At 62.1% G+C, this 112,581-nt stretch carries 107 protein-coding genes, 1 tRNA gene and 1 other RNA gene (2 of these 109 cut by a window edge); 38 read left to right on the forward strand and 71 right to left on the reverse strand.

Annotated features, from left to right (window positions below):
• The 5 genes in view from cobN to AO692_RS00805 are tightly spaced (at most 2 nt apart) and all read left to right on the forward strand, a layout consistent with a single transcriptional unit that may run on beyond the window.
• On the forward strand, positions 1-977 hold the end of the coding sequence (cobN, locus tag AO692_RS00785; protein ID WP_054308119.1) for a cobaltochelatase subunit CobN. Its footprint begins 2,488 nt before the window's first position; 977 of the gene's 3,465 nt are visible here — the last part of the coding sequence; its start codon lies beyond the left edge, outside the window; the stop codon is at positions 975-977.
• Positions 974-2,317 (forward strand): precorrin-3B synthase, encoded by a 1,344-nt coding sequence (cobG, locus tag AO692_RS00790; RefSeq protein ID WP_054308120.1) that lies wholly within the window; start codon positions 974-976, stop codon positions 2,315-2,317. The genes cobN and cobG overlap by 4 nt, the downstream gene beginning before the upstream one ends.
• Positions 2,318-2,319: 2 nt before the next feature.
• Complete coding sequence (locus AO692_RS00795) at positions 2,320-2,952, forward strand: precorrin-8X methylmutase (protein WP_054308121.1); 633 nt, start codon at positions 2,320-2,322, stop codon at positions 2,950-2,952.
• Positions 2,949-3,698, forward strand: a complete 750-nt coding sequence (locus AO692_RS00800; protein ID WP_054308122.1) for a precorrin-2 C(20)-methyltransferase — start codon at positions 2,949-2,951, stop codon at positions 3,696-3,698. The genes AO692_RS00795 and AO692_RS00800 overlap by 4 nt, the downstream gene beginning before the upstream one ends.
• Positions 3,695-4,459 carry a precorrin-3B C(17)-methyltransferase gene (locus AO692_RS00805; RefSeq protein WP_054308123.1) on the forward strand — a complete coding sequence of 255 codons (765 nt, stop codon included), beginning with the start codon at positions 3,695-3,697 and terminating at the stop codon, positions 4,457-4,459. Before AO692_RS00800 ends, AO692_RS00805 begins: the two co-directional genes overlap by 4 nt.
• Here AO692_RS00805 and AO692_RS00810 read toward each other — a convergent pair.
• Positions 4,423-5,190, reverse strand: coding sequence for a cobalt-precorrin-6A reductase (locus tag AO692_RS00810; protein ID WP_054308124.1), 768 nt, complete (start codon positions 5,188-5,190; stop codon positions 4,423-4,425). The two genes, AO692_RS00805 and AO692_RS00810, sit on opposite strands and share 37 nt — an antisense overlap.
• Position 5,191: 1 nt before the next feature.
• Here AO692_RS00810 and AO692_RS00815 point away from each other — a divergent pair, with 1 nt between their 5' ends.
• The 8 genes from AO692_RS00815 (at position 5,192) to AO692_RS00850 (ending at position 11,896) form a co-directional block, all read left to right on the forward strand.
• On the forward strand, positions 5,192-6,427 hold the full coding sequence (locus tag AO692_RS00815) for a bifunctional cobalt-precorrin-7 (C(5))-methyltransferase/cobalt-precorrin-6B (C(15))-methyltransferase (RefSeq protein ID WP_054308125.1): 1,236 nt from the start codon (positions 5,192-5,194) through the stop codon (positions 6,425-6,427).
• Positions 6,424-6,801: a cobalamin biosynthesis protein gene (locus AO692_RS00820; protein ID WP_054308126.1), complete on the forward strand. Its 378-nt coding sequence runs from the start codon at positions 6,424-6,426 to the stop codon at positions 6,799-6,801. The genes AO692_RS00815 and AO692_RS00820 overlap by 4 nt, the downstream gene beginning before the upstream one ends.
• Positions 6,798-7,556, forward strand: a complete 759-nt coding sequence (gene cobM, locus AO692_RS00825; RefSeq protein ID WP_054308127.1) for a precorrin-4 C(11)-methyltransferase — start codon at positions 6,798-6,800, stop codon at positions 7,554-7,556. Before AO692_RS00820 ends, cobM begins: the two co-directional genes overlap by 4 nt.
• A complete protein-coding gene (gene cobA, locus AO692_RS00830; protein ID WP_054308128.1) occupies positions 7,553-8,338 on the forward strand; it encodes a uroporphyrinogen-III C-methyltransferase in 786 nt (261 codons plus the stop codon). Before cobM ends, cobA begins: the two co-directional genes overlap by 4 nt.
• Positions 8,335-9,651 (forward strand): cobyrinate a,c-diamide synthase, encoded by a 1,317-nt coding sequence (locus AO692_RS00835; RefSeq protein ID WP_054308129.1) that lies wholly within the window; start codon positions 8,335-8,337, stop codon positions 9,649-9,651. Before cobA ends, AO692_RS00835 begins: the two co-directional genes overlap by 4 nt.
• Positions 9,648-10,415, forward strand: coding sequence for an adenosylcobinamide-GDP ribazoletransferase (locus AO692_RS00840; RefSeq protein ID WP_054308130.1), 768 nt, complete (start codon positions 9,648-9,650; stop codon positions 10,413-10,415). The genes AO692_RS00835 and AO692_RS00840 overlap by 4 nt, the downstream gene beginning before the upstream one ends.
• Before the next feature lie 24 nt (positions 10,416-10,439).
• Positions 10,440-11,450, forward strand: a complete 1,011-nt coding sequence (gene cobT, locus AO692_RS00845; RefSeq protein WP_054308131.1) for a nicotinate-nucleotide--dimethylbenzimidazole phosphoribosyltransferase — start codon at positions 10,440-10,442, stop codon at positions 11,448-11,450.
• Between the two features lie 158 nt (positions 11,451-11,608).
• Positions 11,609-11,896, forward strand: coding sequence for a hypothetical protein (locus AO692_RS00850; protein WP_054308132.1), 288 nt, complete (start codon positions 11,609-11,611; stop codon positions 11,894-11,896).
• A 79-nt stretch (positions 11,897-11,975) separates the two neighbouring features.
• On the opposite strand, the gene AO692_RS00855 is transcribed toward AO692_RS00850, so the two are convergent.
• Positions 11,976-12,051, reverse strand: a tRNA-Lys gene (locus AO692_RS00855).
• A gap of 141 nt (positions 12,052-12,192) precedes the next feature.
• Positions 12,193-13,101 (reverse strand): PhzF family phenazine biosynthesis protein, encoded by a 909-nt coding sequence (locus AO692_RS00860; RefSeq protein WP_054308133.1) that lies wholly within the window; start codon positions 13,099-13,101, stop codon positions 12,193-12,195.
• A 115-nt stretch (positions 13,102-13,216) separates the two neighbouring features.
• On the opposite strand from AO692_RS00860, the gene AO692_RS00865 reads away from it, so the two are divergent.
• Genes AO692_RS00865 through AO692_RS00875 form a run of 3 tightly spaced genes read left to right on the forward strand, consistent with a single transcriptional unit; the run spans position 13,217 to position 16,427 of the window.
• Positions 13,217-14,512: an efflux RND transporter periplasmic adaptor subunit gene (locus AO692_RS00865; RefSeq protein WP_054308134.1), complete on the forward strand. Its 1,296-nt coding sequence runs from the start codon at positions 13,217-13,219 to the stop codon at positions 14,510-14,512.
• Positions 14,513-14,514: 2 nt separating this feature from the next.
• On the forward strand, positions 14,515-15,222 hold the full coding sequence (locus AO692_RS00870) for an ABC transporter ATP-binding protein (RefSeq protein WP_054308135.1): 708 nt from the start codon (positions 14,515-14,517) through the stop codon (positions 15,220-15,222).
• Positions 15,219-16,427, forward strand: coding sequence for an ABC transporter permease (locus AO692_RS00875; RefSeq protein WP_054308136.1), 1,209 nt, complete (start codon positions 15,219-15,221; stop codon positions 16,425-16,427). Before AO692_RS00870 ends, AO692_RS00875 begins: the two co-directional genes overlap by 4 nt.
• 6 nt (positions 16,428-16,433) lie before the next feature.
• Here the strand turns inward: AO692_RS00875 and AO692_RS00880 are convergent, their stop codons facing one another.
• On the reverse strand, positions 16,434-17,147 hold the full coding sequence (locus AO692_RS00880) for a hypothetical protein (protein WP_054308137.1): 714 nt from the start codon (positions 17,145-17,147) through the stop codon (positions 16,434-16,436).
• Positions 17,148-17,149: 2 nt separating this feature from the next.
• The gene (locus AO692_RS00885) at positions 17,150-18,259 is read right to left on the reverse strand and encodes an endonuclease/exonuclease/phosphatase family protein (RefSeq protein ID WP_054308138.1); all 1,110 of its coding nucleotides are present in this window, start codon (positions 18,257-18,259) and stop codon (positions 17,150-17,152) included.
• A gap of 187 nt (positions 18,260-18,446) precedes the next feature.
• Between AO692_RS00885 and AO692_RS00890 the strand changes: the two genes are divergently transcribed.
• Positions 18,447-19,019 carry a BA14K family protein gene (locus tag AO692_RS00890; protein WP_054308139.1) on the forward strand — a complete coding sequence of 191 codons (573 nt, stop codon included), beginning with the start codon at positions 18,447-18,449 and terminating at the stop codon, positions 19,017-19,019.
• A 229-nt stretch (positions 19,020-19,248) separates the two neighbouring features.
• Here the strand turns inward: AO692_RS00890 and AO692_RS00895 are convergent, their stop codons facing one another.
• From AO692_RS00895 to AO692_RS00915, 5 genes are all read right to left on the reverse strand, one after another.
• Positions 19,249-20,478 (reverse strand): cytochrome c, encoded by a 1,230-nt coding sequence (locus AO692_RS00895; protein ID WP_054308140.1) that lies wholly within the window; start codon positions 20,476-20,478, stop codon positions 19,249-19,251.
• Positions 20,475-22,241 (reverse strand): GMC family oxidoreductase, encoded by a 1,767-nt coding sequence (locus tag AO692_RS00900; RefSeq protein ID WP_054308141.1) that lies wholly within the window; start codon positions 22,239-22,241, stop codon positions 20,475-20,477. The genes AO692_RS00895 and AO692_RS00900 overlap by 4 nt, the downstream gene beginning before the upstream one ends.
• A 6-nt stretch (positions 22,242-22,247) precedes the next feature.
• Positions 22,248-22,853 (reverse strand): gluconate 2-dehydrogenase subunit 3 family protein, encoded by a 606-nt coding sequence (locus AO692_RS00905; RefSeq protein ID WP_244483217.1) that lies wholly within the window; start codon positions 22,851-22,853, stop codon positions 22,248-22,250.
• 793 nt (positions 22,854-23,646) lie between these two features.
• A complete protein-coding gene (gene ilvC / locus AO692_RS00910; protein ID WP_054308143.1) occupies positions 23,647-24,666 on the reverse strand; it encodes a ketol-acid reductoisomerase in 1,020 nt (339 codons plus the stop codon).
• 4 nt (positions 24,667-24,670) lie between these two features.
• The gene (locus tag AO692_RS00915) at positions 24,671-25,360 is read right to left on the reverse strand and encodes a TetR/AcrR family transcriptional regulator C-terminal domain-containing protein (RefSeq protein WP_054308144.1); all 690 of its coding nucleotides are present in this window, start codon (positions 25,358-25,360) and stop codon (positions 24,671-24,673) included.
• A gap of 175 nt (positions 25,361-25,535) precedes the next feature.
• On the opposite strand from AO692_RS00915, the gene AO692_RS00920 reads away from it, so the two are divergent.
• Positions 25,536-26,258 (forward strand): GNAT family N-acetyltransferase, encoded by a 723-nt coding sequence (locus tag AO692_RS00920; RefSeq protein WP_054308145.1) that lies wholly within the window; start codon positions 25,536-25,538, stop codon positions 26,256-26,258.
• 33 nt (positions 26,259-26,291) lie between these two features.
• On the opposite strand, the gene AO692_RS00925 is transcribed toward AO692_RS00920, so the two are convergent.
• Positions 26,292-27,206, reverse strand: a complete 915-nt coding sequence (locus AO692_RS00925; RefSeq protein WP_054308146.1) for a LysR family transcriptional regulator — start codon at positions 27,204-27,206, stop codon at positions 26,292-26,294.
• 111 nt (positions 27,207-27,317) lie between these two features.
• Here AO692_RS00925 and AO692_RS00930 point away from each other — a divergent pair, with 111 nt between their 5' ends.
• On the forward strand, positions 27,318-28,511 hold the full coding sequence (locus AO692_RS00930) for an MFS transporter (RefSeq protein ID WP_054308147.1): 1,194 nt from the start codon (positions 27,318-27,320) through the stop codon (positions 28,509-28,511).
• Here AO692_RS00930 and AO692_RS00935 read toward each other — a convergent pair.
• The 4 genes from AO692_RS00935 to AO692_RS00950 form a co-directional block, all read right to left on the reverse strand.
• Complete coding sequence (locus AO692_RS00935) at positions 28,508-29,773, reverse strand: NAD(P)/FAD-dependent oxidoreductase (protein WP_054308148.1); 1,266 nt, start codon at positions 29,771-29,773, stop codon at positions 28,508-28,510. The two genes, AO692_RS00930 and AO692_RS00935, sit on opposite strands and share 4 nt — an antisense overlap.
• Positions 29,773-30,627, reverse strand: coding sequence for an alpha/beta hydrolase (locus AO692_RS00940; protein ID WP_054308149.1), 855 nt, complete (start codon positions 30,625-30,627; stop codon positions 29,773-29,775). Before AO692_RS00940 ends, AO692_RS00935 begins: the two co-directional genes overlap by 1 nt.
• Positions 30,628-30,798: 171 nt before the next feature.
• Positions 30,799-32,718 carry a potassium transporter Kup gene (locus AO692_RS00945; RefSeq protein ID WP_054308150.1) on the reverse strand — a complete coding sequence of 640 codons (1,920 nt, stop codon included), beginning with the start codon at positions 32,716-32,718 and terminating at the stop codon, positions 30,799-30,801.
• A gap of 103 nt (positions 32,719-32,821) precedes the next feature.
• A complete protein-coding gene (locus AO692_RS00950) occupies positions 32,822-33,562 on the reverse strand; it encodes a pyridoxine 5'-phosphate synthase (protein WP_054308151.1) in 741 nt (246 codons plus the stop codon).
• A gap of 118 nt (positions 33,563-33,680) precedes the next feature.
• Here AO692_RS00950 and AO692_RS00955 point away from each other — a divergent pair, with 118 nt between their 5' ends.
• Positions 33,681-34,568, forward strand: coding sequence for a hypothetical protein (locus AO692_RS00955; protein WP_244483218.1), 888 nt, complete (start codon positions 33,681-33,683; stop codon positions 34,566-34,568).
• A 96-nt stretch (positions 34,569-34,664) separates the two neighbouring features.
• Here AO692_RS00955 and AO692_RS00960 read toward each other — a convergent pair whose 3' ends face one another.
• The 10 genes from AO692_RS00960 to AO692_RS01010 form a co-directional block, all read right to left on the reverse strand.
• On the reverse strand, positions 34,665-35,792 hold the full coding sequence (locus AO692_RS00960; protein WP_054308436.1) for an ATP-dependent RecD-like DNA helicase: 1,128 nt from the start codon (positions 35,790-35,792) through the stop codon (positions 34,665-34,667).
• A gap of 63 nt (positions 35,793-35,855) precedes the next feature.
• Positions 35,856-36,743: a LysR family transcriptional regulator gene (locus AO692_RS00965; RefSeq protein WP_054308152.1), complete on the reverse strand. Its 888-nt coding sequence runs from the start codon at positions 36,741-36,743 to the stop codon at positions 35,856-35,858.
• 359 nt (positions 36,744-37,102) lie between these two features.
• On the reverse strand, positions 37,103-37,651 hold the full coding sequence (locus AO692_RS00975; RefSeq protein WP_054308154.1) for an NAD(P)H-dependent oxidoreductase: 549 nt from the start codon (positions 37,649-37,651) through the stop codon (positions 37,103-37,105).
• Between the two features lie 160 nt (positions 37,652-37,811).
• Entirely contained in the window at positions 37,812-40,970 is a 3,159-nt protein-coding gene (locus tag AO692_RS00980; RefSeq protein WP_054308155.1) for an efflux RND transporter permease subunit, read from the reverse strand.
• Between the two features lie 6 nt (positions 40,971-40,976).
• On the reverse strand, positions 40,977-42,257 hold the full coding sequence (locus AO692_RS00985; protein WP_054308156.1) for an efflux RND transporter periplasmic adaptor subunit: 1,281 nt from the start codon (positions 42,255-42,257) through the stop codon (positions 40,977-40,979).
• A 191-nt stretch (positions 42,258-42,448) separates the two neighbouring features.
• Positions 42,449-43,045: a LysE family translocator gene (locus AO692_RS00990; protein ID WP_054308157.1), complete on the reverse strand. Its 597-nt coding sequence runs from the start codon at positions 43,043-43,045 to the stop codon at positions 42,449-42,451.
• A 108-nt stretch (positions 43,046-43,153) separates the two neighbouring features.
• Positions 43,154-43,726 (reverse strand): acetolactate synthase small subunit, encoded by a 573-nt coding sequence (gene ilvN / locus AO692_RS00995; RefSeq protein WP_054308158.1) that lies wholly within the window; start codon positions 43,724-43,726, stop codon positions 43,154-43,156.
• Between the two features lie 39 nt (positions 43,727-43,765).
• Positions 43,766-46,774: a CHAT domain-containing tetratricopeptide repeat protein gene (locus tag AO692_RS01000; protein ID WP_054308159.1), complete on the reverse strand. Its 3,009-nt coding sequence runs from the start codon at positions 46,772-46,774 to the stop codon at positions 43,766-43,768.
• 95 nt (positions 46,775-46,869) lie between these two features.
• On the reverse strand, positions 46,870-48,651 hold the full coding sequence (locus tag AO692_RS01005) for an acetolactate synthase 3 large subunit (RefSeq protein ID WP_082407158.1): 1,782 nt from the start codon (positions 48,649-48,651) through the stop codon (positions 46,870-46,872).
• Positions 48,652-48,988: 337 nt separating this feature from the next.
• Positions 48,989-50,338 carry a DUF6600 domain-containing protein gene (locus AO692_RS01010; protein ID WP_082407181.1) on the reverse strand — a complete coding sequence of 450 codons (1,350 nt, stop codon included), beginning with the start codon at positions 50,336-50,338 and terminating at the stop codon, positions 48,989-48,991.
• A gap of 299 nt (positions 50,339-50,637) precedes the next feature.
• Between AO692_RS01010 and AO692_RS01015 the strand changes: the two genes are divergently transcribed.
• Positions 50,638-52,437: an NAD(P)/FAD-dependent oxidoreductase gene (locus tag AO692_RS01015; RefSeq protein ID WP_054308161.1), complete on the forward strand. Its 1,800-nt coding sequence runs from the start codon at positions 50,638-50,640 to the stop codon at positions 52,435-52,437.
• 66 nt (positions 52,438-52,503) lie between these two features.
• Here the strand turns inward: AO692_RS01015 and AO692_RS01020 are convergent, their stop codons facing one another.
• From AO692_RS01020 to AO692_RS01035, 4 genes are read right to left on the reverse strand one after another with little or no spacing between them, the layout of a single operon-like run.
• On the reverse strand, positions 52,504-52,962 hold the full coding sequence (locus tag AO692_RS01020) for a GNAT family N-acetyltransferase (protein ID WP_054308162.1): 459 nt from the start codon (positions 52,960-52,962) through the stop codon (positions 52,504-52,506).
• Between the two features lie 4 nt (positions 52,963-52,966).
• A complete protein-coding gene (locus AO692_RS01025; protein ID WP_054308163.1) occupies positions 52,967-53,527 on the reverse strand; it encodes a GNAT family N-acetyltransferase in 561 nt (186 codons plus the stop codon).
• A 27-nt stretch (positions 53,528-53,554) separates the two neighbouring features.
• The gene (locus tag AO692_RS01030) at positions 53,555-53,863 is read right to left on the reverse strand and encodes a hypothetical protein (RefSeq protein WP_054308438.1); all 309 of its coding nucleotides are present in this window, start codon (positions 53,861-53,863) and stop codon (positions 53,555-53,557) included.
• Positions 53,864-53,865: 2 nt separating this feature from the next.
• Positions 53,866-54,432 (reverse strand): XRE family transcriptional regulator, encoded by a 567-nt coding sequence (locus AO692_RS01035; RefSeq protein ID WP_054308164.1) that lies wholly within the window; start codon positions 54,430-54,432, stop codon positions 53,866-53,868.
• 157 nt (positions 54,433-54,589) lie between these two features.
• On the opposite strand from AO692_RS01035, the gene AO692_RS01040 reads away from it, so the two are divergent.
• Positions 54,590-56,422: an ATP-binding protein gene (locus AO692_RS01040; RefSeq protein WP_054308165.1), complete on the forward strand. Its 1,833-nt coding sequence runs from the start codon at positions 54,590-54,592 to the stop codon at positions 56,420-56,422.
• 67 nt (positions 56,423-56,489) lie between these two features.
• On the opposite strand, the gene AO692_RS01045 is transcribed toward AO692_RS01040, so the two are convergent.
• Both AO692_RS01045 and miaA read right to left on the reverse strand, forming a co-directional pair.
• Positions 56,490-57,287, reverse strand: a complete 798-nt coding sequence (locus AO692_RS01045) for a GGDEF domain-containing protein (RefSeq protein ID WP_054308439.1) — start codon at positions 57,285-57,287, stop codon at positions 56,490-56,492.
• 103 nt (positions 57,288-57,390) lie between these two features.
• A complete protein-coding gene (miaA, locus tag AO692_RS01050; protein ID WP_054308166.1) occupies positions 57,391-58,356 on the reverse strand; it encodes a tRNA (adenosine(37)-N6)-dimethylallyltransferase MiaA in 966 nt (321 codons plus the stop codon).
• On the opposite strand from miaA, the gene serB reads away from it, so the two are divergent.
• Together serB and AO692_RS01060 are read left to right on the forward strand one after the other, a co-directional pair.
• Positions 58,355-59,242 (forward strand): phosphoserine phosphatase SerB, encoded by an 888-nt coding sequence (gene serB / locus AO692_RS01055; RefSeq protein ID WP_082407159.1) that lies wholly within the window; start codon positions 58,355-58,357, stop codon positions 59,240-59,242. The genes miaA and serB overlap by 2 nt on opposite strands.
• Complete coding sequence (locus tag AO692_RS01060; protein ID WP_054308167.1) at positions 59,239-59,811, forward strand: GNAT family N-acetyltransferase; 573 nt, start codon at positions 59,239-59,241, stop codon at positions 59,809-59,811. The genes serB and AO692_RS01060 overlap by 4 nt, the downstream gene beginning before the upstream one ends.
• Positions 59,812-59,858: 47 nt before the next feature.
• Here AO692_RS01060 and AO692_RS01065 read toward each other — a convergent pair whose 3' ends face one another.
• The 6 genes from AO692_RS01065 to AO692_RS01090 form a co-directional block, all read right to left on the reverse strand.
• Positions 59,859-61,397, reverse strand: a complete 1,539-nt coding sequence (locus tag AO692_RS01065) for a DegQ family serine endoprotease (RefSeq protein WP_054308168.1) — start codon at positions 61,395-61,397, stop codon at positions 59,859-59,861.
• Positions 61,398-61,524: 127 nt separating this feature from the next.
• Positions 61,525-61,710, reverse strand: a complete 186-nt coding sequence (locus tag AO692_RS01070; RefSeq protein WP_054308169.1) for a DUF2065 family protein — start codon at positions 61,708-61,710, stop codon at positions 61,525-61,527.
• A 4-nt stretch (positions 61,711-61,714) separates the two neighbouring features.
• The gene (locus tag AO692_RS01075) at positions 61,715-62,626 is read right to left on the reverse strand and encodes a protease modulator HflC (protein ID WP_054308170.1); all 912 of its coding nucleotides are present in this window, start codon (positions 62,624-62,626) and stop codon (positions 61,715-61,717) included.
• On the reverse strand, positions 62,626-63,723 hold the full coding sequence (gene hflK / locus AO692_RS01080) for an FtsH protease activity modulator HflK (RefSeq protein WP_054308171.1): 1,098 nt from the start codon (positions 63,721-63,723) through the stop codon (positions 62,626-62,628). The genes AO692_RS01075 and hflK overlap by 1 nt, the downstream gene beginning before the upstream one ends.
• 250 nt (positions 63,724-63,973) lie before the next feature.
• Positions 63,974-64,492, reverse strand: coding sequence for a dihydrofolate reductase (locus tag AO692_RS01085; protein ID WP_054308172.1), 519 nt, complete (start codon positions 64,490-64,492; stop codon positions 63,974-63,976).
• Positions 64,492-65,502 carry a DUF4424 domain-containing protein gene (locus AO692_RS01090; RefSeq protein WP_054308173.1) on the reverse strand — a complete coding sequence of 337 codons (1,011 nt, stop codon included), beginning with the start codon at positions 65,500-65,502 and terminating at the stop codon, positions 64,492-64,494. Before AO692_RS01090 ends, AO692_RS01085 begins: the two co-directional genes overlap by 1 nt.
• A gap of 134 nt (positions 65,503-65,636) precedes the next feature.
• Between AO692_RS01090 and cobF the strand changes: the two genes are divergently transcribed.
• On the forward strand, positions 65,637-66,398 hold the full coding sequence (gene cobF / locus AO692_RS01095) for a precorrin-6A synthase (deacetylating) (RefSeq protein ID WP_054308174.1): 762 nt from the start codon (positions 65,637-65,639) through the stop codon (positions 66,396-66,398).
• A gap of 19 nt (positions 66,399-66,417) precedes the next feature.
• Here the strand turns inward: cobF and AO692_RS01100 are convergent, their stop codons facing one another.
• The 4 genes from AO692_RS01100 to modA form a co-directional block, all read right to left on the reverse strand.
• Positions 66,418-66,759 (reverse strand): winged helix-turn-helix domain-containing protein, encoded by a 342-nt coding sequence (locus AO692_RS01100; RefSeq protein WP_054308175.1) that lies wholly within the window; start codon positions 66,757-66,759, stop codon positions 66,418-66,420.
• Positions 66,760-66,848: 89 nt separating this feature from the next.
• The gene (gene modC / locus AO692_RS01105) at positions 66,849-67,961 is read right to left on the reverse strand and encodes a molybdenum ABC transporter ATP-binding protein (RefSeq protein WP_054308176.1); all 1,113 of its coding nucleotides are present in this window, start codon (positions 67,959-67,961) and stop codon (positions 66,849-66,851) included.
• On the reverse strand, positions 67,958-68,662 hold the full coding sequence (gene modB, locus AO692_RS01110; protein WP_054308177.1) for a molybdate ABC transporter permease subunit: 705 nt from the start codon (positions 68,660-68,662) through the stop codon (positions 67,958-67,960). The genes modC and modB overlap by 4 nt, the downstream gene beginning before the upstream one ends.
• 30 nt (positions 68,663-68,692) lie before the next feature.
• Positions 68,693-69,478 (reverse strand): molybdate ABC transporter substrate-binding protein, encoded by a 786-nt coding sequence (gene modA / locus AO692_RS01115; protein WP_054308178.1) that lies wholly within the window; start codon positions 69,476-69,478, stop codon positions 68,693-68,695.
• A 168-nt stretch (positions 69,479-69,646) separates the two neighbouring features.
• Here modA and AO692_RS01120 point away from each other — a divergent pair, with 168 nt between their 5' ends.
• Entirely contained in the window at positions 69,647-69,853 is a 207-nt protein-coding gene (locus tag AO692_RS01120; protein ID WP_054308179.1) for a molybdopterin-binding protein, read from the forward strand.
• Between the two features lie 25 nt (positions 69,854-69,878).
• Here AO692_RS01120 and AO692_RS01125 read toward each other — a convergent pair whose 3' ends face one another.
• The 11 genes from AO692_RS01125 to AO692_RS01175 all read right to left on the reverse strand — a co-directional run bounded on the left by AO692_RS01125 (position 69,879) and on the right by AO692_RS01175 (position 80,431).
• Positions 69,879-70,226, reverse strand: a complete 348-nt coding sequence (locus tag AO692_RS01125; protein WP_244483219.1) for a hypothetical protein — start codon at positions 70,224-70,226, stop codon at positions 69,879-69,881.
• A 98-nt stretch (positions 70,227-70,324) separates the two neighbouring features.
• Positions 70,325-70,537 carry a hypothetical protein gene (locus AO692_RS01130; protein WP_054308181.1) on the reverse strand — a complete coding sequence of 71 codons (213 nt, stop codon included), beginning with the start codon at positions 70,535-70,537 and terminating at the stop codon, positions 70,325-70,327.
• Positions 70,538-70,672: 135 nt separating this feature from the next.
• On the reverse strand, positions 70,673-71,467 hold the full coding sequence (locus tag AO692_RS01135) for a thymidylate synthase (RefSeq protein WP_054308182.1): 795 nt from the start codon (positions 71,465-71,467) through the stop codon (positions 70,673-70,675).
• Between the two features lie 148 nt (positions 71,468-71,615).
• Positions 71,616-71,927 carry a DUF2853 family protein gene (locus tag AO692_RS01140; protein ID WP_054308183.1) on the reverse strand — a complete coding sequence of 104 codons (312 nt, stop codon included), beginning with the start codon at positions 71,925-71,927 and terminating at the stop codon, positions 71,616-71,618.
• Positions 71,928-72,177: 250 nt separating this feature from the next.
• Positions 72,178-73,125 (reverse strand): substrate-binding domain-containing protein, encoded by a 948-nt coding sequence (locus AO692_RS01145; RefSeq protein ID WP_054308184.1) that lies wholly within the window; start codon positions 73,123-73,125, stop codon positions 72,178-72,180.
• A 62-nt stretch (positions 73,126-73,187) separates the two neighbouring features.
• On the reverse strand, positions 73,188-74,192 hold the full coding sequence (locus tag AO692_RS01150) for an ABC transporter permease (protein WP_054308185.1): 1,005 nt from the start codon (positions 74,190-74,192) through the stop codon (positions 73,188-73,190).
• A 12-nt stretch (positions 74,193-74,204) separates the two neighbouring features.
• Positions 74,205-75,740, reverse strand: coding sequence for a sugar ABC transporter ATP-binding protein (locus tag AO692_RS01155; protein WP_054308186.1), 1,536 nt, complete (start codon positions 75,738-75,740; stop codon positions 74,205-74,207).
• A complete protein-coding gene (locus AO692_RS01160; protein WP_054308187.1) occupies positions 75,737-76,912 on the reverse strand; it encodes a Gfo/Idh/MocA family oxidoreductase in 1,176 nt (391 codons plus the stop codon). Before AO692_RS01160 ends, AO692_RS01155 begins: the two co-directional genes overlap by 4 nt.
• 2 nt (positions 76,913-76,914) lie before the next feature.
• A complete protein-coding gene (locus AO692_RS01165; protein ID WP_054308188.1) occupies positions 76,915-77,976 on the reverse strand; it encodes a sugar phosphate isomerase/epimerase in 1,062 nt (353 codons plus the stop codon).
• Positions 77,977-78,016: 40 nt separating this feature from the next.
• Complete coding sequence (xylA, locus tag AO692_RS01170; protein WP_054308189.1) at positions 78,017-79,327, reverse strand: xylose isomerase; 1,311 nt, start codon at positions 79,325-79,327, stop codon at positions 78,017-78,019.
• Positions 79,328-79,405: 78 nt separating this feature from the next.
• The gene (locus tag AO692_RS01175) at positions 79,406-80,431 is read right to left on the reverse strand and encodes a LacI family DNA-binding transcriptional regulator (protein ID WP_054308190.1); all 1,026 of its coding nucleotides are present in this window, start codon (positions 80,429-80,431) and stop codon (positions 79,406-79,408) included.
• 137 nt (positions 80,432-80,568) lie between these two features.
• Between AO692_RS01175 and ssrA the strand changes: the two genes are divergently transcribed.
• Positions 80,569-80,927: a transfer-messenger RNA gene (ssrA, locus tag AO692_RS32100) on the forward strand.
• Positions 80,928-81,064: 137 nt separating this feature from the next.
• Positions 81,065-81,613: an AAA family ATPase gene (locus tag AO692_RS01180; RefSeq protein ID WP_054308191.1), complete on the forward strand. Its 549-nt coding sequence runs from the start codon at positions 81,065-81,067 to the stop codon at positions 81,611-81,613.
• A 208-nt stretch (positions 81,614-81,821) separates the two neighbouring features.
• Here AO692_RS01180 and AO692_RS01185 read toward each other — a convergent pair whose 3' ends face one another.
• Positions 81,822-83,027, reverse strand: a complete 1,206-nt coding sequence (locus tag AO692_RS01185; RefSeq protein WP_054308192.1) for a multidrug effflux MFS transporter — start codon at positions 83,025-83,027, stop codon at positions 81,822-81,824.
• Positions 83,028-83,191: 164 nt separating this feature from the next.
• Between AO692_RS01185 and AO692_RS01190 the strand changes: the two genes are divergently transcribed.
• From AO692_RS01190 to AO692_RS01205, 4 genes are all read left to right on the forward strand, one after another.
• Complete coding sequence (locus AO692_RS01190; protein WP_054308193.1) at positions 83,192-83,872, forward strand: TetR/AcrR family transcriptional regulator; 681 nt, start codon at positions 83,192-83,194, stop codon at positions 83,870-83,872.
• Between the two features lie 136 nt (positions 83,873-84,008).
• A complete protein-coding gene (locus AO692_RS01195; protein WP_054308194.1) occupies positions 84,009-84,542 on the forward strand; it encodes an SspB family protein in 534 nt (177 codons plus the stop codon).
• A 9-nt stretch (positions 84,543-84,551) separates the two neighbouring features.
• A complete protein-coding gene (locus tag AO692_RS01200; protein ID WP_054308195.1) occupies positions 84,552-84,752 on the forward strand; it encodes a DUF4169 family protein in 201 nt (66 codons plus the stop codon).
• A 7-nt stretch (positions 84,753-84,759) separates the two neighbouring features.
• Entirely contained in the window at positions 84,760-84,993 is a 234-nt protein-coding gene (locus AO692_RS01205; protein ID WP_054308196.1) for a ribbon-helix-helix domain-containing protein, read from the forward strand.
• 22 nt (positions 84,994-85,015) lie between these two features.
• On the opposite strand, the gene AO692_RS01210 is transcribed toward AO692_RS01205, so the two are convergent.
• Together AO692_RS01210 and AO692_RS01215 are read right to left on the reverse strand one after the other, a co-directional pair.
• Positions 85,016-85,525: a GNAT family N-acetyltransferase gene (locus AO692_RS01210; protein ID WP_054308197.1), complete on the reverse strand. Its 510-nt coding sequence runs from the start codon at positions 85,523-85,525 to the stop codon at positions 85,016-85,018.
• Between the two features lie 64 nt (positions 85,526-85,589).
• The gene (locus AO692_RS01215; protein WP_054308198.1) at positions 85,590-89,402 is read right to left on the reverse strand and encodes an AsmA family protein; all 3,813 of its coding nucleotides are present in this window, start codon (positions 89,400-89,402) and stop codon (positions 85,590-85,592) included.
• A gap of 225 nt (positions 89,403-89,627) precedes the next feature.
• Between AO692_RS01215 and AO692_RS01220 the strand changes: the two genes are divergently transcribed.
• A complete protein-coding gene (locus tag AO692_RS01220; protein ID WP_054308199.1) occupies positions 89,628-90,035 on the forward strand; it encodes a DUF3011 domain-containing protein in 408 nt (135 codons plus the stop codon).
• 145 nt (positions 90,036-90,180) lie between these two features.
• On the opposite strand, the gene AO692_RS01225 is transcribed toward AO692_RS01220, so the two are convergent.
• From AO692_RS01225 to AO692_RS01270, 10 genes are all read right to left on the reverse strand, one after another.
• Positions 90,181-91,323, reverse strand: a complete 1,143-nt coding sequence (locus AO692_RS01225) for a Xaa-Pro peptidase family protein (protein ID WP_054308200.1) — start codon at positions 91,321-91,323, stop codon at positions 90,181-90,183.
• A gap of 97 nt (positions 91,324-91,420) precedes the next feature.
• Positions 91,421-92,452, reverse strand: a complete 1,032-nt coding sequence (locus AO692_RS01230) for a proline racemase family protein (protein ID WP_054308201.1) — start codon at positions 92,450-92,452, stop codon at positions 91,421-91,423.
• Between the two features lie 10 nt (positions 92,453-92,462).
• Positions 92,463-94,154, reverse strand: coding sequence for an aconitase X (locus AO692_RS01235; RefSeq protein ID WP_054308202.1), 1,692 nt, complete (start codon positions 94,152-94,154; stop codon positions 92,463-92,465).
• Positions 94,151-95,152: a 4-hydroxyproline epimerase gene (locus AO692_RS01240; RefSeq protein ID WP_054308441.1), complete on the reverse strand. Its 1,002-nt coding sequence runs from the start codon at positions 95,150-95,152 to the stop codon at positions 94,151-94,153. The genes AO692_RS01235 and AO692_RS01240 overlap by 4 nt, the downstream gene beginning before the upstream one ends.
• Before the next feature lie 14 nt (positions 95,153-95,166).
• Positions 95,167-96,411, reverse strand: a complete 1,245-nt coding sequence (locus AO692_RS01245) for an FAD-binding oxidoreductase (protein ID WP_054308203.1) — start codon at positions 96,409-96,411, stop codon at positions 95,167-95,169.
• A 7-nt stretch (positions 96,412-96,418) separates the two neighbouring features.
• The gene (locus AO692_RS01250) at positions 96,419-97,141 is read right to left on the reverse strand and encodes an amino acid ABC transporter ATP-binding protein (protein WP_054308204.1); all 723 of its coding nucleotides are present in this window, start codon (positions 97,139-97,141) and stop codon (positions 96,419-96,421) included.
• Positions 97,134-97,787: an amino acid ABC transporter permease gene (locus AO692_RS01255; protein ID WP_054308205.1), complete on the reverse strand. Its 654-nt coding sequence runs from the start codon at positions 97,785-97,787 to the stop codon at positions 97,134-97,136. The genes AO692_RS01250 and AO692_RS01255 overlap by 8 nt, the downstream gene beginning before the upstream one ends.
• 12 nt (positions 97,788-97,799) lie before the next feature.
• Positions 97,800-98,465: an amino acid ABC transporter permease gene (locus tag AO692_RS01260; RefSeq protein ID WP_054308206.1), complete on the reverse strand. Its 666-nt coding sequence runs from the start codon at positions 98,463-98,465 to the stop codon at positions 97,800-97,802.
• A gap of 68 nt (positions 98,466-98,533) precedes the next feature.
• A complete protein-coding gene (locus AO692_RS01265) occupies positions 98,534-99,340 on the reverse strand; it encodes a transporter substrate-binding domain-containing protein (protein ID WP_054308207.1) in 807 nt (268 codons plus the stop codon).
• 147 nt (positions 99,341-99,487) lie between these two features.
• Positions 99,488-101,005 carry an aldehyde dehydrogenase (NADP(+)) gene (locus tag AO692_RS01270; RefSeq protein ID WP_054308208.1) on the reverse strand — a complete coding sequence of 506 codons (1,518 nt, stop codon included), beginning with the start codon at positions 101,003-101,005 and terminating at the stop codon, positions 99,488-99,490.
• Positions 101,006-101,126: 121 nt separating this feature from the next.
• Here AO692_RS01270 and AO692_RS01275 point away from each other — a divergent pair, with 121 nt between their 5' ends.
• Entirely contained in the window at positions 101,127-102,164 is a 1,038-nt protein-coding gene (locus AO692_RS01275) for an Ldh family oxidoreductase (RefSeq protein WP_054308209.1), read from the forward strand.
• An 88-nt stretch (positions 102,165-102,252) separates the two neighbouring features.
• On the opposite strand, the gene AO692_RS01280 is transcribed toward AO692_RS01275, so the two are convergent.
• The 3 genes from AO692_RS01280 to AO692_RS01290 all read right to left on the reverse strand — a co-directional run bounded on the left by AO692_RS01280 (position 102,253) and on the right by AO692_RS01290 (position 105,610).
• Positions 102,253-103,215 (reverse strand): dihydrodipicolinate synthase family protein, encoded by a 963-nt coding sequence (locus AO692_RS01280; RefSeq protein WP_054308210.1) that lies wholly within the window; start codon positions 103,213-103,215, stop codon positions 102,253-102,255.
• A 127-nt stretch (positions 103,216-103,342) separates the two neighbouring features.
• The gene (locus AO692_RS01285) at positions 103,343-104,047 is read right to left on the reverse strand and encodes a GntR family transcriptional regulator (protein WP_054308211.1); all 705 of its coding nucleotides are present in this window, start codon (positions 104,045-104,047) and stop codon (positions 103,343-103,345) included.
• A 153-nt stretch (positions 104,048-104,200) separates the two neighbouring features.
• The gene (locus AO692_RS01290; protein ID WP_054308212.1) at positions 104,201-105,610 is read right to left on the reverse strand and encodes an FAD-linked oxidase C-terminal domain-containing protein; all 1,410 of its coding nucleotides are present in this window, start codon (positions 105,608-105,610) and stop codon (positions 104,201-104,203) included.
• Positions 105,611-105,758: 148 nt separating this feature from the next.
• On the opposite strand from AO692_RS01290, the gene AO692_RS01295 reads away from it, so the two are divergent.
• Positions 105,759-106,244, forward strand: coding sequence for a thioesterase family protein (locus AO692_RS01295; RefSeq protein WP_054308213.1), 486 nt, complete (start codon positions 105,759-105,761; stop codon positions 106,242-106,244).
• Positions 106,245-106,492: 248 nt separating this feature from the next.
• The gene (locus tag AO692_RS01300) at positions 106,493-106,690 is read left to right on the forward strand and encodes a hypothetical protein (RefSeq protein WP_054308214.1); all 198 of its coding nucleotides are present in this window, start codon (positions 106,493-106,495) and stop codon (positions 106,688-106,690) included.
• An 81-nt stretch (positions 106,691-106,771) separates the two neighbouring features.
• Here AO692_RS01300 and AO692_RS01305 read toward each other — a convergent pair whose 3' ends face one another.
• Together AO692_RS01305 and AO692_RS01310 are read right to left on the reverse strand one after the other, a co-directional pair.
• Positions 106,772-107,053 carry a hypothetical protein gene (locus AO692_RS01305; RefSeq protein ID WP_054308215.1) on the reverse strand — a complete coding sequence of 94 codons (282 nt, stop codon included), beginning with the start codon at positions 107,051-107,053 and terminating at the stop codon, positions 106,772-106,774.
• 178 nt (positions 107,054-107,231) lie between these two features.
• Positions 107,232-107,795: a glyoxalase superfamily protein gene (locus AO692_RS01310; protein ID WP_054308216.1), complete on the reverse strand. Its 564-nt coding sequence runs from the start codon at positions 107,793-107,795 to the stop codon at positions 107,232-107,234.
• 266 nt (positions 107,796-108,061) lie between these two features.
• Between AO692_RS01310 and AO692_RS33485 the strand changes: the two genes are divergently transcribed.
• Positions 108,062-110,767, forward strand: coding sequence for a UvrD-helicase domain-containing protein (locus tag AO692_RS33485; RefSeq protein WP_054308217.1), 2,706 nt, complete (start codon positions 108,062-108,064; stop codon positions 110,765-110,767).
• A 5-nt stretch (positions 110,768-110,772) separates the two neighbouring features.
• Here AO692_RS33485 and AO692_RS01320 read toward each other — a convergent pair whose 3' ends face one another.
• A complete protein-coding gene (locus tag AO692_RS01320) occupies positions 110,773-111,981 on the reverse strand; it encodes an MFS transporter (RefSeq protein ID WP_054308218.1) in 1,209 nt (402 codons plus the stop codon).
• A 374-nt stretch (positions 111,982-112,355) separates the two neighbouring features.
• Here AO692_RS01320 and AO692_RS01325 point away from each other — a divergent pair, with 374 nt between their 5' ends.
• Positions 112,356-112,581 carry the 5' portion of a DUF2778 domain-containing protein gene (locus AO692_RS01325; protein ID WP_054308219.1) on the forward strand. It continues 1,112 nt past the right edge of the window, so the window shows 226 of its 1,338 coding nt (coding positions 1-226); it begins with the start codon at positions 112,356-112,358; the stop codon falls past the right edge of the window.

Genomic DNA, 112,581 nt, shown 5'->3' on the forward strand with positions numbered 1-112,581 from the left:
TGGGCTGTCGTCCGCAATGGGACGCCGCCACCGGTCGCGTTACCGGCATCGAAGTGCTGCCGCCAGCGACGCTCGGGCGGCCTCGTGTCGACGTGACCTGGCGGATTTCCGGTCTGTTTCGCGACATGTTCCCGACCCAGATCGCCCTGATCGATGCGGCGTCGCGGGCGGTCGCCCAGCGCGATGAGGATGACAGCGAAAACCCGCTTGCAGCGGCAACGCGCGCGGCAGGCCGGGTCGAGCCGCGCATCTTCGGCTCCTCGCCCGGAACCTATGGCGCCGGCCTCGAGGCGATGCTTGCCAGTGGCGAATGGGACCGCCGCGAAGAGCTTGGCCGTGCCTATCTCGAAGCCGCTTCGCATGCCTATGGTGGGGCCGAAGGCGAAGGCTCCGCCGCACCCGGCGCTTTCGCCGGCCGCATCGCGGAGGCCGATCTGCTGGTCCACACCGGCGATGATCCGGGCCGCGACATCCTCGAGGGCTCGGCCGACGTCGCTTTCATCGGCGGCTTCTCGGCGGCCCTTGCCGCACTTGGCAAAAGCGCTGACATCATCGTGCTCGACACCACGGATCCCGCGAAACCAAAGCCACGCTCCGTATCGGAGGCGGTCACGCGGGTGGTACGGGCCCGTGCCATCAACCACCGTTTCATCGAGGGCCAGATGCGGCACGGGCCGCGCGGCGCCTCGGAATTTGCCGAGACGGTCGATCGCCTGATCGGCTTCGCCGAGACCACACATGCCATTGCCGGCAATCTGATCGGCGCCGTGCACGATGCTTATCTGGGTAACGAGGCGGTGCGCGCGTTTCTGCTGACTGAGAACCCACAAGCCGCCAAATTCATCGCCGAGCGCTTCCAATCGGCCCGACGGCGCGGTCTCTGGCATCCGCTGCGCAATGCGGTTGACGACGATCTTGCCGCGTTGATCGCCGAGGCCGAAGGCCATACGCCAAAAGGAGCGGAGGCGGCGGAATGAACGCCCTCCAGCGCCGCGGTGCCTGCCCTGCCTTGTCAACGCCGATGCAAACTGGTGACGGGCTGCTGGTGCGCCTCAACCCGGTTGCTGGAGGGCTTTCTCCCAAAGCCCTGATCGGGTTGTCGGAATCCGCTGCCCGCCACGGCAACGGCATCATGGAGATCACCGCGCGCGGCTCGATCCAGATCCGCGGCCTGACCGCTGCAAGCGCCAGCCAACTGGCAGCGGACGTGAATGCGCTGAGCATCGCCGTGCGAACCGGCGTCCCTGTCGAAACCGGCCCTCTGGCCGGGCTGGACAGTCACGAGATTGCCGACCCCCGCCCACTGGCAGAGGCGATCCGCGGCGCGATCGAAAAAGCAGACCTGGCTGGCAAGCTCGGGCCGAAAGTGTCCGTCGTGGTCGATGGCGGCGGCGCTATCGGCCTGGATGCGATCCTGGCCGATATCCGGCTTGTCGCGGTTCAGGGCGGCGGCAATGCAAGATGGCATCTCTCCACTGGCGGGACGGCGATCACTGCGCGGCCGCTGGCACTGCTGGATGAAGCGGACGCATGCGATGCCGCTTTGCTGATCCTACAGGCCATCGCCACAAGGGGGCGTGAAAGTCGTGCGCGTGATTTACCCGTGCCTTTGGCATTTGCAACGTCCCCGGCCGGCAACGCTGCAACGCTATCTGAACGACGTCGCTCAACCGATTCTATTCCTATAGGAATCCTTCCTCTCGCCAGTCACGCACATGCCGTAGGCATCGCCCTGCCCTTCGGCTCGATGCCTGCGGAATCGATCGCTAAACTCTGCTCGGAAGCAGCCGCGCGCGGCACCGACGAAATCCGTCCTGCACCACGACGCGTACTGCTGTTCCTGGGCCCGACCAAAGAAGCCTGCACCGACTTGCAGCAAGCGGCCAGCACGCTCGGCTTCGTGACCGACTCCACCGATCCCCGTTTGCACATAGCGGCCTGCCCGGGCGAGCCTGCTTGCGCCTCCGGCAGGATCGCCACGCGCGAGATCGCCGAAACGGTTGCCTCCAACCATGCCGGCTTGCTCGACGGTTCTTTCACCTTGCATATTTCCGGCTGCGCCAAGGGCTGCGCACACCCCGCGACCGCAGCACTGACCTTGGTCGGCGGCGAAAACGGAGCCGGACTTGTCGTGGACGGGACGGCGAAGGCCCTTCCGCCCCGATACAGCCCGCGATATGAAGCCGCGCGCGGTCTTGGCCGCGTCGCCGCGCTGGCCGGCAGTGCCTGGCACGACAACGAAACCGTCGCCGCCTGCCTTGCCCGGCTGGGCGAAGCGGCGATCACCGAAGCCTTCGGCAGATTGGGTACGGATTGAGTATGGCGGCCTACGACTACATCCATGACGGCAATGCCATCTACGAGCGCTCCTTTGCGATCATCCGCACTGAGGCCGACCTGTCACGCTTCTCGGAGGCCGAGGCCGACATCGCCATCCGCATGATCCATGCCTGCGGTCAGGTCGAGGCGGCTCCGCACTTTGTCTTTTCACCCGATTTCGCCACCGCCGCGCGCAATGCGCTCAAATCAGGTGCGCCGATCCTGTGCGATGCCGAAATGGTGTCGCATGGCGTCACCCGCGCCCGCCTGCCGTCCGGAAACGACGTGATCTGCACGCTGCGCGATCCGCGTACGGCCGATATCGCCAAGGCGATCGGCAATACCCGTTCGGCCGCCGCAATCGACCTCTGGACCGACCGGCTCGAGGGCGCGGTGGTCGCCATCGGCAATGCGCCGACGGCATTGTTTTATCTCCTGGAAAAACTGCGCGACGGTGCGCCGAAACCGGCCGCGATCATCGGCATGCCGGTTGGATTTGTCGGTGCTGCTGAATCCAAGGATGCACTGGCCGAGAATTCCTATGGCGTACCGTTCGCGATCGTGCGCGGGCGACTGGGCGGCAGCGCCATGACCGCTGCGGCACTGAATTCGCTGGCGAGGCCCGGCCTGTGAGCGCGCTGGCAAAAGGCCGCCTCATCGGAGTCGGCACCGGCCCCGGCGATCCGGAATTGATGACGCTCAAGGCCGTTCGTGCGCTGGCCGAGGCCGATGTCGTGGCGCATTTTTCCAAGCGCGGCGCCAACGGCAATGCCCGCACCATTGTCGGCGCACATTATCGGCCGGACTGGATCGAATTGCCGCTGGTCTACCCAGTCACGACCGAAATCGACAAGGATAGTGACGACTACAAAGCGGCGATCACCGGCTTCTATGAAGAATCCGCGATCAAGGTTGCCGAACATCTCGACCAGGGCCGCACCGTCGCTATCCTCTCCGAAGGCGACCCGCTCTTTTATGGTTCCTACATGCATCTGCATGTGCGTCTCGCCCATCGCTACCCGACCGAAGTCATCCCGGGCGTCACGGCCATGTCCGGCTGCTGGTCGGCCAACGGGCTGCCGATCGTGCAGGGTGACGATGTGCTGACCGTCCTGCCTGGTACCATGAACGAATTCGAATTGACGCGCCGCCTGGCCGATACCGACGCTGCCGTCATCATGAAGGTCGGCCGCAACCTGCCGAAGATCCGCCGCGCGCTGGATGCCACCGGCAAACTCTCGCGCGCCGTCTATGTCGAACGCGGCACCATGCCGGGTTCGGTCTCGATGCGATTGCAGGACAAGCAGGACGACAAGGCACCCTATTTCGCCGTGGTTCTGGTGGCAGGCTGGTCCGGGCGCCCGGAGGCAAGCCTGTGAGCGGCCGTCTCTTCGTCATCGGCCTCGGTCCCGGCAATGCAAACCAGGTCACGCCGGAAGCGAACCATGCGGTCGCCGACGCTGAGTTCTTCTACGGCTACAAGCCCTATGTCGACCGGCTCGAGCTGAAACCGCACCAGACCCGGATCGCTTCCGACAATCGCGAGGAACTGGCGCGTGCCAAGGAAGCGATTGTCAAGGCAGCCGAAGGCCATGCAGTGGCTGTCGTCTCCGGCGGCGATCCAGGTGTTTTCGCCATGGCTGCCGCGGTGTGCGAGGCGATCGAGGACGGTCCGGCCGAATGGCGTGACATCGACCTGCAGATCGTTCCGGGCGTCACCGCCATGCTCGCCGTGGCGGCCCGCGCCGGCGCGCCGCTCGGCCATGATTTCTGCGCTATCTCGCTGTCCGACAATCTGAAGCCCTGGGATCTGATCGAGCTCAGATTGCTTGCTGCAGCGGGCGCCGGTTTCGTGATTGCCCTCTACAATCCGATAAGCAAGGCTCGCCCCTGGCAACTTGGCCGCGCCTTCGAGGCACTTGCCGCTATATTGCCCGGCACCACGCCGGTGATCTTCGGTCGCGCCGCTGGTCGTCCTGACGAGCGCATCGAAGTCGCTTCGCTGGCTTTCGCCAGGGCCGAAATGGCGGATATGGCAACCTGCGTGATCATCGGATCGCCCGAAACCCGTATCATCAAGCGCAGCGGCAAGCCGGCGCTGGTCTACACACCGCGCTCGGCGACGGGACGCAGAGAATGATCGACCATGGCAAGCAGCTCCGGGATACCTGGCGCCGAAGGCACCGTCGGCAAAACAGGCCTGCGGATCATAACCACCTCGACACCAAGCGCTCGCGCCGCGGCGATCTTGCCATAAGTTGCCCCGCCACCACTGTTCTTGGAAACGACGACGTCGATGCGGTGTGCGATCAGCAATCGACGCTCATCTTCCTCGCGGAAGGGTCCGCGTGCCAGAAGATAGTCGACATGCGGAACGCCGAGCGGCGGCTCGACCGGATCGACGCTGCGCAGCAGATAGTGGTGCTGGGGCGCAGCCTCGAAGGCGCCGACCTCCTGGCGCCCAAGCGCCAGAAAAACACGTCGGGCGGTGAGACCGAGTGCGGCAGGAGCACCCGCAGCATCGTCCACTTCCGTCCAGCGATCGCCTTCCTGTCGTTCCCAGCCGGGGCGGCGCAACGCCAGGATCGGCACACCGGCAAATTGCGCGGCTTTGGCCGCATTGGCCGAAATGCGCGCCGCGTAAGGATGCGTCGCATCGATCAGCAGATCGGCTTTGGTCTCCTTGAGGTAGGCAGCAAGACCTTCGGCACCGCCGAAACCGCCGACACGTGTCGGCACCTGCTGGGCGATCGGGTTTTCGGTGCGGCCCGCCAGCGAAAGGGTCAGCTCGATATCGGGTTTTGCGGCCAACTGGCCGGCCAGTTGCCTGGCCTCGGTCGTTCCGCCCAGAATGAGAATGCGGTGGGACATCATGCCTGCTGAGAAAGAAACACGCGCCGCGCCAGCCTGGCTTGCCGTTGTCGGCATCGGCGAGGACGGTGTAGCGGGTCTGGGCAACGAGGCCAAGCGGCTGATTGCGGAGGCCGAATTCGTCTTTGGCGGCAAGCGCCATTTCGATCTTGCAGGTGCCCTCGTCACCGGCGAGATGCACCAGTGGCCGTCCCCTTTCGATCCGGAGATGGAAGCGGTCCTCGATCGTGCCGGCCGGCGTGTCTGTGTGCTCGCTTCCGGCGATCCCTTCTTCCACGGCGTTGGCGTGACGCTGGCGCGCAAGGTCGCCGCCGCCGACATGGTGGTGGTGCCTTCCCCTTCTTCCCTCTCGCTCGCGGCCTCGCGGCTCGGCTGGGCGCTGCAGGACGTCGAGACGATTTCCCTGCATGGCCGCCCGCTGGACCTGATCCGGCCATTGCTGCATCCTGGTGCCAGGATCCTGGCGTTGACTTCGGACGGTGCGGCACCCGCGAAACTCGCCGCACTGCTTTCAGAACTCGGCTTCAGTCCGTCCAGGCTGACTGTGCTGGAGGCATTGGGTGGTCCGGACGAAGTCGTCCGCAGCGCACGGGCCGGTGATTTCAATCTCAAAAACATCAATCCGCTCAATGTGCTGGCGCTCGAAATTGAATCGGACGCGCAGGCGCGCATCCTGCCCTTCGCCTCCGGCCTTTCCGATGATCTGTTCGAGACCGATGGCCAGATCACCAAGCGCGAAGTGCGCGCCATGACGCTATCCGCACTGGCGCCGCGCCGTGGCGAAGTGCTGTGGGACATCGGCGCCGGCTCCGGGTCCATCGCAATCGAATGGATGCTGTCGCATCCTTCGCTGCACGCCGTCGCCATCGAGGCCAACGCCTCGCGCGCCGAGCGCATCCGGCGCAACGCTTCCGCCTTTGGTGTGCCGGGATTGGCGGTGATCGAAGGTGAGGCACCGGAAGCATTGGCCGGCCTGCCGGCGCCGGATGTCATCTTCATCGGTGGTGGCGGCACCGATGCAGGCGTGTTCGATGCCGCACTGAAGGCGCTGCCGTCTGGCGGACGCTGTGTAGCCAATGCCGTGACGCTGGAGATGGAGGCGCTGTTGGTCGCCCGGCAGGCGGAATTGGGCGGCACCTTGACCCGCATCGCCATTTCGCGCGCAGCCCCCGTCGGCACCATGCAGGCCTGGCGGCCGGCCTTGCCAGTGACGCAATGGAGCTGGATCAAGCCATGATCGTCGCGGGCATAGGCTGTCGCAAAGGCGTCGACACGGCGGGGATTCTGGCGGCGGTGGACGCAGCGCTTGGCAACCATGACCTGGACCGCTCCTCGCTTTCCGCGCTCGCCACCACCGCTTTCAAGCGAGACGAGCCCGCTATCTTCGCCGCAGCCCGGGAACTTGGTCTCGAGGTGATCGTCGTCGAAGGTGTCGGTGTGGACGAAAACACCCTCACCCATTCCGACATTTCCCGCGCCGCTGCCGGCTCACCATCCGTTTCGGAAAGTGCGGCGCTCGCCGCAGCGGGTAAGGACGCGCACCTGCTTGGACCGCGCCTCATCACAGGCGCCGTTACCTGCGCCCTAGCTGTCAGCGGAGGCCCGGCATGACCGTGCATTTCATCGGCGCCGGTCCGGGCGCCGCCGATCTCATCACCTTGCGTGGCGCCAGATTGCTGGCCTCCTGCCCCGTCTGCCTCTATGCCGGCTCGATCGTGGCGCCGGAACTGCTTGATCATTGTGCGCCAGGCACGAAGCTGATCGACACCGCGCCAATGTCGCTGGACGAGATCGAGGCCGAGTATGTCGCTGCAGACAAGGCCGGACAGGACGTGGCGAGGCTGCACTCCGGCGATCTTTCGGTGTGGAGCGCCGTCGCGGAACAGATTCGCCGCCTCGAACGCAATGGCATTGCCTATACGCTCACTCCCGGCGTGCCTTCCTTCGCCGCAGCGGCAGCAGCGCTCAAGCGCGAACTGACCATCCCGGAAGTGGCGCAAAGCCTGGTGCTGACCCGCGTTTCGGGCCGTGCTTCCAAGATGCCGCCGGGAGAAACCTTGTCGGCCTTCGGTCGCACGGGCGCGACACTGGCGATCCACCTCGCCATCCATGCCATCGAGCAGGTCGTGACCGAGCTGACCCCGCACTACGGCGGCGATTGTCCGGTTGCCATTGTCTTCCGCGCCACATGGCCGGACGAGCGCGTCATCCGCGCGACATTGGAGACCGTAGCTGCTGCGCTCGCCGCCGATCCGATCGAACGCACCGCGCTGATCTTCGTCGGGCGCTCGCTGGCAGCCGAGGATTTTGCCGAAAGCTCGCTCTACGATCCCTATTACCAGCGCCGTTTCAGGAACCGGCAATGACGCTTTCCACGACCTTCGAAAAGCTCACCGCCCACAAGCCGCTACTCGAGCCCGGCCACGTCTGGCTGGCAGGCTCCGGGCCGGGCGACCCCAGCCTGCTCACGCTTGAGGTGCTCTCGGCGCTCACCCAGGCCGACGCGCTGGTGCATGATGCTCTGGTCTCGCAGGAGATCATCGCGGTCGCCGAGCAGGCGGAAAAATTCTACGTCGGCAAGCGCGGCGGCCGCTTGTCCATTCCGCAAAGCGAGATCAACACCCTTCTCGTGAAGCTCGCCAAGGAAGGCCGCAAGGTGGTGCGCCTGAAGGGCGGCCACCCTTACGTCTTCGGGCGCGGCGGCGAGGAAACGCTGGCCTTGACCGAAAACGGCATTCCTTATCGCGTCCTGCCCGGCGTAACCTCCGCCTTCGGCGGCCTGACCTCAGCCGGTATTCCAGCGACCATGCGCGGCATCAACGGCGCCATCATCCTGGCGACCGGCTTCGCCGCAGTTTCCGACGACCGTCCGGACTGGCAGGCGCTCGCACGCACCGGCCAACCCATCGTCATCTATATGGGATTGACCCACATGGAAGCGACGGTCGCCGATCTGCTGGCCGGCGGACTGGCATCGGACACGCCGGCGGCGTTGATCGAAAACGCCACGCTGCCGCAGGAACGCACGGTCGTCGCCACGCTCGGCACGCTGGTGGAAGCCGCCGCACGCGAAGCGGTCGTCTCACCGGCACTTATCGTTGTCGGCGGCATCGTCGCCATGCGTGAACGGTTGGCGGGCAAGCCATGAGCGCTAGCGCCATCATCGTCGGCGCGCCACGCTCCGGCTCCGGGAAGACCAGCGTCACCATCGGCATCTTGCGCGCATTGGCAAGACGCGGCGTGCGCGTCCGCGGCGCCAAATCCGGTCCCGACTACATCGATCCCGGCTTCCATGCCGCCGCGACAGGTCTTCCCGGCGTCAATCTGGACAGCTGGGCGATGCCGCCTTCGTTGCTCAATGGCTTGGCGGCACGAGCAGCGGATGATGCCGAACTGGTCGTTCTGGAAAGCGCCATGGGCCTGTTCGACGGCATTCCTTCGCCGGACGGACGCACCGGCTCGGCCGCCGATCTCGCGCGGCTCTACCGATTGCCCGTGCTTCTGGTGCTTGACGTGTCGGGCCAGTCGACGACGGCCGCGGCGATTGCCAAGGGTTTTTCCTGTTACGATCCCAATGTGCGTATCGCCGGCGTCGTGCTCAATCGCCTCGGCAGCGAACGCCATCGCAAACTGTGCGCCGACGCCATCGAAGCGCTCGGGCTGCCGGTGGTGGGTGCGATCCAGCGCGATTCTGCCCTGGCCCTGCCCGAGCGCCATCTTGGTCTCGTGCAGGCTAGCGAACATGACGGCCTGATGTCTCATCTCGACCGACTGGCCGACATGGCCGAAACCTCGCTCAACCTCGATGCGATCATGGCGCTTGCCACACCACTGACACCCGCCGAGGGCAGCTTCGGCGCTGCATTGCCGCCGCCCGGCCAGCGCATCGCGCTCGCCGAGGACGCCGCATTCACCTTCGTCTATCCGCATGTCGCCGCGCATTGGCGCGAAGCCGGCGCCGAGATCCTGCCTTTCTCGCCGCTCGCCGACGAGGCGCCGGATATGAGCTGCGATGTCTGCTGGCTGCCGGGTGGTTATCCGGAATTGCATGCGGGCAAGCTGGCGGCTGCCGGGAAATTCCGTGCCGGTATGCAGCACTTCGCCGCGACAAAACCTGTTCATGGCGAGTGCGGTGGCTTCATGGCGATGGGTGCGGCACTCGAAGACGCTGACGGCGTCACGCATCCCATGCTCGGCCTGCTCGGTCATTCAACCTCGTTTGCCAAGCGCAAGATGAATCTCGGCTACCGCGAAGCCAGGCTGAAGAACGATTGCGCCTTGGGCGCAGCCGGCACGATCGTACGCGGCCATGAATTCCACTATGCAAAGGTGATCGATGCCGGCTCGGACGAGCCCCTTGCCGAGCTTGCCGACGGCCTGGGCAATCCGCTTGGTGTTTCGGGTGCGCGGCGCGGCCCCGTCAGCGGCACCTTTTTCCATGCCATCGCGATGAACCCATGAGCACCACCTCCGCGTCCGGCAAAATGGCCACCGACATCGCGCTGTCTCTGGTCTTTTTCACGCGCCTGCCGTTACCGGTTCTCGATTTTGGCGACCGCAAGCTGGCTGACGCGATCTGGGCGGCACCCGTCGCAGGCGTGGTCGTGGCCGTTATCGGCGCGGCCGTTTTCACGCTGGCAACGAGCCTTGGCGTTGCTTCCGGCCCAGCCGCCGCGCTGGCGCTGGCTGCGATGATATTGTCCACAGGCTCCCTGCATGAGGACGGTTTTTCCGATATCGCCGACGGTTTCGGCGGCGGCCGCACGCCGGAGCGGAAGCTGGAGATCATGCATGACAGCCGCATCGGCGCCTACGGCGCTTCCGCGCTCGGCCTGAGCATCCTTATCCGCTGGAGCGCGCTGGCCGAATTCTCCAATGGCTGGTCCGCTCTGCTTGCCCTGGCCGCCGCCCATGCCGCCTCGCGGGGGTTGCTCGGCGCCTTCCTGCACTGGCTGCCATCAGCCACTGCCGAGGGGCTCTCCTCTCGAGTCGGCACGGTCTCGCTGGGCACCGCGCAGGCGGGCATCATTCTCGGCGCAATTGCGCTGCTTGTGTTGGGCGTTGGCAGTGCCATTGCCGCCGCCGTCCTGCTCGCCCTGATATTTCATGGCTTTCGCAAGCTCTGCCTGCGCCAGATCGGCGGCCACACCGGCGACGCTGCCGGCGCCTTGCAGCAGCTTTGCGAAATCACCGTTCTCATCATCGCATCCGTCGCGCTCACCTGATTCTGTTTCGGAGACAAATCCGTCATGTCCTTCAAATCCTTCGATGAACTGCGCGACGCCTGCCGCAACCTGCCGGCCGGCAACGAGGCCGCTGCCGCGGCAGTTGCCCGCCGCCAGGACACGTTGACGAAGCCGCAAGGCAGTCTGGGCCGGCTGGAAACCATCGCCGCCTGGCTGGCGCGCTGGCAAGGCCGCGACATGCCCAGGCTCGATCGGGTGAAGGTGTTCGTTTTCGCGGGTAACCATGGTGTCACAGCCCAGGGCGTGTCGGCTTACCCTTCCGAAGTCACGGTGCAAATGGTCGCCAACTTCGCGAACGGTGGCGCGGCCATCAACCAGCTTGCCCGCGCAACCGGCTCGGAACTCGACGTCATCCCGCTCGACCTCGACCACTCTACCGGTGACTTCACGCAAGGTGTCGCCATGGACGAAGCGGCCTTTCTCGCCGCCGTCTCTGCCGGCTATGACGCAGTGGATACGGATCTCGATCTCGTCTGCCTCGGTGAGATGGGCATTGGCAACACGACGCCCGCTGCGGCCATCTCCGCCGCCTTGTTCGGTGGCGGCGCCGAGAAATGGACCGGTCGCGGTACCGGCGTCGACGATGCCGGCCTTAAGCGCAAGATCGTTGCCATCGAGGCTGGGTTGAGCCGCCATGCTGCGGCACTTGCCGACCCGCTCAAGGCAGCGGCAGCACTCGGCGGACGTGAACTCGCCGCCATCTTCGGCGCGACGCTCGCCGCCCGTCACCGCAAGGTGCCGGTGCTGCTCGATGGTTTCGTCTGCACCGCAGCCGCGGCCCCCTTGGCCAAGCTGCACCCCGCAGGCCTTGCTCACACCATCGCTGCCCACGTTTCGGCGGAAGCCGGCCATCGCGGCCTGTTGCAGGCGCTTGGCCTCAGCCCACTGCTCGACCTCGGCATGCGGCTCGGCGAAGGCTCCGGCGCCTGCCTCGCCGTCAACCTCGTGCGTTCAGCGCTTGCCTGCCACGCAGGCATGGCAAGCTTCGCGGAAGCCGGCGTTTCGGAAAAATAGCCCGTCGGGCAAGTTGCGGGCCTTTCCCTGGCCGCGGCCGGCTTGGGCCGCGCAGCATTGCCAATTCGCCGATTTTCGGAGAACCTCCGTCGCTCGGGGAACTTTCCCCGTGGCTGAAGCTTTCTGAACTAACGGCAAGCCGACGGCATGGAGTTTCGATGGCGATGAAGCACTTCGCGACCTGCGCGCTCACGGCGGCTCTGGCAATTGGTCTCTCAGCGCCGACTGTCGCCGGCGAAAAGAAGCATCACCACAAGAGGCAGCGTGTCCATCACGAGGAGCGCTACGTGCCGGCCGGACGCAACATCGTCGAAATGCTGTTCGGCGGTCCGCGCTACTACGACAACCAGATGTTCACGACGGCCGCAGGCAATTGCGCCTATCATCGTATTGGCCCTGACGCCAACGCGGCCAACGACATCAACGACCATTATTGCGGGAAGTAGCGGCGCTCGGGGCAAAGAGCACCGTCGCACGTCTTCCAGGCGAATGTTCTCAAATAAGAATTTGATTGGAAAAAGAAAATGGTGGGTGATGTAGGGATCGAACCTACGACCCGCTGATTAAGAGTCAGCTGCTCTACCAACTGAGCTAATCACCCACGCGGGGCTGGTGAAAACCAGCTTGGGCGGGCATATAGCCGCCACTCCCCCTCCTGTCCAGCCCCCGCCGCTTCATTTCCCGACAAATCGATACGGTTCTTTTCGACGCACCTGTTTGCGAGCCGTTTCCCGCTGTTCCTTCACACGAACAGCTTGCCCTCTCCCACCTTCACCGCCTGGCCACCGATACGGGCCGACGCAAGCCGGCCGGCCTCGACATCGAGTTCGAGGCGGATTCGCGACGGCCGCCCCATTTCAAGGCCCTGCTCAATCCAGCAGCGCGTCATGCCATCGCCCGGTTGGTCGAAATGCATGACCGCGCCGGCAAAGGCGGCTGCCGCCGAGCCGGTCGCCGGGTCTTCGTAGGATGGGTTTCCAGGCACGATCATGCGCACATGGAAGGCGCTCTCCTTGTGCACGGTCTCCCGGCAGTAGACATAGGGGCTCGCAAAGGCCCATTCGCTTTTCTTCGGCGCGAGCTGCGCCCACATGTCGTTGTTGAGCCTTGCCCTGGCCGCGGCCTTCAGGTTTGCGACCGGAATGGTCACATAGGGCACGCCGGCGCTGAAGAACGCGACACGGTGATTCTCGAAACCGATCTCGTGCGGCCCGAGCCCCAACGCCGCACCGATCGCTTCGGGGTCGGCGGCAAGCTTGAGTTGCTCCGGCAGTTTCGCAAGGTCGAACTCGGCGAAGGTGGCGCCTTCGCCGCGGCTGACGGCGCAGCGCACCGGCCCTATATTCTCCTCGAGCACGAAGATGGCATCTCCATTGCCTTCTTCCAATTCGGTCAACGCCACGGCACTGCCGACGGTGGGGTGGCCGGCGAACGGCATCTCGTAGTCCGGCGTGAAAATACGGATGCGAGCCCGATGCCGCGGGTTCTCCGGCGGCAGCACGAAAACCGATTCGGACAGGTTGAATTCGCGCGCGATGCGCTGCATGGCATCGAGGTCCAACCCCTCGCAATCCAGCACCACCGCCAGTGGGTTGCCAGCCAGCCTGTCGCCGGTAAAAACGTCGTAGATCAGGTAGTTGCGTGCCGTCATGGCTGAATTCCCGCTCGCCTGTTTGCCAACATGACTGAAAATTAATTTGCTATTGCCCGCACAAAACCTGATGTGTGCGCAAGTAGGGACATTTCGAGCAGCATAGGGGTCCAGCGTGGACCAGACTGTCAAGCGGCCAGAGGCGGACGAGGCTTCCGCCATCAAGGCGTCCCTCAATCTCGATGCACCCGGCACTGCAAGACAGCGCCGGCGCGGCTGGCTTTATGCGCTGCTCGCCATCCTCGTCATAGCCGCCGCCTTTGGCGGCTGGCGCTGGTATGCCGGCACTCCTGTTCGCATCGACTACACCACGCAGCCTGCCGCGCGCGCCGATCTGACTGTCCAGGTTTCAGCCACGGGCACTTTGCAGCCCCTCACCCAGGTCGACATCTCTTCCGAGCTCTCCGGCATCGTCCGCTCGGTCACCGTAGAAGAAAACCAGCAGGTCAAGAAAGGCGATGTGTTGGCTTCGCTGGACACCTTGAAGCTGGAAGTACAGATCGAACGGGCCAAGGCCTCCGCCAAAGCAGCAACCGCCGCTGTTGAAACAGCGCAGGTCACGCTGCGTGAAAACGAACAGAGCCTGTCGCGTACGTCCGAACTGACAAAACGCGGCATGGCCACCCAGCAGGCGCTCGATACCGCGCAAGCCGCACGCGATCGCGCCAAGGCGGCGTTGGACAGCGCGGAAGCCAGCCTCGCGATCGCCAATGCCGATCTGAAGGCGCAGCAGACCGACCTCGCCAAGAGCACCATCTATGCGCCGATCGACGGCATCGTGCTTACCCGTTCGGTCGATCCCGGCCAGACGGTTGCCTCCTCGCTGCAGGCGCCCGTGCTGTTCGTCCTTGCCGCGGACCTGAAGAAGATGGAAGTGCAGGCCGCGATCGATGAGGCTGATATCGGTACCGTCCAGCCCGGTCAGAATGCCCGCTTCACCGTGGATGCCTTCCCGGACCGTCCGTTCAACGCGCAGATCCGTGAAATCGCCTATGCATCCGTCACCACCGACGGCGTCGTCACCTACAAGGCCCGCCTCGAGGTGGACAATGGTGAATTGCTGCTGCGTCCCGGCATGACGGCAACGGTCTCGGTTGTGACCAAACAGGCAAAGGATGCGCTGACGGTTCCCTCTTCCGCCTTCCGCTTCCGCCCGTCCTCTGATGCCCGCAGCCGCGAATTCAGCCTGTTGTCGATGTTCACCGGCCGCCCGAACCGCGGCAACGCCGGGGCCCGTGATCGGCAGCAGGCGCGCGGCCCGGAAGGCACGCGCCGCCTCTACGTTCTGAAAGATGGCCGGCCTCGCCCCGTGGACGTCACCGTGGGATCGACCAATGGCGACCTGACCGAGGTTCTGTCCGGACTGGACGAAGGCGATCTCGTCATCACCGCCGCCCAGCAGCGCAGCTGACCATGACGGGCGCTCCCCTGATAAACTTCGACAAGGTCTGGAAGACCTATGGCGAAGGCGAGGCTCGGGTAAATGCCTTGGCGGGCATCGATCTTGCCATTCCCCGTGGCGAGTTCGTCGCCATCATGGGGCCTTCCGGCTCCGGAAAATCCACGGCGATGAACATCGTCGGCTGCCTCGACACGCCGACCGCAGGCACCTACAGCTTCATGGGCGTGGACGCCGGCCGGCTCGACCGCGGCCGCCGCGCCACTTTGCGCAACCTGCATATCGGCTTCGTCTTCCAGGGCTACAACCTTCTGCCGCGCACCACGGCGGCCGAAAATGTCGAACTGCCGCTGATCTATCGCGGCGTCGCCCATAACGAGCGCCGCCAACTTGCCATGCAGGCATTGGCCGAGGTGGGACTGACCGGACGCGAGCACCACACACCGGCCGAACTCTCCGGCGGTCAGCAACAGCGCGTGGCGATTGCCCGCGCCATCGTCAGCCGTCCAACCCTTCTGGTGGCCGACGAGCCGACCGGCAATCTCGATACGGCCCGCAGCCATGAGATCATGGACCTGCTGACCCGGCTGAACCAGGAACTCGGCCTGACCATCGTCATGGTCACCCACGAGCCGGATATCGCGGCCTATGCCGGCAGAACCATTCGCTTCCTCGACGGTCATGTCGCTTCCGATGCCAGAACAGCGGAGGCAGTCACATGATCTGGGAGACCATCCGTCTTGCGCTACGTTCCGTCCGCCGCAATGCGCTGCGCTCATTCCTGACCTTGCTCGGCATCGTCATCGGCGTGGCCGCCGTCATCGCCATGCTGACCATCGGCTCCGGCACGACGCAGAAGGTCAAGGCAGACATCTCCAAGCTGGGATCGAATCTGCTCGTGGTGCGCTCGGGACGCTTCAATGGTCCCAGGAGCTCCGACACGGTTGCCCGACCGCTCGAAGAGAAGGATGCCGAAGCGCTGTCCAGGCAATTGTCCGGTGCTCGTGCGATTGCGCCCGCCGCGCAAAAGCAGGTGCGCGCCGTCTTCGGCACGGAAAGCCTGGTCACGGGTGTCACCGGCACCGAGAGTGCGTTTCTCGACGCCCGCGACTGGAAACTCGCTACCGGCCGTGCTTTTTCCGAATCCGAGACCCGCTCGGGCACGGGCGTATGCCTGATCGGCGAGACGGTGCGCCAGCAATTCTTCGGTGCCGGCGATCCGGTCGGCGAAGCCATCCGCGTCAACCAGATGAGCTGTCAGGTGATCGGCCTGCTCGAGGCGAAGGGTTACACCGGTTTCGGCCAGGACCAGGACAATGTCGTGTTGATGCCGCTGCATGCCTTTCAGCGGCGCATCGCCGGCAACCGCAATGTCGACAACATCTACGTCGCCGCTGATGAGGCCACGCCGACTTCGATACTCCTGCCTCGTGTCGAGGGCATCCTGCGCGATGCACGACGCGTGCCGCCGGACGGTGAAAACGACTTCGACATCCGCGACATGACGCAGATCGCCGACACGATGGCGAGCGCTACCGCGACCATGACCGGCATGCTGGGCGCCGTCGCCGGGGTGAGCCTGCTGGTCGGCGGCATCGGCATCATGAACATCATGCTGGTATCCGTCACCGAGCGCACCCGCGAGATCGGTATCCGGCTCGCCATCGGCGCGCACGAGCGCCATATCCTCATCCAATTCCTGGTCGAGGCGACGGTGCTGTCCTTGCTCGGCGGTATCATCGGCATCCTGCTGGGCCTGTCATTGGCCGGATTGGCGGCGGTGACGATGTCGATCCCCTTCGCGCCGAGCCCTGCCGTCATCCTGCTCGCTGTCGGCTTCTCGGCGTTGATCGGCATGGTGTTTGGCTTCTTCCCAGCCTTGCGCGGCGCGCGGCTCGATCCGATCGAGGCGCTACGGCACGAATAGACCAACTCAGGAGAAGTGCCACCGCGTGATGGCGGCAAGGTGGTTCAGCGTTCCTTCCGGGAGGTCATCGGCCGAGCGGATGATCACCGGCCCCTCTATCTCGGGTTCGATTTCCGAAGCGACAAAGGCGCGGATCCGCTCAGCCACGGTTTCGGCATCCTCTTCGAGATAATAGCGCTGAAACAGCATGGTCGAACCGTTGATCGAATGCAGATGGTAACTCTGTTCGCGCAGCGTATGGGTCAGGTCGAGCCCGGTTTCTTCCATCACCTCGCGATGCATGTTGCCGACCGTGTCGGCGCGTCCATCGACAAAATCCTCCGGCTCGAAGGAACCGGCGGCGAAATAGACCCGGCCGGCATTGGCCGTGTGTGGCCCCATGCGCACCGCAACCATCGCACCGTCGCGTGCCACCAGTGCCGCCTGTGCGAAACAATGCTCTATATCGGGACTGCCCTTGTTCTTGCGCCAATAGAGCATTGTCGCGAACCGCACCGCGTGACAGCGACCGATCAGTTCACCTTCGCCATTGAGTTTCAACTCTGAAGGCAGCATCAGGGTACCGTCATAGAGGCGCGGATTGGTGGCATGTTCCTGCCGCCAGTTTTCTTCGATGACTGCGACATTCTCGATTTCGAACGGGTGCGGCCGGGGATCCAGCCGCACGTCCACCGAAGCGACGGGCTGGATGATGCCCCGTGGAATCTCGAACCGAGCCATCCTCAGACGAGATCCAGGGTGACGGCCACCGGACAATGGTCGGAGGCCTTCGGCCTGTCCCAGCCGATGCGCGGGAAGCGCTCAACCTCCTGGTCAGGTGGAAACGGGGTGCGCCAGGGCTGGCCGTTGCGGATAATGTCGGGAATGGCGGCGTTGCGCACTGCCAGCCCTTTCGACAGCAGGATGTAGTCGAGCTGGCACAGATGCCGCTCCTGCGGACCGCGCGTGTGATAAAGCGTCCAGCGATCCATTTCGGGACGCCGCTCGACGATGTTCTCGGCAAAGCCATCCGCAAGAAAGACATTCAGGCAGGATTCCGCCTCCGCTACCGGCTGGAAATTGTACCCTGCATAGGCATCGCCGCTGATGAGAACACGGTGGCGGTAGTCGTTCATGTCGCCGCAGATGGCCCAGCGCTTGTCGGCGGCATGTTCGGCACCGAAGCGCTGTTCGATGATATGGCGCACCGCGCGCGCTTCCGCAATGCGCAGCGGCATGGTTGCGGCACGGCCGTCCAGCCCGTTGCGCGGCGGCCCCATCGACTTGAAATGCACGAGATAAAGCGTCAGCGGCACAGCGCCCACCCTGAGGTCAATCTCCAGGCAGTCGCGCCTGAAGATACGTTCATTGGCTTCGTAACCCAGTGCCGCGAGCTCCGGCGTGAACAGGCCGGCCTGCTCGAAGGTGACATAGGCGTGGCTGGTCATGCGCACGAAGTCGATCGGCTGGCCATGCGCGGTTTCGGTGCGCATCATCACGGCGACGTCGATGCCACGCGAATCGTTGCCGTCGGTGGTGTATTTCTGGCGGTAGCCTTCGCCCACCATCTTGAACAGATAGCCATATTCGAAGGCTTTCAGCGCTTCGATATTGTCCACTTCCTGCAGGCAGATGATGTCGGCTCGCGTTGCGGCGATCGCGAGCGCCGTGAGCTGGCGCGTGTCGTCGGAATGGGCAATCACCCGCGCCTGTTCGAGCTGCCGGTACTCGGCCTCACTGCGAATGTCGAAGAGCGCCAGCGTGCGGTCCTCGTTGAGCTGGTTGCGGTAGCCCGAAAAATCGAACCTGTTCATCAGGTTCTCGACATTGAAGGTGGCGAGGCGCAGCGACATGGCGCGAGCTTTGCCCGTAAGCCGTCGCAAAGACAAGGGCTGATCCTGTTCGATAACGACACGCGACAAGCAGTTTGGAATAGTTGATGAAACCTTTCCGTTCATCACTCGTTCATCGAGCGAAGCCCATTGTCGCGCCATCCTCGGAATCCTACGGCGCGGGGCCTGTGGTTCATTGGAGAGTGTTATGAAACGGCTCATCAACTTCCGTACCGGGCTCGTGACGCTCGGCCTGCTGGTCGGTCTCTCGGCACCGGCCTTGTCTGTTCCCATGCCCGCGCCAGCGGTGCCCGCAACCCCTGCGCAAACCGATGTACAAAAGGTTCGTGATAGCTGGGCCGGCGGTAACAATGGCGGCGGCGTCAGAATGAATGAGGAATGGCGTCGCGGTTGGCGCGGTGATCGCGGTTGGCGTCGCGATGGCGGCTGGCGCGGCGACCGCCATTGGCGCGGCGACCGTGGTTGGCGAGGCGACCGTGGTTGGCGCCGCGGCTGGCGCGACGACGGCTGGCGCTATCGCCGCCACCACCGCCGCGGCTGGGACAATTCCGGCGTCTATCTCGGCCTTGGCCTTCTCGGCTCCGGGCTGATGTATGACGACTACTACTATCGGCCGCGCCCGCGTATCTACCGCGCGCCGCGCGCATCCGGTCATGTCCAGTGGTGCTACTCGCGCTATCGCTCGTATCGGGCCTGGGACAACACCTTCCAGCCCAATTACGGACCACGTCGGCAGTGCGTTTCGCCCTACCGCTACTAGGCCAACTGAAACACAAGAGCCGGCGCGGCGGAGCCGCCGCGCCGGCTCTTGTAGTCTGACGGGGACTTATCCTTGAGCACGAAGGACAGCTGCAACGATATCGTGTGCCCATTGCTTGCGAAATCCGGCAGCGGCCACCGAGGTTTGCATCGGTAAACGGGCAGGCTCGACGCGAGGCGAATGCCATCCCGGACTATGTTTTGTACTCCTGACCGCGCTTCTTTGTCAGTCACTGATCAGTCAAGGACTGACGAACCGAAGCGACGTCACTGGCTGAGGCAGGCGGCGCCGCGTTGTCCCAGCTGTTGCGGACATAAGTCAGAACGGCGGCGATCTGTTCATCATCGAGCCGCCAGGCAAGCGATGGCATGGCCGGCGTCGTTTTCATCGTCTTGGTATGGACGCCTTGGCTGCCAGCCAGAACGAGGCGCGCCAGGGTTTCGATGCTTGGCTGCCGAACAATCGCGTTGTCGGCAAGGGCTGGGAAAAGCTGGCCGGCACCCTTGCCATCCATACCGTGACAGGCAGAGCACGTGTCGTGGTAGATCGCTGCACCGATCTTGAACTGCGGATCGTCGGCCGAAATCGACTTCTGTTCCGGGTCGTCCAGAGGCGGAACCGTCTGGAGATAGACGGCGATGGCCTTCAGGTCGGCCTCGTCCATCTTCGAGGTGGAGTGCTCTATAGCTTCCGACATTGGCCCGGATGCGATCGTACGGCCGTTACTGCCGGTCTTCAGGTATCGTACGATCTCGTCCTTGCTCCACCCGCCGATACCGTTCGCGACACTCCCCGTGATCGCGGGCGCATACCAGCCCTGCAACGATGCGCCTTGCAGCGCCTCGTCGGTCTTGTCGGCACCGAGAACGGTCTTGGGCGAGTGGCAAGTGCCACAATGGCCCGGCCCCTGGACAAGATAGGCGCCGCGATTCCACTCCTCGGACTGATCGGGATCTGCTTTAAAGGGCTCGGGCGAGAAATTGATGCCGTTCCAGCCTGCCATGAGAAGCCGGACGTTGAGGGGAAAGGGCAACTGGTTGGCCTCGACCGGATTATGAACCGGTTCGATGGTCCTCATGTAGGCCCACAGATCGGAGATGTCGCTGTCCGGCATCTTGGTGTAAGCGGGATAAGGCATGGCAGGGTAAAGGCGTTTCCCGCCGTGACCTACGCCCTTTTTCAGCGCATTTCGAAAATCCGCTTCCGACCAGTTGCCGATTCCGGTCTCGCGATCCGGCGTGATATTGGGGGGCACCAGGGCGCCGAACGGCGTTTGCAGCGGCTCGCCGCCGGCGAAGGGCTTTCCACCTTGCTTGCTGTGGCAGGCTGTACAGTCTCCGATGATCGCCTGATACTGGCCGCGAATGAGATGGTCGGCCAACTGTTCCGACGCTTGTGAGAAATCGCCGGCGAATGCGGCGCTTGCGAACAGCGTGAGCGTGAAGATACCGCGTCTCATGCCTGCACCAACGGCTTGCCGGGTGCCCGGAGATATTGCTGGCGGATTGCGTCGGCAGCCCAGAAGGCCAGCGCACCCACCGTGCCGGTGGGGTTCTTGCCGGCATTGTGGGCGAACGCCGAAGCTCCGATAACGAAGACGTTGGGCACATCCCAACTCTGCAGATATCTGTTGATCGCACTCGTCTTGGGGTCGCTGCCCATGACGGCGCCGCCCGTATTGTGCGTGCTCTGGTAAGGGACCGAGTTCCAGCCCTTTTTAGCACGGCCGACAACGTATTGCCGTCCCCCAAGGGCCTTGGCCAGTTCCTCCATCCTGTCCGATACATAGTTCGACATGCGGATGTCGTTGTCGGGGAAGTCGAAAGTCATGCGCATGAGCGGTCGACCGTATCGATCGGTATAGGTCGGATCGAGGTCGAGATAGTTGTTTCTGGCCGGATAACTGGACCCCTGCGTGGAGAAGGACAGCGTGCCCTTGTAGGCCTCCACCGTCGCCCTCTTCCATTCCGTGCCCCAATTCGGCGTTCCGGGCGGTGTGGGTCGATTTCCGATCGGGCGGCCATTGGTCGGAATGCAGTTCATGCCGGCGCCGCCGACGAAATCGACCGCGCCGTGGTCGAAGGCATCGCCGTTGAAGTCATCAAGCGACTGACCAAGCGCGCCGGCGGCGATGAAGGGGTTGAAGTTCTTATCGTCGAAGAACACCTTCGTGCCGGCATTGGTCTGATAGCAGTAGTTGCGCCCGACAGTGCCTTGCCCGGTCACCGGGTCGTAGATGCTGCCGATGCCCGACAACATCATCAGCCGGACGTTATGCAGTGCATAGGCGCAGATCAGCACAATTTCCGCCGGCTGGAAGAACTCTTCTCCCGACGTGTCGACATAGGTGACCCCGCGCGCCATCTTTCCCGAGCCGTCGAGATCCACCCTGAGCACTTCGCTGTTGGTGCGCACTTCGAAATTCGATTTCTTCATCAGAAGCGGCAGGATCGTCGTCTGCGCACTCGACTTCGAATAGTTGGCGCAGCCGAAACGCTCGCAGAAACCGCAGAAGGTGCACTGTCCCATGGCGATGCCGAGCGGATTCACATAATCCTTGGAAAGATTGGCCGAAGGCGTCGGAAAGGGATGCCAACCCAGCGACTTGGCCGTTTCGGCGAACAGCGTCGGCGCATAGGTCATCTGCATCGGCGGAAGCGGATAGTCGCGCTCGCGCGAATCCTCGAATGGATTGCCGCCTTCCTGGATCTGCCCTTTGATATTGCCTGCCTTGCCGGAGATGCCGCACAGATATTCGAAGCGATCGTAGGCGTTTTCGATCTCCGAACCGGTGATACCCCAGTCCTGCAGCTCGAGACCGGCGAATTTCTGTTCGCCATAGCGTTCGCTCAAATGGGTGCGTATGCGGAAATCGCTATCCCAGAATCGCCATGTATGGCCGTTCCAGTGGACACCGGCGCCGCCGACGCCGTTGCCGGGAAGAAACGAGCCGAAATCTCGCATCGGCAGCGCCTCTTCGGACGGATTGTTACGCATGGTAAAGGTTTCGACGACCGGCTGCAGGAAAAGATCACGCCGGACTGCGTAACGGAGCTCGTCCTGCGCATAGCCGATGTTGAAATCCGTTGCCGTATCGCGCCAGGGTCCACGCTCGATAGCGACCACGTCGAGCCCTTCGTCGGTCAGCTCATGCGCGAGAATCGATCCGGTCCAGCCAAGACCGATGATCACCACATCCTTCTTCGGGAGTATTTTGGTCATCGCGGCTCAACCCTTCTTTCCCATCCATTCTGGCGCGCCGGCGATCGAAACCGGAGCAAGCGGATAAGGCTCATTGTGTTTTGAGACGTGGTCGCGATAGTCGTAGCGCGCACCGGGAAAGCCAAGCATGCGCCACGAAACCATGTCGCGATTGCCGCCATAGATCGGATCGGCGAAGAAGCCTTCCATCGTATTGGCCAGAACGAGCGCGAAGAACGCCTTGGCATCCACGCCATCGGGAAATTCGACCTTTCCCGCTTCCATCTCTTTCAGCAGGGCGTCTTGGTCCTCGGGCGCAAGATCGGCGAAGCTCTTGCCATCCTTGTTCTGTTTCGCCCAGGCGTCGAGCGCGGCCAGACCTTGTCGGTAGCGCATGGCCGGTGTGGCCTGCCCCTGATAGCCCTGCGTCGACAGGCCGGGCTTGAACGGTCCTTTCATGTAAAGCCGGCTGGAAACGCCGTAGTCGCTGACGAGCTGCCGGTCGATGTAGACTGCGCAGCCCGCGTCCTTGCCGCCGACGCTCAGATCGTCGGCCGGAACGAGCCGGTCCACGATGGCTTCGATCGCCCGTGCCTCTTCCGGCTTGAAGAAATTCCAGCCGACCGATGTCACAGGCTGCGGCGGATCGGCACTGAAAGGTTCCCAAGGCAGCGTTCCCGACAGACTGCGGGCCGCTGCAGAAGAACCACTTGCTAAGATTGCGATCCCTACGCTCGAAAGAAGGGTGCGGCGCGAAATCCGCCCCGATAGGGAATCTGGCATCAGCTGTCCCTCGTCTGCCTTTCCGGCGCGAAAGGCCGGATGGGTGAGTCAGCCAGGATGAGTCCCGACGAGGGAAAGTTTAGGACGATCCGCCGAGGCGACAAGACGCTAACTGTCAGTTCAGTCCAGTAACTGTTGGACCAGTAGCAATGAATCGCGGCCGCACCGTCAATGAACGGACATCCTCCCTCTATGCCAGATCACCATTATGCCGGTGGCGGACTGGCTCGATCACCTGCAGAAAAAGCACGGCGATGATTGCCCGCAGGAACTGCGCGCTGGCTCTGCGAGCGGCGCCATTCAAGCGCTGAGCCGGCGCGGCCCCCCGCCGCGCCGGCTCTCGCACCGCCGCCGGAGCCCCCCGCGGGACCGGTCGTGTCGGTACGGAACTGTTGGCCGCGGCAAAGCAGCGAACCGCCACTTTGCCGCCCGCGTCCATTTCTGGGTCGCGGCCCACGCCACCAGACGACAAGCGATCTTCATGCCAGTTCGATCCGTGCCGTAATGGCACATGAAAAAGGCCGGCGAAGAGATTCGCCGGCCTGGACTTTTGCGACTGAACATTACCTGAGGATGTCGTCGGAAATAGCAGCGCACCCTCGCTCCTAGGCCGGTGCACCGGCCTAGGAGCTTGAGACAGAACTTAGTTCTTGGCCTTGTCGACCAGCTTGTTCTTCGAAATCCAGGGCATCATGCCGCGCAGCTTCTCGCCGACCTGTTCGATCGGGTGTTCGTCGTTGAGACGGCGGGTTGCCTTGAAGCGGGCGAGACCGGAGCGGTACTCCTGCATCCATTCCGAAGTGAACCTGCCGGTCTGGATGTCGGTGAGCACACGCTTCATCTCGGCCTTGGTTTCGGCGGTGATGATGCGCGGGCCGGAAACATACTCGCCCCACTCGGCGGTGTTCGAGATCGAGTAGTTCATGTTGGCGATACCGCCTTCATAGATCAGGTCGACGATCAGCTTCACTTCGTGCAGGCACTCGAAATAGGCCATTTCCGGCGCGTAGCCGGCTTCCACCAGCGTCTCGAAACCGGCGCGGATCAGTTCGACCAGGCCGCCGCACAGAACCACCTGCTCGCCGAACAGGTCGGTCTCGCATTCTTCGCGGAAATTGGTCTCGATGATGCCGGAACGGCCGCCGCCGACGCCACACGCATAGGAGAGCGCGAGATCGAGCGCGTTGCCCGACGGATCCTGGTGGACGGCAACCAGGCACGGCACGCCGCCGCCCTTCTGGTATTCGCCGCGCACTGTATGGCCGGGACCTTTCGGCGCGACCATCAGCACGTCCACCGTCGCCTTCGGCTCGATCAGGCCGAAATGCACATTCAGGCCGTGCGCGAAGGCAATCGCCGCGCCATCGCGGATGTTCGGCGCGATTTCGTTCTTATAGATGTCGGCCTGCAGTTCGTCAGGCGTCGCCATCATCATCAGGTCGGCCCATTTGGCGGCTTCCGCCACGGTAAGCACCTTGAGCCCGTCGGCCTCGACCTTCTTGGCGGTAGGCGAACCGGCCTTGAGGCCGATAGCGATTTCCTTGACGCCGGAATCCTTGAGGTTCAGCGCATGGGCCCGGCCCTGCGAACCGTAGCCGATGACGGCGACCTTCTTGCCCTTGATCAGGTTCAGATCGGCATCACGATCGTAGTAGACACGCATTTCTTTATTCCTTCCCGTTGAAGTCAGTGGCCTTGCGGCCGGGGTTTTGCCCGTAAAGAGCGAGAAACTGCTGGGTGGCGCGCGCAGCGTCGGCCTCGATGGTGGCTTCGGTCAGACCGGGCCAATCACCGAGCAAGAGACGGATCTGCACGTCGCGCGCGACCAGGCCGAAAAAAGTACGAAAGGCGGTCTCGGCATCCTCGAAGACAAGATGCCCTGCCCGCTTGCCGGCATCGAGCACGGGCTTCAGACGCTTGGCGAGCGCAAAGCGTCCGTTTTCGAGCACGATGGCACCGAGATTGTCCTTGCCCGAACCGGCATGGCTGATGGCAACCCTGTTCAGCGCGATCGACGTGTCGCTGGCGATGACCTTCAACCAATCACGCGCATAGCCCTCCAGGCTTTCCACCAGGGAAATCAGGTCAGGATTGCCCTGATCGACCGGAGTGATCCGCACCTTCGACGCCTGCCAGCGCACGGTGGCGGTGAGCAGTCCGTCACGATCGCCGAACCATTTGTAGAGCGTTTCCTTGGAACAGGATGCGCGTCGCGCCACCGTCGTCATGGAAAGATGGTCGCCCTCTTCCACGAGAAGCCGCAACACGGTGTCCAGCACGTCTTTCTGGCGATCGGTCAGCGCTTCGGGCTGCGCATTCTGCGCCTCCCCGCCGCTCTGACTGATATCTGTTTCCATTGTCGACCGCGAACCGTACCGTACGTTACGGTTCGGCTTTAACAACCGGAAACAGCGCCGTCAATCCCGCTTGAGTAAAATTGCCGAGCCAGTTGGAAAATGACACCCCATCACCTTCCGAAGACAGGATACCATGGGCTCGACAGCCGCAATACGGAACTCTAGCCTGACCGTCATGCAGCAAGAAACCGCTTGGCTCGACCTCGACTATCGTACCCTTTTTCGCCTGGATCAAAATCGGCGCATCGAACGGGAGAACGACCCGGACTGCTCGCCCGGCCCGCGTTTCTGGCTGGCAGGCTCCGCCGAGGGCAACATGTTCGGCATCGGGGCCCACGTTGCCGATCACGTTGCCGTGGAACTGGAAAGTCTGGCAGCCACGGAGCCGGTCTTGGCGCATCCAGCCATACCGATACATCTCGACCGCTATCTGGAAATGCTTGCACCGGCTGGGCATGATTTCGGCTTGATCTATGAGTTGCCACACGAACTATCCTTCCCTTCACGAGTGCGTATCGTCACCGGCGAAAGCGCGGAAGGACGCAACCTCCTGCAACCGCTCTCGGCGAATGGCATGCCGGCAAGTTTGACGGAGGTCGGATTCAACGGCACGGGGGATTTCTGGCCGCCCTGGTGTGTGGCCATCGTTGATGACGAGATCGCTTCGATCGCCTTTGCCGCCCGATTGTCGGATGTCGGGGCTGAGATCGGTGTGACGACGATGAAGGCCTTTCGTGGCCAAGGCTTGGGCGCGGCAGTAACCGCAGCATGGACACAGCTTCCATCCTTGCGGGCGCGAACTCTGTTCTACAGCACCGACTGCGCCAATCGCTCCTCGCAGCGCGTGGCTGCTCGGCTTGGACTACACCGGCGCGGGACGACTTTGCGGATTCACTAGACGCGGTGCCGGTTGCGGTTCGGAATAGAACCGCTACCTCACCCTTGCTTTTTCGGCGACGAAATCGAGGAAGGCACGCACACGCGCCGGTAACACACCACCCTGCCCGACATAGACCGCATGGATCGGCTCGACCTCCCCGGGACTGTAGTCTTCGAGCAGCGGCACCAACCGGCCGGCGGCAAGGTCTTCTTCCATCTGGAAGCGGGCAACGCGCGCAATGCCGGCTCCTGCGACAGCGAGGCGGCGCATGGTGTCGCCATCGCTGACGAGCGCATTGCCCAGCGGCGCGATGCGCACCACCCGTTTTTTTTCGTCAAGGAAAGGCCAGCCTTCGATCAGCCGGGAAAAGCCGAAACCAAGCAGATTGTGGCTGGCCAGATCGGCTGGCGTCCGCGGCGTACCCGCACGCTCCAGATAGGCAGGCGAGGCCACCACGATTGCCCGGCTCTCGCCCAGCTTGCGCGCAATCAGGCTGGAATTGGCGAGCGGGCCGATGCGGATCGCCACGTCGGCGTGTTCCTGCAACAGATCCACCACAACATCCGAAACGACAAGATCGAGCACGATCTCGGGATACCGTGCCAGGAATTCCGGCAAGATCGGGGTGAGCACCCATTGCGAGAACGCGACATTGCAGTTCACGCGCAAGCGTCCGCGCGGCACGGCACCTGCCGCCGCCTCGCGCTCAGCTCCGTCAACATCGGCAAGAATCCGCACACACCGATCATAGAAAATGCTGCCCTCGGGGGTCAGCGCCAGCTTGCGTGTCGAGCGATTGAACAGCCGTGCACCAAGACGCGCTTCCAGCCGTGCGATCAGCTTGCTGACGGCCGAGGGCGAAAGTCTCAGTGCTCTCGCCGCGGGTGAAAAACCGCACAGCTCCACCACGCGCACGAATACGTCCATCTCGCCAAGGCGGTTGGTATCAATGCGAGAGGGCGCCATTCGCTTGTGAAATCAATTCATGAATCTTTTGCCAGACGGCAATCTAGTTCAAGGCAGAGACCCTGTCCATTTTCCGGTTCGATTGTTCCGCCCAACCCGGAAAGCCTTGCCATGCCTCCAGCTCTTTATGCTCTCACCGCCGGCGCCTTCGGCATCGGCGTCACCGAATTCGTCATCATGGGTCTGCTGATCGATGTCGGCAAGGACCTCGGCGTCTCCATTTCCGCCGCCGGCCTGCTCATCTCCGGCTATGCTTTCGGCGTGGTCCTTGGAGCGCCATTGCTCGGCATCGCCACAGCGAAGCTGCCGAAGAAGCCGTTGCTGCTGGCCTTGATGGTGGTGTTCACACTCGGTAACGCGGCCTGTGCGTTGGCGCCGGACTACTGGACGCTGATGGCGGCTCGAGTCGTCACAGCGTTTGCGCACGCCACCTTCTTCGGCGTCGGCTCGGTGGTTGCCACCAGCCTCGTCGCCGCGGACAAGAAGGCGACGGCAATCGCCGTCATGTTCACCGGCCTCACGGCGGCCAACATCCTCGGCGTGCCTTTCGGCACCTGGCTTGGCCAGCACTATGGCTGGCGCTCCACCTTCTGGGCGGTCACGCTCATCGGATTTGTCGCGCTAGCTGTCATCCAGTTCCTGGTGCCAAGGCGCTTGCCGGCGGATGCCGCGACGACCAGTGAAGACGGCGGCAGTCTCTCCGTTCTGGTGCGGCCCGCCGTACTTGTCGGACTTGCCGTTACCGTCCTGTCCTGGATCGGCATCTTCGGCGCCTTCACCTATATCGCTCCCTTGCTGACCGAGGTCGCCGGCTTCCCGGAAACGGCCGTTTCCCCCATCCTGCTGGTTTTCGGCGGCGGCCTGCTCATCGGTAACCTGCTCGGCGGGAAGCTCGCCGACAAACGGCTGACGGCAACTGTCATCGGCACACTGGCGGTTTTGGCACTGACGTTGGTGGCAATGGCAGCAGCCATCCATCAGCAGATTGCCGCGGTCTTCTTTGTCGGCCTTCTCGGCGCGGTCGGTTTCGCCACGGTGGCGCCGCTGCAGCTCTGGGTGCTCGGCAAGGCCGGCGATGGTGGCCAGAGCCTGGTCTCGTCCTTCAACATCGCTGCCTTCAACCTCGGCAACGCGCTGGGCGCCTGGTTGCTGGGACTGGTCATCGACCACGGTCCGGGCCTGGCTGCCGTGCCGCTGTTCGCCGCTCTGTCGCCGGTGCTCGCGCTGGCTATCGCGACCGTCGCCATTCGCCGTGAACAGAGGCAGGCGCTGGTACCGGTGGAAGCCGCCGCAGCGCGCTGCTAAACGGTTTCGACAGCCGCAACAGTCGGGCTGGTGCCGATCTCGCTCCAGTTTCGTTCGGCAAGGCCGATCGGCCGGAATGGATCGATCATCGTTCCGGCCACCATCGAGGCCAGCAATTGCGGCGCCGGTGGTACCCGCGCCGCGGTCGCGACCAGACGGTCACGGATGAATGGCAAAAGCACCGAATCCGACTGGTAGAAGGGCGTGAACATCAAGGATAGCGCCTGGAAGGTGCGCACATGCCATCTCCGCGCTCCAGCATAGGCGCCGAGTGCATCCTCGAGATCCCCCTTCGTTTTGAGGGCATAGCTCAACGCCGCAGCATCCAGCAACGCCATATTAGCGCCCTGCCCGAGCTGCGGGCTCGTCGAATGCGCGGCATCGCCGATGACGGCAAGCCGCCGGCCGGCTGGAACTTTCAGCGTATGATGGCCATAGCGGGCGAGCGTGAGCTGGTCGAAGCTGTCGATCTGCGCCAGATAGGAAGCGCAAGCCGGCCACAGCGAGAGCACCCGTTCCTTCCACGCTTCCAATCCCTTCGCCCGCACCACCTCGGCGTCGGCCGGCCTGAGGCTCCAGAAGAAGGCTGCCATCTTGTCGCCGCCCGGTTCCGAGCGGCCGATCGGCAGCACCCCGATCATCACCGAGGCGCGGTCGTAGCGCTGGGTGAGCGCATGTTCGTCAAACCCCTCGCCACGCCAGACCAGCGACGTCCAGAAAGCACCGTAGGCGAGTGGCCGCGGTTCGGCCGGTTGGGCGACATGCCGTCGCAACTTCGAGCGCGAACCGGAGGCATCGACCACGAGATTGAACGGTCCGAGATTGCGGCCGTCATTGCAGAGCAACCGAACCCGCTCACCCGTCTCCAACGCATCCAGTTCAATACCGGTCTCAATGGAGATACCGACCTCGCGCACCGCGCGATAGAGCACGCCGAACAGGGCCGCCCGATGCACGGCAAGGCCGAAGCGTCCGCCCGGCCGCGCATTGTAGCGAACGTCGAGCACCGTGCGGCCGCTCGCGGCATCGGCGCCGTGCAGGCGCTCGATGCGGCTGCCGAGCGCAAGGATTGCATCAAGCAGGCCGAGATCGGCAAGCACCGTCAGCCCCGTCGGCTGCAGGATCAGGCCGGAGCCGACAGGCGACGGCTCATGGAAGCGCTCGAAGATGGTGACGCGGTGACCGGCACGGTGAAGATAGAGTGCCGCGGCGAGCCCTGCCGGACCGGCACCGGCGACCGCGATGTCGAGAGGGGCAACCACTACAGCGTCTTGGCGAACCAGTCGGCGGTCTTGGCGATGACCGGCTCGACGCCGCTGCTGAAATAGCTGAGCGCATGGTAGATGTGGTTTTCGCCCGGCAGCACCACCGCCTCCTTGGGGTTTGCTGCCGAAGATGCCACGAACGGCTCGACATAGGCTCCGGAAAAATCGTCACTGCCGGCAATGGCGAGATAAGCGCCGCGATAGCGGGCGATAGCCGCCGTGAGCGGGAACCGGTCGAGACTGTTGAAGAACCCCTTCTTGAGCACAAGCTGATGGTCGCCGAAGTCGATGACGGCGACACCCTTGCTCGCGGCCTTGTCGAAGGCCTTTTGGCCAACGTCGCCAACCATGTCCTTGTGGAAATCGCCAACCGAAGACCAGGTGACCAACGATTTGACCGTGCCCGGCTCCCGGTCCGCCGTCAGGATGGCAATGCCACCGCCCAGGCTGAAACCGAGCACGCCGAGCCGTGCCGGATCGACGTGTTCATTGCCCCTCAGGAAAGAGAGACTGCTGAGTGCATCCTCCAGCTGGCTGTCGACGGTCAGGTCCTCGGCGTTGCCGGTGCTTTCACCGAAGCCGCGGAAATCGATGCGCAGTGAGCCGATGCCCTTGGCGGCAAGTGCCTCGGCCTCGCGCTTGTATATGGAAGCCACTTCGTCGCGGCTGCCGGCAAAGCCGTGCAACATCAGAACCGCGGGTACCTTTTCGGCGCCATCCGGCAGGTTGAGCGTACCGGCGATGCCGTTCTCCAGCGTCACCACGGTTTCACTGGCCGTTGCGCTCATCGGCCAAGCAGCGATCAACGTGGCGCCTACCAGCCCCGCGTAACGTTTGAGCAAGGCGTGCATGGTGCCCCCCGTGGACTGTGGCCGAGAGTTGTCGCTCCAGCTTGCGCTGTCAACGCGGTGATCGGCCGCCCGCGGTGAATTCTGAGTGAAGGACCAGGTCAAAGCCTGCGCAGACACCTCGAACTTAGCTGGAAGCAGCAACCTCTGCTGCTGCCAGCCCTCTCCGCAAGGCTAGATCGTCACCTGCGTACCGACTTCCACGACGCGGCCGGTCGGAATCTGGAAATACTCGGTGGCGTCGGCGGCGGTCCGCGCAAGACCTATGAACAACCGGTCCTGCCACAACGGCATGCCCGAGTTGGGCGAAGCCTTCAGCGAACGGCGCGACAGGAAGAACGACGTCGTCATGATGTCGAACTTCCAGCCCTGCTTGCGGCAGATGGCCAGTGCCTTCGGAATGTTCGGCTGCTCCATATAGCCGAAGGTCAGCGACACCCGCATGAACAGCTCGTTGATCGTCTCCATCTTGACGCGTTCGCTGTCGGGCACGATCGGTTGTGGCGCCGTCACCACCGAAAGGATGACATTCTGCTCGTGCAGCACCTTGTAGTGCTTGAGACTGTGCATGAGTGCGGTCGGCGCGCTCAGCGGATCGCTGGTCAGGAACACGGCTGTGCCGGCGACCACTTGCGGCTTCTTCTTGAGCAGATTGCCGGCGAGGAAATCGAGCGGGATTTCGTTGCGACGGGTCTTTTCGAACAGATAGCGGCTGCCGCGCACCCAGGTCCACATCACCAGCACCACCGAGAAGGCGACCGCCAGCGAGGCCCAGCCACCCTCGAACACCTTGACGATGTTGGAGACGAAGAAACCGATATCGATGAAGGCGAACAATGCCGTCAGCGCGACGGCAAGGCCAAGATGCCATTTCCAGATCCGGGTCATGATCACGAACAGGAGCACGGTTGTGACCAGCATGTTGCCGGTGACCGAGATGCCGTAGGCGGAAGCCAGTGAACTCGACTGCTGGAAGCCGACAACCAGCAGCATGACCACGATCGCCAGGATGAAGTTGACGCGCGGCATGTAGATCTGGCCGGACTGCCTCTCGGAGGTGTGCTGGATCTCAAGGCGCGGCAGCATGTTGAGCTGCACAGCCTGGCGCGTCAGCGAATAGGCGCCCGAAATGACCGCCTGGCTCGCAATGACGGTGGCGGCAGTGGCGAGCACCACCATCGGGATCAGCGCCCAGCCCTCGTTCATTTCAAAGAAGGGATGGCCGATCTCGCCGCCCCTCGCCAGCACATAGGCGGCCTGGCCGGCATAATTGAGCAGCAGGCAGGGAAAGACCACCCAGAGCCAGGCGAGCACGATGGGCTTGCGGCCGAAATGACCAAGATCGGCATAAAGCGCTTCCGCGCCCGTCACCGCTAGGAATATCGCACCCACGGTGACGAAGGCGACGCCCGGCGAATTGAGGAGGAAATGCACGATGTAATAGGGATTGATGGCAAGCATCACTTCCGGGTCGTCGACGATGTGAACGATGCCGGAAACACCGATGGCAACGAACCACAGCGCGGTGATCGGCCCGAAGATCAAGGCTACGCTGCCGGTGCCGAACCGCTGCACGGAAAACAGGATTGCCAGGATCACCAGCGTCAGCGGCACCACATAAGGGTCGAAGGTCGGGGTGACGACCTTCATGCCTTCCACGGCCGACAGCACCGAGATCGCTGGCGTGATGACGGCATCGCCGTAGAACAGCGAGGCACCGACCATGCCGATGCCGAGCACGATCGCCGAGCGTTTCTGGAAGGTGGCGCGCGCCAGCGCCATCAGCGACAGGGTGCCGCCCTCGCCACGGTTGTCGGCGCGCAGCACGAACATGATGTATTTGATGGTGACGATGATCGTCAGCGCCCAGATCACCAACGACAGGACACCGAGAACATCCTCGCGTTTGGAAAGTTCGCTGCCGGAGGCCGCGACCAACGCTTCGCGGAAGGCATAAATCGGGCTGGTACCGATGTCGCCATAGACGACACCCAGCGCACCCAGCATCAGCACCTTGGTGCTGTGCTGCTCAACCCCTGAATGCTCGGGCAGTTCGGTTCCTTCAGCCTCAGCGCCATGGTTGGCAGCGGCCATCGGTGACACTCCGTTTCAAGCGCGCGGTGCTCTACGCTTGCCGCAATGCAATATCAAGTGCCCCGGCGTCATGACGCTGATATTCGCGGGTTCGAAAAAACCTCTACCACCCGCACGCCTTAAGAAACCGCCCGATCGTACCTGCCATGCCATACTCCAGCGCATCGGCTGTCAAGCCATGTCCGATAGAGACTTCCGCCAACCCTGGAATGCGCCTCAGCAATGGCGGCAGATTCGCGACGACAAGGTCGTGACCGGCATTGACCTGAAGGCCTGCAGATATTGCAGCGTCTGCCGTTTTTCCAAGCCTTTCCAATTCCTTGGCGGCTTTTCCCGAATCAGAATGATAACCACCATAGGGGCCGGTATAGAGCTCGATGCGATCAGCACCGATATCACGCGCAACCATCACGCCAGCGGGATCGGGATCAGAAAACAACGAAACACGGAAGCCGCCTTTCTTCAGGCGCCTGACGATCGGTTCGAGAAAGTCGGCCTGCCCGACGAAGTTCCAACCATGGTCCGAGGTCGCCTGTGCAGGATCGTCCGGCACCAAAGTCACCTGTTCGGGCTGGTTCTTTTCCACAAGCTCGAGGAATTCCTCCGTGGGATATCCCTCGATGTTGAATTCGGCGCGGGGAAACTCGTCGTCGATCAGCGCGCGAAGCTCCGGCAAATCGGAATGGCGGGTATGGCGCTCGTCCGGACGCGGATGCACGGTCAATCCGTGTGCGCCGGCAGCAAGCGCGATGCGGCCCAGACCAGTCACACTCGGCCAAGGCAGATCGCGGCGGTTGCGCAGCAGCGCGATGGCGTTGAGATTCACGGAAAGCTTGGCTGGCATGGTCGGCCTTGGGCTGTTGCGGGCGGCAGAAGCTATAGCCCAGCGACGTCGAAACAAACATCCTTTTTGGCTGTTCCAGCCGGCGGCTTCGATTGCGTGTCGTGACCGGATAGGCAAGATGGGCAACATCCGAAGGACACCCATGCCGATGCTGCGCATTCTCGATTTGCTTTCCGATCCCGGCAATGCAGCCCGCCGCAACGAGGATACCGCCGGCGGCAACACATCTTGCGCCTTCGTCATCGACGGCGCTACCGGACTGGGTGGCAAGCCGCTGCTCGACGCCACATCGGATGCGGCATGGCTCGCAACCTTCGCAACACAGGTTTTTGAAGCAGAAGTCGGCTTGGCCAACCCGATTGCCGATGTTGTTCGCAATTTGAACGCCCGCGTCCGGCAACGAATCGTCGAAGCGTCCGCCGGCGAGACAATCGAAGCCTGGGCGCTACCGACCGCGAGCTTCCAACTGGTGCGCATGGAGAACCAGGAACTGGCCGTCTATGGCCTTGGCGACTGCAGGCTGTTCCTGTCCGGCGCGGATGGCACGGCTATCGAAACCAACGAAGACTACAGCAAAGCCGAAAGCGAAGGCGCACGCCGCGCCGTGGCGCAGGCCGGCGGCTTGACCGCCTGGCGCTCGCTTGCCGAGGAACCGGTGGTGCGCGAAGCCCTGCGTCGATCGCGAGCACGCCATAACCAGCCAGGCGGCTCGGTGTGGACGCTGGGTAGTGCGCCCGAAGCGGCTGCTCATCTTTCCATCCGCAAGTTCAGCCCTGCCCTGCCGGCGCGCGGGCTTTTGTGCACCGACGGCTTTTCAGCCCTGGCCGACAAATACGCCCGCTACGACAGCGCCAGATTGATCCAGGCTGCATCAGAACGTGGTCTGGCCACGTTGATGAGCGAATTGCGTCGGATCGAACGCGAAGAGGATCCCGACGGACAGCAATATCCACGCTTCAAGGTAAGCGACGATGCAACTGCGCTGTTGTTCGAGATAACGGATTAGAACGATCCGCCTGCTACATACGGTCTACAGGCGGATATCGACGCCCAATCCGAATTGGCCGTCAACCGGCTAAGGAGGTGGAGCGCTGACGTTCTGCTACCGCACCACCGTCAGCCGCTCGGCGGCGCGGGTGATCGCGGTATAAAGCCAGCGCTGACGCGTGTCCTTGAAGGCAAAACTCTCATCGAAGAGTACGACCTCGTTCCACTGCGAGCCCTGCGCCTTGTGCACGGTCAGCGCATAGCCGAAGTCGAAATCGTCGAAACGCTTCTTCTGCTGCCAGGAAATCTCTTCTTCAGGATTCTCGAAAGCGGCCTTCAGCAGCTTGATCTTGGCGACGCCACGGTCGGGATCGTCCTCTTCCGGCGAGACCAGCAGGTTGATACCCGGCTTCACCGTCTCACGTGAGGACGTCATCACTTTCCACAAAGAACCATTGAGCAGGCCCTTGGCCGGGTCATTGCGCAAGCAGACCAGCTTGTCGCCCGCCTGTGGATAGTCCGCGGTAAAACCCTTCAGCTCACGCAGACGCTGGTTGTAGCGCCGCCGCGTCTGGTTGCGCCCGACCAGCACCTGGTCAGCCTTCAGCACCAGATCCTGGTTGACGTCCTCACGGCCGATGACTTGGGCAGCACCATAGTCGCCGCGCATGAACTCGCGTCCTTCGCGTACGTCGAGTGCCAGCCGGATGATCGGGTTGTCGCGTGCCTGCCGGTGGATTTCGGTGAGCAGGTAATCCGGTTCATGCTCGGTGAAGAAGCCGCCGCCGGAAATCGGCGGCAACTGCGCCGGATCACCCAACACCAGAACGGGTGTGCCGAAGGAAAGCAGGTCGCGGCCGAGCTGTTCGTCCACCATCGAACATTCGTCGATGATGACGAGCGCCGCCTTGGCGATCGGGCTCTGGCGGTTGAGCGAGAAAGTCGGATTGATCGAGGTCTTGCCGGTTGTCTCGTCCTCGACGGCCTCTTCGCCGCGTGGCCGATAGATCAGCGAATGGATGGTGCGAGCATTTACCGCCCCCTTCGAACGCAACACCTGCGCCGCTTTGCCCGTGAAAGCCGCGAACTGCACCTGACCATCGACATGTTCGGCGAAATAACGCGCCAGCGTCGTCTTGCCGGTGCCCGCGTAACCGAACAGACGAAACACCTGCGGCTGGCCGATCTTCAACCAGCGCGCAACTGCCTTCAGCGCCTCATCCTGTTGGGGTGAAAGTTCCATGGCCGAGACAAAGGAGATTCTGTCGCCGACGGCAAGCCCCCATCGGCAGATAGCTGCCAACGGCTATTGCTTTGCTAGTCTTTCAAAAGCCTTCACGGTTTCACGCAGCGCCCGGTCGCGCAACTTGTCGGTGCGTAGCACCATGGCCAGAGTACGCGAAAGCGACGGTAACAGCGGTTTGATGCCGAAACGTTTGGCATCGCGTTCATTGCCCACCGCTTGCCGGGGCAGGATCGCGCAGCCCAGCCCGGCCGCCACCAGTTCCTTGATTGCCTCGACACTGCCCAGCGAAATGGCCGGCTTCATGCGGATACCGGCAGCACCGAACCAGCCCTCGACAAGGCGATAGGCATTGCCGCCCGTCTCGAACAACACCAGTTGCAAGGCGGAAAGGGCTTCGGGTGTCATTTCGACCGGTATTGGCGCACCCGAGGCAAAGACGGCAACGAATTCGTCCTCGACCAGAGGCGTGATATCGAGCGACCGGCCAGAGACCGGCAAGGACACCAGCCCGATGTCGATGCGGTTCTCCTGCACGGCCTCGACGATCGCTGCCGCGTTGCCGGTGCTGACTGCGATCTCCATCGTGGGAAAGCGCTCTCGCAGCGCCTTCAACGCCGGTGGCAAAAGATGGATGCTGGCCGTGGCGCCGGTGCCGATACGGACACGGCCGGGCTGATCACTGGCATGCCCGGCCATCGCATCCAGCGCGGCATCCACCACAGCGCCAATCTTCTCTGCGTGAAGAGAAAGCTCAATACCGGCTGCCGTCGGTTGCGCCTTACGACCGATGCGTTCGATCAGCCTCAATCCAAGCCGTTTTTCCAATTCTCGCAATTGCAGGCTGACCGCAGGTTGCGTCAGCCCTTGCTTTCGAGCCGCAGCTGAGAAGCTGCCCAGTTCGACAACATCAAGAAAGGTTTGCAACTGGTCGAGCTTCAGTCCTCGCATACAAAGAAACTCTAATACTTTGTATCAGCCATGCAAGAATTCCTTTGCAGTTTGCATCGCGCGATTATGGCGAACGATAACCGCTGAGATTCCCATGCCCGTCTGCGCCGCCTTCCTCGAACTGCTGCGTTATCTCGCCCAGTCCCCATCGTCACGGCTAGGGCAACGCGAGGTGCTGCGCGATTTGGACGCGCATCTGTTGAAGGACGTAGCACTGACGAAGAGGCAGGCGACCGAGGCGCGCCTGTCAGCAAGGAAAGCGCCGGCTATCCCAAGCCATTCCATGCGCTTGCCGCACGCACCGAAAGAATAGGCCGGACACCTGCGCATCCGGCCCTCTTTTTCGCTTCGAGAAGCGCTTATTTCTTGGCGTGCAGCGCAATATGCTGCTCGAACGCCTTGCCGAAAGCGGTGAGGAAATCCTTGGTGCCCTGATTGGTCAGGTTGCCGGCCTCGTCGAACAGGCTGGCAGCACCGCCGATATAGGCTTCAGGCTGGCCCATCACCGGCATGTTCAGGAACGCCAGCGATTGACGCAGATGGTGGTTGGAGCCGAAGCCGCCAATGGCGCCGATCGAGGTGGAGATGATGCCCGCCGGCTTGCCGTTCAGCGCGCCCTGGCCGTAGGGCCTCGAGGCAACGTCGATCGCATTCTTCAAAACACCCGGCACCGAGCGATTGTATTCGGCGGTGGCGAACAACACGGCATCGGCATCGGCGATACGCTTGCGGAACGCAACCCAATCGGCTGGCGGATTCGTGTCGAAATCCTGATTGTAGAAGGAGACGGCACCGATATCGAGGAAGTCGAAGTCGAGACCTGGCGTCAGCGCGGCAAGCGCTTTGGCGATCTTGCGGTTGAACGAGTCCTTGCGCAGGCTGCCGACGAGTACGGCCACTTTGGTCATTGAAAATTTCCCTTGGATGAATGGATTGATGGTGGCTCTGACGCCGCAAACCATGGGCTTGCCCCACGGCCGCATCGTCCCCTCGCCCGACGCCAGACGAGCGGCACATTATTCATATTGAGGGAGACGGCAATTCAACTGATTGCGAACAGTCTGTAACCTATTCGGCCGCGACCTGACGATCCTTGTTCTCGTCGAATAGTGAAGGCTGTGCTGTTCCTTCAACCAGATGAAGATCGGGCTTCCTGCCTTTGCGGACAAAGCCCAGCAGCCATTGCGACAGCCACTCCATGTAGAGATAGATCACGGGCGTGACGAACAGGGTGAGCACCTGTGAGACCATCAGGCCGCCGACCACAGCCACGCCGAGCGGCTGGCGCAGCTCCGCGCTGGCGCCTTCGCCGATGGCAATAGGCAACGTACCCATGATGGCGGCAAGCGTCGTCATCATGATCGGGCGGAAACGCATGACGCTGGCCTTGTGGATGGCGTCGCGCGCACTTCGTCCCTCGCGACGCAGCACCAATGCCACGTCGATCATCATGATGCCGTTCTTCTTGACGATGCCGATCAGCATCAGCAGTCCGATAACGGCGATAACCGAGACGTCCATTCCGACGAGCCGCAGCGACAGCACCGCACCGAGCAGGGCAGAAGGCAGACTGGTCAGGATGGTCAGCGGATGGATGAAGCTCTCATAGAGCATGCCGAGCACGATGTAGATGGTCAGGATCGCACCGGCGATCAGCAATCCCTGATTGGCAAGTGAATCCTGGAAGGTTTTGGCCGTGCCCGAGAACGAGGTGGCAATCGTCTTCGGCACGCCGATCTCGGCTTTCAGCGCCTCGATACGGGTCACCGTATCGCCGAGCGACACGCCTTGCGGCAGATTGTAGGAAATCGTCACCGCCGGCAGCTGGCCGAGCTGGTTGATGGTAAGCGGCCCTGCCGTGCGGTCGACGCGGGCGAAGGCGCCGAGCGGGACCAGCGAGCCGCTGGACGTGCGGAACTGGATCGACAGCATGCGTTCCGGTGACCAGTCGATCTTCGGATCGAGTTCGGTGATGACCTGATAGCTGTCGGCGGCACCGAAGATGGTCGTCACCTGGTCAGTGCCGAAACCGCCATAGAGGCTGTTGAGCAGCGTATTGGTGTCGATGCCCAGTGTCGCCGCCTTGTCGCGATCAACGATCAGGGATGCTTGCAGCGCGGTGTTCTGCAGATCGTTGTTGACGTCGGCGAACACAGAATGATCGGCCTGCATGGCTTCTGTCAGCTTCTGGGCCCAATCATTGGTCTCGTCGGTCTTCAGACCCTGGACGACCAGCTGATAGGCGCTGGCGGAGGAACGCGAGCCGAGCCGCAGGTTCTGCACCGGCTGCATGAAGGTGCTGATGCCGGGAACGTCCGCCAGCGGACGCCTGAGGCTTGCCATCACGTCCGTCATTTCGGGCCGTTCGCTCTTCGGCTTCAGCTCGACGAACAGCGACCCCTGGTTAAGTCCACCGGAACCGAAACCGCCACCGACCGTGGAAGTGACATGCGCTACATAGGGCGATTTCTCGAAAACCTCGGCGACCTGGGCCTGCAGCTTCACCATCGCGTCGAAGGAGATGTCCTGGCGCGCGCGGGTCGACACGGAAATCTGGCCAATGTCCTCCTGCGGCAGGAAACCTTTGGGCGAGACGGTGAACAGCCAGACCGACAATGTTGCGGTGCCGAGGAAAACGAGAAACACGATGAAGTGGTGCGCCAGGCACCAGGTGAGCACCCGGTCATAGACGCGCGTCAACCAGCCATGCTGGTGCTCCCCGCCCTGCCCTTCGGGTTTGTGGCCCTTCGGCAGCGTCAGGAGATGCGCAGACAGCATCGGCGTCAATGTCAGCGACACAAACATCGACGCAAGGATCGCCACCGTCACCACGACCGCGAATTCGTTGAAGATACGGCCGATGACGCCGCCCATCAAAAGCACCGGAATGAACACCGCTACCAGCGAGATCGACATCGAGAGAATGGTGAAGCCTATCTCGCGCGAGCCCTTCACGGCTGCCTGGAAGGCCGGCAGACCATCCTCCTCCATATGCCGATAGATGTTTTCCAGCATCACGATCGCATCGTCGACGACGAGGCCGACCGCAAGCGTCAGTCCCATCAGCGAGATGTTGTCGATGGAGAAGCCAAGCAGGAACATCACGCCGAGCGTGGCAATCAGCGAGATCGGCACCGCCACGGCCGGGATGATCGTCGCCGTCACTCTGCGCAGGAAGACGAAGATCACCAGCACGACCAACCCGATGGTGAGCAGCAATGTGAACTGAACGTCATCGACGGCAGCGATGATCGAGGTCGAGCGGTCGTTCATCAGCTGGATCGAAGCAGCCGCCGGCATCTGGTCTTCGAAGGACGGCAGCATCGCCTTGACGCGATCGACCACCGCGACCGTGTTGGCGTCGGGCTGACGCTGCACGGCCAGGATGATACCGCGTGACTTGTCGAACCACGACGCCGAAGTTGTGCTTTGCACGGAATTGATCACGCGCGTGACGTCGCCGAGACGGACCGGATTGCCGTTCTTGGTCGCGATGATGATCTTGGAAAAGGCGTCCGCGTCCTGCAACTGCGTATTGGTGGTGATGGTGAGCTGCTGCTGGCTGTTCTGCAGCACGCCGACCGGCGCGTTGCTGTTGGCCGACTGCACCGCTGCCTGCAACTGGTCGATCGAGATACCGCGCGCGGCCAGCGCCGTCGGGTCGATCTGAATGCGCACAGCGTATTTTTTCGAACCCCAGACCATGACCTGGGCGACACCGTCGATGGTCGACAGCGAAGGCGAAATCACGTTCTGGGCGATGGCGTCGAGGTCGGTCAGCGGCACCGTATCGCTGGTCAGCGCCATTAGAAGGATCGGCGCATCGGCCGGATTAACCTTCCTGTAGCTTGGTGGCGAAGTCATTTCCGGCGGCAATTGCCGCTGCGTTCGCGCGATCGCAGCCTGCACGTCGGCCGCAGCGGCATCGATGTCGCGGTTCAAGGCGAACTGCACAGCGATCGAGGTCGAGCCGAGAGAATTGGTGGTCGAAATCGAATCGACGCCGGCGATGGTGGCGATCTGCTTGATGAGCGGAACGGCGACTGACGTCATCATCGCATTGGGCGATGCGCCCGGCAGCGAAGCTGAAACATTGACGGTCGGGAACTCGGCGCTTGGAAGGGCCGCGACCGGCAGGAATTTATAGGCAAACAGACCGCCCAGAATGAGTGCGATCGACATCAACAGTGTCGCGACGGGCCTGCGGATGCAGAATTCGGAGATCATCGTCGGTCAGCCCGCCGTTTCGTTTCCGTTTGCCTTACCGGCCGCTTTCGGAGACTTGCTCTCGCCCGTCCCGCCGTTGTCCGTTTCACGCACGGCGGTTCCCGGCTTGAGGCTCAACTGGCCGTCCACCACCACTTTCTCGCCGTCCTTCAACCCGCTTGCGATAGCGCTGTCGTTCTCATGGCTTATCGCCACCTTCACCGGCCGTGCCTCGACCGTGTTGTCGGCCTTCACGACATAGACAAACGAGCCCTGTTGGCTCGGCTGCACGGCCTGCGTCGGCACGGTAACCACCTGCGGCATCATACCGGCATTGACCGTCACATTCACATATTGACCGGGCCAAAGCTTGAGATCGGCGTTAGGCACGGTCGCCCGCGCAGTAATGGTACCCGATGCCGTATCGACCGCAGAATTCACGAAATCGACCGTGCCGGACCCGATCGATGCCGGATTGCCGTCCTTGTGCAGCGTCACCGAAACCGAACCGGGCTTGGCCGTCGCCTGCTGCAGCAAGGCAAGATCGGCCTCGGGAAGGTTGAAGGCAACGCGCAGCGGATCCATTTCAGTGATCGTCACCAGGGGCGTTGCCCCCGTACCGGTAGCGCCGCCGGCCGTCACCAGATCACCGACACTGACGCTGACGGCGCCAAGTCGTCCGGAAATCGGTGCAGTAATCGTAGTGTAGCCCAGTTGCACGAGATCGGCATCGAGAGCCGCCTGGTCGGCAGCCACCGTCGCCTGTGCAGCTTTCTGAGCCGCCAAGGCCTGGTCATAAGCCTGCTGTGTGCCGGTCTGCCTGGCAAGCAGGCTCTTGGCCCGCTCTAGGTCGGCGGCGGCGCTGGCGGCCAGCGCCTGGTCTTTCGCCAACGTTGCCTTGTCCTTCTCGACCTGCGCGTTCAGCGCCCGGTTGTCGAGCGTGATCAAGACATCGCCCTGCTTGACCATCTGACCGTCCTCGACAGCAATGGTCATGACCTGGCTGGCGACGCGCGCATTGATGTTGGCCACCGCGGGCGAGGCCAAGAAGCCGATAGCATAGCGCTGGATTGGGAAATCGGTGACCTTCGCCGTTGCGGTCGCGACAGTGACGGCACCACGACCGCCGCCTTGCGCGCGGCTGCTATCACCTTTGTTCTCAGTCGCCGCCTGGGCCGCGATTTCCTTTTCACCGAACGGCAGCGCCTGCCAGACCTTCGATGCCCCCGCGGGCCACAGATAGGCACCCGCAGCGACGACAACGACGCCTCCGATGAGCCCGATCAGTGCTTTGTTGCGAACCGTCAATGCGCCCTCTCGATCTAAGGTCAGGACCTTGCCTGCCGGCCCCGGCGCATCCGTATGCACCTCGTCGAATGAGGTCGTGCGCGATGAATCTCAAGCTAAGATAGCGCAACTTCGCGACTGAAAATGGTCAAAACGCCTTCATTACAAAGATTTAATGCGCTGCACAAATTCACGGCGGCGTGATCGGCGCCTCAGCGCAGCATCGGCCAGAGCGTTGCGGCAAGCGCCAAACCCATGACGATGTTGAACCATTTCAACTTGACGGGATCGGACAGGAAGCCGCGCAACGCCACGCCGAAGCCCGCCCAGCCCGAGATGGTGGGCAAGTTCACGATGGCGAAGGTGATGGCAATCACCGCCACGGAAAGGAACGGCCTGTCGGGATTGGTGTAGACCGCCATGGCAGTCACCGCCATCACCCAGGCTTTGGGATTGACCCACTGGAACGCCGCCGCTTCGAGCAGTGTCATCGGGCGTGCCTTCTGCTCGCCACCGCTCCCCATCGAGCGCGACATCGCTATCTTCCAGGCAAGGTAAAGCAGATACGCACCGCCTGCGATCTTCAGCGCCGTATGCAGCGCCGGGAATGCCGTCAGCACCGTGCCCAGTCCAAGACCGACGGCAAGTGCCAATATGAGAAAACCGATACTGATGCCGATCATATGCGGAATGCTGCGGGCAAACCCAAAATTCACGCCGGAGGCCAGAAGCATGAAGTTGTTCGGCCCCGGCGTGACAGAGGTCACGAAGGCATAGACGACAAGAGCAAGAAAAGCGTCGAAAGACATTGCGATCGTTCAGGTATGGCGCGGGCAAAAGGTCAGGCTAGTTGACCTTTTCCCCGGTCCAAGTCACGAAAATTGTTGTCTCGGTGACAATGCCGCGGCAGCGGCGGGTCACATTCCCTGAGGACCGCGATTCATTGCCGCCACCCCTGTGCGGCAGATCTCAACAAGGCCGAGCGGCCGCATGATCGCGATGAACTGATCGATCTTCGAACTCTTGCCGGTGATCTCGAAGATGAAATGTTCGGTGTTGGCGTCGATCACGCTGGCGCGGAAAGCATCCGCCAGCCTCAGTGCCTCGACGCGGCTGTCGCCGGTTCCCGCCACCTTGACCAGGGCGAGCTCCCGCTCCATCGGCCGTTCCTGACCGAGTTCGGTCGAACGCACTGTCAGATCGACCACGCGATGCACAGGCACGATGCGCTCGAGCTGGTGCTTGATCTGCTCCAGCACATGCGGCGTGCCGCGCGTCACGATCGTGATGCGCGACAGATGTTTCTCGTGCTCGGTCTCCGAAACGGTCAGGCTTTCGATGTTGTAGCCCCGTCCGGAGAACAGGCCGATAACTCGGGCAAGCACGCCCGGCTCATTGTCGACCAGCACCGACAAAGTATGGTTTTCCGGCTTTTCCGTCTCTTTGGCTATGAAGTAAGCGGAGCCGGTGGGTTGAAGGTGCTGTGTCATTGTCCTGTCCTGTGTCTGCCCGGTTGTTGCCGGTATTTATCAATGTTCGAAGAGGATGTAAGCGCTGGTCAGGGCCGCCGGGAAACCATCGATTTGGCCGGCCCAGGCATCGCGCTTGGTTTTGATGAAGGCGTCGCCATAGCTGAGGTCGCCTCCAAGTAGGTTTTCATAGAAGCGTGCCATAAATTGTACTGTCGCCGCGTCGTCGACCTTTTCGACGGTCAGAAGCGTGCGCCGCGTCCCAGCCACCGATAGCGCCAGCGGCAGGCCACGCACCGTGGAGGTTACACCGATGTCGCCCAGGGCGGTATCGCAGGCGGAAATGACGACGAGTTGCGAAGCCCTGAGATTCCAGCTCAGCAATTCACGCGCATAGACGATGTTGTCGTCGTCGGTTTCCATCGGCTCATCGGAAAGCTTGGCGCCCGAGAGCTCGAAACCGGCATTCATCAGGCGAGCCGACAACCCTTCGCCGCGCATGAAAAAGCCATGCGTCGAGAAATGCAGGATCGCCTTGCCGCCAGTTGCCGCACGCATCGCAGCTTCGCTACCATCCTTGCCTTCGGCAACTCGAACGACAAGGTTCTTTCCACGGGCGATCGCGGCGATCTTTTCAACTTCGTCGCGTGAGCCGGGTAGATAGGTGCTGCCGTCATCATTGTAGGCCAGGCCGCCGGCAAGCAGGATGCCGTCACCCGCAGAGGGACGGTCTTCCTTCGCCCTAAATTGATACGCCTGTCGGCTGGTAGCGATATGCACATCAACCAGTTCGCCCAACCGCTTGCCGCCTGTCGACCGCAATTCCGAGAAGTCGAGCGGATAGAGAAAGTCGGTCGGAATGACATAGAGCGCCTTGGCACCTTTCGCCGCCTCGCCGACAATCTTCGCCAGCTTTTCAATGAAACCACTCGTTGGCTCGGCCTTGCCGTCGCGCGGATCGAAGGCGTCGACCTCGACGACTTCCGCAGAGGCGTCCGCACGGGAGATCGCGGCGAAGATCCGATATTTGCTGGGACTGCCTCCCCGGTCCGCAGGCCACTCACTGACAACGGCGAGATCGACGATGACGTCGCCCTGTGCCGGTCTAGCGACCGGCCCGGTTTCTTCGATCGCACTCTTTATCCATGGCTGTACCGGCGCACTGCCGCGCTTTTCGAGCGCGGCATTCAGAGCTTTGCGCGCATCCTCCATCGCGTGCCGTTGCGGCGCCAACGCCTCGGTGTAGAGCGTGGCCGTAACGATCTCACGAAACCGTCCGAAGTCGCTGAAATAGGCCCTGATCAAATCGCGCAGCTGCGGATCGCTTGTCGTTTCGGCCTCGACACGCAATTGCCGCTCGGTGCCTCGTGTCAGTGTCTTCCAGTTGTCCAGTGCGGAGGCAAACAGCTCGGCGGCGTCAGAATTGCGTGTCGCGAACTCGGCGAGCGAACCAAGCATATCGTCGGCGAGAATGCGCACCGCCTGCCCTGCGCGCAGGCTGCCCGAAGCAGAAACACTCGAACGCGCCCAATCGAACATGACGGCATCGAGCTTGCGATAGGTGCCAATCGCGGCCTTGGCATCCGCCTTTTGCTGCAGCCGCGCGAGCAAAAGCTCGGCCTCGAAGGTCATGGGATGCGCTTCGCCCAATTGCTCGCGCGCAGTGGCGACTGCGTGCTCGCGATAGGCTTCCGCATCCTCGTTCCGGCCCATCTTCTCGGCCTCGTCGGCATAGAGACCGAGGAAAGAAAGCGACTGTTCGATATCGGCCCCGTCGGTGAATTGCGTGGTGTCACGCGACTGGATTTCCTTCTTGCTGAATTTGCGTTCACCCAGGCGATATTGCGCGTAGGCCTGCCAGCGTTCTGTCTGTCGACGGTAGTTGGGATTGAATCCCGGCTGAGCGACGATGCGCCCGATCGAGGCCAGTGCTGCCTTGGCATCCTTCCAGCGCTCAGCCTCGAACAGATCATGCGCCATATTCATGGCCGAGATCACCGTGTCGTTCGCGCCACCACCAAACGCCTTGTAGCGCTTGTCATAGGCATATTTGTCGAATTCCAGCGCAGCAGCGGGTAGTTTTAAGGAGCGCAATACGGCGGCGCGATTGTTCATGATGCGCCATAGATCAGCGTTGTCTTCGCCCAGCGACTTCAAGCCGTTTTCGTAGATGTATTGATAGGCCGCTTCGGCCGAAGCAAGCTGGCCGGCAGCATGCATGGTCTGAGCCAATCCATCGTAGGCGTTCAGGGCTTCCACGCTGCCCATGCCGAAATGATCGGCTAGCACAGTGAGCGCCTGATAGCCGAACTTGATGGCTTCGTCGTAACTCTTGTCGCCGCGCAGGAACACGCCGACATTGAACATCAGGAAGCCCTTGCCCGGCCCTGTGTCGGTCTCCATCAGTTTGGAATCGAGGCCACGCTGAAAGATGCGCTGGGCTGTATCGGCACCGGCAAAGCGCCTGAAATTCTCGCCCGCTTGCCCAACCGTGTTAAAGAACAGGTCGGCACGGCCGGCGAGTTCCATGGCGTTGAGCGTCGCGAAGAGGCGCTTTTCAGCGATCTCGGGGCGCTTGGCCGTCAGTTGCGAATAAGCGGCATCGACGCGCGCATTGAGCGCGGCTTGCGAATCCTCCCCTGAGCGCCGTGCTACCGTCTCGACATGCAAATCGAGCAGCCTGTCCTGTTCGTCCACCTTGCCGGTTCGACCCGCAGCGTCAGCCAGAAGCAGCCCGAATTCATCGGCGCGCCGCTGGTCAAGATTTCGAATGACCGTATCGGCACGCTTGAACAGCGTATCGTAGAGATCCTCCCAGTTCTCTGCATACATGTCGCTCTGAGCCAGGAGATATGCTGCGTAAGCGGCCGCCTTTGCATCGCGTTTTGCAAACTTCCCGTCAAGCAGCGCCAGCGCCTTGCGGCGCGCATCAGCGAAGTCCGATTTGCGGATCGCCGTCTCGACCGCCCGAATTTCCGGCGGTCGCGGCGCGGTCTGTTCGACGGATTGCTTCTCTTTGGGGGGTTCGACAGCCTGCTGGGCAATGGCTGGCATAGCCAGCGCGAACATGATTGCACCGGCAAGGCCTAACCTCACCACCCGCCTATGCGTTGAATGGTTCGCGGCCAAGGCCGAACAGTCGATGTCCCCGGCCGCGAGCAAGTTTAGACCAGCTCCCTGCCCTTGGCGTCGATGGCGTTGGCGACCGCTTCGTCAGTGGCCTCGTCCGGCAGCAGCATTTCATTGTGCGCCTTGCCCGACGGGATCATCGGGAAGCAGTTGGCCAGGTTGGCGACACGGCAATCGAACAGCACCGGTTTCTTGACCGAGATCATCTCCTTGATGGCATCGTCGAGATCGCCGGGCTTTTCGCAGCGGATGCCATGGCCGCCATAGGCTTCGGCGAGCTTCACAAAGTCCGGCATCGCCTCGGTGTAGGAATGCGACAGCCGGTTCCCATGCAGGAGCTGCTGCCACTGACGCACCATGCCCATATATTGGTTGTTGAGGATGAAGATCTTGATCGGCGCCTCGTACTGGACTGCCGCGCTCATCTCCTGGATCGTCATTTGCACAGAAGCATCGCCGGCGATGTCGATGACCAGCGCATCGGGATGCGCGATCTGCACGCCGAGCGCGGCCGGCAGACCATAGCCCATCGTGCCAAGGCCTCCCGAGGTCATCCAATGGTTCGGCTTGTCGAAATGGAAATGCTGTGCCGCCCACATCTGATGCTGGCCGACCTCGGTGGTAATATAGGTGTCGCGGTCCTTGGTCAGTTCGTAGAGCCGTTCGATGGCATATTGCGGCATGATCACATCGTTGCTCGGCTTGTAGGCGAGCGAGTCGCGCGCGCGCCAGCGGGCGATCTGTTCCCACCAGGGATAGAGCGCCTTCTTGTCGGCCTTGGCTGTGGCGCGCCACAGCCGCACGAGATCTTCCAAAACCCGGCCCACATCGCCCAGAATGCCAATATCGGCACGCACGTTCTTGTTGATCGAGGACGGGTCGATATCGATGTGGATCTTCTTGGAATTCGGCGAGAATGCATTGAGGCGACCGGTGATGCGGTCGTCGAAGCGGGCGCCCACACACAGCATGACGTCGCAGTCGTGCATGGCCATGTTGGCCTCGTAGGTGCCGTGCATGCCGAGCATGCCCAACCAGTTCTTGCCTGAAGCCGGATAGGCACCCAGCCCCATCAGCGTCGAGGTGATCGGGAAGCCGGTCAAATCGACCAGCTCGCGCAGCAGATGGCTGGCCTCCGGGCCCGAATTGACGACGCCGCCACCGGAATAGATGACTGGCTTCTTGGCCCCAGCCAGCATTTCGACCGCCGCCTTCACCTTCTCCAGATCGCCCTGCACCTTGGGTTGATAGGACGTGCGTGGTGCTGTCTGTGGAGGCGTGTAGATACCCTTCGCGAACTGCACGTCCTTCGGGATATCGACGACGACCGGCCCGGGACGACCGGTTGTGGCGACGTGGAAGGCCTCGTGAATGATGGCGGAGAGCTCGTTCACATCCTTCACCAGCCAGTTGTGCTTCGTGCAGGGCCGGGTAATGCCGACGGTGTCGCACTCCTGAAAGGCGTCGGAACCGATCAGCGACGTCGGCACCTGTCCGGTCAGGCAGACCAGCGGAATGGAATCCATCAGCGCATCCTGCAAAGGTGTCACCGCATTGGTGGCACCGGGGCCGGAGGTAACCAGCATGACGCCGGCCTTGCCGGTAGAGCGGGCATAACCTTCCGCCGCGTGGCCAGCTCCCTGCTCATGGCGGACCAGAATGTGCTGGACCGCGTCTTGCTGGAAAAGCTCATCATAGATCGGAAGGACCGCGCCGCCCGGATAGCCGAAGAGATGCTTGACGCCGTTGTCGATCAGCGCCTGCACAACCATTTCGGCGCCAGTCATCTCGCGCCGCTCGCTTTGTCCGTTGCTCATAGATCCGGTTCCGTCTTTTCCTGCTTTTTCAAGCTCTTGCTGGTCGTCTGGTCATGTTTTGAATAATAAAAAAGGCCCCCGAGGGAGCCTGTGTGTTGCGCATGGGAGGCCTTTGCCCGGCGGTTACACCGCCTTGCCCACGCGCCTTCCTACGAGAATGAGTACCGTCTTGTTCATCGTGGCGGACAATAGGTGCAAGCACGAAGCGCTGTCAACTGGGATATCACGCTGATTTTCAAGATCGCCATGGGGCACCCTGAGTGCTGGCGCGGCATTCGCCGCAATCGCTTCAAAACGACCGATTGCGGCGAACACTAGCAAGCTGTTTTTGCGACGCTCAGCCTCGTGCCCTGCAATGCGGATCGTGCGGATCGCATTTGCTGAGCTTGCGCGCGGCGGGGGCAGGCTTGTGCGGAACAACCTGTGGTCGGCGCGGCGCATTCATATGAGCAGTCTGGTGTTGAGGCATCGCCCGAGCAGGCGCCGGGTGGTGCTGTGGGTGAGCACCTTCTTGCACAACGGCCGCGTTGATGCGGTGGCGCTGCGCGATCGCTGGATTTGGTGGCCTCGGCCTACGTGGCGCGTTGTTCGTGTGAACTGATTGCGGCCGGGCCTGTTTCTCGTTGATGCTTCCTTCGATCCCGGGCTTTCCTGAGCCGGCTCCCGCTACCGGCGGCAATGGCTTCTTGGGCGATTGTTGCACCCCCTTCGCCGCTGGGCTTCCCTTGGATTTCGGCGGCACCACCAGTTGGGTAACTGCGGGCGACCTGCCGGCAGTCACGTTATCGGGTTTGGTTGGCGCTGTGGGATTTGCCGTAGCGTGTGCAATACCGGCTGGCGCGGCAGATTTACCTGGCAAAGGTAGGGGCTGTCCCGGTTGCAGAGATACGGCCCTGACCTTGACCTCATGAGCCTTCGAGACATCGAGCTTGGCCGGTGCCAGCGATCCCTTGGCCGGTGGCACGATGTTGGCCGCTTGGACCTTGGCGGCTACAGGCTGGGGCAACCGTGCCAGTGTCGGGCCGGCGTTGATCGGAATCGCTCGGTTCTCGATCCGAACGGTTGAGCTGCCATAGTTGTTGTAGATATTGTTCACCACCACCCGCTGGTCGATGATGGTGGTGTTGCGCACAATCGTCACATTGTCTTCGACCGGACGCAGCGCCGGCAGGACCTCGGCCGCGCCGATCGCCACGATCGGAACGAAAGACCACCATGCGTCGTGGAACACCACGCGCTCTTCCGGCGGCGGTGCCGGCACCCAACCGACATAGTCGTTGCTCTGGCGCCAGACGACCCAGGCCGGTGCCCATTCGTCGCCGGCGATCCAGACCCAGCCCAGTTCGTCGTCATAGGCCCAGCGTCCGTAATGGAAGACGACGGTGCCGAACGGTTCGCTGGATTCCCAATACCACCCGTCATCGGTCCATAGCCAGCGGCCAACCGTATACGGCCGCCATGTGGTGGCGACGGATGGTACCCAGACCTCGCCATATCGGCGCGAGATCTGCCAAACGCCATATCTGGTGAGCTTTTCACGCACCGTCATCGAAACGGAGGCGGCATTCGCCGACTGGACAACTGGCGCTATCAGCGGAACACCGGCCGTTCCACTGATCGCAAGGATGAGAACCAGGCAGGCCGCTTTCAGGCACCTGCCTTTCAAGAAGAATTTTTCCGCGTTCACGACACACACTCCAATGCCCGTGCCCTTCTGCGAAACGCGACCGGCGGCCATCCCTCAACGCAGACCGAGATATCGCTGAAGCAACGATTTCAAAGCAGCGAGACGGTATTGGGGCAGGCTCTATCACGTTCCCGCGAGCACGCCCCTCAACAGGGCCACACCGCTATAACCTCTTGAAATCGCACCAAACTATGGTGGGGCGTGACGAAAGCGGCCGTCTCTGCCGATACTTTCCGCGACCGGCCGGAGGATCGGCATAGCCGCAACGATCGTCACGTTTCCAAAGGGAGGAACCCCGCATGCTCGACAAGGCCCCCAACGCAAAGCTTTCCAAACTGCTCGCCGATTTTGGAGCCGCACTTGCAGCCAGCGACATCGAAAAAGCCGTCTCCTTCTTCCAGGACGACTGCTATTGGCGCGACCTTGTCACCTTCACCTGGAACCTCAAGACGATGGAGGGACACGATCAGATCCGCACCATGCTGAAGAGCCAGCTTGGCGCCATCAAGCCGTCGAACTTCGCGATTGCCCAGGGCGAAGATGCAACGGAAAGCGACGGGCTGCTGGAGAGCTGGATCACTTTCGAAACCGAAGCGGCGCGCGGCTACGGCCACATCCGGCTGAAGGATGGCAAGATCTGGACGCTGCTCACCACCATGGCGGAATTGAAGGGTCATGAAGAGAAGGCGGGCTTCACCCGTCCGCTCGGCGCCAAGCATGGCCAGGGCAAGAATCGGCCGAGCTGGAAGGAGGAGCGCGAGAAAGAGCAAGCCGAACTCGGCTTTGCCACCCAGCCCCATACGCTCATCATCGGCGGCGGCCAGGGCGGCATCGCGCTGGGCGCGCGGCTGCGGCAGCTCGGCGTGCCCACCATCATCGTGGAACGCAACGAACGCCCGGGCGATTCCTGGCGCAAACGCTATAAGTCGCTCTGCCTGCACGACCCGGTCTGGTACGACCACCTGCCCTATATCGACTTCCCGAAGAACTGGCCGGTCTTCTCGCCCAAGGACAAGATCGGCGACTGGCTGGAAATGTACACCAAGGTGATGGAACTGAACTATTGGCCCTCAACCGAGGCCAAAAGCGCGTCCTATGACGACAAGAACAAGGAATGGACCGTCACGGTGCGGCGCGATGGCAAGGATATCGTGCTGAGACCCAAACAGCTCGTATTGGCCACCGGCATGTCTGGCCGGCCCAATTTGCCGAAATACAAGGGCATGGAGACCTTCAAGGGCGACCAGCACCATTCCTCCAAGCATCCGGGGCCGGATCGATACGCGGGCAAGAAGGCGGTCGTCATCGGCTCCAACAACTCCGCTCACGACATCTGCGCCGCCCTTTGGGAAAACGGCGTCGACGTCACCATGGTGCAGCGCTCGACCACCCATATCGTCAAGTCCGATACGTTGATGGAGATCGGGCTGGGGCCGCTTTATTCGGAGCAGGCAGTGGCAAATGGTGTCACCACGGCCAAGGCCGACCTGATCTTCGCTTCCGTGCCCTACAAGATCCTGCATGAATTCCAGATCCCGCTCTACCAGCAGATGAAGGAACGCGACGTCAAATTCTATGACGGGCTGGAAAAAGCCGGCTTCATGCTGGACTGGGGTGACGACGGCTCCGGCCTGTTCATGAAATATCTGCGCCGCGGCTCGGGCTACTACATCGACATCGGCGCCTCGCAACTGATCATCGATGGCGAGATCAAGCTGAAGCGCGGCCAGGTCCAGGAGATCAAGGAACACTCCGTGCTGCTCGACGACGGCACTGAGCTGCCGGCCGACGTCATCGTCTATGCTACGGGCTATGGCTCGATGAATGGCTGGGCAGCGGAGCTGATCAGCCAGGACGTTGCCGACAAGGTCGGAAAATGCTGGGGTCTCGGCTCCAGCACCACCAAGGATCCAGGACCCTGGGAAGGCGAGCAGCGCAATATGTGGAAGCCGACGCAGCAGGAGGCCCTGTGGTTCCATGGCGGCAACCTGCACCAGTCGCGCCACTATTCGCAGTTCCTGTCCCTGCAACTGAAGGCTCGCCATGCCGGCATTCCGACGCCGGTCTACGGACTGCAGCAAGTGCATCACAAGGGTTAGGCGGTGGGCGGCCGGGCCGGCGCGTTGGACCGGCCCGGTTCATTTTTCAAATTGCTCTGAAGAATTTCAGTCCAGCCGCTTCTCCATGAAGACGCTCAGCGGATCAGGACGGTAGTCGCCAAACGGCCCGATGCGGACAAAACCGGTGCGCTCGTAGAGGCCGAGCGCCTCGTGATTGGCGATACCGGTCTCGAGCCGCAACCAGGTGACGCCGGCCTCCCGCGCCCTGTCTTCCAGCTCGATGAGCAGCGCCTTGGACAAGCCCCTGCCCCGCACCGTCGGCACCACCCACATACGCTTCAACTCTGCCCAACTCTCATTGAGCGCCAGCGCACCGGTTGCGACGGCAACCCCATCGGCATCCCGCGCCACTGCGAACCGGACATTGTCGGCGCGCAGTTCGTCGATCGACAGGAAATGATTGCTTTCGGCGGGGTAAAGCGAAGCGCCATAGCGTTCACCGTCCTCGAGCAAGGCGATGATTTCGGGCTTGGCCGGATCTTCGAGCGCGATCGCGAATGACATAGCTTCAGGCCTCCATTGCGGTCGCAACCGCGAGCGACGGGTCGGACGATCCGATGCGTTTCCAGAACAGCAGCGTTCCGCTGAGACCTCCATGCGGTTTCAGGGCATAGTCCGGGATCTCGCCGGCGAGTGTGAAGTCGAGTCTCTTATAAAGAGAACCCGCACCGCCATCCGTTGCGGTGTCGAGGACAAGGAGCGTGCGCTGCTGCCGTATGGCGAGCTCTTCTGCAGCAAGCATCAGCCTGGTCGCGATACCCCTGCCCCGATGGCTATGCCGCGTCATCAGCTTGGCGATCTCGGCGCGGTGCGGCTGATTTGGCGGCAGATTGAGCAGAAGGGTCACGGTACCGACGAGGGCGTCATTGTCGAAAGCCCCCAGGATCGCCCTTTCGCCACGCAGCGCGGCAGCCATCGCTTCGGTCCAGAATGTCTTCGCTGCATCCAAGGAAAGCGGATGCATGAAACTGACCGATCCGCCAGCGGCAACCGTCTCAACCAGGATTTCAGCCAGCGTTTCTATCGTCTCAGCCGAACCGGCGAGTGGTCTGATGTCAATTGCAGTCATTTTGGTTTTCTGATTGGAGTGCAGAACTCAGTCAAAATGACTGAAATTGCGGCGTTTGCGGGAACGTTTGATCTCATCGACACGCGCGCCGTCGTCGGCGCTGAGATGCCGACCGCGTTCGAGCAATTCCAGCGTGTATTCCTCATAGGTCAGACCAACCGCTTCGGCTTTGGCCAGCCTGAACAAGGCGATGTCACGCGATTTCGGCTTCCAGGCTGCCTTATGGGCACTGCGCCAATGGATGAAGCGATGCGCGTCTCCCTTCCCCCAGGCAGGTCCCTTGTAGTCGTCGAGCGGCGGCCCGCCATTGTGGTTTCGTCTCGGCAGACGCGGCATGATCATGTCCTGATGAGCACGGTGAGATAGCGGGCAGGTTCCGGCCCTGGCGCATGGAAGACGCAGTCGGCCGGCGCGCCCAGCGCCAGGCAATCGCCTGGTTCGAGCTCGTGCACCACGTCCCCTTCGGTGAAATCGAGACGGCCTTCCATCAGCCATATCTGCTGGCGGATGAAGGCATAGCTGCTCGCCGGCAAGCTGATGTGTGCACCGGCTGGGAGTTCGACCTGCACCATTTCCAGCGGCATGTCGGTCTGAGGCGACAGGTGCCGCCGGATATAGCCGGTGCCGGGATCCCGCCATTCCGGCTGCTCCTTGCGCCGGGCAACGCTGCCGCCCTGCAGTTCGGCACGCGCGATCAGGCTGGAAAGGGTTAGCTCGAACGAGGTGGCGATACGCACCAGAATCGGCGCGGTCGGGCTCGCCGAACCGCGTTCGATGGCGCTCAGCATCGCCTTGGAGACACCGGACCGGTCGGCCAGCTCCGCGAGCGACCAGTTTCTCATTGTGCGCTCCGCACGAATGCGGGCAGCAATCCTTGTCGAAAGATCATCCGATATAGAAGACATACGTCCAAGATATCATATGATCGTCGTTGCGAAAGAGGGTTTCGCCGATTGTTCAAATTGTCGCGGCGCTTTTAACCGCCTCTATACCATCCACTCACACGCGACCTTAACCGAGAATGATTAGCATCCGCCAAGGCAGTGGGGACCCTCTTCGTTGATGTTTGTCGAACGTGCAGCTTCCGGTGGTGAGCCGATATCGCAAGAGCGGCGGGACGCCGCCCAGACCGACAAGCGTATCCTCGGCCATGTCGTTCGCTGCGACGGCGCTCGCGCCACCATCAGCGCCTTCGCCGACGGCGAGGAAGGCTTCGTCACCGGCCATTGGTCGGTCGGCAAGATGATCTCCATCAATCTGGGAAGCACCCGCACGGTCGGTCTGGTCTACGCCATCTCCAAATCCGATCTCGCCTGGAACGACAGCGGACAAAACCCGATCGAGGTCAATATCGAACTGGTCGGCGAGGTGCGCGACGGTGCTGAACCGGGTGCCAGACCCGTGTTCGATCGCGGCATCACGATCTATCCGCACATCGGCGCGATCGCCCACCGCATCCGCAGCCGTGATCTTGAGGCCGTCTACGACCTTGCAGGCCGTCGTGCCATCACCGTCGGCGCACTGTCGCAGGATGAGACGATTTCTGCCAACATTGCCATCGACGACACACTGTCTCGCCATTTCGCCGTTGTCGGCACCACCGGCGTGGGCAAATCGACCGCCGTCTCCTTGCTATTGCGCAAGGCGATCGCCTCGAGACCCGATCTCAGGGTGCTGATCCTGGATCCGCACAATGAATTCGCGGCCTCGCTACAGGACCAGTGCGTCAAGATCGACGCCACCACGCTCGATCTGCCCTTCTGGATGTTCAAATTGGAGGAACTGGCGGAAGTCATCTTCCGTGGCCGGGCGGCGCCGCCCGAAGAGATCGACCTGCTGCGCGACCTGATCCCTGTCGCCAAGAACCTCTACCGAAACGCGGGCAACATTGGCTATGCACGCCGCGGCGCCGATACCATGACCGCCGACACACCGGTGCCCTACCGTATCGCCGACCTCATCAAGCAGATCGATGAGCGCATGGGCCTGCTCGAAAGCAAGGCTGAGAGACCGATACTGAAGTCGCTGCGCATACGCATTGAATCGGCAGCCGCGGACCCTCGCTACCGCTTCATGTTCAATTCGCGCCTGATCGATGACACCATACACGAGACGATCGGCAACATCTTCCGCGTACCGCATCATGGCCGCCCGGTAACATGCTTCGAAATGGCCGGCCTGCCATCCGAAGTCGTCAACTCGGTCTGTTCGGTTCTGGCCCGCCTTGCCTTCGATCTCGCTCTGTGGAGCGAGGGAAAACTGCGATTGCTGCTCCTATGCGAGGAAGCGCATCGCTACATGCCCGCCGATCCACGCCTTGGCTTCGAGCCGACTCGGCACGCGCTGTCGCGCATCGCCAAGGAAGGCCGTAAATATGGCTGCTATCTCGGCGTTGTGACCCAGCGACCTGGCGAACTCGATCCAACCATCCTGTCGCAATGTTCGACGTTCTTCGCCATGCGCCTGTCCAATGAGCAGGATCAGGCAATCATCCGCTCGGCCATCGCCGATTCTTCCGCCTCGAGCCTCGCATTCCTGTCATCCATGGGCCAGCGCGAGGCGATCGCCTTCGGCGAAGGCGTGGCGACCACGATGCGGCTGAAATTCGAGAAGATCGATCGCAGCCTGATCCCGGGCGCTGCAAAGCATGCGGTGGAAGCGCAGCCTGGAGACAGCCGCGATGTCGACCTCGCCGGTATCGTGGAGCGGCTGCGCAACGTGCCGAAGCCGCAGCCGGCGATGAATTTCTCGGAAGCCGTCGACACAATGCGGCAAGCGGGAGATTCGGACTATCGCAAGCCGGTGATAGCCACCCGGCCGCAGCCCGACGACGACTTCGACACGCGCTATGGCCTCAAGCCGGCGACGTTCGGGCTCAAGCCGCAAAACGACTGACCACACTTCCGGTGGATCGCGGTTATCGTCTCTCGATGTCTGGAGCTGCCGCTTCGCGTAAACCCGCTCACGCAGCGCAAACCCGATTTCGGCCCTGGCGCTTGGCTTCGTAGAGCTGCTTGTCCGCGCGGCGATAGAATGCCTCGGCCGTTTCCGACGTATCCCATACCGCCAGCCCAACGCTGGTTGTAACCTTCAACCGCACATTGCCGTTCAGGACCGCCAGGCTGGCGACCCCCTTGCGGATACGTTCGGCGAACTTTCGCAACAGCTCGTCATCCATATTCGGTGCGACAACGGCGAATTCCTCGCCGCCAAGCCGCGCCACCACGTCGTGATAACGCGTCATGCCTTTCAGACAATCCGCAACAGCGCGCAGCACATCGTCGCCTACATCATGGCCATGCGTGTCATTGATCGATTTGAAGTGGTCGAGGTCGAGGATCATCAATCCGACAGGTTTGCCGATGCGGCGGAACTCGGCGATGTATTCGCGCAGCGCATCGTCGAAGAAGCGACGGTTCTGCATTCCCGTCAATCCATCCGTCAGCGCCGCCTGCTCCAGCGTCACTGAGCGCGCGCTGAGTGTAGCCGTCATGGCCCTGAGCTTACCTTCCTCACGTACCTGGTCACGGATCAGCGGATAAATGAAGAACACTCCGAAGAAGAAGGCGGTGGCCAAAAGCACGCCGACGGCGAACAGCAGCGTACCCAGATAACTGATGTTTTCATGGGTTGCGGCGGCATCGTCGATCTGAGCGGCGGTGGTATCCAGCAAACCATGGGCGTGCAGCGTCACCATGCCTGCGGCAAGGATCACGAAGATAAAGACGAAAAAGGCGTGCTCAGCCTTATGAAACCGCATGCCCATCCAGCCCACAGCGATGCAGGAGCCTTATGGCACGTTCAGGCTTACGCCGCGGTTAACTTGAACAATCCTTGCGATTTCAGAGTTAATACTAAAAAGTCTATTCAATTTTCTTTTCGATTGCCGCGCGCACCATCTTCAGCATGGTTTCGTTTGGCAACAATCTTTGCCATTCGGCGCCGAGTTGATTGCGAAACCAGGTGGATTGGCGCTTGGCATATTGCCGTGTCGCGATCTTTGCCCGCTCCATCGCCGCCCCGGCATCCATTTCTCCGTCCAGAACGGCTTGCAGCTCACGCACGCCGATCGCCTTCATCGCGGGCAGCGCCGGATCGAGACCGAGAGCGAGGATCTGCCCCACTTCTTCCAAAGCACCTTGTTCGATCATCGCATCGAAGCGTCGGTCTATACGCGTTCTCAGCGCTTCACGGTCCGGCTCGATGACGAAGAAGTGCGCGCTGGTTCGGTCGATCAGCGGCTCGCCGCGCTGACCTTGCCAGGACAGGATCGAACGGCCGGATGCGTCCAGGACCTCCAGTGCACGCGCAATGCGCTGGCCGTCGCTTGGTCGCAGTTGCATGGCCATCGCCGAATCCCTCAGCATCAGTTCGCGATGCAGCCGCGGTGCACCGCGCTCTATCAATTCGTGACGCCAGCGCTCGCGGATATGCGGCGGAATATCCGGCATGGCCGAGATTCCTTCGGCGAGCGCCCTGAAATAGAGGCCGGTACCGCCGACGAAAACCGGCCGGCGACCGGCAAGAGCGTTCTTTTCGATCAATTCCGAGACGTCACGGAGCCACGCTCCAGTCGAATAGGCGGTCGAGGGGGGAACGTGGCCATAAAGAAAATGTGGAACGCGAGCCAAGTCGTCAGCTCCCGGACGTGCGGTCAATACATTGAGGATCGAATAACCCTGCATGGAATCGGTGTTCACGATGACACCGTCGACATGCTCGGCGATTTCGAGAGCCAGCGCCGACTTGCCGCTGGCAGTCGGGCCGGCTATCAGGATCGCGTCCTTCACGCGGCCCTCTTGCGCCGCCTTTCCCAGGATCGCCTCCATGCTGCTTGTTGCCACGCTCGTCTCCAGTCCAACCGGCGGCGCACTCACGCCAGCTCTTGCGCATAAGGCCTCGCAGGCGGTCGGTGCAAGCGCAACGCGCTGGCTTGGCGAAGCCATTGCCTGTGATCTTATCCTGCCCGACGGCATCGATGACGCCGAGATTGCAGCGACGCTGCAGCATACGCTTGCTTCGGAACCCGTAGACATCGCCGTTCAGGAAGACGCCACGCGCCGCAAAAAGATCCTCATTGCCGACATGGATTCCACCATGATCGATCAGGAATGCATCGATGAGCTGGCCGACGAGGTCGGGCTGAAGGAGAAGGTTGCGGCGATTACCGCGCGTTCCATGAACGGCGAGATCGCCTTCGAGCCGGCTTTACGTGAACGCGTCGCGCTGCTCAAGGATCTCGACAATGCAGTGGTTGGCCACATCATCGCCAACCGGCTGACGCTTGCGTCGGGTGGCCGCGCCCTGGTGCAGACGATGCGCAGGGCCGGAGCCCACACCGCGCTCGTCTCCGGCGGCTTTGACGTCTTCACAAACCGCATCGCCACCATGCTCGGCTTCCACGAGAACCGTGCCAACCGGCTGATCGAGGCGAACGGCCGCTTCACCGGCGAGGTTGCCGAGCCTATTTTAGGCCGCGCAGCCAAAGCAGAAGCGCTCCACGATATTTCGGCAAGGCTTGGCCTCACGCCTGCGGATGCCATGGCTGTCGGCGATGGTGCCAACGACCTCGACATGATCCGGCTTTCCGGCACTGGCGTCGCGCTTCATGCCAAGCCGTCAGTTGCAGCCGAAGCCAAGGTCCGTATCGACCATGGCGACCTCACCGCCCTGCTCTATCTGCAAGGCTACCGACGCGAGGATTTCGTCAAATGAAGCCGATCCGCACGAAAAGACTGATCCTGCGCAACTGGGAAGATCGCGATCGCGAACTGTTCTTCCGCATCAACAGCGACGAACGCGTGATGGAATTCTTTCCGTTCCGCCGAACCCGCGCCGAGGCGGATGCGAAAATCGGCGAGATGCGCGACAATATCGAGCGCAAGGGCTTCGGCTTCGCCGCTGCAGAGATCATTGCCACCCGTGAGTGCATAGGCTTCGTCGGCCTTACCGGCACGGAGCACGTGCCCTTCCTGCCGGCAGGAACCCTTGAGATCGGCTGGCGCCTGGCGCCGGAATTCTGGGGGCACGGTTATGTCTCTGAAGCAGCCCGTGCATGGCTGACGTTCGGCTTCGAAACACTTGGCCACGACGAGATCGTTTCTTTCGCGGTACGCGATAACCGCCGTTCGACTGCCGTGATGGAAAGGATCGGCATGACGGCCGATCCCTCGCGCGATTTCGATCATCCGAGCGTCCCCGAAAGTCACCCGCATCTGCGCCCTCATGCCTTCTACAGCCTGAAGCGCAAAGACTGGGAAGAACAAAAAAGGGCGGCCAACTAGCCGCCCTTTTTTGATTCAGGATCAATGGATTCCAGAGATTTCCGGAATCAATCCATTCGCACGGTCACGAAGCGCAGCTCACCGGTTTTGGAAGCGAGCATCAACAATGCGTTCTTACGGCCTTGCTGCTTCAGCGAGGCGATCCGGTCGACGACTTCCTTCGGCGTCGCCACCGACTCCTGTCCGATCTCGGTGATCACTTCGCCCGCCTGAATGCCACGCTCGGCCGCCGCCGAATCCTTGGCGACCTCCGTGACAACCACGCCTGAAACGTCCGCGGCAATGCCGAACTTGCCGCGGGTATCATCGTTCAGTTCGCCAATCGACATGCCGAGCACGGTGGCTGCAGCAACAGGTGCCGCCTTGTCATCCTTACCGGGCTCACCCTTCCCTTCCGCGTCGGCCAGCTTCTCGCCGTCCTCGAGCCGACCGAGTGTAACCTTGACCGTCTGCTCCTTGCCCTTGCGGACGATGATCACATCGACGGCCTTGCCGACCGGACTCTCGGCGACGACGCGCGGCAGATCGCGCGTTTCTTCGATATCCTTGCCGTCGAATTTGGTGATGACGTCACCGGCCTGGATCGAACCATTGTCGACCGGACCACCCTTGATGATACCGGCGACCAGTGCGCCCTTCGGCTCCGCCATGCCGAGGCTCTCGGCAATGTCCTTCGTAACGGGCTGGATGCGTACGCCCAGCCAGCCGCGCCTCGTCTCGCCGAATTGACGCAACTGGTCGACGACGCCGACGGCAAGCTGGGACGGGATCGAGAAGCCGATGCCGATCGAACCACCCGATGGTGAGATGATGGCGGTGTTGATGCCGATGACTTCGCCGTTCATGTTGAACAGCGGACCGCCGGAATTGCCGCGATTGATGGCTGCATCGGTCTGGATGAAGTCGTCGTAGGGACCGGAATTGATGTCGCGGTTGCGCGCCGAGACGATACCGACTGTGACGGTGCCGCCAAGGCCGAACGGGTTGCCGATTGCCATTACCCAGTCGCCGATGCGCATCTTGTTGGAATCGCCGAATTTCACCGCCGTCAGCTTGTGGCCCTTGGGGTCCACCTTCAGCACGGCGATATCCGTTTTGGTGTCGGTACCGATCAGTTTCGCCTTCAGCGTCACCCCATCGGAGAAATTCACCTCGATGTCGTCGGCATCCGCAATGACGTGGTTGTTCGTGACCACGATGCCTTCGACGGCATCGACCACGAAGCCGGAACCGAGCGACTGAACCTTCTGCGAGCCGCCGCCCTTTTGGCCGCCTCGATCCTTGAAGAAATCATCGAAGAAGTCCTGGAAGGGCGAACCTTCCGGCAACTGTGGCATCGGCACGGCGCCTGGACCTTCGCTTCCCTTCACCGTTTGCGATGTCGAGATGTTGACGACCGCACCGAGCAGCCCCTGAGCGAGGTCGGCCACCGAAGCCGGACCATTGGCAGCGGGCGCCGCCTGTGTTGCGGCGGGAGCTTGTGTCTGTGCGACAGCGGATGGAATGGCGACCGTGCCAAGCATCAGTGCGGCGGTAGCGGCGGCAAGCGTCTTTCTTGCCGCACGCAGGATCGGTTCGGACTTCATCGGGGCCTCCCGGCAAATCAGCAAGAGTGTTTTCAACGGCATGTCGCCAGTGTGGAAAGAAATAAGGCACGTTTGCGGCCCTGACCACCCGGCGGAGGATAAATCCCCGGACTGGACTGAGCTCCTCTCAGCCACGCACCAGCCAAACGATGCCAACACCAAGAGCGATCGCTGCCAGCCCACCAATTCTCAGCATGCCTTCCGGCATGGCGAGAACATCCGTGGCGAGCCGCTTGGCCAAACGTGGAAAACCGCCATAGACGAGGCCCTCGACGACGAGAACCAGGCCCATGGCGGCGAGAAAATCCTGCACGAATCTATTGCGCAGGCTTAGGCGTTGCTGCCGGCGCAGTGCCCGCCGGATCGCGGAAATACCGGAAGAACTCTGAGTTCGGCGACAAAAGCATCGTGGTGCCGGTGTTGTCGAGCGCTGTGCCATAGGCGTTCATCGACCGGTAGAAATCGAAGAATGCGGCGTCGCGATTGTAGGCGTTGGCGAAGATGGCACTGCGTTCTGCATCGCCCTCACCGCGCAGGATCTCCGATTCCTTGTTCGCCTCTGCAACGATCTCGACCACTTCGCGGTCGGCGCGGGCCCTGATGCGTTGGGCGGCTTCATTACCGCGTGCTCTCAGCCGCTCGGCCTCCGCCAGACGCTCAGCCTTCATGCGGTCAAAGGTCTGTTGCGAGACCTCCGCCGTCAGGTCGGTCCGGCGGATGCGCACATCGTCGATCTCCAGACCGAGTGACGTGGCGTCCGGGCGCAACTGGTCACGCACCTCACGCATCATGATGCCGCGCTCTTCGGAAAGAGCGGCCTCGAAAGCGCGCTGGCCGTAGACCCGGCGCAGCGATGCATCCAGACGCGTCTTCAGCCGCTGCTCTGCCAGTTCGATCTGGCCGGAAACCGCTGAGCGGAAGACGCGTGGATTGGAAATGCGATAGGCGATGAAGGCATCGACCTCGTAGAACTTGCCGCCCGAAACCTGGACACGGATATTGTCGAGGTCAAAACGCAAGACACGCTTTTCGATGAGTTGCACGGTGTCGGCATCGAAGAACGGGAACGGCGCCTTGAAGTAGATGCCGGGATCGGTCTTGACGTCGATGATCTCGCCGAAACGCAGCACGATCGCCTGCTGGCGGGCGTTGACCACGAAGACCGACGAATAGAGCAGGAACAATATGACGGCGATTGCGACGATGATCGCGGGAAGACGATTGGCCATTACTGGTTACCTCCCGGGGTCTTCGGCTGCAGTGCCGGCAAAGGCAGGTAAGGCAAAACACCCTGGCCATTGCCATTCGGCTCGACGATCACCTTGCTGGAATCCCTCAGAACCCTCTCCATCGTTTCCAGATACATGCGCCGGCGCGTCACATCCGGCGCCTTCGCGTATTCGTCATAGATCGAGATGAAACGCTGCGCCTCACCTTGCGCTTCCTGCACGACGCGGTTCTTGTACGCAGCCGCCTCTTCGCGGACCTGGGCTGCCTGACCGCGGGCTTGGCCGAGCTTCTGGTTGGAGTACTGGTTCGACTCTTCCACGTAACGGTCTTCATCCTGCTCGGCACGCTGCACCTCGTCGAAGGCATCGGCCACTTCACGTGGCGGCGCGGCATCCTCGATGGATACGGCGTTCACGTTGAGCCCTGCCTTGTAACTGTCGAGCGTCGCCTGGATGTTCTCGCGCACGGCCATAGCGATGCCCTGCCGATCGTCGCGGAAGATGTCCTGCGCCGGACGCCGGCCAACGGCCTCGCGCATCGCGCTTTCGGCAACCTGCCTCAGCATTTCGTCCGGATCGGCGACGTCGAACAAAAAGGCGCGTGGGTCTGACACCTGATAGGCCACGGAAAACTGAACATTGACGATGTTCTGGTCCCCCGACAGCATCAATCCGGATGTGTTGCCGCTGCGGGCACCACCGCCGATATTGACCAGTTGTTCGGAAATCTTGGCGGTCTCGACCGTTTCGATCGGCCACCAGTGGAAATGCAGACCGGGCTCTGAGAGCTGTTCCTTCGGCTTGCCGAAGCGCAACTCCACCGCCACCTCGTCCGGCTGAACCGTATAGATGGCCTTGAAGAGCCAGCCGGCAATCAGCACGAGTGCGATCAGAAGATAGACCGCCGGGCTGCCGCCACCGCCGGGAAGCGCGCTGCGCAACCGGTCTTGCCCGCGGCGGATGATGTCTTCGAGATCGGGCGGCGAGCCTTGTGGGCCGCTCGGTCCACGTGGACCTTGCCCCCATGGGCCCTGATTATTACCGCCGCCACCTCCCCAGGGGCCGCCTCCACCGCCACTCTTGTCGTTCCAGGGCATGAATGTCCTTTCGCTGGGATTCCCTCACGCGCCGGAGCCGGCGCAAAATCCTTGTTGTCCTTCTATAGGGATGCCTCCGCGCGCTTTCAACGCACCAGCCTTCCAATGCGCGGTTCTTAGCTGCAGTTTGGCCGCGACGCTTTGTCGTGGTTAACGCATCGGCGCGAAATTCAGAGCCGATTTTCGGAGAGCGCGATGCGCTGATTCAAAGTTTTGGAGCCTCCTTTGCGCGTCCGGCAAACGCGCCGCTCTAAACGCGGGCACGCCTTTCGTAGACGACATGACGCGTCGGATGGCTGTCTTTCTCGCCGGCCGGAATGTCTTCGGAACTGACGATACGCCACGTCCCGGGATCGATCGGTGGGAAGGAAGTGTCGCCATCAATCGAAGCCAGCACGTGCGTGACATGCAGCCGGTCTGCCAATGGCAGCGCTTGCGCATAGATCTGGCCGCCGCCAATGACGCAGATTTCATCCGCACCCGCCGTGCAGCGGCCGCGTATGCGGGCCAGCGTCAGGCCGTCATCCAGAGAGGCCACCACTTCCGCACCTTCTGCTTGATAGGAGCGCTCGCGGGTGACCACGATGTTCAGTCGCTCCGGCAATGGGCGCCTGGGGAAACTTTCCCAGGTCTTGCGGCCCATCACCACCGGCTTGCCCAGCGTATCGGCCTTGAAGCGCTTCAGGTCTGTGGAAAGCCGCCAAGGCAAGCCGCCCTCGCGGCCAATCACGCCGTTTTCGGCGATGGCAACATGGATCGAGACGCGCATCAGTTGCCATTTCCATTTTCAGGTCGATCGAGCAGGAGGATATCGATGTCGCGCTCGGGCACGAAATCCTCTGCGGTCATCTCGAAGGTGGTTGGTCCAGTCTTCTTCACGCCCGTGCCGCAGAAGGAGACGAGCGACCGAGCATCGATCTTGTCCACCGTGAGCTTGAACTTGCCGATGCTTCCAGTCGCCCAGTTGCCGCCGGTGGTCAGGATATAGGCGATGCGGCTCTCATAGAGTTGCGGACTGCTGTCGGTATTGTCCTTCTGTGCCTTGCGCACCGCCGCCTCGAAGGCCTCATCCATGCAGTAGCGGCGTTTGTAATTGTCATACTCGCCCTGGAACTTGCCATCACTGAAGAAGGTCAAGCCTACGGTTGCGCCGACACTTGGCTTGTAGCGATGCGAGACATGCACCGGCTTGCCGGCCGGAAAGGTCGCACGCCACCAGAAAGTCGAGCGCAATTGCCAGTAAGGTGAGCGCACGCTTTTCCAGCCGGAGCCGTCGTCAAACTGATCCATGACGATGATGCCGCGGGCCAGCCAATCGTCGGCAATCTGTTGCGGCAGCTTGGCAAGCGCGGCCAAGGCCGCCTTCCCGTAAGGGTAAAGCGGCACGTTCTGTGCTTTCAACTCGGCGCTGACATCGACGCCAACGGCAAAAGCCTTTTGTTCCAGCTCTGGTTTGACGGCAGTGCCATCGACGGTCACCCCGAAGCCGAGAAAGTTGTCACTGCCCTCTTCCGGAATGGAGGGCATCTCATAAGGATTGGCTTCGATCTCCGGCAACGGGAAGGCGACAATGGTATTCACATCCTTGTCGGAGGTGTTGCGGAAGACGTAGTCGACCGTGACCTTGTCGGGTGAAATGAAGAGATCCTCGCTGCCCATCGAGACGACATCGTTGCGCGACAGGATAAGCCCGCCAGCGCCAAGTTCCGCGGTGGAATCGTTGGCAAAGGCGGGAGCCACGGCAAGCGCCAAGCCGAACGTCAGCGCGATGCGAACCATCTAGCGATTCCCTTCTGAAGAAGCGCCAAGAGCCTACTTGGTTCGAAGGCCGCATCAAAGCCTTTCGATCGTCGCCGATGAACATGGCTTCTCCACTCTGGACAGACCAGCGGGGATCGGGCAGGACAGCGCGCATGCGCAAGGTTCTCGTGATCGGCATCGGCGCCGGCAATCCCGAACACATGACGGTCCAAGCCATCAACGGCCTGAACCGTGCCGACGTGCTTTTCATTCCGGACAAGGGCGCCAAGAAGAACGAACTCGCCGAGTTGCGCCGCGAAATCTGCGACCGTTTCGTCACCAACCCGAAATCGCGCCGAGTCGAGTTCGACGTCCCGGTCCGCGCCGAGCCGGCACCGTCTTATCGCGCGACCGTCGATGACTGGCATGAGGAAATCGCCGACATCTACGAGCGCCTGCTCCGCGAGGAGATCACCGAGGATGGCCATGGCGCCTTCCTGATCTGGGGCGATCCCTCACTCTACGATTCCGCGCTGCGCATCCTGGAACGCGTCAACCGGCGCGGCAACGTCACCTTCGAGCTGGAAGTCATCCCCGGCATCACCGCCATCCAGGCGCTGGCTGCCGGCCACAAGATGGCGCTGAACCGCATCGGCGATCCATTCCTGGTCACGACAGGCCGCCGATTGACGGAAGAGGGTCTGCCAGGCAACGCCGATACCGCCGTGGTCATGCTGGACGGCAAATGCTCCTTCCAGACTGTCACCGAAAAGAACACCACCATCCACTGGGGTGCCTACCTCGGCACGGCCGACGAAATCCTGATTCATGGTCGACTGGGCGACGTCGAAGACAAAATCATCAAGGTCCGCGAGGCCGCCCGCCAGCGCAAGGGCTGGATCATGGACACCTATCTGCTGAGGAAGCCAGAATAGCCGGCTCTGCGCGAGCATCTCATGCGGCGTCGATTTCAGCCTGCAAGGCCTCCATATGCGCCTGGGCTGCGGCGGTGGCAGCCCGCTCGATCGCCCGGTAGCGGCTGACGACAGCGAGCCCCACGGCCGTCAGTTGCGCGCCACCGCCCTTGCGGCCACCGGTCTGCGCCGCCACCAACGGCTTGCCGAAGACACGGTTCATGTCTTCGACCAGATCCCAGGCATGCTTGTAGGACATTTCCATGCCACGCGCCGCCGCCGAGATCGAGCCGAAAGCGGCGATCTGTTCCAGGAGCTCTATCTTGCCGGGGCCGATGCGGCCGTCCGGGTCGAGATTGATCCGCAGGCTGAGCGAAGGCATGCTTTCCTCCCGCGTCCATATCTGGGGCGCCGTTATTTTTTATCGCCACCGTTATTCCATATGAGAATAGCGCGTGACAAGAGGGCGCATCAGGCGTCGAATTGTTCCTTCGGAGCGGCCGCCATATTGGCCTGATCGAAACTCACGGTCTTGATGACCGCAAACACGTCACGACCGGAGACGAGCGACAGCGCATGCTGCGACTGCCGCGTGATGCGCGCCATCACCGTCACCCCGTTGCAGTCGATCCTGACCTCTATGGCTGCCCCCTCGCCCGGCTCGATCGCCGCGACGCGACCGGCCAGCACGTTGAGTGCGCTCAGGCCATGCGGCTGCTCGGTTGCGATCATCACGTCTCGCGCACGGATGCGAACCCTCACCGGTTGGCCGACAATCGCCCGCAGATAAGGAACGCGGATCTCACCTGCCGGTGAACCCAGCACGGTCATGCCGAACCGCTCATCGTGATGCAGCACGCGCGTGTCCAGCACAGCGCCGCCTTCCACACGCTCTTCATGGGAAAGCAGGTCGAGCCGCTGCATGATCTCGGTGGTCGGACCAGCGGCGGCAACCTTGCCTTGCGCCATCACCACCACATCGCTTGCCAGTCGCGCCACTTCGGCAACCGAATGGCTGACATAGACGATCGGGATTTTCGTTTCGTCGCGCAGGCGCTCGATATAGGGTAGAATTTCAGCCTTGCGTGCCTCATCCAACGAGGCCAGCGGCTCGTCCATCAAAAGCAGCTTCGGGCTGGCCAGCAGCGCCCGGCCGATCGCAACGCGCTGCTTTTCGCCGCCGGAAAGTTTGGCCGGCCGACGGTCGAGCAGATGACCGATGCCCAGCAGTTCGACCACCGCGGGTATATCGCCGTAGCGTTCAGCCGCCGGCGTGAACCAGCGGCCATATCGGAGATTGGCCGCCACGCTCAGATGCGGGAAAAGCCGCGCATCCTGGAACACCATGCCGATGCGCCGCTTGTGCCTCGGCACGAAGACACCCTCTTTGGTGTCGACCAATACACGACCGTCAACGGCGATGAGCCCTCGCTCGGGCCGGATCAATCCCGCTATGGCGTTGATCAGTGAAGTCTTGCCGGAACCGGAAGGACCGAAAAGCGCCGTCAGGCGGCCCGAACTCTCGAAAGCCGCCTCGAGCGAAAAGCCGCCTTGCCGGTGGCCGATATCGACCAAGACGCTCATTCGATGTCCATTCTGCGGCCGACACGGCGCGCCAACACTTCGGAGGCGATCAGGGCAGCCATCGAAATGACGATGCTGATGAGGGTCAGCCTCAACGCACCTTCGTCACCGCCCGGCACCTGCGTGAAGGTGTAGATCGCCGAAGGCAGCGTCTGGGTCTCGTTCGGAATGTTGGAAACGAAGGTGATGGTCGCGCCAAATTCACCCATCGCCTTGGCGAAGGAGAGAATGGCGCCGGCGATCATGCCGGGCAGGATCAGCGGGAGTGTGACGGTGGCGAAGACCCAGAGCGGGCTGGCGCCTAGCGTGCCGGCGGCTGCTTCGAGCTTGCGATCCACCGCCTCGATGGAAAGGCGGATCGCCCTCACCATCAGCGGAAAGCCCATCACGCCGCATGCCAATGCCGCGCCGGTCCAGCGGAAAGAAAAGACGAGACCAAAATAGTCGGCAAAAAAGGCACCAGCCGGTCCGCGCCGACCGAAGGCGAGCAGCAGCAGATAGCCAGTCACCACCGGTGGCAGGATCAATGGCAGGTGCACGATGCCGTTGAGCAGCGTTTTGCCCCAGAATCTGCCACGAGCCAGAAGCAACGCCACCGCGATGCCGATCGGCAGGCTGACCAGCATCGCAACGGTGGCGACCTTGATGGACAGCCGGACCGCATTCCATTCGTCAGGGCTGAGGTCCAGCAGCCAGTTCATGCTCGCTTAGTATGCCTCATCGGCAATGCCTCACTGGGTCGGCGCGAGCAGCGTGAACCCCTGCGCCTTGAAAAGCTCGCCTGCCTTAGCAGAGCGCAGGCACTTCAGGAAAGCCGGCGTATCCTTGTCCTTGGATTCCGCCGTCTGGGCGACCGGATAGACGATGGGAGGATGCGTCTCTTCCGGGAAAACACCGATGACCTTTACGCCTTTCTCGGCGTTGGCGTCGGTCTGGTAGACGATGCCGGCGGCGGCCTCGCCGGTAGCCACCAGTTTGAGTGCTGCGCGGACGTTCTCGGCCTGCGCCACCTTGCCTTCCACCGAAGACCAGACACCAAGCGATTCCAGCGCGGCCTTGCCGTATTTGCCGGCTGGCACTGCTTTGAAATCCCCCATGGCAAGTTTGCCATCACCAATCACCTTGGCGAGGTCGAAACCCTTCTCGACCTTGACTTCCGCCTTGGAATCCTTGGGCGCCACCAGCACGATCTGATTGCCGAGCAGCTTCACCTCGGTATCAGGCTTGGTCAGCTTCTTGTCGGAGAGATATTTCATCCAGTCGAGATCAGCCGAGACAAAGATATCAGCCGGCGCGCCCTCTTCGATCTGCTTGGCCAGCGCCGAGCTCGCCGCATAGGAAATCTTGGCAGCCTCGCCGACATCTTTCTCGCAGGCCTTGTTGACCTCATCAAGCGCGTTCTTGAGGCTGGCGGCGGCAAAAACGACAAGCTGCTCGTCCGCACGTGCTGCAGACACCGCCAGCATGGTCGCCATCCCGCCCGCGGCAAGCGCCGCAATCAGACCTTTGCGTATCATCAACCTCTCCCTGATTCACCAAGACATCCAGCCATAGGCTCATCAGCGATATATTCACATGGATATAACAAAGGAAAGTCTTTTCGCAAAAACCGTGGTATGCATTTCACAGTGGCGACGCCATCATGTGGCATGGCTTTGCCATCGCAGTAGACACGAGGAGACAGCATGAAGATCAGTGCGCGTAACACGTTGAAAGGCAAGATCGTCGAGATCACCAAGGGCGCGACCACTTCGCATGTCCGCATAGATATCGGTGGCGCAGTGGTCACCTCATCCATCACCAACGAAGCCGTCGCCGACCTCGGTCTCGCCGTCGGCAGGGATGCCTATGCCGTCATCAAGGCATCCGACGTGATGGTCGGCATCGACTGATTGGTTCGGTGCTCGCGACTGCGGCCTAACCCGTCCACATCATCGAGCGAAGTATTGCCTGCATGTGCTGTTCCAGATCGAGTTCGCCCCGTGCCTCGATCTCCAAAAGGTAACTGGCCTTGGCGCAACGATCGCCTTCTGTGGCTGCAGGATAGACGCAGATGGCCATAAGCGCGTCTTCTTCAGTTCGGCAGGCATCGTTGAAGACAACGCCGCTGCCACTGACGTGGTCGACGGTTTTGCGGAGCGCCGCATATGACGATTTGTGAGCCTCAATCAGCGCGGTCAGTTCGGCGCTGTCTCTCCTCCGGGCGTCAAATGCCATAGCTTCAACTGTTGTTGCAACGACTGCGACACTGGATTGAAGCAGCAAGGTGCGGCGATTGATCCTAGACGTGATGAAATCTCCCTTGGCGGAGCTGTTGTTTCAAAGACTTGATGCAACATAACATGACAGCCTGCGCATTCCTGTCAGGAGCGATCGGCATGCTTGGCCGGAGCAATTCCAGGAAAAGTGTGTAACGGTTTTCCATCTGGAAAACGGAAACGCTCTAGAAGCGGAGCCACGCCCGGCGCGCTGATGGCCCGGTCTGCCATATCGAGATTTTTCCGCTTTGGCAGAGGGAGCTTGCCGCCATCGAACAGTTCGAGCGCCTTGAAAGGCTTGCTGGCTGCATCCTTCACGGCGCGATCTGCCGCGGCAGAGACTGGCCAACGACAGCTCGGCACGCATTCATTCCGACCGCTCCGCCACGGCCGGGCGACTTTGAAGTGGGTTGAAGCGGCTTTAGCCTGCAGCGGCCCGAGGAGTCGTCTGGATCACACGGCGATCGGAGCCTTGATTGTCGCATCGGCGACGTAGTTTTCCAGACGGAAGTCCTCGAAGCGGAAGGCGAACAGATCCTTCACCTGCGGATTGATCCACATCGTCGGCAACGTCTTTGGCTGACGGCGAAGCTGTTCGCGCGCCTGCTCGAAATGGTTCGAATAGATGTGCGCGTCCCCCAGCGTGTGCACGAAATCACCGGGCTTCAGCCCAGTCACCTGCGCCACCATCATGGTCAGCAGCGCATAGGAGGCGATGTTGAACGGCACCCCGAGGAAGATGTCGGCCGAGCGCTGATAGAGCTGGCAGGAAAGCCGCCCGTCAGAGACATAGAACTGGAACAGGCAGTGGCAGGGTGGCAGCGCCATCTGTTCCACTTCCGCAGGGTTCCATGCCGAAACGATGAGCCGGCGCGAATAAGGATTGCAACGGATTTCCCGCAAAAGGTTCTCGATCTGGTCGATCGTGCCGCCGTTCGCATCCGGCCAGGAGCGCCACTGTTTTCCGTAGACCGGACCGAGATCGCCATTGGCGTCGGCCCATTCGTCCCAGATGGAGACGCCGTTCTCATTGAGATATTTGATGTTGGTGTCGCCGGCCAGGAACCACAGCAACTCGTGGACGATCGATTTCAGGTGCAGCTTCTTGGTGGTCAACACCGGGAAGCCCTGCCCCAGATCGTAACGCATCTGATAGCCGAACACCGAACGCGTACCGGTGCCGGTACGGTCACCGCGATCGGTGCCGTTTTCCAGGACGTGGCTGAGCAGGTCGAGATATTGGCGCATCGCTATCGCCCTGATTCGCGGTATTGGCGTTGGCCACGATCATATCCGGCCAAAGCTTGCCAGGCTATTGCCCAGACATACCAAACCACAGCATTCCGGCGCGAGAACGCGCCGGAAACATCGTCATATCGTATAGTGGGCTGAGAGCTTAGAGAGAACCGAGCTTACCGAGGTCCTTGGCGACCAGATAATAGAAGGTCACTCGGCTCTTGGTGTTGTCGGCGCTCATCGCCTTGCAGGTCTTTTCGATCGCTGCGTCGGCCTTGGCTGCATCGGTGACGCCGAGCTTCTTGCCAGCCCAGCTGTCGCGAACGCGCTTCAATTCTTCGGGATCGGTGCAGGACACCAGCGAGGAGTCGCGGTTCCTGAGCGCGATGCCCAGGTGCTTCACGATCTTGTCGACGGCATCGGCATTGGCGCCGGCGTCATACTTCTTAACGTCTGCAAGATAATCGCTCATCAGGAATTCCCCTCATCGGAGCCATGTCTGTCCGGTGAGACAACGACCGATCGAAACCGGATTCTCCACACCGGCGCAAACCTTCGGTTGCACTTCGCCGCAAGTCAAGCCTTGCGGCGAGGTTTGGCACAGCATCACCCTGGAATGCTTGCCTTTTTACGTAAGGGAAAGTGCCTCGAGAATACAAAGGCGGCCCGGCAGAATATGCCGAGCCGCCTCATATCTCCGCCTGGTTAAGAGCGAAAGCTGCTCAGAAGGGCGAATCCGGGAAATAGAAATTTTGGGCGTTGTCCTTGGTGATCAGCGTCGCATCGAGGATGTAGTTGCCGCTTACCGGCACCTGGTCGATCAGCGCCGCCGCCGTCAGTTCCATCGCGGTACCGACCATGGCCGGCGGATAGAGCACGTCGACCGGGATCATCTTGTCGCCGTCCATGACCTTCTTGATCATGTCCTTCGAACCGGCGCCGGCCACGACATACTGGATGTCGGTGCGCTTTGCCTGCTCGATCGCCTGCAGCACGCCGACCGCCATGTCGTCATCCTGGCACCAGACCACGTCGATCTTCGGATATTTGGTCAGATAGTCCTGCATGACCTTGAAGGCGTCATCGCGGTTCCAGTTGCCGAACTGACGGTCGAGAACCTTGACCTTCGAGCCAGCGATGCCCTTGTCGAAACCGTCCTGGCGCTGCTGATCGATCGGGATCGGCAGGCCGCGGATGATGACGACCTCCGCTTCCGGCGTCTTTTCGGCAATGTACTTGCCCGCCACTTCGCCGAGTGCCGGGTTGTTGCCGGCGACATAGAGGTCGCGCACGGAATTGTCATTGCTGGACGGCGCACGGTCGACAAGAGCCACGAACTTGCCCTTGTCCTTCACTTCCTTGATGGCGTTGACCAGCGGATCCGGATCGGACGGCAGGATCACCAGCGCGTCGATGCCTTGTGTTTCCAGATCCTGCACGGCATTCGCCTGACTGGCCGCGTCCGGCGAGGTCTTGACGATGACATTGAGCCCCGGATGCTCCTCCATCAGCTTCTTGGCGATACGTTCGGCATGGAACACCACGCCGGCGGTCCAGCCGTGGTCTGCTGCCGGGATCGAGACGCCGATGGTCTTCTTGTCCTGCGCCTGGGCAACGCTCATCAGCGCCACCATGGCGACCGCTGCCACTCCGATTAGTCGTTTTCGCATTCTTTCCTCCCTTGCAGGTCTGATCAATCAGCGGCCGGGCGACCCGAGAACCCGGCTCTGTTTCAGGATTTCCTCACCAGCGAACGTTGAACAAGCATGGCGATGATGATGATCGCTCCCTGAATGGCTCCGAGCAGGTACTCGCTGACGAAGTTCGAAAGCAGCATAATGTTGCCGACGATCTCCAGGATGAAGGCACCGCAGATCGTACCCCATATGCGCCCCACGCCGCCGCGCAGCGCCGTGCCGCCGACCACCACAGCGGTGATCGCCTGCAGTTCCCACATCAGGCCCGTGGTCGCCGAGGTGGAACCCAGCCGGGGAATGTAGATCAGGCAAGCCACAGCCACGCACAGACCCTGGATGACATAGGTGAGCGTACGCACGCGGCTGACCGGAATGCCCGAATAGTGCGCCACATCCTCGTTGGAACCGACAGCGACGACATGCCGGCCATAACGCGTGCGATAGAGTACGAAAGCGCCGATGGCGGCGGTGATGACGATCACATAGATCGGGAACGGCACACCGAGAATTTCGCCGAAATAAACCGGCCTGTAGAGCGACTGCACCTCTGGATTGCGCAGTGTGATGGCCCCGCCCTGCGATAGCCAGGTGGTCAGCCCGCGATAGATGCCCATCGTGCCGAGCGTCGCGATGAAGGGTTCGATACGCCCCACGGTGGTGATCAGGCCATTGGCCAGCCCGCAGGCAGCGCCTATGGCGATCGCGAGCACTGCCGCTGCAACGATCGTCATCATCGGATCGGTGACCGCACCACTGTTCATGAAGAGAATTGTAAGGCTCGCCACGAACGCCACCATCGATCCAACCGAAAGATCGAGCCCACCCGCCGAGATGACGAAGGTTGCCCCCACCGCGATGATCGCGATGAAGGCGCTGCGGGTCAGCACGTTGAGCAGATTGTCGACACTGATGAAGTTGGGATTGGCGAATGCGCCAAGCACAAGCAGCAGCGCCAGCGCCACGAAGGGTGCCACTGCCCGCAGATCCACATCCTTCCAGGATCGTCTCGCCTTTGCCGTTGCTGCTGCCGTTTCGGTCATTATTCCCCCCGCCTAGGCGGCCTCTCCCGCTTGCACGCCGGTTGCCAGCACGACGATCTCGTTTTCAGTCATGTGGTCGCCGGCCACCTCGCCGACGATGTGTCCCGTCCTCATCACCAGGATGCGGTCACACAGGCCGATCAGTTCCGGCATCTCGGACGAAACGACGATGATCGACCGACCTTCGGCCGCCAGCCCGGCGATGAATTTGTAGATCTGCTCCTTGGTGCCGATATCGATGCCGCGCGTCGGTTCGTCGATGATGACGATCGACGGATCGAGCATCATCATCTTGGCAAGCAGCAGCTTCTGCTGGTTTCCGCCAGACAACTGGCCAGCCAGCAGATCCTTCCTGCCCGTGCGGATGTCAAACTCGGCAATCGCCTTGTCGAGCGCCTCACGCTCGCGGGTGCGGTCCACCTGCCACCAGCGCACGAAACGGCCCAGCGAAGCCAGCGTGAGATTGAGCTTGAGATCCTTTGTAAGCAGCAGGCCCTTGCCCTTGCGGTCTTCCGAAAGGTAGGCGATGCCGGCCTTCATGCTGTCATGCACGTTGACGAAACTGGCCGGCTTGCCGGCAAGACGTACCGTGCCGCGCGCTGTTCGCAAGCCGACCATGCCTTCCATCAGTTCCGTGCGGCCGGCGCCAACGAGACCCGCGAATCCCAATATCTCGCCTTTGCGCAACTGGAAGGAAGCGTGCTCGGCATAGCCGGGCACGGACATGTCCTCGACCTCCAGCACCACTTCGCGCGCGCCGGTGGCAGCACGGTCCGGATAAAGCTTGGCCACGTCGCGCCCGACCATCAGCCTGGCCATGTCGACGGGCTCGACCTCGCTGGCATCGCGCGTCGTCACCAGCCGTCCGTCGCGCAGCACCGTCACCTTGTCAGCAATGCGCTTCACCTCCGGCAGGCGATGCGAGATGTAGAGGACAGCAGTGCCCTTGGCACGGATATCGGCGATGACCTTGAGCAGCGCCTCCGTCTCCACGGGTGTGAGCGAAGCAGTCGGCTCGTCAAAGATGACGAGGCGGTGCGGCACCAGCAGCGATCGAGCGATCTGCACAAGCTGGCGCTGAGCGATCGACAGCCGCCCTACCGTCACGGTCGGATCGATATCACCGCCGAGTTCGCGGATCGCCTTCCGCGCGCCCTCATTCATCGTCTTGTCGTCGACGACAAGACCCTTGGCGATTTCACGCCCCAGATAAACATTCTGGGCAACGGTCAGGTCCGGCGCGAGCAGGATTTCCTGATGCACCAGGACGATGCCGCGATGCTCGGCATCGACAGGTCCGGAAAACACCACCGGCTGGCCATCGATCCTGATCCCACCATCCGTCGGCTGCAAATGACCGGACAGGATCTTCATCAAGGTCGATTTGCCGGCGCCGTTCTCGCCGATAATCGCGTGCACCTGGCCGGCCTCGACGACCAGGTCGATGCCTTTCAACACCTGCACCGGGCCAAACGACTTCGAGAGCCCCGCAACATTCAGCAGCGGAGCAGCGCTATCGGTCGGTGCAGGTGAAGGTGCCGAGTTCATCCCACCTTCGTCCACACATTGCCGCCTTTCGACGAAGCGACGGCAGCCTGGATGAATTCCATGCCCTTCAGACCGTCTTCGACGGTCGGATAGACCACCTCGGCATCTGCCTTCCTGCCCTCACGGGCAGCACGTATGGCGCGCGCCGCCTCGGCATAGATCGTGGCGAAACCCTCCAGATAGCCTTCGGGATGACCGCCCGGAACACGGGTCACTCTGGTAGCCTCCAGCCACGCGCCATTGCCGCCGCGAGTGAAAAGCTGCTTCGGCTGGCCAAACCGGGTGAACCACAGATAGTTCGGATCGGCTTGAACCCATTCGAAGCCGCCCTTGGTGCCATAGACGCGCAGTTTCAGCCCGTTCTCGTGGCCGACGGCGACCTGGCTCGCCCACAGCATGCCGCGCGCGCCGCCTTTGTAGCGGAGCAGGATCTGCACGTCGTCGTCGAGCAGCCGGCCGGGCACGAAAGCGGTCAGTTGCGCCAGAAGCTCGTCCGTCTCCAGACCCGTCACGAATGCCGCGAGGTTGTAGGCATGGGTGCCGATGTCGCCTATCGCGCCGCCAGCGCCGGAGCGTTTGGGATCGGTACGCCACTCCGCTTGCTTGGAGCCTGAAAGTTCGGCGCGTTCGGTGAGCCAGTCCTGCGGATATTCCGCCTGCACCAGCCGGATATCCCCCAATTCACCGGCGGCCACCATGGCGCGTGCCTGCCGGATCATCGGATAGCCGGTATAGTTGTGGGTGAGCACGAAAACCTTGCCGGTCTTCTTCACCAGATCGACCAGTTCCTGCGCTTCGGCGACCGTGGTGGTGATCGGCTTGTCGCAGATGACATGGATGCCGGCCTCCAGGAACGCTTTCGCCGCCGGCGCATGCATATGGTTGGGCGTAACGATGGAAACCGCCTCGATGCCATCTGGCCTTGCGGCTTCCGCCCTGGCCATCTCCTCGAACGAGCCATAGGCACGGTCGGTCGCGATGCCGAGATCGAGCGCCGAGGCTTTCGCTCGTGCCGGATCGGATGAAAGGGCGCCGGCGACCAGATCGAACTGGTCATCGATGCGGGCGGCGATGCGATGCACGGCGCCGATGAAGGCGCCCTGCCCGCCACCGACCATGCCGAGCCGGATGCGACCGCCTTGCGTCTCCTGCTTGCTGCCTTCGATCGCCATGGTCAGCTCCTGTCCAATCCGAGCATCTTGCGGTTCGCGGCATCGTCTGTGCCCGCGCCGGCAAAGTCGTCGAAGGCATGTTCGGTCACGCGGATGATGTGATGCTTGATGAATTCAGCGCCTTCACGTGCGCCGTCCTCGGGATGCTTCAGCGCACACTCCCACTCCAGCACCGCCCAGGAATCGAAATCATAGGCGGTAAGCTTGGAGAAGATGCCTCCGAAATCGACCTGGCCATCGCCAAGCGAACGGAAGCGACCGGCGCGATCCACCCAGCTCTGGAAGCCGCCATAGACGCCCTGGCGGCCTGTCGGATTGAACTCGGCATCCTTCACGTGGAAGGCCTTGATGCGCTCATGGTAGATGTCGATGTAGTCGAGATAGTCGAGCTGCTGCAGCACGAAGTGTGACGGATCATAGAGCAGGTTGGCGCGGGCATGATTGTTCACCCGTTCCAGGAACATCTCGTAGCTGACACCGTCGTGCAGGTCTTCGCCCGGATGGATCTCGTAGCAGAGGTCGACGCCGTGTTCGTCGGCATGATCGAGCAGCGGTCTCCAACGCTTCGCCAGTTCATCGAAAGCGGCTTCGACGAGACCGGCTGGACGCTGCGGCCAGGGGTAAACATAAGGCCAGGCAAGCGCGCCAGAGAAAGTCGCGTGCGCCTTGAGGCCGAGATGCTTGGAGGCCAGGATCGCACGCTTGACCTGATCGACCGCCCATTCGGTGCGGGCGACCGGGTTGCCCCGAACTTCGGGCGCGGCGAAACCGTCGAAGGCCGCATCATAGGCCGGATGGACGGCCACGAGTTGGCCCTGCAGATGCGTCGAGAGTTCCGTGATCTCCAGACCATGGCTTGCTGCCACGCCCTTCACTTCGTCGGCGTATCCTTTGGAATCCGATGCCTTCTTCAGGTCGAACAGGCGGGCATCCCAGGTCGGGATCTGCACGCCCTTGTAGCCCAGGGAAGCCGCCCACTTGCAGATGGCGTCGAACGAGTTGAACGGCGCGGCATCCCCGGCGAACTGCGCCAGGAAAATGGCCGGTCCCTTGATGGTCTTCATCGAACTCCTCCCAATTCAGGCAACCGCATGCGGGCTGCGTTTACACATAGCGGTTGACGATATTCTCCAGGTACTCCTGCCGCCCGGAACGCGGCTCCGGTTCGATACCATCCGTGACGACCTTGGCGGCAAGATCCTCGAGGGTCGTTCCGCCTGAGAGCACCTTTTTTGCCGCTGCGCCCGTCCAGCCGGCGTAACGTGCCTCGAGCGGATCGGACAACGCCTTGTCCTCGATCATGCGCGCGGCAGCCTTCAGGCCGCGCGCGCAACAGTCGATGCCACCGATATGGGCGATCAGCAGATCCTGCGGGTCGAGTGACTGGCGACGCAGCTTGGCGTCGAAATTGGTGCCGCCGGTGGTGAAACCGCCTGCCTTCAGCACCTGGTAATAGGCCAGTGTCATCTCCGGCACATTGTTGGGAAACTGGTCGGTGTCCCAGCCCGACTGGTAGTCGTTGCGGTTCATGTCGATGGAACCGAAAATGCCGAGCGCGTCGGCAAGCGCCAGTTCATGCTCGAAGGAATGGCCAGCCAGAATGGCGTGCCCCTGTTCGATATTGACCTTGACCTCCTTCTCCAGGCCGAAATCCTTCAGGAAGCCATAGACCGTCGCGACATCGTAATCGTACTGGTGTTTGGTCGGCTCCTGCGGCTTCGGCTCGATCAGGATCGTACCGTCGAAGCCGATTTTGTGCTTGTAGTCGACAACCATCGAGAGGAAGCGGCCAGCCTGCTCGCGCTCGCGCTTGAGATCTGTGTTGAGCAGCGTTTCGTACCCCTCACGACCACCCCACAGCACATAGTTCTCACCACCAAGCCGCTTCGTGACGTCGATGCATTTTTTGACGGTGGCGGCAGCGTAGTAGAACACCTCCGGGTCCGGATTGGTGGCAGCGCCTGCCATATAGCGGCGGTGCGAGAACAGATTGGCCGTACCCCAGAGCAGCTTGACCCCGGTCTCCTGCTGCTTCGTTGCAAACATATCGGCGATTTCGTCAAGACGCGCAGCGCTCTCTGCGAAGTTCCTGCCTTCCGGGCGCACGTCCGCATCATGGAAGCAGTAATAAGGCACGCCGAGAGCCGAGAACATTTCGAAGGCCACATCGGCTTTCAGCCTGGCTGCCTCCATGGTGTCGGCGAACCAGGGGCGCTCGAAGGTCTGGCCGCCGAACGGATCCCCGCCCGGCCAGGCGAAGGAATGCCAGTAGGCCACGGCGAAGCGCAGGTGGTCCTCCAGCCGCTTGCCCAGCACAACCTCGTCCTTGTTGTAGAAACGATAGCCAAGCGGATTGGTCGAATCCGGGCCTTCATATCTCACTTTGCCGATATCGCCGAAAAACCCTGTGCTCACCCTAGAAACTCCTCGTATGGTCATGCGCCCGTTTCGTTTCGCGAAACTGTGGGAGGACAGCTCCGCTTCCCTCTGGGCTCATGGCAGATTGTCCCGGATGTAGATTTCGATCCGGATGGCTTCCTGATTGGCGATGACGGGCGTGTCGTCGATCCTGGCCTTCAGCAGCCGGATCGCGCTACGCACCTCATGGCCGGCGTCCTGATTGATGACCGCGTCGAAGATGCCGTCGCGCAGCGCCTGCTTCGAGTGGTCGGTGAGTTCATGCGCAACCACCGTGATTCCGCGATATTCGGCCCTCGACGTCAGCACGTCGATCACACCGCGATTGCCGGCGCCGATGCTGTAGAGGCCTACGACATCGCGCTCGCGATCAAGAAGCTCAGCGAGCAGCGCGCGCGTCACGACCGCATCGTCCCGCCCCTCGATAGCGGGCAAGCATTCGAGCCCCGGAAACTCACCCCTGATCGCCTGCTCGAAGGCGGCGCAGCGCTCGGCATGGTCCTTCACCAGCATTGAGCCCGCGACCAGTGCCACCTTGCCGGTGCGCTCGCCGACGAAACGACCGATCAAGCTCGCAGCGGTGCGACCGGCGGCAATGTTGTCGATGCCAACATAGTGGTCTCGATAGGCTTCGGAGACATCGGAGACGAGAGTGGCAATCGGAATGCCGGCTTCTCTCAACCGCACCAGAGCCCTGCGTACACGTTCGGACTCGGTTGCAACCAACGCAACACCCGACACCTGCCCGGCATCGATCCCTTCCAGCGCCACGGCCAGTGCATCGGCGTCGAAAGTCTTCACCTTGTGGATATCGAGATGGGTGCGGTCGAGAACTGAATAAAGCTTTGCCTGGCTGAGCTCATTTTCCAACCCGAGCATGAAGCTGTTCGAGCCCTCGGGCACGATGAAAAGCAGGTTGTAGACCCTCTGCTTGGCAAGGTTTGCGGCCGAGATGTCGCGCACATAGCCGAGCCTGACGATAGCAGCATTGACGCGTGCCACCGTCTCCGCGCGCACGCCGGAACGCCTGTTCAGCACCCTGTCGACGGTCGCCAGACTGACACCCGCCTCCCCTGCCACGTCATGAACCGTTGGACGCATTCCTCACTCCCGGCGCCGACCTAGCACGGAGTTTTGAGGTACGTAAAGCAGAATCTGATGTACGTATCTCATGACGCCCGTCGGTGGTTCGAACGCCTTGGAGATCTGCTGCGCAAGGCTCTGTTTTCGCTCATCCTGCTATTGAAACCTGGCGAGCCGGTCCGTATATTGGGGACGTCCTGGCAACAGGACTATGGTGCTAAACCGACTGTGCAATAGGCGATCCGGACGCGGTTTCGATACCGCCACCTCCACCATAAACCGTCCTCCGCGCGACGGCTTATGATGGGGGTGAAATGGGTTCGACGGGCGTTGAAAGACAGATCGCTGTACCCGGCATTGTACCACCGTTATCGGGCTAAACTTATAGTTGCCAACGACAACTATGCGGAAGCTCGTCTCGCTGCTTAATGCGGCGCGAACGCTTCAAATCAAGCCCTAGCGGTTCGCACCTCTAGGCGGGGTTCGGAGGCACCTGGCAACAGAAGCCTCCACTTCTCCCCACATCGATACGACTTGCACCAGCCGGTATTTTCGACTGGCCCGCCGATGCATTGCGACGTGTGCGCCCGCCCAAATCCCGAACTTCAGCCGACTGCCCCTATCGGGTTCCTCCAACCATGGAAAACAGCCATGCAGAACCATACCGACCAATTCTTTGTGCTGACCGGCGGCCCTGGATCCGGCAAGACCACGCTCATTGAAGCTCTTGCCGGGGAAGGTTATGCCACCGCACCAGAGGCAGGACGCAACATCATCCAGGATCAGATGACGGTCGGCGGATCAGCCTTGCCCTGGGGCGACAAGGCTCTTTTTGCGGAACTGATGCTGGCATGGGAACTGCGCTCCCACCATACAGCGTCGCGCCTGGCGGGCCCGGTCTTCTTCGACCGCGGCGTGCCGGATACACTGGCTTATCTCAGGCTTAGCGGTCTGTCCGTGCCGGCACACATGGAAAAGGCAGCAGAGCATTTCCGCTACAACCGCCGCGTCTTCATCGCCCCGCCCTGGCCGGAAATCTTCACCCAGGATGCCGAACGCAAGCAGGATCTGGAGGAAGCCGAACGCACCTTTGCGGCTCTGGCTGACACGTACCCCTGTTATGGGTATGAGTTGATCACGCTGCCGCGCGCACCAATTAAGGAGCGACTCGCCTTCATCTTCGAGGAGCTCGATTCGTAGAGCGTCCTGCAAGGAAAATCCCGAGCGGATTCTGATTGCCGCAGGCGAGGAATGCTGCGCCCTGAAGATCATGGCTGAGATTGAAGCGCTTCAGCGTGCAGGCATCGTCCACGTTGCCGATACGCTCAATGCAATTCTGAGACGCAGCTGCCACAAACAAGAAAGGCCGGGCAAAGAGCCCGGCCCGTTTGTCGGTCTTGGGAGAGACTTATTCCGCCGGTGCCTCGATGGGCTGGCGGGTGCGGCCGAGCGTGACCTGCGTCAACGCAAAGGCAATGACGGCGGCGAGCGTAATGCCTGCCACCATGGGCAGCGGCGTTCCGTCGAAGAAAAGGCCGGCCACACCCATCGCCACCGCGCCAATCGCGAAATGCAGCGTCCCCATCAGCGCCGACGCCGTGCCGGCGATCGTGCCATGCTCCTCCATGGCCAGCACCGCGGTGGTCGGGATGACGAGGCCCAGGAAGCCGTAGCCAACGAACAGCAGGCTCGCCATGACATCCAGCCGATCGACGCCGGAAGCCATTACCGCCAAAAGCACCACCATCGCGGTGGCGTAGCCGACGACGGCGACCTTTACGACTCGCTTCAGTCCGAAGCGGTCGGCGAGCAGGCCTGTCATCTGCGACATGCCGATAAAGGCAACCGCATTGATCGAAAAGAACACGCTGTAGAGCGACGGCGAAAGGCCGTAGTGATCGATCAGGATGAAGGATGAACTCGCCAGATAGACGAAAAAGGACGCGATTCCAAAGCCGCCAATGGCAGTCAATCCGAGGAAGTTGCGGTCATTGAGCAGGAACCAATAGCCCTTCAGCGCCGAGCCGAACGAGGAGCCGACACGATCCTCGACCGGACGGGTCTCCTTCTGGGCAGTGGCCAGGAGGACGATTGCGACCACCGCAGCCCCGGTCAGCACCCAGAACACCGCGCGCCAGCCGAGTGTTTCGATGATCAGGCTGCCGGAAAGCGGTGCCAGGATCGGCGACACCGAAAACACCAGCATCAGCAACGACATCAGCTTGGCGGCCTCGTTACCGGTATGCATGTCACGCACGACTGCGCGCGGGATTGCCATGCCGGCGCTGGCACCCAGCCCCTGCAGGAAGCGGAACGCGATAAGCCATTCGATGTTGGGTGCCATGGCCGAGCCGATGCCACCGACGATGAACAGGGCGAGACCGGCATAAAGCGGCGGCTTGCGACCGAACATGTCGGACAGCGGACCAACCACGATCTGACCAAAGCCCATCGACAGGAAGAAGATCAAAAGGCTCATCTGCACGGCTGAGGTGCCGGCATTGAGATCGGCACCTATCGAAGGCAGCGCCGGCAGATACATGTCGACGGCGAAGGCACCGACCGCGGACATAAGGCCGAGCAGCACCGCGGTGCGGAGGAAATGCGCGTTCATGATATGGCTCTTTCAAATCCGGTTACTGCCGCGATGCGGCATCTAACCCAAGGACGTTCCATCCCTTGAGATGCCGACACGAGAAGCGCTGCATCCCCAAATCTTATAGTCCAGAAAATTAGACACTCTTGTCTAATTTGTCAATCACAGCTATATAGATTTTTATGAGCCAGACAATTGCTGCTGACATTCTCCCCCCGCGCGGCCACGAAGCCAAAAGGGTCGCGATCGTAGATGCTGCCATGGCCGTCTTTTGCCGAGAAGGTTTCGCTGGCGCCAATATCGACCTGATTGCTGCGGAAGCGGGCGTCTCGCGCCAAACCGTCTACAACCATCACGGCGACAAGGAAAAACTGTTTGTCGCGGTGGTGCATGAACTCACCGAACGCTGCAATGCCGGCATTTTCGCCACTCTGGCCACCTTTCCCGATCAGCCCAAGGATATTGAGGCAGACTTGGTCGCCTACGCCGAGCGTATGAACCGCAACTGCATCTGCAGCCGCGACGGCAAATTCCTGCGCAAGCTGATCCAGACCGAGGGCGAACGTTATCCCGAACTCTTTGCCGAATGGCGCGAGAACGGCCCAGGCACCACACTTCCGGCACTCGCCGCGCGCTTTGCGCGCCTTGCTTTCGCGGGCCACCTCACCATCGACGATCCGGATGTGACGGCCCGCCATTTCATTGCGCTGATCAATGCCGAATTGCAGATCGAATTCATGATGGGCATTCAGCCGAGCCAGGAAGAAGTTCTGCAGTCAGCCACCAATGGTGTGCGAACGTTCCTGCGGGCCTACGGCGCCCGTCAGCCGGCTTCTCGCCAGCGCGAGACGGCATTGGCCTGAGAACAACGTCGCGAAAGCGTCACCCAAAGACGGCTTTGGTGTTGGCGGCTGTGCCGGCGCCCTCTATATGCGGTTTACGAGCCCGCCAAGCTTGATTACAGCTATGCGGACGATTCAACCGGAACCGCCCAGGCATATGGCCGACGACCACATTCGCTACGACATCCTGGCCCAGGAGGCTTTGCGCGGCGTGATGCGCAAGGTGCTGGCGGAGGTCGCGCGCACCGGCCTTCCGGGCAACCACCACTTCTTCATCACCTTCCTGACGGGCGCACCGGGCGTACGCATTTCATCGCGCCTGCGCGAGCGCTATCCCGAACAGATGACCATCGTCATCCAGTTCCAGTACTGGGACCTGAAGGTAACGGAAGCCGGCTTCGAGGTCGGTCTGTCTTTCTCAGACATTCCGGAGAAGCTGGAAATCCCGTTTTCTGCGGTGCGCGGCTTCTACGATCCGTCAGTGAATTTCGAACTCGAATTTGACGTCCGAACCGAGACGGCGGATGAAGCGGAAGACAAGCCGGCAGCCGAGCCTGTCGCACTTGCTCCCGAAAAGAAATCCGAATCGAAGAAGAAAGCGGCGGCCGAACCTGAGAAGCCGGAGGCCGATGAACCCGCCGCCGGCAAGGGTGCCGAGGTCGTCTCGCTCGACGCCTTCCGCAAGAAATAATCCGGAACCATGGCCGAGATCGTCAATCTCCGCCAATTCAAGAAGGGCAAGGCGCGTGAGGAACGCGCCGCGGCGGCTGAACAGAGCCGTGCCTTGCACGGCCGCAGCAAGAGCGAAAAGCTGCGCGATAAGCTGCAAGCCGAAAAAGCCGAGCGCCTGATCGATGGCCATCGCCGCGAGCCGGGCTCCTCATCCCCCGACAAGAGCTAAGCCGCAGGTGAGCCTGGTCGAAAAACGCTCGGTCACCATTCGTGGCCACCGCACGTCCTATTCGCTGGAAAAGCCGTTTTACGACGAACTTGCAGCCATCGCCGAAAGCCGAGGTCTCACTCTCGCCTCGCTCGTGGCCGAGATTGACGAACAGCGCTCCCGTGAAGCCAACTTGTCATCGGCGCTGCGGCTTTACGTGCTGAACTGGGTGAAGCAGAGCCCAAGTAAAATCGCGTTGTGAAATTTCTACAGGCCGGAGCGCTTCATGGCCCAACGCGTTTGGCCATCATCACTTCGTCGATCTCCCTGCCCTCATGGATCAGTCCGGCAGGCAGGCGGCCGATTTCGGCAAAACCCTCGCGTGCATAGAAGCGCTGCGCTGCCGGATTCTCCACGCTGACGGTCAGTTCCAGTTGCAGGATACCTTCTTGCTGCGCATATCGCGTAAGCGCATCCAGCAATGCCTTGGCCGTACCTGCGCCCCGCTCACTCGCCCGCACGTAGACCATGACGATTGTGGCTCGGTGACGCGACTTCGCCGATTGCTCGCACAACAGCCCCATCAGGCCGACCGGCTCATCGTCCCGAAAGGCGATGAAGACCGCACCACTGGTCACGCGCCGCAACCATTCCTGGTCAGGCAGCACCTCCCAATCCTGAACACGACTGGCGAAGGCCGCCGGCTCCAGCCGCAACGCTTCCAGCCGTATATGCTTGAAGGCATCCACATCGTCTGGACCAGCCAATCGCACCGTTGCAATGCCCGTGTTCATGCCACTTGTCCTTTCAGGCGCACGCAGCCATGGCACCCTCCAAAGGCCTCCGGCGGCGACGCGCTTATTGCAGCGTTTTCAGGAAATCCTGGATCGAAAAAGGCTCCAGCTTGCGCACCGGCGCGCCCGGTTCGGCAGGTGACGGCTCGGTTGCCCGGCGCTCGGCGTCCAGCTTTGCCTTCTCTTCTTGCGCCGTACGGATCGCAGCTTCGGCCTTGCGTCGCTCTTCTTCGGCAGCTTCCGCAAGCGCTCTTTCGGCACGCGCCTTCTCTTCAGCCTCGGCTCGCGCCTTTGCTTCCGCATCTGCCTTGGCTTCGGCCTCCGCCTTCAGTCGCGCTTCTTGCTCGGCCTTTCGTTTCTCTTCCTCGATGCGACGCTTTTCTTCCTCCGCGCGGTCACGTTCCTCCTGCAGGGCAGCGTAGTAACGAGCCTCGCGCCGCAACCGTTGCTTTTCCAGCAGCGCAGCCTGCATGGCTTCCACCCGCTGCTGCTCTTTCTCCAGCGCGCGCTGGGTAAGGAACTGCGCCAGCGGCGCACTGTCAAAGATGCGTTTCGGTGCCTCGACCGGCCCCTCGACACTATAATTCAGCGCTGGATCTGAACCGATCAGAGCCTCATCGCCCGCCTTGTAGGTGAGTGCGCCACGCGCCGCCACCGTGCCGGCTGCAAGATCGGCGGAAACATCCGCCGACAAGACAGACGTTGGTGTCTCGAAGCTGACCGGCGGTGCGCGCAGCACCCCGCCGGCCAAAGTAAAGGCAATGTCGGCGTCGCGCACGACGAAGGAACCCTGCCCGGCGATCTCCGGCGCGAACGCTGCCGTTCGCGGTGCATCGATATCGCGGCCGACACCATCCGCCCTGGCAAGCAGTGCCGGCAATGCATCGGCGTTGAGATTGGCGATCGTCACGCCCTTGAGCGAGGCGGTTCCCGAACCGGCAAGCGAAGCCACCATCGCGTCGATGGACTTGCCGCTCGTGGTCACGCTGGTGGTAAACGTACCCGCGCCCGAGAGACCGGAAGCAGGCAGAAGCTTGGAAAGATCAGCGCCCGTCAGCGTCGCCTGACCATTGAGCAGCCCGGTACCGTCATTGTTCTTCAGGTCGAACAGGCCAGTGATTTCACCACCGTACAACGTCGCCTTCAATTTGGAGATACCGAGCCCGTCATCGCCAAGCTTCAACGACAGCATCGCATCGTCGGCCGTCACCAGCGGACCGGCCAGCAATTTCACCACAGCCAGTTCGAGATCCGCGCTCACCTGCAGCGCCGGCTTGGCGGCAAACGGTGTCTTCGGCCAACTGGTACCGTCGCCAACCAACGCATCATTGCCGAACAACATTGCCGCCAGCGGGTCGAGATCAAGCGTGTCCAGTGCCAACTGTCCGCTCAGATGAGGCTTGGCGGCATCGAGGTCAGCAGCGACATCGCCGGACAGAGCGGTGCCTGCCGCACTCCCCTTGAGGCCCGAAAAGGCGACGCGGTTGTTGCCATAGTCGGCCTCGGCAGCAAGTGCCACAGGAGCGCCCAGGCCCATGCCGGGCAGTGCAACGCCCGTCGTCATCAGCCAGGGCTCTATATCGGCAGTGTCGAGCGCCACCTTGCCCTTGGCTGCCAGTCCCTGCGGAGTATCGGTCACCGTGCCGTCGAAGCGCGCACGCAGATCCGGACCCCAAAGATTGAAGACAGTCGCAGCGCCCTCGGCAAGTGTACCTCTGGCCGTGATGTCGGTTGTTGCCTCTCCGACCATGCCGAGCGGCAAAGCCGGCAGGCCATAGAGCGCCAGAAGCGCTGCGGCATCTGGGTTCTTGGCGTCGAAGGTCAGCGAGAACGGTGCCTTGGCCACCTCGCCCGGCTGACCATGTGCCGACAGCGAAACAGACATCGCCGAACCGCCGGTTGCTCCTTTGCCGGACAGTGCCAGCCCCGTGCTTCCGTCGCCGTTGTCCGCTGCACTCATCACCACGTCGAGGCGCGTATCCCGGTAGAGGCCGGGAAAGGCCTTGCCACGCTCCGAAAGTGCCGCAAGCAACCGGCTGTCGGGAAAGCGGGCTGCGGCGGCATCGACCAGCGGCGCCAGGTCGGGCGCCAGCAGCGAGGCATCCAGGCTGCCGGTCGGTCCCTTGGGGAAATCCTTCATGCGGCCCGTGGCGCTGATCGACGCACCCGCCAGCCCGCCGATCGACAGCTTGTCGATTTCCAGCATGCCGGCCCGCAGCCGCAAAGCCGTATCCAACTTTTCGGCCGAAAAACCCCAGGCGTCGACCGGTCCAGCCTTGATCTTGGCATCGAGGTCCGCATCGGCGAAGCGGTTTGCTCCCTTGTCCGATACGAAGAGCGCCGCAAAGGCCGTCAGCCCCTCGACATCGAGCGCCCCGCCCTCCAGCCTCGTGACGACGGCCGGCTTGCCGTCGGCCGGCTGGCTGGCATCGATACTGCCGCGAAAACTCGCCTTCCCCAGCGCCAGCTCGAGATCGTCGAATTTCTGCCGGGCATCGGTCAGATCGACTTTGGCGCTGAACCCTGCCGTCGGAAGGCGCCGAACCGCTTCATCGACATCCTGAGATAGCCATGCTGCAAAACCGGAAGGTTGCGCGACCGCAAGCAGCAGCGAGCCGGTGAACCGCACCTTGCCGTCGACCCCAAGCTGCCCATTGGCTTCCAGCGTGGTGCGACCAGGCAAGATCGCGGCCAACGACTTCACTGCCCAGCCGCCCGCGGCCGGCTCGGCAGAAATGGCAACATCGCGAATGGTCGTGTCGCCGGCCACCACTGCCGGCAGCCTCACTTCAACGGAGCCAGGCATCGCCGGTTTCGGCAATGCCAGGAGCACCCGCTCGAGCGCCGCAATGCGCTGCGGCAGCGCTGCCGTCCCTTCCTTGCCAGGCGTTTCCTCGAACTGCACCCGTGCGCCGCTCGCCTCGATGGCGAAGCGTGGATCGGCACCAAGGTCGATCGAAGCTTTGCCGTCGGCGGTATAAGGATTGTCGAGCGGTCCAGTCTCCAGGCGGAATTCGTTGACGGCGAGCTTGTGATGGTCAAGCTCGAATTTGCCATTCAACCGATAGGTAGGTGGCGCCTTGGCGCCTGCACCTGCAGATCCGCCATCCGGCTTCGCCGCGGCGCCCGGCTGGGCTCCATTGTCACCCAGGAAACGAAACTGACCGGAATAAAGAGCCCGCCCATTCTCGACGCCGGCGTTGCCGTCGGCCTCGACCGACAATGGGTAGCCCTCGGGATCGGCCTTGACCCGAAGCGCGATCTTGCCGACCCCATCGGCCTTGCCGGTTGTTACCGAAAGATGCGTAGCGATGCCATCAGCCTTCAGCGCACCTTCAGCGCGCCATGGTCCCGCCAGCGATTTCGCCGACACTGTCGCGTTGATGTCCGACAGCTTGGTGACACGGCCGCTGGCCTCCTGGCGCAGTTCGACCGTCCCGTCGGTCACCGTCAGCTTCTCGATCGCCACTTGAGCCGGGTTGAAAGGAGAGGACGGCCTGACCGCCCAATCCACCTTGCCATCGGCGGCAATGCCGATAGCGACTTTCGGCTTCACCAACCGCATATCGAAGATCAACACCTCGCCGCGCAGGAAGGGGGCGAGTTCAGCGTCCATCGAGAAGGTCTCGACGGTCATCGCGGGCTCGCCACCCGCGCCACCTGCCACGGAGACATCGCTGAAGGTTACCGACGGGAACGGCAAAAGCCGTGCCGTGGCACTGCCCTTAACCGTTACCTTGCGGCCGAGAATGGTGCTTGCCTCCCGTTCGAAGTCGGCACGGTAGCCCGTCCAGTCGATGAGTGGCGGCACCACCAGCGCCGCAAGGAGCGCCAGTACGAACAGGCCACCGAAAATCACGAACAGGCGGGCGAGCATTACCCTGAGACCATTGGATTGAAATGTGCCCGCAATCTAGCGGCAATACTGCGTTGATAAAGTGGCATCTCGCAATCCGTTACATTTGTCGGTGCATTCGTGAATTTCCTTGATCGAAAAATGCCCAAATCTCATAGGGATAATCGCTTTGTTGTCATCCTGCGGCATCTTGTGCGGCCGAGGACGTTTCATAAAATGAGCACACACGGAAAAAGAGATCGCACTGTGATCAAGATTGCCGCCGCTTCACTGATTGGTTTTGCAGCCCTGGTCGGGGTTACCACGTTGCCCGCTCATGCCGGACGCACGGTCACATGCTCGTCCGATGGTGACCAGTACAACGAATGCCAGGCAGATTTCCGTTCCGCCGTCATCGTGCGGCAGAAGTCGGACAGCCCCTGCATCCGCAACCGCACCTGGGGTTACGACCGCGGTTCCGGCACCATCTGGGTCGACGGTGGCTGCCGCGCCGTCTTCGGCGAAGGTTCGCCCGGCCGTCGCGTTGTGCGTCGCTATTCCGACGACCCATTCGGCCCACCGGTGGTCGAACCGCGCCGCTACGATCCCTACTATGATCGCCGCTACCGCGAGCGCCGTGACGACGACGATTGCTTCTATAACGGCGACTGCTGAGAAGCTGCAAATTCGCGGCATTTCACTATGACGGTTTTGCGCGGCTCGACTTCAGTCGGGCCGCTCGACATACCGACACAGATTTTGAGTATCCCGCCCGCTTATGGCCGGCTTGGATCGCAGCGTTCAGCGGCTTCTGAAGACCTCAGCCAAACGGCTCGGTCGGCCCTTTGGCTGGCCTGGTAAACCATTGAGGTCCGTCTTCAGTCATATGGATATGGTCCTCCAGCCGAATTCCGAAGCGCTCGGGCACAACGATCATAGGCTCGTTGGAAAAACACATGCCGGGGCTGAGAAGCATATCGTTGCCCCGGACGATGTATGGTTCCTCATGGATTTCCAATCCGAGGCCGTGCCCTGCCCGGTGCGGCAGACCTGGCAACCGGTAGTCCGGCCCGAGGCCATGGCGCGCCAGGACCGCTCGCGCCGCATCGTCGAGACGATGACAGGGGGTGCCTGGCTGCGCAGCCTCGAACACCGCTTGCTGGGACTCGCGTTCATATCGCCAGATACGTGCATAGTCGGCTTCGGGTTCATCAATCATATAGCTGCGCGTCAGATCGGAATGATAGCCGTCGATGCGCGTGCCGGTATCGACAAGAATGGCCTGGCCTCGCTCCAGGACCTGGTCGCCATCGGCTCCATGGGGAAGCGATGTGGCTGCGCCAAACGAAACGATGCAGAAGGTGGAACCGCCGGAAGCCCCCAGCGCCCTGTGCTGCTCGTCGATGTAACGAGCCACCTCGGAAGCGCGGATACTGGGCTTCATGATCGCATGGGCGCGTTTGTGCACTTCGAGCGTCAGTTCCATGGCATATGTGATCAGCGCGATCTCCGCGGCCGATTTGTAGAGCCGCAATGCGCGGATGAGGTGCGTCCCGTCGCCCAGACGCTCGACGCCCAGGGTTCGGGCCAGAGCGTGATAGATGAAGAGCGGGAGGGCGTCGTCGAGCGCGATCACCCCGCTCGGTCCCGCCAGCGAAGCGACCAGTGCCGCAGGGTTCTCTTCTTCTTCCCAGGTCGCGATCTCAGCGCCCAGATGCGGCAGCGTCTCGACGCGGCTGCGTTCGAAAGCGGGAACGATGTAGGTGAGCGAAGTCGGCGTCACCAGCGCGCCAAGCATACGCTCGCTCTGGCGCCAGACGAGACCGGTGAAATAGCGAAGACTCTCCGAAGAGCCGAGCAGGACCGCGGAGACGCCGTTGGCGTCCATTTTTTCCCGCAGCCTTTGAAGCCGGCCTCGTCTTTCGGCATCGGTGATCGCGGCTGGACGGGCTGAGAGGGACATGTTTGCTCCTGATCAGGATCTTGTAACGGCGGGGTCGGAATGCGCATGAGGCCGCAACCTACTCCGCGATCCGAGCCGCAGTCGTAGTGGCAGCCACCTATGCTTTCTTCGGCCAGGTGTCGGCGAGCCTGTAGCCTTCCGGCCACGGGTCGTCGGGGTCGAGCATGTGCTGATGCGTGCCGGTGATCCAGGCGCGGCCCGAGATTTCCGGCAGCACCGCCGGGCGGCCACCCACGGTCGTGGTACCGACGATGCGGCCCGTGAAGGTCGAACCGATCACCGAAACCGCGGTCAATCGATCCTCCAAGCCCATCTGACCGCGCGCATGCAACACGGCCATCCGCGCCGACAAGGCAGTCCCCGTCGGTGAACGGTCGACCTTGCCCGGCTGGATCGCCACGGCGGCACCGGCACGCAAGCCCTCGACCGTGCGCTCGACTGCACCGGCGAACAGGCAGAACGAGAAGTGCTTCCAGTCCGGATTTTCCGGGTGGTTGAAACCAAGGGCGGCATTGGCTGCGTTGGTGATGCGCACGCCAAGCCGCGCTATATCGAGCGTTTCGTCCGGCTTGAGGGCAAAGCCCATCGCAGCCGCGTCGACGATGACGAACGAGTCACCGCCATAAGCGGTATCGACGGTGAGCGTGCCAAGCCCTTCGACTTCCAGCTTTGCATCCAGGCGCTCGGCAAAACTCGGCAGGTTGCGCACGAAGATGCGCTCGGCCTTGCCGTTACGGCATTCCGCCCGCACGCGCACGAGACCACCAGGCGCCTCCAGCGTGATCTCCGTTACGGGCTCTCGCATCGGCAGGATGCCGCTGTCCAGCAGCACGGTCGAAACGCAGATCGAGTTCGAACCCGACATCGGCGGCGTGTCTTCCGGCTCCATGATGATGAAGGCGGCATCCGCCTCTGGATGTTTGGGCGGCACAAGCAGATTGACGTGCCGGAACACGCCGCCGCGCGGCTCGTTCAGGACGAAATTGCGCAAGGTGTTGTCGCGGGCGATCCAGCGGCTCTGCTCCCAGATCGTGTCGCCCGGCGGCGGTGTGATCCCGCCGACGATCACATCGCCCACCTCGCCTTCGGCATGTGCCGAGATCACGTGGATGGTTTTGGTGCTGCGCATCGGAAACTCCTCAGGAAAGCCAGGCAGGCAGGCGCACCGGTGCGCGCCCGGTAAGTGCCGCGGTCACACAATCGGCAAGGCTGCCGAGGCGTACCGCACGGCCTGACAGGCCCGGCCCGTAGTGGGCGTATTTGCCGGAATTGGTCATCACGGCGCGCGTCCGCGTCGGGAACACCGGCTCTGAAATCGAGCACCAGCACAGGTCTGGCACCACTTGCACGCCGCTTTGTTCAAGCCGCGCCAGCGTGCCTTCACTGCGAGCATCGGCTATGACTGCGTTGCCCGCGGTGACGATGACTGCCGCATCCGGGTGACGTTTGCGTCCGGCGAGCGCGGCCGCCAGCGAACGGCATTCCTCCAGCGATGCGTGCGGACTGCCGATGGCAACGAGTTCGACCGCCTCCGGTCCCGCATTGAGGTTTTTCCACGCTGCGGCCAGGTCGGTGCGCGTGATGACGGCATGGTCGGCGTCGGCTGCACCGGCACCATCGGCTTCAGGCGTCACCCCTTCGACATGCAGCATTGGAGCGGCTGACGTGGTTCCAAACGCCGCGCACAGCGCCTTAAGATCGTCGCGTGACGGTCGAGCTTCGCCAAGTCCACGCAGCAGCGGGATGCGGTCGGGCGCGGCATGGCCGGCGAGATAGCCGAGCAGTGGCCAGAACGCATCGTCGACACCACTTGGAACTTCCACATCGATGACACGTCGGGCCTTGCGGTGTTCGTCGAGATAGACGCCGGAGAGCGGGGCACGTCCCGTCAGGGCAATGCACAGATCAAGGAAGTCCGGATGTTTTGCCGTGCGGGCACCGAGCACGGAATTGGCGAAGATCACCGCATTGGACTCCGCCCAAGCGATAGCCTCACCGCTTTTCGGCGCACTGTCGAGCAGATAGGGCGAACAGGTAAAAGTCGGCCGGCAACCCATGCGCACATAAGCATCGGCAAGGCGCGCTGCAGGATCGCCGAAATCGTGCGCGACACCCTGTGCCTGCCAGTTGGCGCGATCGACCGAGATGGCATTCATAGTCGTCGGAACCCGAACCCGTGCGCCGAGCTCTGCCATCTTTTCGGCGAAGGTCAGATTGGCGGTGCTCGCATAGATGCAGCCGTCGATGTGCGCCTGCGTCACGTCCACAAGGCTGCGCGCGCTCTGCTGAATGGCCATGGCGCAGATGATGCGCATAGCCTGCTGGACGGCAACACCCCCTTGCCCGGCGAGCATAGCACGATCCGCCTCGGTAAGATCCAGCGCGCCACTGGTCGGAGGACCAACAGGGATCGTCGACCCGTCGGCTTCGATCGCCGTATCCCCAATTCGCGCAGTCTTCGCTTGCGATAACGCGGCGAAGGCCTGCGGATCGAGACGCAAGACCGGCAACGGTTTGTCGAAAAGTTCCGATGCGATCAGCGCCCCGAGGGTCAGCACATCCTCGGCTTCCGAAAAGATGAGTGCTGCCGGCGCCCGCCCGTTCAGCACGAGGTCCAGCAACACGCCGGAACCGGTGCAGGAACCGCGGCTCGACGGCATCATCAGGATGGCGCCGGTCAGGCAGCTTCCGTGTAGCGGATGATGCACGTCGATCACACGCGCCGTGGCCGGATCGACGCCGCCCCAAAAGCTCAGTGCTTCCTGTGTCGCGACGACGGCCCCTTGGGCCGTACCGCCAAGGATCGACCGGGCGGGAGAGCTCTCGTTCACTTGACGACGAACCCGTGCGCGAAAGGATCCCGATCGTCGATGAAAATGGTGTTGAAGCCGGTCATGCGGGCCCAGCCGGCGATCGAAGGAACGATCGCGTCGCGATCCGCAACCTTCGTCGCCGCCTCGACACGGCCGTTGAACAGCGAACCGATGATCGATTCATGGACGAATTCGTCGCCGACCTTCAGCTTGCCCTTGGCGGCAAGCTGCGCCATGCGGGCCGAAGTGCCGGTGCCGCAGGGCGAGCGATCGATCGCCTTCTCGCCATAGAAGACCGCGTTGCGGGCATGAGCGCCATCTTGCGTCGGCTTGCCGGTCCATTGGATGTGGCTGAGGCCCTTGATCTCGGGATGCAGCGGATGGACGAACTCGTATTTCGCGTTGAGCGCGGCGCGCAGCTTCGGCGACCAGCCAACCAACTCGCCCGCAGTATAATCGGCCATGTCGCGGAAATTCTTCTGCGGCTCGACGATGGCGTAGAAATTACCGCCATAGGCGACATCGACGACGATCTCGCCAAGCCCCTCGACCTCCGCCGTCAGCCCTTCGGCATAAAGGAAACCTGGAACGTTGGTGAGGCGCACTTCCTCTACGAAACGGCCTTCCTGGCGATAGGTGATGTCGACCTTGCCGGCAGGCGCGTCGATCGAAAGCCTACCGGGTTCGCGCGGCGTGATCAGGCCGTTCTCGATGCCCATGGTGATGGTACCGATCGTGCCGTGGCCACACATCGGCAGGCAGCCCGAAGTCTCGATGAACAGCACTGCGACGTCGCAGTCGGGTCGTGTCGGCGGATAGAGGATGGAGCCCGACATCATGTCATGCCCGCGCGGCTCGAACATCAACCCAGTGCGGATCCAGTCGAATTCGCGCAGGAAATGCGCCCGCTTTTCCAGCATGTTCGTGCCTTCGAGGCGCGGCCCACCGCCCGAAACAAGGCGAACCGGGTTTCCGCAGGTGTGTCCGTCGATGCAGGAGAATGTGTGAGTTGCCATGGGCGGGACCTTGGTCAAAAGCGTTGCGGCGAGAAAGATGTAATGTCGACGGCGGGCCGTTGCCCGGTCAAGAGATCCGCAACGATACGCGCCGTACCCGCCGACTGGGTCAAGCCAAGATGGCCATGACCGAAGGCGTGGACGATATGCGGCGTCGCCCGCGCGGTGCCGATCGCCGGCAGGCTGTCCGGCAGGGAGGGGCGAAAGCCCATCCACTGCACCCCACCCTGCGGCTTCAGGCCGGGCAGGAAGGCCTTCGCCTTCTTCAGCATGGCCTCGGAGCGGCGGAAATTCGGCGGCAGTTTCAGGCCACCAAGCTCCACCGCGCCGCCGACGCGAATGCCGGTGGACAAACGGCTGACGACGAAGCCGTGACCGCCGAAAGTCACTTGCGTACGCAGGTCGAGGGCGTCCTGCGGCAGGGTGGTGTTGTAGCCACGTTCGGTTTCGAGCGGGATGGTCTCGCCGATGGTGCTGGCGATCTTGTGCGAAAAAGCGCCGGCCGAAAGCACGACCTTGCGCGCTCGCCGTACGGTGCCGTCAGCAGCGATGACATCGACTGCATTCTCGAGCGGACGCAACGCGGTGATCTCGGCGCGTTCGACCGCCCCACCTTTCACGCCGAAATGTTCAGCCAATGCGAGCGTATAAAGCCGCGGGTCGGCAATCGAATACCACCCGGGCGTGAAGGTGCCGTGGGTGAAGCGCGGCGCCAGACCCGGTTGGATTTCCGCGATCTCGGCTGTCTTGAGATGCAGGAACTCGATGCCGTGTTCTTCCCGCGCCGCCCAGCCGGGCAGCGAAGCCTTGAATTCCGCCTCGCCTTCATAAACCTGAAGATTGCCTTCCTTGCGCAGCATGGGCAGCGTGCCTGTCTGCCGCAGGAAAGGTTCCAGCTCAGCCTTCGACAAGTCCATCAACGCGGTCTGCGCGGCGGTGGAGTGAGCCACGCGCTTGGGCGAACAGGCGTGCCAGAAGCGGAACATCCAAGGCGCGATCTGCAGGGCGTAGGCCGGCGGCACCGACAACGGCCCGAGCGGATCAAGCAGCCATTTCGGTGCTTTCTTCAGGATGCCCGGCGAGGCGAGCGGCAGGATGTCGGTGAAGGCGAAAGCACCGGCGTTGCCGGCGGAAGCCCCGGCGGCTGGCCCCTCGCGGTCCAGCACCGTGACATTCAGCCCGCGCGCCTGCGCGGCAATCGCCGCCGAAAGCCCGACGACCCCTGCCCCAATGACGATGACGTCGACCTGCTTTTCCATTGCGCTCTCAATGCGTTGCCGCAAGGAACTTCTTCGTCTCGGTGTGCTGCGGCGCGTCGAAGAGCTGCTCCGGCGGCGCGATTTCAGCCATGATTCCCTGATGGAAGAAGGCAACGCGGTCGGATACCTCGCGAGCAAACTTCATTTCGTGGGTCACGCAGATCATCGTCATGCCTTCAGAGGCGAGCATCCTGAGCGTATCCAGCACTTCGCCCACCAGCATCGGGTCAAGTGCCGAGGTCACTTCGTCAAACAGCATATATGTGGGAGACATAGCGAGCGCACGCGCAATCGCCATGCGCTGCTGCTGGCCACCCGACATGCGGCTTGGATAGACAGAAAGCTTCTCGGCGAGACCGACATGGGTCAGTTGCTTCACCGCGATTTCCTCGGCCTTCTCCTTCGGCAGGCCAAGCACCTTGCGCGGCGCCAGCATCACGTTTTCCAGCACGGTCAGATGCGGGAATGCATTCCATTGCTGGAAGACGATGCCCACCTTTTGCCTCAGCTTGTTGAGGTCCGTGCTCTTGGCGTGGACATCGGTGCCATCGATGACCACCCTGCCCGACGCGATCGTTTCAAGTCCGTTGATGCATGTAAGCAACGTCGACTTGCCCGAACCGGAGCCACCGATGACGGTGACGACCTCGCCTTTTCTGACGGTCAGGTCGATGCCTTTCAGGACTTCCAGCGAGCCGAAGGATTTGTGGACGTTTTCAATCTCAATCATTGGGTGACCAGCGTTCTTCGAGATACCTGCCGAAGCGGGCAATGGGCAGGCTTATGACGAAATAGATGGCGCCGCACAGAAGCAGGATGAACAGCGGCTCCTGCAGGCGGGTGACAAGGATCTGCGAGGCGCGCAGCAGCTCGATGAGGCCGAGCCAGAGCACGAGCGCGGAATCCTTCATCACACCAAGCGTCAGGCCGATCCACGACGGCAACGACACGCGAGTGGCGAGCGGCGCCACGATGTAGCGCATGTCCTGCCACCAGGTCATGCCGAGCGATCGCGCAGCGCGGCGCGTATTGACCGGCACCGAGTCGATGCCGCCCCGAACGATCTCGGTGCAGTAGGCTGCAGTATAGAGCGACAGCACCACGCAAGACGTGGTGAAGGGTGGCCAGCCGAGTTTGGCGATGGACTGCAAGGCGTTGCCGAGAACGAGCTGGATCAGCAAGGGCACGGAGCGGAAAATATCCAGGGCAAAGGTGAGCGGCGCCGACCAATAAGGTCCGAACTGGAAGCGGATGACGCCAAACACGATGCCGAGCACCGTGCCGGCGGCAACTGAAACCGCCGTCACGGCAAGCGTCATGCCGGCGCCATGGGCCAGGAAGGCGAGATCACTCCAGGTAAGAGCTGTGCTGAACATCTCTACCCCGCCTCAATAACGGAACATGCGCGCGGCAAGCAGGCGTGCAGCCAGCGTGACCGCCTTGGCGATGAGGTAATAGATCACCGCAGCAAGGGCGAAGAATTCGAAGGTGCGGAACGAGCGGGCGTTCAGTTCCTGCGTGACACCGGCGAGATCGGAACTCATGCCGACGGTCACCCCGAGCGACGTCATGAGAATCGCCCAGACCATCTGGTTGGTGGCCGGCAGGAAGGCAACGCGCAGCATCTGCGGCAGGACGATGTAGCGGAACGCTTGTAGCGAGCTCATGCCCAGCGAACGACCCGCGCGCGCCTGCGTCTCGGGAATGGCCTTGAGCGCACCACGGAAATTCTCAGCGAGATAGCCGGCATTGTTGAAGGCGATGCCGGCGAGCAGTGCCGTGAAAGGACTGAGGTGGATGCCGAAATTGCCGAGGCCGAAATGCGCCATATAGATCTGGAACAGCGCCGGCGTGTTGCGCGCCACTTCCACCCAGGCGGTGGCGACCCCGGAAAGGACACGGTTGCCTGAAAGCCGGAACACGGTGAGCGCGATCGCCAGCGCAAGCCCGATCGCCATCGACAGAAGCGCAATTTCCAAAGTGACCAGCGCACCGTCGAGCATTTGCGGCAATGCCCTGAACGCCTGGTTCCAGTGGAAGGTATAGCTGAACATCGCCGCTTCGCCTTTCGGAAGAATCGGCGGCGCGAGGCTTGGCTCGCACCGCCCGGGAAACGGTCAGGTCAACGGTAGACGCCGTTCACAGCCAGCGACGGCAGATCGCCGCCGACCCACTTCTTGTAGAGTTCCGCATAACGGCCGGTGCGCACCTGCTGGTTGATGAACAGGTTCAGGTAGTTGATCAGGCCGTATTCTTCGCGGTTGGTGAAGAGCGAGACATAGTCGATGTCATACGGCGCCTTGCCGACCACCGAAATGCCCGGGAACTTGCCCGTCTTCACATTGGCCTGCGCAACCGTGGAAGTGGACACGGTGGCATCGATCTGGCCCTGGCTGAGCGCCAGGAACACGTCAGCCTGGGTCTGATAAGGACGGAATTCGCCGGCTCCCCATTCCTTGACCGACTTTTCGAGCGCGATCGCTTCGAACGTGCCGGCGGTGGCGCCGACCGTCTTGCCCTTCATGTCCTCGAACGATTTGACGCCCGACTTGTCGTTGGCGGTGACGGCCATTTCGAAAGCGAAATAGGGAACGGTCATGCCGACGGTCTTGGCGCGTTCGAGCGTATCGGAGGTCGAGGCGACGCCGACATCGACGCGGCCAGACATCAGGGCCGGGATGCGCTCCGGAAAGGGCGTCTCCACGATCTCGGCCGTCACGCCGAGCGCCTTGGCGAGATCGTTGCAATAGTCGACGTCGAAGCCGATCGGATTGTTGCTCGCATCGCGCGCGCCCATGGGCGGGAAGTCGAGCACCACAGCGCAGCGCAAGGTGCCGGAAGCGATGATGTCGTCGAGCTTGTCGGCATATGCCTGACCGCTCAGTGCGGTTGCGGCCATGAGCCCGAAGGCGAGGACCGAGATCTTCATGTTTTGCTCTCTCCCTGAGTGTTGCCGGTCGGTAGACCGCGCGCACTATTTCGTGTCGCCGCGGACAAATCAATCACAAAATACAAATTGTATGCAGTGAATATACGATTTTAATATTCCGAGCCGACCGAAACCTCCTTTCAACCCTCAACCGACGAAGCTCTCGGGCAGCAGCGCTTCCGGAACGTTCTGATAGGCAACGGGGCGCAGGAAACGGCGGATGGACAAGGTACCGACACTGGTCGCCCCGAAATTGGTCGAAGCCGGATAAGGCCCGCCATGAACCTGGGCGTCGACCACCTCGACGCCGGTCGGAAAGCCGTTGACCAGCACCCGGCCAGCCTTGCGTTCCAGGACAGGCATCAGGCGGCGCGCGGCCTCGACATCCCCTTCATCCATGTGAATGGTCGTGGTCAGCTGCCCTTCGAAGCCACGGGCGATCTCTTCCATCTCGTTCAGAGAACCCACTTTCACCACGAGGCCGAGCGGTCCGAAAACCTCTTCGCCCAGCGCATGGTCGGACATGAACTGCGCCCCTGTCGTCTCGAACAGATTGGGGGTCGCGGCGCGGCCCGAGGGTTCGGTCACCAGCAAAGGCTTGACCGAATTGCGCTCGGCGAAACGCGCCTGTCCGTCGCGATAAGCCTTGGCGATGCCGTCCGTCAGCATGGTCTGCGCGCCAACCTTGCCAAGCGCTTCGGTCGTGGCCCCGATGAAGCGATCGGCATCGGGCCCTTCGACCACCACGGCTATGCCGGGATTCGTGCAGAATTGCCCGGCGCCCAGCGTCAGCGAACCTGCCCAGCCCTGTCCCAGCGCCTCGGCGCGCGCCTTAACTGCCTCTGGCAACAACAGCATCGGATTGACCGAGCCGAGTTCGCCGAAGAACGGGATCGGCTCGGGACGGGCGGCACAGAGGTTGAAGAGCGCGCGGCCACCGGCCAGCGAACCGGTAAAACCGACAGCCTTGATCAGCGGGTGCTGCACAAGCGCCTCGCCGACCTGACGATTGCCGCCCTGTATCAGCGAAAAAACGCCGGGATGCACACCGGTCTTTACGATCGCCGCCTCGATGGCCTGGGCGACGATCTCCCCAGTGCCGGGATGAGCCGAATGACCCTTCACCACGACCGGGCAGCCGGCCGCCAATGCGGCTGCCGTGTCACCACCTGCGGTCGAAAAAGCGAGCGGAAAGTTGGAAGCGCCGAAGACGGCGACCGGCCCGACCGGGCGCTGGATCAGCCTGATCTCTGGTCGAGGCGCCGGCTGGCGTTCCGGCAGGGCCGCGTCGACGCGGCGGTCGAGGTAGTCACCCTTTTCGATATGGTCGGCAAAGAGGCGAAGCTGACCGGTCGTACGCCCGCGTTCGCCCTGAAGCCGCGCTTCCGGCAGGCCGGTCTCCTGACTGCCTATTTCTGTGATCGCATCGGCGCGCGCCTCGACCTCGTCAGCAATGGCGCGCAGAAAGGCCGCCCGCGCACCACGCGACGAATAGGCGTAGCTCCAGAAGGCTTCTTCGGCGGCCTCGCAGGCGCGATTCACCAGATCCACGCTGCCGACAGCGAAGGCATGCGCAGGACCATGTGCCGGAGCACTTTCGAAGGTGCCCGCGCCATCAAGCCAAGCGCCCGCAATGAGGTGTTTTCCCTTGGGGGTAAAAGCCATGTGAGGTTCCTGTCCTGAAAATACAAAGGCGGCTCGCGCCGAATTGCGATTGTCGATTATTTGTATACTCTATGTATGCAGATAATCAACTCAATCACCTACCTGTATCGAGAGGAAGACCATGCCTGCAACCACCACCATGCCGATCGTCACGCTTAACGAGCGTGTCGAGGCAATCTTCAAAAAGGCGGGGTTGAACGACATCCAGGCCGGAGCTCTTGCCCGCGTCATCGTCGCGGCAGAGCGAGACGCCTGCAAATCACATGGTATCTACCGGATCGAGGGCGCGCTGCGCACCGTCAAGGCCGAAAAGGTCGCACCGGATGCTGTACCGGAACTGGTGCAGCAGGACCACTCCGCGATCGTACGGGTGGACGCCAGCCGCGGATTCGCCAATCCCGCCTTCGAACTTGGCCTGCCGGTGCTCGTGGAACGGGCCCGCGCGCTGGGTCTGGCGGCGCTTGTCATCAACGACTGCACACATTTCTCGGCGCTCTGGCCGGAAGTGGAGGCCTTGGCGGGATACGGCCTCGCCGGACTTGCCATGTGCCCGAGCTACTCCACGGTCGCGCCAGCCGGTGGCAACAAGCCGTTGCTTGGCACCAATCCCTTGGCCTTCGGCTGGCCGCGCCCAGGCAAATCACCCTATGTTTTCGACTTTGCCACCTCCGTCGCCGCCCGCGGCGAGATCGAGCTGCACCGCCGCGCCGGCAAGCCCTTGCCCGAAGGCTGGGCGATCGATGCCGAAGGACAGCCCACCACCGATCCGGAAGCCGCGCTTACCGGTGCGATGCTGCCTTTCGGCGGCCACAAGGGCTCCGCGATCAGCACCATGATCGAGCTCCTCGCGGGCGTCATGATCGGCGACCTGATCAGCCCGCAGGTGCTCGACTACCTTGGCACCACCACGCTTGCCCCGCCGCATGGTGAACTCGTCATCGCCTTTTCTCCCGAGGCTTTTGCCAAAGGCCGTGACGGCAATCCACTGGAGCGCGCACAGGCACTGTTCGACGCGATTGCCGGTCAGGGTGCCCGCCTGCCGTCGCAGCGCCGTTACGCAGCCCGCGCGAGATCAGAGATCGAAGGCATCGCTCTTACCACAGCCGAAATGCAACAGCTCGACAGGCTGCTCGCGCTGGGGCTTGAGGCCGTCGCCTGAAACACCCTGCCGTCTGATTGAAGCCTTCCGACCATCAACAAAAAAGCCCTCCACCGGAGGGCTTTCTCGGAGCCGAGGCTCGGGCGGGTCAGCCCTTGTGCTTCTGTACAGCGCCAGGCAGCTTGCTCCACTCGGCATACCAGGTGTTGAAGAGCTTGAGCTGTGCCTCGCAGTAGCCGCGCTGGCTGTCGGTCAGGGCGTCTGTCTCATTGAAATGCAGCGTGTATTCCTTGTCACCCTTCAGCACCATCATGTGCTTGAAGTACAAAACAAGGTCCGGGCCTTCATCGAAGGAGGACAGAACGGCCAGCGCCTGCTCCAGTTCCTGAGCGCGCTGGCGCGCGTCGACGTCACCTGTCGCCGCGGCCTGGGACAAATTGCAGAGGTGGATAACCTCTTTCGGCAGCACATTGCCGATGCCGGTGATGGCTCCCGTCGCGCCACAATTGACGAAGCCATGGAAGACAGCGGTGTCGACGCCGATCATCAGCGACACACCGTCGTCGCGGCTGGTGATGTTCTCGGCCGCATAACGCAGGTCGGCATGACCGCCGAATTCCTTGAAGCCGACGAGGTTGGAGTGCTCGGCCCGTAGCGCGAAGAACAGATCGGCACGCGTGGCGAAGCCATAATAGGGGCTGTTGTAGATCACCGCAGGAAGATCGGGCGCGGCCGACAGGATCGCCTTGAAATGCGCTTTCTGGGCAGTCAGCGACGAGCCACGCGACAGCACGCGCGGGATCACCATCAAGCCCTGCGCGCCGACCTTTTGAGCATGGGCGGCATGCGCCACGGCGGATGCGCTGTTGATGGCGCCCGTGCCGACGATCACCGGCACACCCGCCTTGACCAGGCGCTCAACGCCTTCCATGCGTTGCGCATCGGTCAAAAGCGGCCAATCGCCCATCGAACCGCAATAGACAACTGCCGACATGCCGTCTGCGATCAGCTGCTTGCCCTTGGCGACAAGGGCGTCGAAATCAGGGCTGCGGTCCGCTTTGCACGGTGTCATCAAAGCCGGAATTACGCCGGAGAAAATCCTCGCCTTCATCTCAAAAGCTCCCTGTTGGTCTGTCGCTTCGGCAGAAGACGCCATGGCGCAGCCGTGCGCAATCCCTGCTTTCGGCAGCAATTATACTCTTTGGATTTTATTTGTCGACAAGAAATCGACAACGATTTCACAGCGCGACGTTCAGATGCCCGCCGCGTGTGAAAAGCTTCTGGATCTGGTCGACGATCTGCTCCGCATGCACCTTCGCCAGCCGATCGGCCGCCTCGACATCGCGGGCGGCAATGACCGCGATCATATCCTCATGCTCGTCGACAAAACGCTGCGGCAAACGATCGTCATAAGACTGATAGTAAAGACGCAAAAGCCGCCGTCCTTCATTGAGAAGCCGTCCGAAGAGACCCGTGAAATACGGGTTGCGACCTGCTTCCGCGATAGCCGAATGCAGGGCAGCATTGGTGGCGATCATCGCCAACGCATCCTGTTCCTCTACTGCCTTGGCGAATTCCGCTTGATGCGCGCGGATCACCCTCAAGTCCTCGGGACGATGATGTTCGGCAGCCAGGCGCGTGGTGATGCGATACATCAACACCAAGGCATCGAAATACGTGTGCATATTCATAAAATCGATATTCGACACCATGGTCGACCGGTTGGGCAGCGTGTCGATCAGCCCCTCGCCGGCCAGTCGCACCAGAGCCTCGCGAATGGGCGTACGCGACATCTTGAACCGCTCGGCCAGTTGCACCTCATCGATCGGACTGCCCGGTGGCAGCACAAGATCGAGGATTTCGTCGCGTAGGAGGTCGTAGACGACCTTCACACCGGAGCCACGCTTGCGTTCTGGGCGGGAGGTCTTGTCGGCAGCGGTCATCTTAAAACCCTCATGTCGACAAAATGCATACGTTCCACAGGCGCACGGATCAAGGCTGGATGCGGTTAGATCACATCCTGGCGGGCGCCCGCGGTCGTGTCAGCGCACAACGGAAACCGTCAACCCCGCTCCAACCGTCCTGCAAAAAGCGATCTAGACCGGCAGGATCTTGCCAGGGTTCATGATGTTGTAGGGATCGAGCGCGCGCTTGATTTGCCGCATCACGTCGAGACCATGGCCGTGCTCGGCCTTGAGGAACCCGACCTTGCCCTGCCCGACGCCATGCTCGCCGGTGCAGGTGCCCTCCATGGCAATCGCGCGCATGTTGAGGCGGGCAACGAACCGCTCGACCAGCGCCACCTCTCCGGCGTCCTCGGGATTCATAAGTGCCAGCACGTGGAAGTTGCCATCGCCGGCATGGCCGACGATGGGCGCGATCAAGCCCATTTCGGCGATGTCGGCCTCGGTTTCCGCCACGCATTCAGCCAAACGCGAGATCGGCACGCAGACATCCGTCGACAACCCCTTGGCGCCGGGCCTGAGCGTCAGCGATGCCCAATAGGCGTCGTGGCGCGCCTTCCAGAGCTTGCTGCGCTCCTCGGCCACCGCTGTCCACAGGAATGGCCCACCGCCATTCTCCTCTGCGACCAAACCAAAGGTTTCGGCCTGCTCGGCCACACCGGCGTCGCTACCGTGAAATTCGAGGAACAGGCACGGGCTCTCGGGATAATCCAGCTTGGAATAGGTCTTCATCGCCCGCATCTGCAGCGCGTTGACCAGTTCGATACGGGCGACAGGAATGCCCATCTGGATGGTCTGGATCACCGCCTGCGATGCCGCCTCCAGCGTCGGGAACGGACACACGCCTCCCGAGATGGCTTGCGGAATGCCCTGCAGTTTCAGCGTCAGTTCCGTAATGATCCCGAGCGTGCCTTCCGAGCCGACCAGGAGGCGGGTGAGATCGTAGCCAGCGGAACTCTTCTTGGCGCGCCGGCCGGTCGTCACGATTTCGCCGTCAGCCATGATGGCGGTCAGCGACAGCACGTTCTCGCGCATCGTGCCGTAGCGGACCGCATTGGTGCCCGACGCGCGCGTCGCCGCCATGCCGCCGAGCGTGGCATTGGCACCGGGATCGATCGGGAAGAACAGGCCGGTATCGCGCAGATGCTGGTTGAGTTGCTCGCGAGTCACGCCGGGTTCCACCCGGCAATCCAAATCCTCGGCGTTAACCGCAAGGATCCGGCTCATACGCGAGAGATCGACGGAAATGCCACCGCCCGGCGCGTTGACGTGGCCCTCTAGCGACGTGCCGACGCCGAAGGCGATGACCGGCACGCGATGCTCGGCGCAGGCGCGTACCACCGACTGCACTTCTTCTGTCGTCTCGCAGAACGCGACGCCGTCCGGCGCCTGGGTAGGAATGTAGGTGGTGGTGTGGGCGTGCTGTTCACGGATCGCCTGCCCGGTCTGGAATCGCTCGCCGAGCTGCTGTTTCAGAATGCCGAGAACGGCAGCAATGCCATTCTCATTGCGCTCGACCGGTACGAGGTCGCTCAGAGCCATGCTTTCCTCCGCGATTGGACCATCGCGGCCCTTGTTCTCGAGTTAAAGCTGCTTAAAGCATGTCGCGCAAAAGTGTGCAGCGGTTTTGCGATAACGACATGCGCGAAACAAAGATCTGCGTGCACGCTTTGCCAGAGGAAACATCGCAATGTCCATCCCTGCCCCTTTTGTCTCCCGCGTCATGGACATCGAGAAGGACTGGATCGATTACAACGGCCACCTCAACATGGCCTACTACAATGTCCTGTTCGACCGTTGTTCGGATGACGCGTTTGAGCTGATGGGCATGGGGCCGAACTACGCCCGCGACCGCAAGCTCACCATCTACACGGCCGAAGTGCATGTCTGCTACGTGCAGGAGCTGCATCTCGACCATAAGGTAACGGCAACCTTCCAGCTTCTCGACCATGACGAGAAGCGGCTGCGCGTCTATCAGGAAATCCGCCATGTCGACGGCTGGCTGGCGGCGACGTCGGAATCGCTTTCGCTGCATGTCGACATGGCCGGGCCGAAGGTCGCTCCCTTCCCGGCTGACGTGTTGGCCAAGGTCGAGGCGATGCGCGAAGCCCACGCGGGCCTGGCGGTGCCGGAGCGCGCCGGCCGCTCGATCGGCATCCGCCGCAAGGCTGGCTGAAGCAATTCCCGGAAAAAAGGGCGGCGGTTTTCCGCCCGGAATTGCTTCAAACAAGGAGACAGAGCGGATCGCCGTTCCCGTGAAACGGTGAACCGCTCCGGGCAGAGCCGTTAACCTTAATCAATATTGAACGGGGGAGAACCTGTTTGCCGCGTTGAGCGAATCAACGGCGCGCTGGAGAAGGCCTCCTAGGGGTGGACAGGAAAGCCTTGGAGAAGGGTCAGAGGAAATCTGGCCCGAGCACGCGCATGAAAATCGATATCGAGGCTCTCTCGCAAAAGCTGGCCGCCGACCCGCGCATCAGCGACTACGACTTCTGGCGTTCGTTGAAGAACCTCAACAACGAAATCTTCCAGATCGCAAACTCGAACGAGCCGATCCCCTTCGACATGCTGCGCTGGCGCGCCGTCATCAAGCAGGCGCGATCCAAACGCGGCCCCGCCTGAACTCACAACCAGGCTCTGGTTGGCTCATAGCAAAACCCGATAATACGCTGAATTTCCTGATCGATCGCGCGACGCGATCGATCAGGCGAGCGCCAGAGTCGACAGAAGCGCCAGCAGGAAAGAAGCCGCCACCATGGCGGCATAGGCGCGTGGCAGGTCGAACAGGATCATGTGGCCGGCGATCCAGGCGGTACCCGCTGCGCCCAGCGCATAGAGGAAGCCGTTGCGGTGACCATAGACCAGATTGGCCGCCATCAAGCCGCCGATGATGAGCGCACCGAAAACCACGATCACGGCAATGGCTGCCTTGTCGAAATTGTCGTCCACCGTGGTCGGGGGTTTGGAGTCGAACGGTTCTTGCATGGCCTCGCCTTGAATGGTTGGCGCGGACAGATTTAACCGACCGCACCAAAGGAGCAAAGACTAAACTCGCCCGCCGCGACGATAACAAGGCGCCAGTGTGGATTTCGGGAAACGCTTGCCGAAAATATTGCGGAGCGGACGATGAACGCTTCTATTCCCGGGCGCCGAGACGCCAGGATCAATCGTCTTTGACGATCTCCATGAAGCGGATGCGATTGCCGAACGGGTCGATCACCTCCACCTCCAGCCGGCCGTCCTCCTTCTCCAGTCCCGGGTTCATATAACGATATCTCTTCGCCGCCAGCTCGCGCTGGAACGCCTCGATACCGCTCATATAGACGACCATGTTGCCGCCGGGGCTGGCATCGCCCGAATGTTCGGACAGATGCAACCTGAGGCCGTCCCGCGACACCTGGGTGTAGAGCGGGGAGTTGTCCTCGTAGCGGTGCTCCCAATCGACGCTGAATCCGAGGAAACCGAGATAGAACTCATGGGCCTTGGCGACGTCGAAGATGCGCAAGATCGGCACGGCTTGTTCGAAGGCAATGCCTCTGCCCACCTTGCCGTCGAGTGCCCCGCCCTCGCCGCGCTCGATCCGGGCGGACAGGATGTTCCAGCTCTCGAGCCCGAACTGGCGAGCGACGATCTCCAACGCCTCGGAATGAGGAATTTCGATTTTTTTGTCAGCAAGCGCCTCGCGCATGGCTTTTGCCATCGCCTTGGCGTCCAGGAATGTGCGCATGGTCTGCGATCCTTCTCGTCGGGACGAAAAGCCTCACCGGGGCCCGCATTGCCGGTGCCTTCGTCCCAGGGACAAGGACCAGACTGAATCATGACGACGCATTCGCCATACCTTTTCAAGGCGCGGACTGCCGGCTGCGTCGAGCCGTTGCCGAACGCTATCCATGTCGCATCAAGCCGTCAACACGGGTCAAAGCCGTTGAATCCTGGAACAGTGTGTGAACATTGCTGGCCTTTCTCGCCCGAATCACTACATTCGGAAACGAAATGGCCGGCGATCACGACATGCCCTTCTTTGACGAGGATGACGCTCCGCGTTTCGACGCCGCGCGCGCATCTTCTTCGCAGGCAGCTCCGTCCGGCATCGCGGCCCGCGCCATGGCAGCGCGCCAGGGTCACAATAACCCGCCCGAGTACCTGAAGGGCCTCAACCCCGAACAGCGGCAGGCGGTGGAAGCTACCGAAGGCCCGGTGCTGGTTCTGGCCGGCGCTGGCACCGGCAAGACGCGCGTGCTCACCACCCGCATCGCCCACATCCTGGCCACCGGCCGCGCCTTCCCCAGCCAGATCCTCGCCGTCACCTTCACCAACAAGGCCGCGCGCGAAATGAAGCATCGCATCGGCGTCCTTGTCGGCGAGGCGATCGAAGGCATGCCATGGCTAGGCACCTTCCACTCCATCGGCGTCAAGCTGTTGCGCCGCCATGCCGAGCTCGCGGGCCTGCGCTCGGATTTCACCATCCTCGACACCGACGATGTCACCCGCCTCATCAAGCAGCTGATTCAGGCCGAGGGGCTGGACGACAAGCGCTGGGCGCCGCGTACCTTCGCGCAGATGGTCGACAGCTGGAAGAACAAGGGCCTCGCTCCCGACGAAATCCCGGAGGGCGACGCACGCGCCTTCGCCAATGGCCGGGGTCGTGAGCTGTACCGCGCCTATCAGGACCGGTTGACCACGCTGAACGCCTGCGACTTCGGTGATCTGCTGTTGCACCCGATCCGCATCTTCCGCAAGCACCATGACGTGCTGGCCGAATACCACCGCAAATTCAAATACATACTGGTAGACGAGTACCAGGACACCAACACCGCGCAATATATGTGGCTGAGGCTCCTGGCACAGCGGCCGAAACAGTCCAGCGCAGTCCCCACGACCGAAGGTCGCGAGCCCGACTGGGCGACCGAGCCGTCGCGAGGCCCCCGCGGAGCGCCCGCGCCGTTAGGCGCGGAACAGCGCGCGAGCGAGAACAGGGTCAATATTTGCTGCGTCGGCGACGACGATCAGTCGATCTATGGCTGGCGCGGCGCCGAGGTGGACAACATCCTGCGCTTCGAGAAGGACTTTCCCGGCGCAACCGTCATCCGCCTGGAGCGCAATTATCGCTCCACCGCCCATATCCTGGGTGCTGCCGCCCATCTCATCGCCCACAATGAGGGCCGCCTCGGCAAGACGCTGTTCACGGACCGACCGGATCCGGAGGACCCCAGGGTCAATGTGCATGCGGCCTGGGATTCGGATGAGGAAGCGCGCGCCGTCGGCGAGGTCATTGAGGCCTATCAGCGCGATCGTCACAAGCTGAATGACATGGCCATCCTGGTGCGCGCTTCGTTCCAGATGCGCTCCTTCGAGGATCGCTTCATCGAGATCGGCCTCAACTATCGCGTCATCGGTGGCCCCCGCTTCTACGAACGCCAGGAAATCCGCGACGCCATGGCCTTCATGCGCGTCGTCGCCAATACCGGCGACGACCTCGCTTTCGAGCGCATCGTCAACGTGCCGAAACGCGGCCTGGGCGACGCCACCATCCGCCAGATCCACGACACGGCGCGTGCGCTCGGCGTGCCGATGCTGGAGGCTTCCGCTCGCCTTGCCGAAAGCGATGAGCTGAAGCCCAAGCCACGCGCGGCCCTGCGCGAAGTCGCCGCCAACTTGGTGCGCTGGCAGAGCCTGATCGATTCCACACCGCACACCGAACTCGCCGAGATGATCCTCGAGGAGAGCGGCTACACCGATATGTGGAAGAACGACCGTTCCGCGGAAGCCCCTGGCCGGCTGGAAAACCTCAAGGAGCTGATCCGCTCCATGGAGGAATATGAATCGCTGCGTGCCTTCCTCGAACATGTCGCGCTGGTGATGGACGCCGAGCAGAATGAGGGCCTCGACGCGGTCTCCATCATGACGCTGCATTCGGCCAAGGGCCTGGAGTTCGAGACGGTGTTCCTCCCTGGCTGGGAGGAAGGCCTTTTCCCCCACCAGCGGGCATTGGACGAAGGCGGCCGCTCGGGCTTGGAGGAAGAGCGACGGCTGGCCTATGTCGGCGTCACCCGCGCCAAGAAGAACCTGCACATCTGGTTCGTCTCCAACCGCCGCATCCATGGACTGTGGCAATCGACCATCCCGTCCCGCTTCCTCGACGAATTGCCGGAAGCCCATGTCGAGGTGCAGGAAGGCGGTGGCTCCAGCTACGGCGGCTACGGCAACCCTTATGGCGGCGGTGCCTTCGCTTCGGGCCGGGGCGGTTTCTCGGCCGGGCGCCAGAATCCGTATGGTGCCTCGCGCTTCGACAGCATCGGCTCGCCGTCGGGCGGCCGGGCCGCGCGCGGCGATCAGGGTGGCTCCTTCTCCAACAGCTACGCCACGCCTGGCTGGCAGCGCGCCCAGCAGAACCGCACCGAAGCGACCGACCGCAACTGGGGCACGCGCAGCGGCCACCAGGTCGAGCGCATCGGCTATGGCGAGGTCGATTCCGGCTATGGCGCCGGCCGCACCTCGGTAAAGGGCCGCACCATCGAGGGAGAGTTGGTGGCGAAGTCGGTGGCCGACGCGCCGTCAGCCTTCAAGGTTGGCGACCGTGTATTCCATCAGAAGTTCGGCAACGGCAACATCGCGGCGATCGACGGCAACAAGCTGACCATCGATTTCGACCGCGCCGGCCAGAAGAAGGTGCTGGACGGGTTCGTGAAGGCGGTGTGAGGCCTTCACCCTCGATACTTCATCCCAAAACCCAACGCGGTCAGCGCGAAGACCACGATCATGCAGGCGAACGCGATACTGGCGGCGGTCGCGCCTGCCTGCGTCGAGATCACGCCGATACCGACCACCGGCAGCGCGTTGCCGCAGAAACAGCAGATGAAATAGACCGAGGCGATCTCAGCCCGTCGTGTGGGCGGCGCGATCTGGTTGACCACCTGCAGGCTGCCGCGATAGCCGAGTGCTGCGGCAACCCCGCAGAGCGCCGTGGCCAACAGCATGATGGAGAGCGAGCCGAACCATTGCGCCGCCACCACCAGCACCACAGCCGGCGGCATCAGCGCCAGCGCGGTCAGCATGGCATGGCGACTGGCCAACCGGCCGGTCAGCGCGATGGTCGCAGCCGCCATCAATGCCAGTTCGAAGAACAGCGCCCCGGCCGCCGCATGATTGGCGATGTGGAGGTCCCTCACCAACACACCTGGGGCAAGAGCCGCAAAAAAGCCGACCAACGCCATTGCGCCGAAACCTGTGACGGCTGGCGCCACGAAATGCGGGCGCACTTCGGGCGGCAACCCTAGCCTTGGCCGGAACGATACATCCGCCAGCCGGCCAGACTTGCGCACCGTCTCGGGCGTGCGCCAGATCAGGATGGCGACAATGCCAAGCGCCGCCAGATAAGCGATAAAAGTCAGCCGCAGGGGTAGCGGCGCATATTCGGCAAGCAGCCCGGCAACAAGCGCGCCAATGCCCAATCCGACAAAATTCGTGCCCGTAGCGATCATCGAGGCGAAGGTCTTGTCCTCCGTCGCGACCAGTTCGCTGAGCCAGGCAGTGCCGCTTCCGACACCAACCCCGATCCCCAGCCCGCTCAGCACTCTGGCGATCTCCAGCGTGGCAAGGCTGCGCGCGAAAAGGAAGAGCGCGGCGCTCGCAACTGTCACCGCCACGGCAACCAGCACCGTTGGACGGCGGCCGATGGCATCGGATACGCGCCCGAACAGCAGAAGCGCCGCGAGATTGCCGACCACGTAGATGGCGTAGACCAGAGTAAGCGTGACCTGCGAGAAGCCGAACGCCTCCCGATAGATGACATAGAGCGGCGTCAGTGCCGTGCTGCCCGCAAACAACGCGGCGATCATGGTGGCGACGGAGACGAGGGCGACGACGTCTTCGCGGTTGTCTCGAGGGGCGAGGCTGGTGGTTTTCTGGGTCATGGGATCGATATAGGGCGGGATGTCGGTCGGTATTGGTGGTCACGGCCAACTTGCTGACAGATCTGTCAGGAGCGCCCCACCCTGCCCTTCACACCAAAAGTAAACTCGCTCCGAGCCCTTCCCCTGCGTCATTTTTTCCAGTCAAAGACCGAAAATCCTTGCCAGCGGGCGATTTTGCCGCTTTCTTGCCTTTTTAGGAGGGTTTTTCGCGGCGGGCTCCAATCCAATGAGGGGCGACACAGGGATTGGTTAACCATCTTTGTCCATCCTTTGAGATAATCGGCAAAGGACCGCCACGCGCGACCGGTATTCCGGCGGGCGAATGGGTAAGGCGGTTTCTGCGTGTTGCGCCGATTGAAGGAAGTTCGGTCGGCATGGCGTTCGTGCGTGAAAAATTCCGGGGCAATCGTCCCGCCTCTGGTTTCAAGACAATGCTGGCCCGCTCCGCAAGGATGGCGGGTTGGGTTACCATCCCCACGGCAGGCGCCGTGCTGGCGATGTGGTCGCTGGCGACTGTCGCCGGCGCTTACTCAGCAGCAACCTCGATCCGCGCCAACGCGCATTTCCTGCCCGCGCGCGTCGGCGTAGCGAGTGCCGACG

The organism is Mesorhizobium sp. 1M-11 (assembly GCF_001303895.1).
Lineage (GTDB): Bacteria > Pseudomonadota > Alphaproteobacteria > Rhizobiales > Rhizobiaceae > Mesorhizobium.

What these genes read in the sequence shown, in the direction of transcription:
- cobG (WP_054308120.1), top strand. Translation starts at nt 974, where the DNA reads ATGAACGCCCTCCAGCGCCGCGGTGCCTGCCCTGCCTTGTCAACGCCG.
- AO692_RS00795 (WP_054308121.1), top strand. Translation starts at nt 2,320, where the DNA reads ATGGCGGCCTACGACTACATCCATGACGGCAATGCCATCTACGAGCGC.
- AO692_RS00810 (WP_054308124.1), bottom strand. Translation starts at nt 5,190, where the DNA reads ATGTCCCACCGCATTCTCATTCTGGGCGGAACGACCGAGGCCAGGCAA.
- AO692_RS00815 (WP_054308125.1), top strand. Translation starts at nt 5,192, where the DNA reads ATGCCTGCTGAGAAAGAAACACGCGCCGCGCCAGCCTGGCTTGCCGTT.
- AO692_RS00820 (WP_054308126.1), top strand. Translation starts at nt 6,424, where the DNA reads ATGATCGTCGCGGGCATAGGCTGTCGCAAAGGCGTCGACACGGCGGGG.
- cobM (WP_054308127.1), top strand. Translation starts at nt 6,798, where the DNA reads ATGACCGTGCATTTCATCGGCGCCGGTCCGGGCGCCGCCGATCTCATC.
- cobA (WP_054308128.1), top strand. Translation starts at nt 7,553, where the DNA reads ATGACGCTTTCCACGACCTTCGAAAAGCTCACCGCCCACAAGCCGCTA.
- AO692_RS00835 (WP_054308129.1), top strand. Translation starts at nt 8,335, where the DNA reads ATGAGCGCTAGCGCCATCATCGTCGGCGCGCCACGCTCCGGCTCCGGG.
- AO692_RS00840 (WP_054308130.1), top strand. Translation starts at nt 9,648, where the DNA reads ATGAGCACCACCTCCGCGTCCGGCAAAATGGCCACCGACATCGCGCTG.
- cobT (WP_054308131.1), top strand. Translation starts at nt 10,440, where the DNA reads ATGTCCTTCAAATCCTTCGATGAACTGCGCGACGCCTGCCGCAACCTG.
- AO692_RS00850 (WP_054308132.1), top strand. Translation starts at nt 11,609, where the DNA reads ATGGCGATGAAGCACTTCGCGACCTGCGCGCTCACGGCGGCTCTGGCA.
- AO692_RS00860 (WP_054308133.1), bottom strand. Translation starts at nt 13,101, where the DNA reads ATGACGGCACGCAACTACCTGATCTACGACGTTTTTACCGGCGACAGG.
- AO692_RS00870 (WP_054308135.1), top strand. Translation starts at nt 14,515, where the DNA reads ATGACGGGCGCTCCCCTGATAAACTTCGACAAGGTCTGGAAGACCTAT.
- AO692_RS00875 (WP_054308136.1), top strand. Translation starts at nt 15,219, where the DNA reads ATGATCTGGGAGACCATCCGTCTTGCGCTACGTTCCGTCCGCCGCAAT.
- AO692_RS00880 (WP_054308137.1), bottom strand. Translation starts at nt 17,147, where the DNA reads ATGGCTCGGTTCGAGATTCCACGGGGCATCATCCAGCCCGTCGCTTCG.
- AO692_RS00885 (WP_054308138.1), bottom strand. Translation starts at nt 18,259, where the DNA reads ATGTCGCTGCGCCTCGCCACCTTCAATGTCGAGAACCTGATGAACAGG.
- AO692_RS00890 (WP_054308139.1), top strand. Translation starts at nt 18,447, where the DNA reads ATGAAACGGCTCATCAACTTCCGTACCGGGCTCGTGACGCTCGGCCTG.
- AO692_RS00895 (WP_054308140.1), bottom strand. Translation starts at nt 20,478, where the DNA reads ATGAGACGCGGTATCTTCACGCTCACGCTGTTCGCAAGCGCCGCATTC.
- AO692_RS00900 (WP_054308141.1), bottom strand. Translation starts at nt 22,241, where the DNA reads ATGACCAAAATACTCCCGAAGAAGGATGTGGTGATCATCGGTCTTGGC.
- ilvC (WP_054308143.1), bottom strand. Translation starts at nt 24,666, where the DNA reads ATGCGTGTCTACTACGATCGTGATGCCGATCTGAACCTGATCAAGGGC.
- AO692_RS00915 (WP_054308144.1), bottom strand. Translation starts at nt 25,360, where the DNA reads ATGGAAACAGATATCAGTCAGAGCGGCGGGGAGGCGCAGAATGCGCAG.
- AO692_RS00920 (WP_054308145.1), top strand. Translation starts at nt 25,536, where the DNA reads ATGCAGCAAGAAACCGCTTGGCTCGACCTCGACTATCGTACCCTTTTT.
- AO692_RS00925 (WP_054308146.1), bottom strand. Translation starts at nt 27,206, where the DNA reads ATGGCGCCCTCTCGCATTGATACCAACCGCCTTGGCGAGATGGACGTA.
- AO692_RS00930 (WP_054308147.1), top strand. Translation starts at nt 27,318, where the DNA reads ATGCCTCCAGCTCTTTATGCTCTCACCGCCGGCGCCTTCGGCATCGGC.
- AO692_RS00940 (WP_054308149.1), bottom strand. Translation starts at nt 30,627, where the DNA reads ATGCACGCCTTGCTCAAACGTTACGCGGGGCTGGTAGGCGCCACGTTG.
- AO692_RS00945 (WP_054308150.1), bottom strand. Translation starts at nt 32,718, where the DNA reads ATGGCCGCTGCCAACCATGGCGCTGAGGCTGAAGGAACCGAACTGCCC.
- AO692_RS00950 (WP_054308151.1), bottom strand. Translation starts at nt 33,562, where the DNA reads ATGCCAGCCAAGCTTTCCGTGAATCTCAACGCCATCGCGCTGCTGCGC.
- AO692_RS00955 (WP_244483218.1), top strand. Translation starts at nt 33,681, where the DNA reads ATGGGCAACATCCGAAGGACACCCATGCCGATGCTGCGCATTCTCGAT.
- AO692_RS00960 (WP_054308436.1), bottom strand. Translation starts at nt 35,792, where the DNA reads ATGGAACTTTCACCCCAACAGGATGAGGCGCTGAAGGCAGTTGCGCGC.
- AO692_RS00965 (WP_054308152.1), bottom strand. Translation starts at nt 36,743, where the DNA reads ATGCGAGGACTGAAGCTCGACCAGTTGCAAACCTTTCTTGATGTTGTC.
- AO692_RS00975 (WP_054308154.1), bottom strand. Translation starts at nt 37,651, where the DNA reads ATGACCAAAGTGGCCGTACTCGTCGGCAGCCTGCGCAAGGACTCGTTC.
- AO692_RS00980 (WP_054308155.1), bottom strand. Translation starts at nt 40,970, where the DNA reads ATGATCTCCGAATTCTGCATCCGCAGGCCCGTCGCGACACTGTTGATG.
- AO692_RS00990 (WP_054308157.1), bottom strand. Translation starts at nt 43,045, where the DNA reads ATGTCTTTCGACGCTTTTCTTGCTCTTGTCGTCTATGCCTTCGTGACC.
- ilvN (WP_054308158.1), bottom strand. Translation starts at nt 43,726, where the DNA reads ATGACACAGCACCTTCAACCCACCGGCTCCGCTTACTTCATAGCCAAA.
- AO692_RS01000 (WP_054308159.1), bottom strand. Translation starts at nt 46,774, where the DNA reads ATGTTCGCGCTGGCTATGCCAGCCATTGCCCAGCAGGCTGTCGAACCC.
- AO692_RS01005 (WP_082407158.1), bottom strand. Translation starts at nt 48,651, where the DNA reads ATGAGCAACGGACAAAGCGAGCGGCGCGAGATGACTGGCGCCGAAATG.
- AO692_RS01015 (WP_054308161.1), top strand. Translation starts at nt 50,638, where the DNA reads ATGCTCGACAAGGCCCCCAACGCAAAGCTTTCCAAACTGCTCGCCGAT.
- AO692_RS01020 (WP_054308162.1), bottom strand. Translation starts at nt 52,962, where the DNA reads ATGTCATTCGCGATCGCGCTCGAAGATCCGGCCAAGCCCGAAATCATC.
- AO692_RS01025 (WP_054308163.1), bottom strand. Translation starts at nt 53,527, where the DNA reads ATGACTGCAATTGACATCAGACCACTCGCCGGTTCGGCTGAGACGATA.
- AO692_RS01030 (WP_054308438.1), bottom strand. Translation starts at nt 53,863, where the DNA reads ATGCCGCGTCTGCCGAGACGAAACCACAATGGCGGGCCGCCGCTCGAC.
- AO692_RS01035 (WP_054308164.1), bottom strand. Translation starts at nt 54,432, where the DNA reads ATGTCTTCTATATCGGATGATCTTTCGACAAGGATTGCTGCCCGCATT.
- AO692_RS01040 (WP_054308165.1), top strand. Translation starts at nt 54,590, where the DNA reads ATGTTTGTCGAACGTGCAGCTTCCGGTGGTGAGCCGATATCGCAAGAG.
- AO692_RS01045 (WP_054308439.1), bottom strand. Translation starts at nt 57,287, where the DNA reads ATGCGGTTTCATAAGGCTGAGCACGCCTTTTTCGTCTTTATCTTCGTG.
- serB (WP_082407159.1), top strand. Translation starts at nt 58,355, where the DNA reads ATGCTGCTTGTTGCCACGCTCGTCTCCAGTCCAACCGGCGGCGCACTC.
- miaA (WP_054308166.1), bottom strand. Translation starts at nt 58,356, where the DNA reads ATGGAGGCGATCCTGGGAAAGGCGGCGCAAGAGGGCCGCGTGAAGGAC.
- AO692_RS01060 (WP_054308167.1), top strand. Translation starts at nt 59,239, where the DNA reads ATGAAGCCGATCCGCACGAAAAGACTGATCCTGCGCAACTGGGAAGAT.
- AO692_RS01065 (WP_054308168.1), bottom strand. Translation starts at nt 61,397, where the DNA reads ATGAAGTCCGAACCGATCCTGCGTGCGGCAAGAAAGACGCTTGCCGCC.
- AO692_RS01075 (WP_054308170.1), bottom strand. Translation starts at nt 62,626, where the DNA reads ATGGCCAATCGTCTTCCCGCGATCATCGTCGCAATCGCCGTCATATTG.
- hflK (WP_054308171.1), bottom strand. Translation starts at nt 63,723, where the DNA reads ATGCCCTGGAACGACAAGAGTGGCGGTGGAGGCGGCCCCTGGGGAGGT.
- AO692_RS01085 (WP_054308172.1), bottom strand. Translation starts at nt 64,492, where the DNA reads ATGCGCGTCTCGATCCATGTTGCCATCGCCGAAAACGGCGTGATTGGC.
- AO692_RS01090 (WP_054308173.1), bottom strand. Translation starts at nt 65,502, where the DNA reads ATGGTTCGCATCGCGCTGACGTTCGGCTTGGCGCTTGCCGTGGCTCCC.
- cobF (WP_054308174.1), top strand. Translation starts at nt 65,637, where the DNA reads ATGCGCAAGGTTCTCGTGATCGGCATCGGCGCCGGCAATCCCGAACAC.
- AO692_RS01100 (WP_054308175.1), bottom strand. Translation starts at nt 66,759, where the DNA reads ATGCCTTCGCTCAGCCTGCGGATCAATCTCGACCCGGACGGCCGCATC.
- modC (WP_054308176.1), bottom strand. Translation starts at nt 67,961, where the DNA reads ATGAGCGTCTTGGTCGATATCGGCCACCGGCAAGGCGGCTTTTCGCTC.
- modB (WP_054308177.1), bottom strand. Translation starts at nt 68,662, where the DNA reads ATGAACTGGCTGCTGGACCTCAGCCCTGACGAATGGAATGCGGTCCGG.
- modA (WP_054308178.1), bottom strand. Translation starts at nt 69,478, where the DNA reads ATGATACGCAAAGGTCTGATTGCGGCGCTTGCCGCGGGCGGGATGGCG.
- AO692_RS01120 (WP_054308179.1), top strand. Translation starts at nt 69,647, where the DNA reads ATGAAGATCAGTGCGCGTAACACGTTGAAAGGCAAGATCGTCGAGATC.
- AO692_RS01135 (WP_054308182.1), bottom strand. Translation starts at nt 71,467, where the DNA reads ATGCGCCAATATCTCGACCTGCTCAGCCACGTCCTGGAAAACGGCACC.
- AO692_RS01140 (WP_054308183.1), bottom strand. Translation starts at nt 71,927, where the DNA reads ATGAGCGATTATCTTGCAGACGTTAAGAAGTATGACGCCGGCGCCAAT.
- AO692_RS01145 (WP_054308184.1), bottom strand. Translation starts at nt 73,125, where the DNA reads ATGCGAAAACGACTAATCGGAGTGGCAGCGGTCGCCATGGTGGCGCTG.
- AO692_RS01150 (WP_054308185.1), bottom strand. Translation starts at nt 74,192, where the DNA reads ATGACCGAAACGGCAGCAGCAACGGCAAAGGCGAGACGATCCTGGAAG.
- AO692_RS01155 (WP_054308186.1), bottom strand. Translation starts at nt 75,740, where the DNA reads ATGAACTCGGCACCTTCACCTGCACCGACCGATAGCGCTGCTCCGCTG.
- AO692_RS01160 (WP_054308187.1), bottom strand. Translation starts at nt 76,912, where the DNA reads ATGGCGATCGAAGGCAGCAAGCAGGAGACGCAAGGCGGTCGCATCCGG.
- AO692_RS01165 (WP_054308188.1), bottom strand. Translation starts at nt 77,976, where the DNA reads ATGAAGACCATCAAGGGACCGGCCATTTTCCTGGCGCAGTTCGCCGGG.
- AO692_RS01175 (WP_054308190.1), bottom strand. Translation starts at nt 80,431, where the DNA reads ATGCGTCCAACGGTTCATGACGTGGCAGGGGAGGCGGGTGTCAGTCTG.
- AO692_RS01180 (WP_054308191.1), top strand. Translation starts at nt 81,065, where the DNA reads ATGCAGAACCATACCGACCAATTCTTTGTGCTGACCGGCGGCCCTGGA.
- AO692_RS01185 (WP_054308192.1), bottom strand. Translation starts at nt 83,027, where the DNA reads ATGAACGCGCATTTCCTCCGCACCGCGGTGCTGCTCGGCCTTATGTCC.
- AO692_RS01190 (WP_054308193.1), top strand. Translation starts at nt 83,192, where the DNA reads ATGAGCCAGACAATTGCTGCTGACATTCTCCCCCCGCGCGGCCACGAA.
- AO692_RS01195 (WP_054308194.1), top strand. Translation starts at nt 84,009, where the DNA reads ATGGCCGACGACCACATTCGCTACGACATCCTGGCCCAGGAGGCTTTG.
- AO692_RS01200 (WP_054308195.1), top strand. Translation starts at nt 84,552, where the DNA reads ATGGCCGAGATCGTCAATCTCCGCCAATTCAAGAAGGGCAAGGCGCGT.
- AO692_RS01210 (WP_054308197.1), bottom strand. Translation starts at nt 85,525, where the DNA reads ATGAACACGGGCATTGCAACGGTGCGATTGGCTGGTCCAGACGATGTG.
- AO692_RS01215 (WP_054308198.1), bottom strand. Translation starts at nt 89,402, where the DNA reads ATGCTCGCCCGCCTGTTCGTGATTTTCGGTGGCCTGTTCGTACTGGCG.
- AO692_RS01225 (WP_054308200.1), bottom strand. Translation starts at nt 91,323, where the DNA reads ATGTCCCTCTCAGCCCGTCCAGCCGCGATCACCGATGCCGAAAGACGA.
- AO692_RS01230 (WP_054308201.1), bottom strand. Translation starts at nt 92,452, where the DNA reads ATGCGCAGCACCAAAACCATCCACGTGATCTCGGCACATGCCGAAGGC.
- AO692_RS01240 (WP_054308441.1), bottom strand. Translation starts at nt 95,152, where the DNA reads ATGGCAACTCACACATTCTCCTGCATCGACGGACACACCTGCGGAAAC.
- AO692_RS01245 (WP_054308203.1), bottom strand. Translation starts at nt 96,411, where the DNA reads ATGGAAAAGCAGGTCGACGTCATCGTCATTGGGGCAGGGGTCGTCGGG.
- AO692_RS01250 (WP_054308204.1), bottom strand. Translation starts at nt 97,141, where the DNA reads ATGATTGAGATTGAAAACGTCCACAAATCCTTCGGCTCGCTGGAAGTC.
- AO692_RS01255 (WP_054308205.1), bottom strand. Translation starts at nt 97,787, where the DNA reads ATGTTCAGCACAGCTCTTACCTGGAGTGATCTCGCCTTCCTGGCCCAT.
- AO692_RS01260 (WP_054308206.1), bottom strand. Translation starts at nt 98,465, where the DNA reads ATGTTCAGCTATACCTTCCACTGGAACCAGGCGTTCAGGGCATTGCCG.
- AO692_RS01265 (WP_054308207.1), bottom strand. Translation starts at nt 99,340, where the DNA reads ATGAAGATCTCGGTCCTCGCCTTCGGGCTCATGGCCGCAACCGCACTG.
- AO692_RS01270 (WP_054308208.1), bottom strand. Translation starts at nt 101,005, where the DNA reads ATGGCTTTTACCCCCAAGGGAAAACACCTCATTGCGGGCGCTTGGCTT.
- AO692_RS01275 (WP_054308209.1), top strand. Translation starts at nt 101,127, where the DNA reads ATGCCTGCAACCACCACCATGCCGATCGTCACGCTTAACGAGCGTGTC.
- AO692_RS01280 (WP_054308210.1), bottom strand. Translation starts at nt 103,215, where the DNA reads ATGAAGGCGAGGATTTTCTCCGGCGTAATTCCGGCTTTGATGACACCG.
- AO692_RS01285 (WP_054308211.1), bottom strand. Translation starts at nt 104,047, where the DNA reads ATGACCGCTGCCGACAAGACCTCCCGCCCAGAACGCAAGCGTGGCTCC.
- AO692_RS01290 (WP_054308212.1), bottom strand. Translation starts at nt 105,610, where the DNA reads ATGGCTCTGAGCGACCTCGTACCGGTCGAGCGCAATGAGAATGGCATT.
- AO692_RS01295 (WP_054308213.1), top strand. Translation starts at nt 105,759, where the DNA reads ATGTCCATCCCTGCCCCTTTTGTCTCCCGCGTCATGGACATCGAGAAG.
- AO692_RS01300 (WP_054308214.1), top strand. Translation starts at nt 106,493, where the DNA reads ATGAAAATCGATATCGAGGCTCTCTCGCAAAAGCTGGCCGCCGACCCG.
- AO692_RS01305 (WP_054308215.1), bottom strand. Translation starts at nt 107,053, where the DNA reads ATGCAAGAACCGTTCGACTCCAAACCCCCGACCACGGTGGACGACAAT.
- AO692_RS01310 (WP_054308216.1), bottom strand. Translation starts at nt 107,795, where the DNA reads ATGCGCACATTCCTGGACGCCAAGGCGATGGCAAAAGCCATGCGCGAG.
- AO692_RS33485 (WP_054308217.1), top strand. Translation starts at nt 108,062, where the DNA reads ATGGCCGGCGATCACGACATGCCCTTCTTTGACGAGGATGACGCTCCG.
- AO692_RS01320 (WP_054308218.1), bottom strand. Translation starts at nt 111,981, where the DNA reads ATGACCCAGAAAACCACCAGCCTCGCCCCTCGAGACAACCGCGAAGAC.